The organism is Paraburkholderia pallida, assembly GCF_004524855.1.
Lineage (GTDB): Bacteria > Pseudomonadota > Gammaproteobacteria > Burkholderiales > Burkholderiaceae > Paraburkholderia > Paraburkholderia oxyphila.
Map to the genome: position 1 here is coordinate 1 of NZ_CP038148.1, position 115343 is coordinate 115343.

Below are 115343 nucleotides of genomic sequence, written 5' to 3' on the forward strand. Positions count from 1 at the left end.
ATGGACGACACTGCCCTTTCCCTCGATATCTGGCTCGTGCGCGTGCTGCGCACGCTGCTGATCGAGCGCAGCGTCACGCAGGCCGCGCTGCGGCTGAACCAGACGCAGCCGGCGATCAGCACGGCGCTGCGGCGGCTGCGCGAGATTCTCGGCGACCCCATCCTCGTGCGCGGCAAGGCCGGCATGGTGCCGACCGAGTACGGCGAGTCACTGCTGCAGCACGCGCAGCGCGTGCTGCGCGACGTCGACTTCGTCGCCACGCCGCACGGCGACTTCGAACCGGCGCGCTCCAAGCGCACCTTCCGCGTGGCCGCGCCCGACTATCTCAACGACTTCTTCATGCCGACGCTGATCGCCTGCTTTCGCGAGGCGGCGCCCTCGGCGCGTCTGGAGATTCTCTCGCTATCGCCCACGCTCGATCATCACGCCGCGCTGGAATCGGGCGAAATCGACATCGTGATCGGCAACTGGCCGAAGCCCGACCCTCACTTCGCGCGTAGCGACCTGTTCACCGACAAAATCGTCTGCATGATGCGCGCCGACCACCCGCTCGCTCGCGCACCGCTCACGCGCGATGCGTATCTCGCGGCGGCGCATCTCGCGCCCACGCCCTATACCGGCGCGAACGCGAGCCCCGTCGACCTGGGCTTCGCGAAAGCGCGCGCCGAAAGGCGCATCGTCGCGACGCTGCCCTACTTCGGGCTCGCGCCCCAGGTGCTGCTGCAGTCGGACCTGATCTTCACGACCACACGCCGCTTCGCGACGCATTACGCGCGGCTCATGCCGATCGCCGTGGCCGAGCCGCCGTTCTCGTTTCCGCGCATTCGCTGCTATCAGTTGTGGCACCCGCAGCCCGACCGGCCAAGCGACATCGACTGGCTGCGCGAGCTGATCGACAAGGTGTCGGCCACGCTCACCGAACCCGCGCGCAAGGCGAAAACGCAAAGCGCCAAGACCGCGCGAAGCGGAAAAAGCGCGAAGGCCGCGGACGGCAAAGATGCAGAGCAAGCCGGTGCGCCATAAGAGAAGACGGCGCAAGCCATCTCTGTTTGAAAAAGCCGGCACTCGCGCCAGCAGTTGACGCGGAAACCAAGATTGCGCCGACCGTTATCGAGGCTCGCCAGAAGGTGCGGGCGGTTCCGGTTCTTCTGGTGTATCGAACGCTTCGCGAACCGCCCGCACGATGGCTCCACCCAGGTTTGCCTCCTCGATGATCGGGAATTCCCTACTCAACTTGCCCGACACGCTCCAGTGATTATCGCGTACCGACCGGATGATCCGGTCGATGTCGGCGTTCGGTCCATCGAGCACCTCCTTCACGAGAAATCTGGCTCGATCCCAGTTGCGGATCAGTTCGGCCTCCTGACGCATCTCCGTACGAATCGTGCGATCGATCAACCCGGCTAGATACTCCACGTGAGCCGTGAGATCCAGATAGCGCCACGTGAATGCGGCGTCGTCGTAGGCGCCGAATGTGAAGTTCGACTTCGCGCCGTCTTCGAACTCGCGATACGCCCCGAAACCCGCGCAGCGCTCGTAACGTTGCATCAGAGGCCTGGACAGGACCTCGAGCACTTGATCGTATGCCGCAAGATGTTGCGCCTTGCTCGTAATGGCAGCCGAAATCGGCAAAACGAAAGGCCGCGGGACCGCGTTGTCGCGCCGCAGAATATCGTTGATCAGGAAACGATGCACTCGACCGTTTCCGTCGGCCAGCGGATGAATGTAGACGAAACCAAACGACACTGCGGCCGCGCGCGCGATCGGGGAAGCGCCCGCCGTGCGCGTCAGGAACGCAGCCAGTCCGTCGAGCATCCCACTAACGTCCTTCCAGTGCGGAGCAATATAATGGATGACATCGCGAAAATGGTCCGTCGCGCCGACGAACACAGGCGATTGTCGCAGACCGAAGTGCTTGAGAGTCGTCAGGTCGCCAATAATTTCCCGCTGTAATCCGGTAAGCGTGCCGAACTCCAGAGGATTGGCCCAAGCACCGATGCGCGTCTCCATGACAGCCGCAAAGCGCTTGATACGGTCCGTCTTGTCCTGCTCGTGCTCGATCTGAAAACTCGCGCGGCTTTCCTTGAGCGTCAGCCAAACCGCACTACGCCGTAGTACATCGGCACCATACTCCACCTGGAGCGCATCGAGTTGAGCCCCACAGTCGTAGTTTTCGGCCTTCCGCGCGATGTCGGTACGCCGCACGGTGACACAGAATTCACGGCTGCCGGGCAGGTTGTCGCGCACGCGCCAACGCGTGTTGTTACCGGGGGCTGTGGCTACGACGTAGTCGGCTGAATCAATCGCGTCGACATAGCCACCGTTGGTCACCGCGGGAACACCGTCGAGCAGGCGGCCCGTGAGCCATTCGTACAGGAAACCAGCACGCCGGGCATACTGGCCAGTACGTTCGGCGAGCACCCAGGCGCGGATTTCCCCTTCGGGAATGACGTTGAACAGCCGGGCAAGCTGCTCCAGAAAAACACCTTCGTGCTTGAGCGCGAACGTCAGGTGGGCAGACAGGGTGTCCGCCGGCCTCATCGCTGCGGTGTATGTTTCCCTGACGGTCCCGTTGTGCCGCGTGGTGCGCCGCGTTGCGCCGATATCGCTCTCAACCGGTTGCGGCTGCACTGGGCGCGCGTTATATCGCTCTGAAAGCCAGCGGTAACCAACCCAGTCCTCCGCCATCGATGCGCCCCTTTAATTTCGATAATCGGCGAATAATTTCGTTAAGAATAGCGCACCTTTCGATAAAAACGCTAAAACCACAGTTCCGACCCGTGGAGTCCAGTCAAAAAAAAAGCACCCCAAGCGCAGGACCGAAGTCCAACGGTTGGGGTGTAGCTCACGGCAGACACTGGATTTTCGGCGCCCACCGTCACATCGACGTCAGGCGGGCGCTCGACATCAAACTCTCGCAAGCATCGGCGTGCTCGCCCGATGTTGTGCATCGCCGAGCGGCGGGCGCATCTGCATGAGTTGCGCGGCCACCGCCACCGCAATCGACGAAGGCGCCTTGTCGACGATGCCCGGCACGCCGATCGGGCAGGTCATCTCGCTCATGTGCTCGCGCGCCACGCCGCGCTCGATCAGACGGCGCTCGAACTTCACGCGCTTGGTCTTCGAGCCGATCAGCCCGAACCACGCGAAATCGCGCCGCCGCATGATGCGCAGCGACAGCTCGAAATCGAGCGCGTGATTGTGCGTCATCACGATGAAGTACGCGCCGGGCGGCGCCTCGTCGACGATCGAGGCGGGTGTGTCGGTCGCCTCGATCTGCACGTTGGGCGGCACTTCATCGGGGAACAGCTCGTCGCGCTCGTCCACCCACTGCACGACACACGGCAGCATGCCGAGCAGCGTCACGAGCGCGTGGCCCACATGGCCCGCGCCGAACAGCACGACGTGCATCGGCCCGTAGTGCGGCACCGGCGTGCCGCGCCGCCCGATCACGACGCGCCCCGTGGCGTCGATCCGTTCGCAATGATTCGTACCGCTCATCATCTTGTGAGACTCCTTCAAAACTGCGCGCTCAAACATGCTCAAGCGCGTTCATTCACGCTCAGGCGCGTGCCATCGCCCGCACCGCGCGCACGCCCTTGAGGATCTCCTCGGCGGTCGCGGGCGCATTCATCGGCGGATTGAAGCGATAGTCGGCCACGCTTGCCACAGCGTCGCGCAGTGCGAAGAACACCGAGAACGGCAGCAGCAGCGGCGGCTCGCCCACGGCCTTCGAGCGATGGATGCTGTCTTCCGCGTTGCGGTTGTTGAAGAGCTTCACGTTGAACTCGATGGGCGTGTCGTTCACGGTCGGGATCTTGTAGGTGGACGGCGCGTGCGTCATGAGCTTGCCGTCCGGCTTCCACCAGAGCTCTTCGGTCGTGAGCCAACCCATGCCCTGAATGAAGCCGCCTTCCACCTGCCCGACGTCGAGCGCGGGGTTCAGCGACGAACCCGCGTCGTACAGCGCATCGGCGCGCAGCACGCGCATCTCGCCCGTGAGCGTGTCGATCACGATCTCGGAAACCGCCGCGCCATAGGCGTAATAGTAGAACGGCCGGCCGCGCAGCGTCTTCTGGTCCCAGTACAGCTTGGGCGTCGCGTAGAAGCCGTCCGACCACAGTTGCACACGCGCGAGATAGGCCTTCGCGATGAGCGCCTCGAACGGCACGATCTCGCTGCCGACGATCACGCAGTCGTTGGCGAAGCGCACATCGGCGACGTTGACGCGGCCCTCGCCCCACGTGTTGACCGCGAGCGCGGCCAGACGCTCGCGCAGCTGGCGCGCCGCATCCTGCGCGGCCTTGCCGTTGAGGTCGGTGCCCGTCGAGGCGGCGGTGGCCGAAGTGTTGGCCACCTTGCTGGTGTCGGTGGCGGTCACGCGCACGCGGCCGAAGTCGATGCCGAGCTCGTGCGCCACGACCTGCGCGACCTTGGTGTTCAGGCCCTGACCCATCTCCGTGCCGCCGTGGTTCACGAGCACGGAACCGTCGGTATAGATATGGACGAGCGCGCCCGCCTGGTTGAAGTGCGTGACGTTGAACGCGATGCCGAACTTCACCGGCGTGAGCGCGATGCCCTTCTTGAGCACGTCGTTGTTCGCATTGAATTCGCGGATCGCGGCACGGCGCGCGCGATAGCCGCTCGTCTGCGCCAGCTCGTCGATGATCTCGTGAATGACGTTGTCTTCAAGCGCCTGGCCGTACGGCGTCTCGTTGTTCTCGGTCTTGCCGTAGAGGTTGCGGCGGCGCACATCGAGCGAATCGAGGCCGAGCGAGCGCGCGACGTCGTCCATGATGTACTCGATCGCGAACGCGCCCTGCGGACCGCCGAAGCCACGGAACGCGGTGTTCGACTGCGTGTTGGTCTTGCCGCAGTAGCCGGCGATGGAGACGTCGGGCAGCCAGTAGGCGTTGTCGAAGTGGCAGACGGCGCGCGTCATCACCGGGCCGGAGAGGTCGGCGGAGAAGCCGCAGCGCGAGGTCATGTCGACCGAAATGCCTTCGATCGTGCCCTGGTCGTCGTAGCCCACTTCATACGTATAGTGGAAATCGTGACGCTTGCCCGTGATCATCATGTCGTCGTCGCGGTCCGGACGCAGCTTCACGGGACACAGGAGCTTCCACGCGGCGAGCGCCGCGCAGCACGCGAACAGGCCCGACTGCGATTCCTTGCCGCCGAAGCCGCCGCCCATGCGCCGGCACTCCACGAGCACGTTGTGCGAGTGCACGCCCAGCACGTGCGCGACCAGATGCTGCATTTCGCTCGGGTGCTGCGTCGAGCACCAGACGTGCATGCCGTCGTCGTCCTTCGGCACCGCGTAGGCGATCTGCCCTTCCAGATAGAACTGCTCCTGGCCGCCCAGCAGCATTTCGCCTTCGTGGCGGTGCGCGGCGCGTGCGGCGCGCGTGGACGCGTCGCCGCGCGCGAGCTTCATCGGCGGCAGCACGTATTGCTCGGCAGCGCGCGCCTGCTGCGCGGTGAGCACCGCGGGCAGCTCTTCGTATTGCACTTCGGCGCGGCGCGCGGCGAGGCGTGCCGTGTCGTGCGTGGTGGCCACCACGATGAACATCGGCTGGCCGACGTACTGCACGACGCCATCGGCGAGAATCGGGTCGTCGTGGATGATGGGGCCGCAGTCGTTCACGCCGGGGATGTCGCCGGCGGTCAGCACGGCCACCACGCCCGGCGTCGCGCGGACCTTGGACAGATCCATCGAGACGATGCGTGCGTGCGACTTCTGCGAAAGGCCGAGCGCTGCGTGCAGCGTGCCCGCCACGTTCGGAATGTCGTCGGTGTAGGTGGCGCGTCCGCTCACGTGCAGATGCGCCGATTCGTGCGCACGCGAGACGTGCACCTGCGCGAAAGGCTCGCGCGCCTTGGCTTCTTCCAGGAACGGTTCGGCTTGCTGGTTCATTGTTTCGATCTCCGTATGTTGTCCGTTTCCTGGTGTATCAAGCCGTTTCTGCCGCGACGGCGCGCACGTTGAGTGCTTGCGGCGCGAGCGGATTGTTCGGCCGCGTTTCCAGCCAGAAGCGATAAAGCGTGTTCTTCGCGGCTTCGAGGCGATAGTCGCTCGTCGCGCGCATGTCGGAGAGCGGCGCGTAGTCGTTCGCCATCGCGATCATGGCCGCCTGCGCGGTGGCTTCGTGCCATTGCGCGTCGGCGAGCACGCCTTCGGTGTGGGTCGCGCGCTTGGGCGTGGCCGCCATGCCGCCGAACGCGATGCGCGGCTCGCGGATCGTGTCGCCATCGGCGATGAACGAGAACGCTGCGCAAACCGCCGAAATATCGGAGTCGAAGCGCTTCGAAATCTTGTAGGTGCGGAATTTCAGGTTCGCGCGCGCGCCGGTGCGGGTCGGCACCTTCAGCGCGAGCACGAACTCGTGCTCGGCCATGTCCTTCTTCTGGTACGCCAGGTAGAGGTCTTCGAGCGCCATCTCGCGCACCGTGTCGCCGCCGCGCAGCACCACGCGCGCGCCCAGTGCGATCAGGCCCGGCATCGAGTCGCCGATCGGCGAGCCGTTCGCGACGTTGCCGCCGATCGTGCCCGCATTGCGGATCGGCAGCGAAGCGAAGCGCTGCCACATCTCTTCCAGCTCGGGGTAATGCTTTGCGAGCTCCGCGTAGCCACGCTCGACCGTCACGCCCGCGCCGATCTCGATCCACTCGTCGCTTACGTCGATCTGGCGCATCGACTCGACCTGGCCCACGTAGACGATGTCGCCCAGTTGGCGCATCTGCTTCGTGACCCATAGGCCGATGTCGGTGCTGCCCGCGAGAATGCGCGTGTTGGGGCGCGCGGCCTTGATCTCGGCGAACGCGTCGACGGTGCGCGGCGCGTCGTACTGCTGGCCCTTGTGCTCGTAGTGGAACGTCTCGCCGCGCTCGATCGTGGCGAGCGTCTGTGCGAGCGCCTTCACGTCGACGGGCTGCTTCGGCGCGTCGGCCTTGAACATCTGCTCGGCGGCGTCGAGGATCGGGCGATAGCCGGTGCAGCGGCACAGGTTGCCGGTCAGCGCGTTGGCGATCTCGTCGCGCGAGGGCACGCTGCAGGCCGCCTTGCCCGGGCAACCCTGGCCGGAGTGGCCTGCATGCCCGGCCGCGCCGGCGTGCTCATGGCCGTGCTTTTCGTAGAGCGCCCACATCGACATGACGAAACCGGGGGTGCAGAAGCCGCATTGCGAGCCGTGGCAGTCCACCATCGCCTGCTGCACGGGGTGCAGCGAGCCGTCGGGCTGGCGCAGGTCTTCGACGGTGAAGAGCGCCTTGCCGTCGAGCGTGGGCAGGAACTGGATGCAGGCGTTGACGGCCTTGAAGCTCACGCCGCCTTCGGCCGTGCGCTCGCCGACAACGACCGTGCACGCGCCGCAGTCGCCTTCAGCACAGCCCTCCTTGGTGCCGGTACAGCGCGCGTCTTCGCGCAGGTACTGGAGAACGGTGCGGGTGACATCGGCGTCGCTGACTTCGCGAACGGCGTTGCGGTGATAAAAGCGGATCGGCTGCTGACTCATGATTTCTGTCTCGTCGTGTTCTGCGGCTCGCTGGACTGCCCGAGGGGGTCTGCGTGTACCGCGCTTCTGTGGACGGTTCGAAAATTATCACCACCAATATTGAGAACCCATAGGCAGAGGTACATGGGGGATATATCGTTGATGCGATAAATCGTCGGCTTGCGGTTTCGCCGCACTTATGTGTAGTTGGCCGAATCGCACTGCTGAACACCCATTTCGTGCGAATCGGCCAATTCCGGGCCTGAGCCCGTGCACCAAGGAGAGGCAAGCAAGCCGCAGCACGTCCGCCCTGGTGCCGCAAGCGGCTGAAATGCGGCCATCGTCGCTCAATTCCGCTCATTTCCCGCTGAGCACAACACGCCGCGCGCGGTGCGAAAACACACAGAAAATCGCCTGTTCAACCCGTTGGAACACCTTTTCAACATCTGCGGAAGAACCGGTTCCATGGGAGAATCACGGCTTTCCCGCCGTTATCCATCCTCGTTTTCCCCATGTCCGCCGATTCAGCGCCCGAGCGCAACGCCGCGTCGACGACCTTGCAGATCATCCCGGTCGTCTTTTTCACCTTCCTCTGCTACCTGACCATCGGCATTCCGCTCGCCGTCTTGCCGGGCTACGTGCACAACGACCTCGGCTTCAGCACGATCGTGGCCGGCGGGGCGATCAGCGTGCAATACATCGCGACGCTCTGCTCGCGGGCGCTGGCCGGGCGCTCGGCCGATACGCTCGGCCCCAAGAAGACCGTGACGATCGGGATGATCGGCTGTGGCGCGAGCGGCGTGCTGCTGCTGCTCGCGACGCTCGTCGCGCACTGGCCCGCGCTCTCGCTCGCGCTGCTCGTGACGAGCCGCCTGATGCTCGGCTGCGGCGAGAGCCTGTGCGGCACGGGCGCGATTCTCTGGGGCATCGGCCGCGTGGGCACGGCGCACAACGCGCGCGTGATCTCGTGGAACGGCATCGCCACCTATGGCGCGCTCGCCATCGGCGCCCCGCTCGGCGTGGAAATGACGCATTACCTCGGCTTCTGGACGCTCGGCGTTTCGGTGATCGCGCTGGCCGCGCTCGGCTTCTGGCTCGCGCGCCCGATCGCACCGGTGCCGATCGTGCACGGCGAGCGCATGTCGTATCGCAGCGTGCTCACGCGCGTGCTGCCGCACGGCCTCGGCCTCGCGCTCGGGTCGGCGGGCTTCGGCTCGATCGCCACCTTCATCACGCTGTTCTATGCGGCGCGCCACTGGCCCAACGCGGCCTTCTCGCTCACGCTGTTCGGGCTGATGTTTATCGGCGCGCGTCTGCTCTTCGCGAACACGATCAAGACGTTCGGCGGTTTTCGTGTGGCGATTGCCTCGTTTTCGTGCGAATGCGTCGGTCTCTTGCTGCTGTGGCTCGCGCCCACGCCGCATGTCGCGCTGGTGGGCGCGGCGCTCACGGGCTTCGGCTTCGCGCTGGTCTTCCCGGCGCTGGGCGTGGAGGCAGTCGGTCTCGTGCCGGCGGCGAGCCGCGGCGCGGCGCTCTCGGCCTATTCCGTGTTTCTCGACCTCTCGCTCGGCATCACCGGGCCGCTCGCGGGCTATGTCGCGAATCTGTTCGGCTATGGGTCGGTGTATCTGTTCGCGGCGATCGCGGCTGCGGCGGCTGTGGCGCTGTCGGTCTCGCTGCATCGCAAGAGCGTGCGTAACGCCGCGCAAGGCGGCACCGTCGCCTCAAAGGCGGAATAAGCGCGCGGAAATAAACAAAACCGCACCCGACTCTTTGCGGCGGGTGCGGTTTTTTTGTGCCTCGCGGCGGCCCGAAGGTCAACTACAACTCAATGGCCAAACGAGTACCGCCTGGTCATCCTCACTTCTTCACGGCGTTCGGATCGAGGTTCTTGCCCGTGGCCTCGTTATAGCGCTGCACGTATTCCTCGCTGAGCTTGCGCATCGCGCGCCCGATCTTGCGGTAATCCGCTTCGTTCAGGTTCGCGAGCGACACGCGGCCCGAGGGATGAGGCGTACCGAAGCCCTTGCCCGGCAGGAGCACGACGCGCGCCTCGCTCGCGAGACGGAACAGCAGTTCGTTGGGCTGAACCTGCTTGAGCAGCCAGTCGACGAATTCACGGCCGAAGCGCTTCTCGCCCAGATACTCCATGTCGATAATCGTGTAGTAGTCGACCTGATTGGGGTCGCCCTCGTCGACGGCAATGCCCATCTCCTCGTAGAGCGCGCGCTTGCGGCTGCGGATCAGGCGCTTGAGCGCATTCTTGTAGGCATCGGGCGTATCCATCAGCGAGAACAGCGAGAACAGCACCATCTGCACCTGCTGCGGCGTCGAGAGACCCGCCGTGTGGTTGAGCGCGACGGTGCGGCTGTCCGCCACCAGACGGTCGATGAACTTGAGCTTGTCCGGCTCCGTCGTGATCGACTCGTAGCGATGATGCAGCTCCTTCTTCTGCTCCTTCGGGAGCTTCGCGAGTGCGGCGTCGAGCACGTTCTCGCGATGCGTCGCGATCGCGCCCAGACGCCAGCCCGTCGCACCGAAGTACTTCGAATAGGAGTACACGAGAATCGTGTTCTTCGGCGCCAGTGCGAAGAGCGAAACGAAGTTATCGGCGAAGGTGCCGTAGACGTCATCGGTGAGCAGGATGAGGTCCGGGCGCTCCTTCACGATCTCGGCGATGTATTCGAGGCTGGCGTCGTCGATCTTGACCGAAGGCGGGTTGCTCGGATTGACGAGGAAGAATGCCTTGATCTTCGGGTCGCGCAGCTTGTCGAGCTCCTTCTTCGAGTACTGCCAGTTGTTCTCGACGGTCGCGTTCAGATGCACGACGTTGAGCTCGTAATCGTTGAGCTCGGGAATCTCGATGTAGGGGGTGAAGATCGGCATGCCGAGCGCGATCGTGTCGCCCTTCTTGATCAGGAAGTTCTCGCGCATCGTGTTGAAGATGTACGTCATGGCCGCGGTGCCGCCCTCCACCGCGAACACGTCCATCTCGCCCACGAACGGATGCTTGCCGATCATCTCGCGGCGCAGGTACTGGCCGACAATGATCTCGGAGAGCTTGAGCATGCGGTCCGGCACCGGGTAGTTGCAGGCCAGGATGCCTTCGCACATTTCGTAGAGGAAATCGCCCGCCGAAAGGCCCATCTGGTCGCGCACATACGACACGGCGCCCGCCAGGAATTCGATGCCGGGCTGGCCCTTGTTCTCACGCACGAACAGGTCGAAGCGCTCGACGATGCCCGCGCGCTGCGGGAAGCCGCCCACGCCCTCGGGCATATACGCAAAGGAGCGCTCGGACTCGCGCATGGCGAAGAGACCCAGTTGCCAGAAACCGTGACGCGGAATCGTGGCGAGAAAGTTGGGATTGCCGCGGCCGGCATTGAGCATCGAGAAGTTGGCCGGACGCTCGGTTGCGCCGCCGCCAGCCGCCTTGATCAGCTCGTCCTTGAGCTCGAACGGGCTCAGTGCGTCGAGGCCTGCCTTGCCCTTCGAGTCGTTGCCTTTACCTTTTGCCATGATGCTCTCCATTGGAAGACGTTGGGCGTGCCGCCCATGCTTGCGTTTGACGCCTTGCGCGCAAGCGGCACGCGGTTTCGACAGATCGATGCGCTCGGGCCTGCGCCACTCCATCCCACCTGCGCGGCCCGTTTGACTTCATGTCATGCGAGACCGACCACGAGCGGCCCGAGCAGCGTGAGCAGCACGTTGGCGATCGCATAGGTGATGGCGAACGGCACCGTGGGCACGGCGCTCTCGGCCTTGTCGAGAATGCCGCCGAAGGCCGGGTTCGCACTGCGTGCGCCGGACAGCGCGCCCGCGAGAATCGCCGCGTTGTTGTACTTGAGCACGTAGCGGCCAAACAGCATCGTGAGGAACAGCGGCACGAGGGTCACGACCACGCCGAGCAGGAAGATCGTGATGCCGCTCTGCTTGATCGTCACCACGGCCTGGAGCCCGGAATTCAGCCCCACCACTGCGACGAACGCCGCGAGACCGAAATCCTTGAGCAGTTGCGAAGCCGCCGTCGGCATCACGCCGTACATCGGATGCTTGCCGCGCATCCAGCCGAACACCAGACCCGCGAGCAGGCAGCCGCCGCCCGAGCCGAGCGTGAGCGGAATGCCTGCCACGTTGATGACGATGAGACCGATCAGCAGACCGAGCACGAGGCCCACGCCCATGTAGATGAAGTCGGTCTTGTTGCTGTACGGGAGCTCGTAGCCGGCCGCCGCGACGGCCCGCTTGGTGTCGGTCGAGGTGCCGTAGACGGTCACCACGTCGCCGTGCTCCAGCTTCGTGCCCGGCAGGACCGGCACGGGCTGCCCCGCGCGCTCGATCTTCTCGATGTACACGCCGTGGCGCTGATCGCGGTCGACGTTCTTGCGCACTTCGGCGATCGTCGTGTGATTCATGCCCTTCGCCGTGAACACCACCTGGCGCGTCTGCATCACGAGGCTCATGCCGCCCGAGTCCGGCATTTCCGGCCCGATCAGCGCGCCCACTTCGACCATCTGCTCGCGGCGGCCGACCACGAGCACGAGGTCATCGCGGCTCAGCACGAAATCGGGCGTGGGATCGACGAGCTTGCCCGCGCGGCGGACCTTCTCGATGGCGACGAGATCCTTCTCGGCCACTTCAATCTGCTTGACGGTCTTGCCTGCTGCCGCTTCAACCTGGAACACGCGGCCGAACAGGTCCGGCAGCGCCGAAATCTGCCCCGGACCCGCCGCGGCGTCGCCGCCGGACATCTCGCGCTCGGCGTCCTTGGAGGCGTCCTTGAGGCTGCGGCCCATGAACTTCGGCAGGATGTTCACGCAGACGATGATCGCGCCAAGCGAGCCGAACACATAGGTCACCGCGTAGCCAACCGCGACATTGGCCTGCATGGCCTTCACCTGGTCGGCCGGCAAGCCCAGGCGCGCAATGGCGTCGCCCGCCGTGCCGATGATCGCCGATTGCGTCATGCCGCCCGCGGCGAGGCCGGCGGCCAGGCCCTTGTCGAGGTGAAAGAGCTTGGCGCAGACGAGCACGGTGACGAGACCCGAGACGGCCATGAACACGGCCATGGCGATCTCGCGCAGCGTCTTGCGGTTGAGCGAGTTGAAAAAGCCCGGCCCGGAGTCGTAGCCCACGGCATAAATGAAGACCGCGAACATCACCGCCTTCACGCCATTGTCGACCGTCACGCCGACCTGACTGATCACGACGGCGGCGATCAGCGACCCGCCTACGCCGCCTAGCTGGAACTTGCCGAAGTTGATCTGGCCGATCCAGTAGCCGACCGCCAGGGAGAGAAATAAGGCGATTTCCGGAGATTTGTGAAAGATGTCATGTAGCCATTCCATCGTGCCCTCGCATGGTAGAAGTAACTGCTTGCTGCCGTTGAAGTTGGACGGCCAGTTGGACGGCCAGTCGGACGGCCTGATGAAAGCGCGCCAATGTGTTGTGATATCGCGGCCGTCATCGACCGCGGACGGGTTCGGCGCGCGCGATGTCGGCTAACACGGCGTGCGCCACTGCTCAAATAACAATCAGCCGAATTTCGTCGCGAGGCCGACCACCACGGGCCCCATGAGCGGCAACAGAATGTTTGAAAGCGCGTAGGTGATCGTGTAACCGATCACCGGCGTCGAATTGCCGGTCACGCCCACGAGCGCACTGATCGCCGGCGTGCTGCACTGCTGGCCTGCAATCGCGCCAAGCAGCATCGGCGCTTCGAGCTTGAGGAACATGCGCCCGATCCACAGCGAGAGCAGGCCCGGAATCAGCACCATCAGGATGCCGGCGAGTGGCAGCGCGAGACCGTATTCGCGCACGAGCTTGATGGCGTCCGGTCCCGCCGAGAGGCCCACGGCGGCGATGAAGGTCGCGAGGCCGAAGTCCTTGAGCACCTGCGCCGCAGCCGAGGGCAGCGAGCCGACCACGGGAAAATGCGAGCGCAGCCAGCCGAAGAAGAGGCCCGAGAGCAGACAGCCGCCACCCGTGCCGAGCTCGAGCGCCACGCCGCCTACCCTCACGCCGAAACGGCCGATCATCATGCCCACGAGCACGCCCAGGCCGAGGTAGACGAAGTCGGTCTTCTGGGTCTGCTGGATCACGTAGCCGAGGCGCTGCGCGCCGCGCGCGACGTCCGCGGGCGAGCCGATCAGCGTGAGCACGTCGCCGCGATGCACCACGGTGCCGGGCAGCGCGGGCACGGTGGTGTCGAGCCGCGTGATCGCGCCCACGTAGATGCCGCGCCCCGCTTCCGGGTCGGCACGCTCGCGCATCTGCGCAAGCGTGAGGCCGTTGGCTTCGCGGCGCGTGAGCATCACGTCCGTGCGCTGCGCGAAGAGCTTCACGAAGCCCTCGCCCGAGACTTCGGCGCCCAGACTGCCCGCCGCCTCCACCACGGCCTCGCGCCGCCCGCCGATGAACACGATGTCGCCCGTCTGCAGCACGAACTGCGCGTCCGTATGGATCTGGCGCTGCTCGCGCAGGACCTGTTCGACCGTGATGTTGTTGCCAAAGCGCGCCTCGAACGCCGAGACCTGGGTGCCCGCGGCCGGTCCGACCTCGAACGCGCGGCCCTCGAGCGGCGGCAGCGCGAGCCGCTGGCCGTCGTCGAGCACGCCGTCGCCGCCGAGCTTGCGAAAGAGGCGCGCGGCCTCCTCGCGCACGTTCACGCGCATGAGGATGGGCCCAATCTGGCTCGTGAACAGCACGATGGTGATCAGGCCAAACAGGTAGCTCACGCTATAGGCGGTCACCACGTGCGCCTGCAGCGTGCTCACCTGGGCGTCGCTCAAGCCGAGCTTCGCGATGGCCTCCGAGGCCGTGCCGATCACGGCCGACTCGGTGGCGGCGCCCGCCAGCAACCCGGCAGCCGTGCCCGCGTCGAGCTTCATCGTGACCACTGCGATCATGATGAGCGTCATGACCGAGACGATTTCGACGATCGACAGGAGTCCGTAGCGCCAGCCGCGCCCGACGTTCGCGAAGAACTGCGGGCCGCCCGTGAAGCCGAGCGCGAAGATGAACAGCGCAAAGGCGACGTTCTTGAGATCGGGCGAGATGCGCGCGCCCGTCTGGCCCAGCACGAGCGCGACGATCAGCGTGCCGCACACGCCGCCGAGCGAAATCGGCCCAAAGCGGATTGAACCGATCAAATAACCGAGCGCGAGGCTGACAAACAGGGCAATCTCGGGCTGCGACTTCAGCAATTCGACGATCATGTCTGGTCTGCCGATTTACGTTTTAGTTTTCAGAGAAAAGCATAAAAAAACATGCTCACTGCACGCACATCTTTATCCCGATGCTTCGTGACATTTTGGCGCAATGCGAAAAAAACCAGCAAATCCAAATCAAAGTCGCGCGGAAAATGTTAAGCGATGCTGCAACAAAGCTTTCAATTCGTTGAAAACAAACGTTCTGGAACAACCAAAGGCAAAGCCCCGCCAGACGGGCATTCCTCACGAAGCACACCATACAGGAAAAGCGCGCCGCGCATCGCTTGCGCGCCGTTGAATCACACAATTGACTTCAATTGCACGCCGCATTGCCCAATACCCTTACGCATTGCCCAATACCCTTAGTCATTGCCCAATACCCTTACCACCTGGAAATTCAACCTTTACAACACTGAAACAACGACATCGATTGAGATAGATATTGCAATTCCTGACGACTGTCAATATTATTTTCTGGCTAATATCGCGGTCACGACGTCGCAGCAAGCGTGCTCCATCGGCAATCGATACAGCCGCAATGTCGAACAGAACGCCCCTTAACCCGGTAAATGCAGCGAGCATACGAGGCGAAATTCGATGAATCAAATACACGCCATGCGCGTCTTCGTCAGGGTTGCGGAATCGCAAAGCTTTCGCCGGGCCGCGCAACAACTCGACGTCTCGAACGCACTTGTCACCCGTGCGGTCGCCATGCTCGAAGCGCACCTCAGTACGCGGCTCATCAACCGCACCACGCGTAATCTTTCGCTCACCGAAGCGGGCCTTCGCTATCTCGAGGGCTGCCGCAGCGTGCTCGAGGAACTCGACCACCTCGAAAACGCGCTCGCGCACACCGAGCGCGAGCCGGGCGGCACGTTGCGCGTGGCGGCGGCCAGCACGCTGTCGCTCGTCACGCTCACGCCGCTCATCGACGGCTATCGGCGACGCTATCCGCACGTGAACGTGCACCTCACGCTCGCCGAGCGGCAAATCGATCTCGTCGAGGACCGGTTCGACGTGGGTATCGTCGCGGCCCAGCCCGCGCGCAATGGCCGCAACGACGACATGGAGATCATCGAGCAAGCGCTCGGCGTGGCAACGTTCGTGCCATGCGCCTCGCCCGCCTGGATCGCCGAGCACGGCGAACCCGCCACGCCCGCGCAGCTCGCGCGCCACGCCGCGGTGACCTTGCCCCCCGAAGAGCGCAGTGTCAGCTGGCAGTTCGCGAAGCCTGGCGAGCAAGCGCAGCAGATCACGCTGCGCCCCGCCTACGCGGTGAACAACATGCTGATGGTGCGGCACGCCGCGCTCGCGGGCATGGGTGTGGCGGTCGTGCCGGCGTCGCTCGTCGCCGACGACTTCGCCGCCGGCACGCTGATCCGCCTGTTGCCCGACTACGAGATCGACGACCCCGAGGCCCACATGTCGATCGTCTATCCGAACCGCCAGTATCTGCCCGCAAAAACGCTGCGTTTCGTCGATTACGCCGTCGAGCATTTCCAGTGTGCAAGCGATGGCGGCGGCAGAACGACGGTCCCGCCTGGTGCAGCTCTTGCGGCCAGCCCAGCGGTGCTGCTGCCGATCGGCGGCGCGCTCGGCAGCAGCCCGGCGCTGCATGCGATGAACGGCAGCTGAAAGCCGGCTGAGCACCAATCAGGCATCAACCCGGAATCATCACCCAGGCACAAGCCGGCACACGCTGGCCCCGTACGCAGCACGCTCAAGGCGGCGCCTGGGCGGTCGTCGGGCTCCGCTATTCCAGGCCCGGTGCCCCGCCTTCCCCGTCTTCGTCGAGGTATGCTGCGCCGCACAGCTCGCGCAGCAGCGGCGCTTCGCGCTCATGCACCTCCACCGGCAGCCACGTCGCGCCCGCCCATGCGAGGTAGCGTGCTCGATGCTGGCCGTTGCGAAAGGCCACCACGCCCACGTGCGCGAGGCCGAACCAACCCGCGAGCCCACCCGCACGCCGCTTCGCGATTGTCACGTAGGGCATCTGCGGCACCCGCTCGTTGTGCGGGTCGAGAAACTCGCGGATGCCGCGCACCTTGCCCGCATGCCAGTCGTCGACGGGCTTGAGCACGTAGTCGGTGTCGTCGCGCTCGGCGCAGACCAGCAGCTTGTGCAAGTCGACGATCACCACTTCGTGACGTGTGCCGTCGGTCGTGAAGACGCGCTTGAAGCGCACGTGGTCGTAGGGATGATGGGCCGGCACCGGCACGACCCAGAAGGGTCCGGATGCGGACGGGTGCGGTGACGGGGTCGAAGGCATCTCGGTAGGCGTGGGCAGGGACGTCGGCGGCATGCGAAGGGCGCGTCTCTCGTAGAAGTAGTCAAAAGCGGCCTAAGCTACGAGGGAATCGTGAATTTTTCGTGACCTATGCACCATGAATGCGCATGCTGTCTGTGCGTCAGGGAACAAGCCCATGGACCATGCGAGTCTCACCCCCGGTGCTCGCACCGAGACCTTTGGCAACCACGTGCGCATCGAAGCGCGCGCTCAGGTCGCCACCATCGTGCTCGATCGGCCCGAACGGCGCAATGCCATCGACCGCCCGGTAGCCGAGGCGCTGGCCGCCGCTTTCGCGCGCTTCGAAGCGAATCCGCAATGGCGCGCGGCTGTCCTGTTCGGCGCGGGCGGCACATTTTGCGCAGGCGCCGACCTGGGCGCGCTCAACGACGACGCAAGGCGCAACGAAGTCCACGCCGACGGCAGCGGCCCCGGCCCCCTCGGCCCCACGCGCATGATGCTCACCAAGCCGGCCATCGCCGCCATTGCGGGATACGCCGTCGCCGGGGGCCTCGAGCTCGCGCTCCTGTGCGATCTGCGCATTGTCGAGGAGGACGCCGTCCTCGGCGTATTCTGCCGGCGTGTGGGCGTGCCGCTCATCGACGGCGGTAGCGTACGCTTGCCGCGTCTCATTGGCCTGTCACGTGCACTCGATCTGATTCTCACCGGGCGCGCCGTGGACGCGGAGGAAGCGCTCGCCTTCGGCCTTGCGAACCGCGTCGTGAAGCCCGGGACGGCGCGCGAACAAGCCGAGGCGCTCGCGACGCAACTCGCGGCATTCCCGCAGGCTGCCTTGCTGGCCGACCGCCGCTCGGCCTGGGACAACAGCACGCTGGCCGATCTCGGCGAAGCGTTGCGCCGCGAAGGCGCAGGCGGCTATCGCGCGGTCATGGACGAAGGGCTCGCGCTTGCCGCGCGCTTCGCCGCGGGCGCGGGCCGCCATGGCGATCCGCTCGATGGCTGATTCTTGAAGGTCTCGCGCAAGCGGCTAATGGTGTGGCGCGCCTGCGGAGGCACCATGGACGCAACTAGAAGAAATCGCCAGGGCCGCCCGCGCCCGGCGACTGTTGCGTAAGAAGAACGCAAGAAAAGCGTGCCGCATGCGGCGCGGCGCATTTCAGTACAATCCCGGCTTGACTTCGGTTGCTCCGCGTTTAACCCAAAACGCGCGCGCCATCGGGCCCGCGCAGTCCCGCTACGCACGACACCGCGTGCTCGGCCCGCTGCGACTCGGCCTCGAGCGGCGCGAACCGGACACGTGCACCTCATCACGCCACACGCCCATGCCATTGCCCCTGCTTGCCCTCGCCGTCGCCGCGTTTGGTATCGGTACCACCGAGTTCGTGATCATGGGCCTCTTGCCTGACGTCGCGCGCGACTTGAGCGTGTCGATTCCGGCGGCGGGCATGCTCGTCTCGGCCTATGCGCTCGGCGTGACGATCGGCGCGCCCATCGTTGCCATCGCCGTCGCGAACGTCCCGCGCAAGGCGGCGCTCATGCGCTTGATCGGTATCTTCATCGTCGGCAACCTGCTGTGCGCCCTCGCCCCCAATTACTCGATCCTGATGGCCGCGCGCATCGTCACCGCGTTCTGCCACGGCGCGTTCTTCGGCATCGGCTCGGTGGTCGCCGCGGGGCTCGTGGCGCCCAACCGCCGCGCCCAGGCCATCGCGCTCATGTTCACCGGCCTCACGCTTGCAAACGTGCTGGGTGTGCCGCTCGGCACGGCGCTCGGCCAGCTCGCGGGCTGGCGCACGACCTTCTGGGCCGTGACCGGCATCGGCGTGCTCGCGGCGGCGGCGCTGCAGGTCTGCCTGCCGAAGCACATCGAAATGCACAAGGCGAGCCTCGTGCACGAATTCAGCGTGCTCAGGAACCCGCAGGTGCTGATGGTGCTCGGCATGAGCGTGCTGGCCTCGGCGAGCCTGTTCTCGGTGTTCACCTACATCACGCCGATCCTCGAAGATGTCACGGGCTTCTCGCCGCACGACGTCACCTTCGTGCTGCTGGTGTTCGGCCTCGGCCTCACGGTGGGCAGCACGCTCGGCGGCAAGCTCGCAGACTGGAAGCTCATGCGCTCGCTGCTCTCGCTGATTGCCGCCATTGGCGCGGTGCTCGCCGTGTTCGCGTTCACGATGCACGATCAGTTCGCCGCGGTCGCGACCATCTTCATGTGGGGCGTGCTCGCCTTCGCCATCGTGCCGCCGCTGCAGATGCTCATCGTCAACCGGGCGAGCGATGCGCCAAACCTCGCCTCCACGCTCAATCAGGGCGCCTTCAATCTCGGTAACGCGAGCGGCGCCTGGCTCGGCGGCGCGGCCATCAGCGCGGGAGCGCCGCTCACCGCGCTGCCGTGGGTGGGCATCCTCATGGCGTTCGCGGCGCTGGGGCTCACCTTCGTCTCGGCGCAGCTCGACCGGCGCGCGCGCCGACGCACGGCGGTGGCAGGACCCACTTCCTGCGCCTGAACGGCTGGCGCGCTTCGGCGTTCGCTTCGGCGTTCGTTTCGGCGTTCGTTTCGAGGCGCGCCGCAACGCACACTACACAGCACGCCGTGCGGCGCATCACGCTTCAACTCAACTCACCTGCGAATACACACGCGACGCCAGTACACGACGCGCGTGCTGCCGGCGGGCAACGCGCCGACGCGCATCCGCTCGCCCGTAGTAGCATCCGTCCCGATGAAAACCGTCCTCACTCGTGATTTCCTCGCGCTGATCCTGAGCGTTGCCGTGGTCGGCCTCGGCTCCGGCGCGACCCTGCCGCTCACCGCCCTCGCCCTCACCGACGCCGGCTACGGCACCGCCATCGTCGGCCTGCTCACCGCCGCGCAAGCGTTCGGCGGGCTCCTCGTCGTGCCGGCCACCGCGTGGATCACCACGCGCTTCGGCTCGCGCCAGGTGATCGTGGGCGCCGTGCTCACCGTCGCTGTCGCCACCGCGCTCATGCAGTTCAGCGCGAACCTGTGGCTCTGGGCAGTCTTGCGCATGGCCTGCGGCGCGGCGCTGATGCTGCTCTTCACCATCGGCGAGGCCTGGGTCAACGAGCTCGCCGACGACACCAACCGCGGCCGCGTGGTCGGCATCTACGCGACCACCTTCACGCTGTTCCAGATGACCGGCCCCGTCCTCGTGAGCCAGATCGCGGGCTTCACGGCGTGGCGCTTCGCGATCTGCGGTGCGCTCTTCCTGATCGCGCTGCCGATGCTCGCTGCGATCCGCACGCGCGCGCAGGATACGAACTCGCACGAAAAGCACGGCAGCTGGCGCCATGTCCTGCCGAAGATGCCGGCGATCATCGTCGCCACGGGGTTCTTCGCGATCTTCGACACGCTCGCACTCTCGCTCTTGCCGCTATTTGCGATGGGACATGGAATCGACAGCGAAACGGCCGTGCTGTTCGCATCCGTGGTTCTGCTCGGCGACACGACCATGCAGTTCCCCATCGGCTGGCTCGCCGACCGGCTCGGCCGCGAACGCGTGCACGCGCTCATGGGCGTGCTCGTGGCGGCACTCTTGCCGCTGCTGCCGTTGGCCGTCGCGACGCCCTGGCTGCGCTGGCCACTGTTGTTCGTGCTAGGTGCGGCGGCCGGCTCGATCTACACGCTCTCGATCGTGGCGTGCGGCGAGCGTTTCGAGGGCGTGGCGCTCGTTTCGGCAAGCGCGCTCGTGAGCGCCGCGTGGAGCGCGGCGAGCTTCGGTGGGCCGATCGTCACCGGCGCACTGATGGAGCACGCGGGCCGCGACGCCATGCTCTGGGTGCTGTTTGCGTGTGCGCTGCTGTTTCTCGGCACGTTGCGCTGGGAGCGCGCACGCGGGATTGAGCGCGTGCGGGCCTGACGAAGAATCTGGCGGAAAAAGCCATATCGCTGCCAATGAGCGAGCCGATGGCGGCCCTGCCCGGCGCCGGGATGCCCGGCGCCCTGAAACGACAACGGCCGATGCACCTTTCGAGCACATCGGCCGTTTTTCCATCGACGCCAGCTCGACGTCGGCTTCCTTATTTCAACGCCGGCAAAATCGTGCCAACACACGTGCCGAAGCCGACACGATAGCCCTCGCCCTGGCACCAGCCCGCGAGCGTGAGCTCATCGCCGTCTTCGATGAACCCGCGCGTGCCGCCGCTCTTGAGCTCGAGCGGATTCTTCGCGTTCCACGTGAGCTCGAGCAGGCTGCCGAACGAATCGGGCGTCGGGCCCGAGATCGTGCCCGAGCCCATCAGGTCGCCCACGCGCGTGTTGCAGCCGGCCACCGTGTGATGCGCGAGCTGCTGCGCCATCGTCCAGTACATGTGGCGGAAATTCGTGCGTGCGATCGTGGTGGCCTCGCTCGCGCCTTCGGGACGCAGCAGCACTTCGAGCGCGATATCGAACGCGTGATTTCCCGCGTGACGCAGATACTCGAGCGGCTGCGGCTCCTGCGCCGGCTGCGCGACACGGAACGGCTCCAGTGCATCGAGCGTCACGACCCACGGCGAGATCGTCGTGCCGAAGGTCTTCGCATTGAACGGCCCGAGCGGCACGTATTCCCACTGCTGGATGTCGCGCGCGCTCCAGTCGTTGAGCAGCACCATGCCGAAGATGTGCTCCTCGGCCTGCTCGCACGCGATGGGCTCGCCGAGCGCATTGCCGCGCCCGACGATAAAGCCCGTCTCCAGCTCGATGTCGAGCTTGCGGCACGCGCCGAACACGGGGCGCTCCTGATCGGGCAGCTTTAGCTGGCCATTGGGACGGCGCACCGGCGTGCCGCTCACCACCACCGACGAAGCGCGGCCGTTATAGCCGATCGGCATCTCAGACCAGTTCGGCAGCAGCGCATTCTTCGGATCGCGAAACATCGAGCCCACGTTCGTCGCGTGCTCCTTCGACGAATAGAAGTCCGTATAGCCGGGAATCTCCACGGGCAGATGCAGCTTCGCATCGGCGAGCTTCACGAACGCGCGCTGGCGCAGCCCGGCGTCCTCGCGCAACGTTGCCGTTTCGCGGGCGAGCAGCGACGAAAGCTGCACGCGCACGCTGCGCCACGCATCACGGCCCAGCGCGATGAAGTCGTTCAGCGCGGGGCGCGCAAAGACGTCCTGCGCAGCGGCTGATCCAGCAGGCAGGCGCAGCATTCCGGCCTCGTGCAGCACCGCCAGATCGACGACCGAATCGCCGATCGCCACGCCCACGCGCGCGTTCGCGTTGCCTGCCGTGCTGAACACGCCGAACGGCAGGTTCTGGATCGGGAAACCGCAGGCTGCATCGTTCGCGCTGTCGATCCAGCTCTTGCGCTGCGGATCGAGCGTCGCCTGCAGATCGGCGGGGATGGGGTTGCTCATGGCTTCTCCGGATTGAAGTGTTTCTTGAGGCCTTGCCAGCACTCGTAGTAATGCGCCTGCAGCTGCGCCGTTTCGAGCGCGAAGCGCGTCGGGCGGATCAGCGTGCGGGTCTCGAACATGAACGCCATCGTGTCGGCCACCTTGTGCGGTTTCGACGTATCGGCGCTCGAAGCCTTCTCGAAGGTATCGGCATCGGGGCCGTGGCCCGACATGCAGTTGTGCAGGCTCGCGCCGCCCGGCACAAAGCCTTCGGCCTTGGCGTCGTAGACGCCGTGCACGAGGCCCATGAACTCGCTCGCGACGTTGCGGTGGTACCAGGGCGGACGGAACGTGTTTTCGGCCGCGAGCCAGCGCGGCGGGAAGATCACGAAGTCGATCGAATCGACGCCCGGGGTGTCGGTAGGTGCGTGCAGCACGAGGAAGATCGACGGATCCGGGTGGTCATAGCTGATCGAGCCGATCGCGTTGTAGCGGCGCAGGTCGTACTTGTATGGCGCATAGTTGCCGTGCCACGCGACCACGTCGAGCGGCGAATGGCCGATGTCGGCGCGCCAGAGCTCGCCGTTCAACTTCGCGACGAGTTCGAACTGCCCTTCGCGGTCCTCGTAGGCCGCGCGCGGCGTGAGGAAGTCGCGCGGATTCGCAAGGCCGTTCGAGCCGATCACGCCCAGGTCGGGCAGCCGCAGTAGCGCGCCGAAGTTCTCGCAGATGTATCCGCGCGCCTCGCCGTCGGGCAGCGCAACCTGGAAACGCACGCCGCGCGGGATCACGGCGATCTCGAACGGCTCGAGCTCGAGCTTGCCCATCTCGGTCGCGATCGCAAGGCGTCCTTGCTGCGGGACGATCAGGAGCTCGCCGTCGGTGTTGTAGAAGAAGCGGTCGACCATCGGGCGGTTCGCCGCGTACAGATGGATCGCGCAGCCGCTCATCGAGGCCGCCGAGCCGTTGCCCGCCATCGTCACCCAGCCGTCGATGAAGTCGGTCGGCTCCGTCGGCATCGGCAGCGGGTCCCAACGCAGCTGATTGGGCGGCGTGGGCGGCACGTCGCCGAAATCGGCGACAAGGCGCGGCGCGCTGCCTTTGGCGCCGTCGACGCTCGCGCGCGCGGTGAGCGGCGTGAACGGCTGGTGCACCGCGCCCGGACGGATGCGATAGAACCACGTGCGGCGGTTGTGCGAGCGCGGCGCCGTGAAGGCGGTGCCCGAGAGCTGCTCGGCATAGAGGCCGTAGGCGCAGCGCTGCGGCGAGTTCCGGCCGTCGGGCAGGGCGCCGGGCAGCGCCTCGGTGGCAAATTCGTTCCCGAAACCACACATGTAGCCGTCGGCCACCGCGCTCGTGGCGCTTTTTCCTGCCGCTTGGCTTGCGTCCCATAAGGATGCGTTCATCAGATTTTTCTCCGAGAAACCCCGTCCTTCAGGGCGGGAAATGAGAGGAGCGCAGCCGGTGGCTGCATGGCTGCGCTTGATTCACATGAAGATTTGATATCGTGTGAGTTGTGGACATCAAACGCGCCTACCGATTCCGGTTCTACCCGACGTCCGAGCAAGCCGTAGTGCTCGCCCGGACGTTTGGATGCGCGCGCTACGCCTACAACCACATGCTTCGATTGCGTACCGATGCCTGGTATCAGCGTCAGGAGCGTGTCGGCTACCACGCGACCTCCGCTGCGCTAACGGCGTTGAAAAAGACACCAGAACATGCGTGGTTGAATGAGGTGAGTTCGGTCCCCATACAGCAGGCGCTTCGGCACTTGCAGACGGCGTTCGCCAACTTCTTCGCGAAGCGAGCGAAGTATCCGAATTTCCGTCGCAAGGATGGCGTCCAGTCAGCCGAGTACACGACGAGCGCCTTCAGGTGGGACGGCGCGGCGCTCAAGCTGGCGAAAATGGACGAGCCCCTGGCGATCCGCTGGTCACGCACGTTGCCCAAGGGCGCAAAGCCGTCGACTGTGACCGTGTCCAGAGATACCGCTGGTCGATACCATGTCTCGATCCTTTGCGACGACGTTGCGTTGGAAAAGACGAAGGCGAAAGGCCGAGTCGGAATCGATCTCGGGCTAATGCATTTCGCCACCCTCTCGACTGGAGAGAAGATCGGCGCGCCGAACACGTTCCGCAAGTACGAAAACAAGCTCGCGAAGCTGCAACGCAGGCTCGCGAAGAAGCAGAAGGGATCGGCTCGCCGCATGAAGGCGAAGCTGAAGGTTGCAAAACTGCATGCCAGGGTGGCAGACGCCCGCAGGGACTTCCTGCACAAACTTTCGACCCGGTTGATAAACGAAAACCAAGTGATCGCCATCGAAAGTCTTGCCGTCAGCAACATGCAGAAGAACCAACACCTCTCCAAATCGATCAGTGATGCAAGCTGGTCGGAGTTCGTGCGGCAACTGACGTACAAAGCCGCGTGGTCCGGGCGCACGTTGATCAGCATCGACCGCTGGTATCCGTCCAGCAAGCGCTGCAGCGATTGCGGCCATACGGCGCAGAGAATGCCCCTTGCCGTGCGCTCGTGGACGTGCCCGGAATGCGGGTCAATCCACGACCGCGACGTGAATGCCGCTCGCAATGTTTTGGCCGCGGGGCTCGCGGTGTCAGCCCATGGAGAAAGCGTAAATCCCATGTCTCGTTGAGATGATTTCGGGTTGCATTCCGTGAAGTGGGAATCCACTCCCTTCTGAGAGGGAGATGTCAACACTGTCTCTCCACGTTCTGCCGCACCGTAGGCGCCTCAACGGGCGACCTCGGGTCGGCATGAGTGATCCGGTTTTACGGGCAAAACGCGTCGGCCTCCTCCGACAGAGCCCGCTACGCGATTTACGAATAGTAAAACGGATTATGATTAGTGAAATTTCACGTAAACCCTAATCCCTGACCGTGCAGGCCAGAAATCTGCTCCCGCATGGATATCGTTATCACTAATCCGTGCATGCTGGAGTGCCCCGGGCTGCTACCATCAAGCCATGCGGCCCCGTAGCCGCAACCACTGAAGCGCCGCGGGCCGCTTGCCCGCGCTGATCTCACTACGCCTGTCGCCACCTCACTTTCGCGTCATGATTGCTCCGACCATTCCCGAGCTCGTTGCCCGCGCCGCCGACCACCCGTTTCTCGGCGAGCATCTGACGCTGGGCACCGGCGCGCACCGCGCCGAAGCCATCGCGCGCCGCAACGGCGTGGAGCTCCTGAGCGCCTACGAGCCGATCTACGACATCAGCGTGCACGGCGGCGCGCAGTCGCTTACCGCGGATCTCGCGTTGGCCTCACGCTTCGGCGACGAACTCGGCTACCAGGCGGTGACGCTGCGCGAGCAGGACGGCAAGGCCGAGCCCTTCGACCCGTTCGCCGATACGCTCGACGACCCCGAGCTCGTCGCGCTCGACCGCTGCGTGCGCGCGCTTCACACGATCAACTTTCTCGGCTCGCAGCAGCATGGGCTGCTCTTTTTGCGCGTGCACGAACGCCTGCTCAAGAGCGTGAAATACGACCACGGGCGGCACTTCTCGAACGTGCTGGTGTCGTTCGGCCTGAACCCGGGGCGTGTGGTGATCGAATTGCCGGCGGCGGCGGTCGCGCATCGGACCTTCGTCGGCTATCTGACGAAGAGCTACCAGCGCTATGGGTTCAAGGTGGCGGGCAATCTGCCCAACGCGGGGCAGATTCTTTCGGTGTCCGACATGGCGCGGCTCGACTTCGTGAAGATGGATGCGAGCGCGGCCCTGCGCGATTCGATGGTGAAGCCGCTCGTGAGCTATGCGGCGCGGCTGCGCATGCCGTTGATCTTCAATCGCGTCGTGGACGCCGCGCAGTTCGAGCAGCTGCAGCAATACGACGTGCGCTTCGTGCAAGGGCCCGTGTTCGCCACGCAGCACAGCGCGGCCTAGCGCGGTCGCGGGTTAAGCATGCCGCTGCGCTGCCGGAAAAAAGCCGCGCTTCGAAGGGCGCGGCGTCATGAAGCCCCGGGCGCCCAGAAGTACGAAAGCCGCGCGTGCGCCGGAATCGGCTACGTGCGCGGCTGCAAGTGCGGTTGCGAGGCGGCGGCGGGCGGGATTACAGGCTGATGGGTTCCTGCTCGAGTTCCACGCCGAAACGCGCGAGCACGTCGTGGCGGATCGCCTGGGCCAGTTCGAGGATATCGTTGCCGGTGGCGCCCCCGCGGTTCACGAGCACAAGCGCCTGACGCTCGTGCACGGCCGCCGCGCGCAGCGCGCGCCCTTTCCAGCCGCACTGATCGATCATCCAGCCCGCGGCGAGCTTCACGCGGCCGTCGGCCTGGCGGTGCGAAATGATGAGCGGCTCGCGCGCGACGAGCGCGTCGAACTGCGGCGCGTCGATCACCGGATTCTTGAAAAAGCTGCCCGCATTGCCGAGCACGAGCGGATCGGGCAGCTTCGCGCGACGCACCGCCACCACGGCGTCGAACACGTCGCGCGCGCATTGCGCCTCGGGCAGCCCGCGTTGCGCAAGTTCGCGCGCGAGATCGGCATAACCGGCGTTGGGTTGCCATACCTTCGGCAGCCGGAAGGTCACCGAGGTAATCACGAAACGGTCACGCCCTTCGCGCTTGAAAAAGCTGTCGCGATAGCCAAAACGGCATTCGGCCGCATCGAACTCGTATGCTGCGCCGGACTGAAGCTCGATCGCGCGCACGCTCGCGCAGCGCTCGGCCATTTCCAGCCCATAGGCGCCGATGTTCTGAATGGGCGCCGCGCCCACCGTGCCCGGGATCAGCGCGAGGTTCTCGAGGCCCGGCATGCCTGCTTCGAGCGTCCACGCCACGAAATCGTGCCAGTTCTCACCGGCGCCGGCTTCGACGTACCAGGCGTCGTCGTCCTCGCGCGTCACACGCTTGCCCGACAGCGCGACGAGCAGCACGAGGCCGTCGAAGTTGCGCGTGAGCACGACGTTGCTGCCACCGCCCAGCACGAGCGTGCGCAGGCCCTGAGCACGCGGATCCCGCACGGCGGCAATCAGATCCGCCTCGCTCTCGATACGGCACGCGAGGTGTGCGCGCACATCGAAGCCGAAGGTGTTGTGAGCGCGCAGCGGATAGCCGGCGGCGAACCACACCGGGGACGGATCGACGGACGTGGCGGAAACGGGCATCGAGGGTGGATGTGACACGAAAAAGCCGAAGACGGAAAACGGTCGCAGAGACGAAAAACGCACCCGGAAAAACGCGCTGCCGTGGCAAGCACGCGCCATCGAGTACAAGAAGCTACGCGAACCGATGAGAAGACCTGTGACCGGGCGCAGGCACACTGGCTGCGGGCCCGCCAGCGCGCAGCCTTGGGCAAACACGACGGCGCCGGTAAAATAGCGTCGGTCCGTGATTATAGCGAGTACTGGGCATATCGCCGTAAAGGCAGCCGGAACACACGGCTGCGGCACGCCAGCGCATGATTCGTGCAGCTCGCGCGCCACTCGCACTTTTGGGAGAAAGCAATGCCATCGTTTGACGTCGTCAGCGAAGCCAACATGATCGAAGTGAAGAACGCCGTCGAGCAATCCAACAAGGAGATCTCCACGCGCTTCGACTTCAAGGGCTCGGATTCGCGCGTCGAGCAAAAGGAACGCGAGCTGACCGCGTTCGCCGACGACGATTTCAAGCTCGGCCAGGTGAAGGACGTGCTGGTCTCGAAAATGGCCAAGCGCAATGTGGACGTGCGCTTCCTCGACTACGGCAAGATCGAGAAGATCGGCGGCGACAAGGTCAAGCAGGTCATCACGGTGAAGAAGGGTGTCTCGGGAGACCTCGCCAAGAAGATCGTCAAGCTCGTGAAGGAAAGCAAGATCAAGGTCCAGGCGAGCATTCAAGGCGACGCCGTGCGCGTCACGGGCGCCAAGCGCGATGATCTGCAGAGCGTGATCGCCTTGCTGCGCAAGGACGTGACCGATACCCCGCTCGACTTCAATAACTTCCGCGACTGATTCGCCGGCCTCGGTCCCGGCTTATCCCGGGATCGCTCACCAAGAAGCGGCGCCCGCCGCCTCTTCGATGCCGCCGCGCCCTGCGGCGCTAGTCGTCCGTCGCGACGAGCGGCATCAGCGCCTCGCCCGTCTCCAGCAGCGTTTTGAGATTCGACAGGATGCGCGGCCAGCCGCCCGATACCGCCTCGATGAATTTCGATCCCGGGCGCCCCATGTGGTGGGTGACCGTGAGCTTCACGGCGTACTCCACCGGCTCGATATGGAGCGTGCACAGGGAATCGCCCTCTGCGTTCAGCTCCGGGCGGAACATGTTGCGCCAGCGGATCACGACGCGATGCGGCGCATCCGACTCGACGATCTCGCCCGAATCGGCCACCCTGCCGTCGGGAAAGCGCAGCGACCACGCCGCGCCCGTCTGCCAGTCGCACTCGTGGTGCATGCCGAACCAGTAGCGCTCCGTGAACGCACGGCTCGTGAGCGCCTCCCATAGCGCTTGCGGCGTAGCGCGGATGAACGTGACGTAGACGAACGTCGATTCGCTGGCCGCGCCGGTCATGCCGCTTGCGCCACCTGCACCGGCCGTGTGGCCTTCACTGCTGCTCATGGCGATCCCCCTCTCCTTCGCGTAAGCGTTTGAGCTCGGCGAGCGCGTCCACGCGCGCGTGCCCGAATTCGCCGATCCCGCAACCGACGGCGGCTCGCATCCGCAAACGCGCCCACACGATCTCGTCGCTGATGGATTAATTATGCAACCTCATGGTTGCATGTCAAGGCGAAGAAATGGGGTAATCCGGTGGGGTAGCGTGGTGCATGGGCTGGCGCATCAATCACGCTTGAGTTGCGCACAAGGCAGGCGGCTTCTTACGCGGCCGGCCGCCTTTGCGCCCATTCGCACGGGCGGCAGCGGCCTTCGCGGGCGACTTGACGGCGCCCATGCCGCGCGCGAGTTCGCGCATCCACGCTTTCAATCCGTAGACGCCTTGCACCAGCCCCGGCGCCGATGCCCGGGTCTGCCGCCGACAGGCAACAACAGCAGCAAGCATATGCGGCATGGCCCCGCGAGTAGTCTCAGCCATCCGGCATAGCCAGCGATCGGAGCGCCGGGGCAGCGCACCACCACCCATGCGGGAAACCGCAAGAAGCAGGCAAAAAAAAGCGGCGCCGCAGCGCCGCCCTGTTCCTGCCGTCGTCTCGCGGACTGCCGCGCAGACTCAATCGAGCTTGAACTGGCCCACCGCCTGCGCGAGGTTTGCGGCCTGGCCGCGCAGTGCCGCGGCCGCCGCGGTCGACTCCTCGACGAGCGCCGCGTTCTGCTGGACCATCTCGTCGAGCTGGCTCACCGCGCGATTCACCTCCTGGATGCCGCGCGTCTGCTCGCCCGCCGCATTCGTCACCTCGGAAATGATGGTGGTCACGTTCGACACGTTCGCCACGATCTCGTCCATCGTTTCGCCGGCGCGCCGCACGAGCTGCGAGCCCGAGCTCACGCTCGCCACCGTCGACTCGATCAGCGCCTTGATCTCGCGCGCCGCCTGGGCACTGCGCTGCGCGAGGCTGCGCACCTCGCCCGCCACCACCGCGAAGCCTCGGCCCTGCTCGCCCGCGCGCGCCGCTTCCACGGCCGCGTTCAGGGCGAGAATGTTGGTCTGAAACGCGATGCCGTCGATCACGCCGATGATGTCGGCGATCTTCACGGAAGCATTCTCTATCGCGCCCATCGTGTCGACCACATCGGAAATCACCGCACCGCCGCGCGAGGCCACCGCCGAAGCCGACGACGCCGTCACGTCCGCCTGCTGCGCCGCGTTCGCGGACTGCGCGACCGTCGCCGTGATCTGCTCCATCGAGGCCGCCGTTTCTTCGAGGCTCGCCGCTGCCGACTCGGTGCGGCCCGAGAGGTCGATGTTGCCCGCGGCGATCTCGTCGCTCGCGGTGCGCACCGATTCGCTCGCGTCGCGGATATGGCGCATCACGTCACGCAGCTTGTCCATGAACGCGTTGAACGCGCGCGCGATCTGCGCGACTTCGTCGTTGCCCACCGCGGGCAGGCGCTGCGTGAGATCGCCCTCGCCCTTGCCGATGGCGTCCATCGCGTCGCGCACGCGCGAGAGGCGCTGGAACGACACCGTCGCGACCGCCCCCACCACCAGGGCTGCGATGACCGCGATCACCACCAGCGCACCAAGCGAGGCCGTGAGCAGCGAGCGCATGCCCGCCGTGGCGTCAGCGCGATCGAGCGCGACCACCACGCGCCAGTCGGTGCCCGCAATCGGCTGCGCGCGCATCAGCTTGGTGTCGCCGCCCACGTCGACCTTGAGCGGCACGCTCGACGAAAACAGCGCCGCCAGCTTGTCGCCGGCCAATTCGGGCGCGATGTCCGTCACGGGCTTGAGCGTGAGCTTCGGATCGTTGTGCGCAACGATCTGGCCCGCACCATCGATCAGCATCCCGAAGCTCGCGGGCGTCGGATGGATCGCGCGCACATTGGCAATCACGCTGTCCATCACGACGTCGCCGGATACGACGGCCTTCAGCGCGCCCTCACGAATCACGGGCTCGGCGAACGACACCACGAGCTTGCCGGTGGCCACATCCAGATAAGGCGGCGTCACCACGGCCTTGCCCGCCGAGACGGCCTGCTGGTACCAGGGGCGGCCGGTCGGGTCGTAGTCGGCGGGAATGCCGGCGGAGTCGCCGAACTTCGCGGTCTTGTCGGGATAGCCCACGTAGACGTCGGTGAAGCCGCCCGCCGCGGCAATCTGCTTGAGCATGGGCACCGGATCGGGCTGGAGCACCGCGTCCTGCAGCGAATCGATCATCCGCGCGTGGCTCGCGACCCATTCGTCGATACCCTGGGCGTGACCGTCCTCGACGGCCGTGAGCGTGGCGTCGACCGAATCCTGGTTGTGCGAGTTGGCAACGAAATAGTCGAGCGCGGTGTTGGCCGCCAGCGCCACGACGACGATTACGACGCATAGCGCGACGATGCGCGCGCGAATTGTGGTGAACATAGATGGGGAAGCGCCGTAGGGAAATGAGTGAATCGAATGCGGTACGTCTAGGGATAAGGGATAACCCACGCGTTTACGGCGTTCGCCGCGAAGGACTTGAATCGGATTTATCGGGGCGCGAACGGATCGGTCCGCCTTCGTATGGCACGGCGGGGGCCGAACGATGCGTAGCGAGTCAGAGAAGGCGAAGACAGCGGCGGCTCAGGCGACCGACCGCAGGAGGCGGAATCGAAGGTGGCGGAAAGTAGTCGCCAAGAAATGCAAAAGCGGCTCGCGCAGAGGGCGAGCCGCAATTTGCCGAAGCGGGCCGAAGCCGAAAAACGCGGGACGAAGAAAGACGACGTGCGAACGAAGCGGCCCTTACTTGCTTGCCGCAGCCGCCTTCTTCTTGTCGCCGATACGGCTCTCGGTGCCGTTCATGAGCTTCGAGATATTGGCGCGATGGCGCCAGAACAACAGCACGCTCATCGCAAGAATCGCGAGCGCCATCACGTGCGTGCCGAACAGGAAGACGTCGAAGAGCGGAGCGAACACGGCGGCCGCGAGCGCCGCCAGCGAGGAATAGCGCATGAAGAACGCGACGATCAGCCAGGTGAGCAGCGTCGCGCCCCCGAGCACCGGATTCACGGCGAGCAGCACGCCCGCGGCGGTCGCCACGCCCTTGCCGCCCTGGAAGCGGAAGAACACCGGGTAGAGGTGGCCGAGGAACACCGCGATGGCGGACAAGGCGACGGCCGTCTCGCCAAGGCCGAAGCGCGGCCCGAAGTGCGCCGTGAGCCAGACCGCGAGCCAGCCCTTGAAGGCGTCGCCGATCAGCGTGAGGATGGCGGCCTTCTTGTTGCCGCTGCGCAGGACGTTGGTCGCGCCCGGGTTGCCGGAGCCGTAGGAGCGCGGGTCGTCGAGGCCCATGACGGCGCTCACGACCACGGCGAACGAAATCGAGCCGATCAGATAGGCAGCAACGGCGACAAACAGGTTGTACATGCACGAAACCCGAAGGAAGAGAAACGAAGCGCGGCAGCCCCAAGGTGATGCAGGCTGCGGGGATGCGCGCGCGAAGGCGCTCATTCTACCGAAGCGCGGGCGGCCCTTGCCGCCATCCCAGGGTAATCCGGGAAATCGGGGAGCGTACCGGCCGCATCGGGGCGCTAACACGGCCGCTAAACTGGACACCGCCCCGGGCACTACTCCACGCCGGGTATCACTCCACGCCGGGCGTCGCTACGCCGGGCGTCATTCGACGCTCGCGCACTGCACCGGCTTTGCGCCCAGCAGCGTCGTGAGCACCGCGGGCGCGAGGCTCACGAGATAGCCACGTCTGCCGCCGTTGAGCCAGATCTGGTCGAGTTCGAGGATGGTCGATTCGACGTAGACGGGCATCGCCTTCTTCGTGCCGAACGGCGACGTGCCGCCCACCAGATAACCCGAATGACGGTTCGCGACTTCGGGCTTGCAGGGCTCGACGCGCTTGGCGCCGATCTGCCGTGCGAGGTTCTTGGTCGAGACCTTGCAATCGCCGTGCATGAGGACGATCAGCGGCTTGGCGTGCTCGTCCTCCATCACGAGCGTCTTCACGACGCGGTGCTCGTCCACGCCGAGCTGGCGCGCGGATTCGCCCGTGCCGCCGTGCTCGACGTACTCGTAGGGATGCTCGCCGAACGCGACGCCCGCGCGGCGCAGCATTTGCGTGGCGGGCGTTTCGGAGACGTGTTTCGATTTGCTCATGGCGGGCATTCTACCCGCGCGGATGATGCATCTCGTGCAGGAGCCGCAGGCGCTCGCGCGCGACGTGCGTGTAGATCTGCGTCGTGGAGATGTCGCTATGGCCGAGCAGCAGTTGCACGACGCGCAGGTCCGCGCCGTGATTGAGCAGATGCGTGGCGAACGCATGGCGCAGCGTGTGCGGCGAGAGTGGCGCGTGCACGCCCGCATTGAGCGCGTGGCGCTTGATGATGTGCCAGAACTGCTGTCGCGTCATGCCTTCGGCGCGCGCGGTGACGAACAGGGCATCGGTAGTGCGTGCGCCTAGCAGCGCGGGCCGCGCCTCGCGCAGATAGCGGGTGATCCAGGCCGCCGCCTCTTCGCCGAACGGAATCAGCCGCTCCTTCGAGCCCTTGCCGAGCACGCGCACGACACCTTCGTTCAGGCCCACCTCGACCGTCTTGAGCGTGACGAGCTCAGTCACGCGCAAGCCGCTCGCGTACATCAGCTCGAGCATCGTGCGGTCGCGCAGACCGAGCGGCGTGGCCACGTCGGGCGCGTTCAGCAGCGCCTCGACCTGCGCTTCGGTGAGCGTCGAAGGAAAGCGCGGCCCCTGCTTCGCCGAGCGCACGCGCACCGTCGGGTCCGCGCTCACGCGCTGCTCGCGCAGCGCCCAGCCGTAGTAGCGCCGGAAGACCGAAAGACGCCGGTTCGCGGAGGTCGACTTGTCGTCCTTTCGGCGCGCACTGTAGGCGAGCAGGTCGTCCTCGTGGACCGCGTCGAGGCCGCGCGAGCGCGCGTGCGCAAGCCACTCGGCGAACAGGCGCAGATCGCGCCGGTAGGCGTCGAGCGTATTGCGCGAGAGACCGTGCTCGAGCCATATGGCGTCGCAGAACGTGTCGATGGCGAGCAGGCTCGTGGCGAGCGCCTGCGCGGCGGCCGGTGCAAGCGCGGTTGCCTCGCCGCTGTCCGGCGCGCCCGGCATCACATCCGGCGCGTGATCTTGTTCGTCTTCGTCGATGCCGTATTCGAGATCGTTATCGGCGTCGTCATCGGCATCCTTCTCGACTTGCTTGCCGGCGCCGTTATCGTTTTGATCGTCCACGTGTTCCTTTTTGCTGCTCTGTTGCGCCGATTCCTGCGTGCCTCGCGCGCGCGTGGCGCTCATCGGAGGGTGACGCCTTCATGGGTGAGGAGCCAGCGCTTCACGTCGCGAAAGAAACCATCGCCGCCGTGATGCGCGAAGCCGCCGATGCCGCTCGCCGACACCACGCGATGGCATGGAATCACGATCGGAAAGGGATTCGAACCGCACGCCTGCCCCACCGCACGCGCGCTGATGCTGCCGATGCGCTTCGCGAGCGCACCATAGGTGAGCACCTCACCCGCCTCGATTGCGCAGATGCCGTCCCATACGCTGCGCTGAAACGCCGTGCCACGCGGCGCGAGCGGCAAGTCGAAGTCCGCTTGCGCGCTCGCGAAGTAACGCTCGATCTGCGCGATTGCGCGCTCGGCGAGCGCGCAATCGGGGTCGACCGAATGCGTGGATTCGGGCAGATAGACGATCTCGCGCACAGCGCCATCGGCGGTGCGGATGCCGACTTTGCCGAACGGTGCGTCGATTACCGCGTTGAACATCGTATCCTCTCCTTGGCGCATGCAAGTCTCCATGCCCACGCCAGTCTAAGCGGCTTCCAGCGCCCATTGCACATGCTCGCGCACGAGCGCCGACGCGTCGTGCTCGCGCGCACGCAATGCCGCGACGATAGCTGCGCGCCCATCCCGCGCATCATGCGGCTGACCGCAGGCATCAGCGTTCTCGCGCGTCGCGCGCAGCGCATTGCCCATCGCCACGGCGATATTGCGCGACCAGCATTCGTAGCCGATGCGCCGGATCGCGCTGCCCTGCATGCGTTCGTCGAACTGCGCGGCGCTCCAGCCGAACAGCTCGACGAGACTCGCGCGGTCGAGCCCGTGGCGCACGTCGAAATCGGCGACCGGCGCGGCCTGCGCGAACTTGTTCCATGGGCACACGAGCTGGCAGTCGTCGCAACCATAGACACGATTGCCGATCAGCTCGCGCAATTCCAGGGGAATGCTGCCCTTCAATTCGATCGTCAGGTAGGAAATGCAGCGCCGCGCGTCGACGCGGTACGGCCCGGTGATCGCCCCGGTCGGGCACGCGCCGATGCAGCGCGTGCAACTCCCGCAATGGGCGCCGGGCTGCTCGGGCGCATGCGCGGCAGGATCTTGCGCGTCTTCTGCATTTTCCGCATCGGTGGGAAGCGGCACGTCCACGTAGATTTCGCCGAGAAAGAACAGCGAGCCCGCGTCGCGCTGCAACAGCAAGGTGTGCTTGCCGCGCCAGCCGATGCCCGCCTTCTGCGCGAGCTCGACTTCGAGCACCGGCGCGGAATCGGTGAAGACGCGAAAGCCGAAGGCGCCGATCTCGGCCTCGATGCGCTCGGCAAGCTGTTGCAGCCGCGCGCGCATCACCTTGTGATAGTCGCGGCCGCGCGCGTAAATCGACACCACACCCGCAAACGGGTCGGCCAGGCGCGCGTGCTCGCGCCTGCGCCAGTCCTCGTGCCCGCCCGTGCCACGCGCTTCGGCCTGAGCCTCGACGTGCGCCGCGCCAGCAAGCGTCGCGGCGGGCAAATACGCCATGCGCGCGGAGATGACACGTCGCGTACCGGCCACAAGCTCTGCGGGCCGCGCGCGTTTCATCCCATGTTTGGCCATATAATCCATCTCGCCATGGCAGCCCGCCTCGAGCCACGCGGCAAGGCCCGCCTCGGCATGAGAAAGGTCGGTGTCGCTGATACCGATCGCACCGAACCCCAGCTCGCGTCCCCATGCGCGGATGCGTGTCGCGAGCGCGGCCAGCGCCGCTTCGTCCAGCGGCGCGGCCTCATTGCGCGACGCCATCGTGCCGACGCCCGGCGTAGCAACGCCCGACGCAGTCGAATGCGCGGGCACTTTCGCGGACGTCCTGACCGGCACGCGCGCATCGACCCGATCGTGCACTTCGTGCGGATCGTGTACTTCGTGCGTTTCGTCGTGCACCGGGTTCGAAGGGGAATGCGAGGGATTCATTACGCTATTTTACGAGAATGCCCGGAACACCCGACATGCCCGGACACGACCCCGCTAGCCTGCCCGCCGCGCCCGTACTGCTCGAGCGCCGCTTCGAGCTCGCGGATGAAGCCGCCACCAATACGTTCGGCGCGCGCTTTGCGCACGCGCTCGAGAGCCTGCGCGCGCAAGAATCCGGCCAGAGCGCCGGCAGCACGCAAAAAAATCCAGTCAGCGAATCCGCCGCCTCCAGCGTTGTGCCATTCAACGGCCTGCACGTGCAGCTGTTCGGCGACCTGGGCGCGGGCAAGACTTCGCTCGTGCGCGCCTCGCTGCGCGCGCTCGGCCACCCCGGCCGCGTACGCAGCCCGACGTATACGCTCGTCGAGCCCTACACGGTAAGCACGGCGAGTGGGGAACTCCAGCTCTATCACTTCGATCTCTATCGTTTCAGCGACCCAGCCGAATGGGCCGACGCCGGCTTTCGCGAATATTTCGCACAAGGAGCCGTGTGTCTCGTCGAATGGCCGCAACGCGCGGGCGGCCTGCTCGGCGTGCCTGATCTCGTGTTCCAGCTCGAACCGGGACGGGACGGTGAAGGCCGCGTGCTCACCGCGTACGCATACAGCGCATCAGGAAAGGCATGTCTAGAAAGATGTTAATCAAACCGTTCCGCTCGATCGAATCCGCGGCCACCGCCACGCACAACTGGCGGCGCCGGCAGATTCTGAAGGCGGGCGCGTCCACGCTGGTGCTCGGCCTCTCGGTCACGGCACCGCGCCTCGCATGGGCGACTTCGGTGATCGGCGTGCGTGTGTGGCCCGCGCGCGACTACACGCGCGTCACGATCGAATCGGATCAGCCGCTCTCGAACACGCAGCAATTGCTGCAGGGCCCTGACCGGCTCGTCGTCGACCTCAGCGGCCTCGACCTCGACGACGCGCTCAAGAATCTCGTCTCCAAGATCACGCCGAACGATCCGCAGATCCAGGCCGTGCGCGTGGGCCAGTACCAGCCGAACGTGGTGCGCATGGTGTTCGACCTCAAGGGCGCGGTAAAGCCCCAGGTCTTCACGCTGCAGCCGGTGGGCTCGTACAAGTATCGGCTCGTGTTCGACCTCTATCCCGCGGTCGCGCCCGATCCGCTCATGGACCTGCTCGCGCAGACCGAGCGCAAGCAACAACAGCTCGACGCGCGCGAGGCGATGCGCGATAGCACACAGCCTGCGCCGCCCTCCACGCTCGCGGGCCCCAACAACCCGCCGGCGCACGACAACAGCGACGCCTTCTTCGAGCGCTACGCGCAGAACGACGCGGGCGCGGCCACGCCCACTGCGCCTGGCGCGTCGACCGCACCCTCCGCGCCGCGCCCAGCGCCGCTGGTGCCGCCCGCAACGATCCTGCCGCGTCCGAAGCCGGCGCCGAAGCCGCCTGTCATCGCCCAAAGCAACAGCGGCGGCGACAGCGACAGCAGCGACCAGGCCGACGACAACTACGGCTTCACCACGCCCAAGACCAGCAAGGGCGGCACCACGCGCCTGCTGACGGTGGCGATCGATCCGGGCCACGGCGGCGAGGACCCCGGCGCGATCGGCAGCGCGGGCACGTACGAGAAGCACATCGCGCTCGACATCGCGAAGAAGCTGCGCGCGAAGATCGACGCGCAGCCCAACATGCGCTCGATGATGACGCGCGACGCCGACTTCTTCGTCCCGCTGAACGTGCGCGTGCAGAAGGCGCGCCGCGTGGGCGCCGACCTGTTCGTGTCGATCCACGCCGATGCGTTCACCACGCCGGCCGCGCGCGGCTCGTCGGTGTTCGCGCTTTCCGAGCACGGCGCGTCGAGCGCGGCCGCGCGCTGGATGGCGACCAAGGAGAACTCGTCGGACCAGATCGGCGGCATCAACGTGAAGACGTCGGACGCTTCGGTGAACCGGGCGCTCTTCGACATGTCGACCACGGCGCAGATCCGCGACTCGCTGCGCTACGGCGGCTTCGTGCTCAACGAGGTCGGCGAGATCAACAAGCTGCACAAGGGCTCGGTCGAGCAGGCGGGCTTCGCGGTGCTCAAGGCACCCGACATTCCGTCGATCCTCGTGGAGACCGCCTTCATCAGCAACCCCGAGGAAGAGCAGAAGCTCAACGACGACGCCTATCGCGACAAGATGGCGAACGCCATCCTCAAGGGCATCAAGCGCTACTTCGCGGCGAATCCGCCGCTCGCGAAGAGCCGCATGACGTAAGGACGCCAGGACGCAAGAACGTTGGCGGCGCGCGGTGTCGGTGCGCGTCGCTTCCGACCTGGTCCCCTTCCCCAGTCACGTCGCCAAACGCCGACGCCTTCTGGCGAACCGGCAAATCCTCGCATCGCCCCTGCTTTCAAACAGCTTTCCGCGTCAGTGCACTGCCGATCGCACCCCGTGATGCGACGTTACCCAGCGCACATAGTGGCCGGTGGTCTGCTGCTAGATTGGCCGTGCCGAACGGGAGCCACAGATAGCGCGCGCCGCAACCTCGGGTTCGACGCCTCCATTGACATCGCCCGTCAAGACTTCGACGCATCACCTCGGGTCGCGCGCGGAATCAGGCTGAATTTTGCAGGTTTGGTCGATGAGGGGATTCACGATGAAGCTCAATCAATACAGATATCTGCTGCTGCTTCTGGCGCTCATCACCTTCGTTGGTATGGCGCGCTATGTGATGCCGTTTCCAGCGGACTTTGAAGACAGCTACATCATGGACCGCTACGCCCAGAATGGCGTCGACGGTTTTCTGTATGAGTGGAACCAGCATTCGGCGCCCGTGCAGGGCACCACGGGTCTGGCATGGGTCACCCTCGTTACCGCGGTTGCGCGCCTGACGAGAGGCAACGTTGTCTCCGTCAACTCTTATTCCGGCCTGATTTTTGCCATTCTGACACTGGTGGCGGTCTATGCAGCCGCTGTCCGCAGTTTGAAGCCCGGTAGTCGGTGGGTTGCAGTTTGTGCCCTGATTCCCATCATTAGCTGCCCCTTCTTTCTGAGAGCGTCAGGCAACGGGCTTGAGACATCGATTACGGTTTTCTTCGTCGCGCTTTCCGTCTATTTTTTGCATTATTGCCGAGGCTCCCTGAAAGAATCGCTGCTGCTGGGATTGTTTTCAGGATTTACTTTTCTGGTTAGGCCGGATCTACCGCTATTCCCTGTTTCGCTCTACCTCTCGCAACTCGTGTTGCTGGACGCCAGCAAAACGGCGCGTGCGAAAAGCGGTCTTGCACTGCTTGGCGGCGTCGTGGCCGCCAGTCTCATCTCACTCTTGCTCGCCAAGGTCTCGACCGGCACCGCCCTGCCACTCTCGGCCAGTCTGAAACTCGCGCTGAGCGATCTGCTGCTGGGGCGCCTGCCCGCGCAGGCCTACATCCATCTCTTCGGTGATCAGCTCAAATTTTTCGGCGATCTGCTCCCGCTGGTCTTCCTCGCCATCTTCTCGGTTATGCTGACGGGCTTGCGCGGCTCCAGAAAATATCTGCCGATCTACTTCGCGACCGCGGTCTATTTTGCCTATCTGTTCACCGTCCTGCCGATCATGGACATCGGCTTTCGATTCAAATTGCCGTTGCAGATCGGCATGGCGTTCGCTGTGATTCACTTCTTCGATGCCACCGAACAAGCCGGCCTTCTCGAAGGTCGACGCCACCTCCTGATCATCATGGTCACCATCCTGGTGGCACTCGGCAATAGCGCCAATCTCTTTTCGGAAAAGAAGGACGTCGTGTTCCTGCGAGCCGACCACACCGATTTCCAGCAGATGGGCGAAGCGCTCGGAAAGATCGACGGCATCATCATTGCCTCGCCGGAGGCGGGCAAACTCGCCGCCGCTTCGGGGAAGAAGTTTCTGGATATGGTCGGACTGAACGACGTCTTTATTGCTCAACACAAGAAGAGCCCCGACTATCCCGCGCTGCTTTTGAACTATCTGAAAACGGATTTCGGCATGCCCGATGTCTATATCCGCAAGACGCATACGCCCGACCCGCGCTATACGTATCTCGAGATCCTTCCGGACTTCAACAAAATATACCTGTGCAACAACTCGGATAACGCCGAGCGTACCGGCAAGGTCGTTTGCCTGTATAAATCCGGAAGTCATCTGAAAGAAATAGCGTCAAGCCTCGCGCCGTTCGACATCCAGATCGGACTGCCATGAGCTTCTGAAAACGCCCTTCTTCGATACGCCGCGCGCCTCCCAAAAGGTGCGCGGCGTTTTCACATCCGCAGAGGGCAATCGTGTTCCGCCCCGCTCAGGAGCGCGCCGAGCCCATCGACGCGAACCGCGCCCTCGCCCAGCCGCCGAACACGTTCACGGCGAGCCCCGCCATCACGAGCGCGGCGCCGCCGATCTGCGCGGCGGAGAGGTGTTCGCCGAGCAGTAGCGCGGCCGCGGCGAGCCCGACGATCGGCACGAGCAGCGAGAACGGCGCGACCTGGCTGGCCGGATACTTCGAGAGCAGCCGGCTCCAGAGGCTGTAGCCGAGCAAGGTAGCCACGAACGCGAGATAGACGATCGCGCCGATCGAATCGACGCCGATGCCCGCCAGCGCCGCCTCGATGCGCTGCGGTCCCTCCATGAAGTACGAGAGCACGAGGAAGGGCAGCGGCGGAATCAGGCTCGCCCACACCACGAGCCCGACGAGATCCACCTGGCCCACCTTCTTCGTGACGATGTTGCCGAGCGCCCACATGCAGGCCGCGCACAAGGTGAGCACGAAGCCGGCGGCCGTCATCGTCTGGGCCCCCGCACCGGCGGCCGCGGACGACTGCAGCCCGATCACCGCGAGCCCGCCCGCCGCGACCAGCAGGCCGATCACGTTCTGCGCGCGAAAGCGCTCGCCAAGGAAGACCGCCGCGAACACGAGCGTGAAGAAGGCCTGCGCCTGCAGCACGACCGAGGCGAGCCCGGCGGGCATGCCCACGTACATGGCGGTGAAGAGGAATACGAACTGCCCGAACGAGATCGTCGCGCCGTAAGCGAGCAGCCAGCGCAGCGGCAATTTCGGGCGCTTCACGAACAGCACCGCCGGAAACGCCGCCAGCAGAAAACGCAGCGCGCCGAGCAGAAGCGGCGGCACGCCGTGCAGCCCCACCTTGATCACCACGAAATTCACGCCCCACGCCAGCACGACCACGAGCGCAAGCAGCAAGTCCTTCGGCGACATCTCCAGCTCCGTTGATTGTTCTGTCGAATACGCCAGTTTACCGGCGCGCGCGCGGCCGCGCTTGCGACGCCGCCACCGCGCCGCGCGCCCGCCCTCAAGCGCCTCCTTCAAGCGCCTGCTTCACTAGCGGCGCGCGGGCGAGGCCGGCGTTAGAATGAGCGCCTGCTCGCGCGCACGCGCAAAGCGCCGTCATGCGTGCCGGCGCGCGCATGGCGTGTACCGTCCGACTCATCAAGGAAGTCTCCATGTCCTCATCGATCAAAGCGGTCCTCAAGCCCCATCAACGCGACATCGGCAATCTCTATGTGCGCCGCGTGCTGCCCGCGATGGCCGCGCGCCTCGTCGGCCCGTTCATCTTCTTCGACCACATGGGGCCGGCCACGCTCGAGCCGGGCTCCGGCGTCGACGTACGGCCGCATCCGCATATTGGACTCGCCACCGTCACGTATCTCTTCGACGGCGCGCTCATGCATCGCGACAGCATCGGCTCGACCCAGGAGATCGTCCCCGGCGACGTCAACTGGATGACGGCCGGACGCGGCATCGTCCACTCCGAGCGCACGCCCGACGCAGCACGCAAGACGGGCCTCACCATGCATGGCATCCAGACCTGGGTCGCGCTGCCGTTCGAGCACGAAGACACCGAGCCGTCGTTCTTCCATCATGCGGCCGCTACGCTGCCGGCGATCGAGCGCAACGGCGTCTCGATGCGCGTGATCGCGGGCACGGCGTTCGGCGCGACCTCGCCTGTCGCGACTTTCTCGGGCACGCTCTACGTGGCCGCCGAGTTCGCGCCCGGCAGCGCCATCGCGCTCGACGCGGAGCATGAGGAGCGCGGCGTCTATCTCGTCGAGGGCGACCTCAGCATCGACGGCACGCCGCTCGAGCAATACACGATGGCCGTGCTGACGCCCAACGAAACCGTCACGCTCGCGAGCACGAACGGCGCGCGCGTCATGCTGCTCGGAGGCGAGAAGCTCGAGGGCGAACGCTTCATCGAATGGAACTTCGTCGCCAGCTCGCGCGAGAAGATCGAAGCCGCCAAGGCCGCCTGGACGCGCCAGGAAATGGGGCAGGTCCCCGGCGAAACCGAATGGATTCCGCTGCCCGAAAAGCGGCCGCAGCATTGAAGCGCGCCGATTCGCCCTCATCTTCACGCGTAACGGATTTCCCCAACGAGGACGTAATGGATACCACCCTGGCCACTTTTGAAAAGGACGTGATCGCGGCGTCGGCGCTCGCGCCAGTGCTGGTCGACTTCTGGGCGCCGTGGTGCGGCCCGTGCAAGTCGCTCGGGCCGATGCTCGAAAAGCTCGAAGCCGAGTACGCGGGCAAATGGAAGCTCGTGAAGGTCAATGTCGACGAGAACCAGGAGCTCGCCGCGCACTTCCAGGTGCGCAGCATTCCGCACGTGGTGGCGTTTGTCGACCAACGGCCGGTGGACCAGTTCATCGGCGTGCTGTCCGAAGGTCAGCTGCGCGAATTTCTCGACCGCCTGATTCCCGACTCCGCACAAGCCGCGCGCCAGGCCGCCCAGGAAGCGCTCGCCGAAGGCCGCCGCCACGACGCCTATGAGGCGCTGCAAGCCGCGCTCGCCTTCGACCCCGGCTTCGACGAGGCGCGCATGGACCTGATCGAGCTGCTGCTCGCCGACAACCTCGCCGACGAGGCGCACAAGGAAGTCGAGCTGCTCTCGCCGAAGACCACGCAGGGCATCGACCCGCGCTTTAACGCGCTCAAGACCCGCCTCGACGCGCTCGACGCTGCCGCCGACCTGCCGCCCACCGACGCGCTCGAAGCCCAGGTGGGTGCGCACCCTGAAGACCTCGAAGCGCGCTTCGATCTCGCGAGCGCGCTGATCGCGCGGCGCAAGTACGCGGCGGCGCTCGAGCACCTGCTCGAGATCGTCAAGCGCGACCGCACGTTCCGCGACGACATCGGCCGCAAGACCATGCTCTCGGTGTTCGATCTCGCGTCGCATCAGCCGCAGCTCGTGGGCGAATGGCGACGCAAGCTGAGCGCCACGCTGAACTGAGTACGGCGCGCCTGGTGCTCAAGCCGGCGCTCAAACGCAAACGCACCGCGAGCCTCAAATGAGGCTCGCTTTTTTTTGGCTCACTGGCCGGCGGTTGATTTGAAGAAACGTTACGACTGCGGAGACTCCAAGATCGGTGATCTGAGATTCTGTCGTTCCTCTCGAAATTCCTTCAGTCTTGATGGGAAAATGCGCCCCATTCTCGAAAAAAGACCTTTGCTGAGTTGCACAGCGGTCAGCTCCGACTCCTGGAGCTGTGTGAGGCCCCGTTGATATCTGGCTGTACTGAAGCTGCTGCAAATGCCTCGCGGACCACGTCTTCAATACGGGCAATGACCTCATCCGGCAGATGTTTGAACGTTTTGCGTTTGTTTGACGACAACTTTCCGTTGTTCGACTGCACCATGCGGATGAGGGCCGACAGGTCCGGTCGTGGAATGTTGAGTTCGTCGTTGAGTTGTTCAAACGCGCTATCGAACCCACTCAGCCAGTGCAACTCGCGTGGCAACTCGGTGCGTACGGCCTCGACAAGCATGGCGTGCAGAAAGCGGACCTCTGGCGTTGCGTCGAAGAACCGATAGGGCCGCCCACCCGGTGATGCAGTTACATGCGGAGCATCCTCGCCAGGCGCGTATTTCCACAGTCGCGTGGTTGGGCGGGAGAAGCCATTCAGCACGTTCAGGTATTCATCTGCCCGGCGCAGGAAGACGGCGGAAACCGGCACGATGGCGCCGCCCTTCAGGCGTCGTGCACCGTTGATGACGTGATGGATAAGGAAGCGGTGAATGCGTCCGTTGCCATCCAGAAATGGATGCAGGAAGACAAATCCAAAGGCAGCACAGGCGGCTCGCACGAGCACGTTGGGGCATCGATATCCGCCGGTGTCGGGATGCTCGTTGATGAACCCCTCCCACCCTTGCATGGCGCGCTGAAGGTCTTCGGGCGGCGGGGGGAAAAACGTGATGCGCCCCGTTCCATCCTCGAGCCAATTCTGCTTCGTCCGGTAAGACGCTTCCTGAGCATAAGCGTCTCTGACGATGACGTTCTGCAAATCGACGAGCCATTCCTCGGTAATGCGCTCTTCCTCCCCGGCCCGGGCAAGGATCTGGACGAAACGCTCGCCCTTGCTTCCGTTGGGCTTTTCCTTTTCGATGCCGTAGGTACTTTGTGTCTCCGAAAGGTACAGATAGTGCACCGCGCGCTCGTAGAGCGACGCGTCCGTGACCTGTTCCAGCGTCCGGTCGGCCTCGTCAAGCAATTCATCCAAAGAAGGCCCGTCGGTTAATGCATACCGGCGTACGAGCGGGCAGAAATCGGGCGTTCCAGGCAGGTTGTCTCGCACCCTGAACTTGGGATGCCTGATTGTGTGGGCGGAGTCCGACGTGAAATAGTCAGCCTCCGGAAGGGCATCGACGTAGGCTCCCGACGGGCTCTTGTCGAAAGCCAGATTGCCACCGGTGAGCCACTCCCAGAAGAAGCAAGTCCTTCGTACGAACGCGCTGTTCGGCGACTCGGACAGCCTGCGCAAGAGCTCAGCTTCCGGCAGGTGCTCGAACACCGCCTCAAGCACCTCTAGATTCACGCCCTCATTGCGGAGCGCAAATTCGACGTGCCCGATGAGTGTCTGCTCCACAGCCGTCTTGCGCGGATACCAGAATCCATTTTGGCCACGTACTTTCTGATTTACGGAACCATTGAGAAAAGCTGGCGCCTCGAGAGGCCGAACCTTTGCTCCCAGGTTCAGGTACTCGATGAGATGTTGGTAGCCAACCGGTTCCAGCTCGCCCATGGGACTCGAAGAACGTTCAGATCTCTCGAAATTTTATCGCAAACCACAACCTTTGGCGGTTTCCACTCGAGAAATCTTCGCTCCGAATCAACCTCCGTCAAGGGCGCCCGCCTGTAACGATGGGAATTTCCCGCCACAACTACCGCATTTGCAGGCAACTCCTGGACCACTCAGCAGTGTCCGGGCGGGACAGGCGACATCACTGCGGTGCCCGACCGGCGTGCCTTCAACCCGCCGCACTCCGATGCGCAAGCGCGCGCAGCACATACGCCGCCGCGGCAAAGCCAAAGCTCGCCGTCACGCACACGCTCGAGCCGAAACCCGCGCAATTCAAGCCCACCGGCCCATGGTGACCGGGCGAGGTGCTCACGTGCTCGGCCTCGCTGTCGATGTCGCAGACGGCCACTTCCGGGTAAATGAGCGGCTCGTCGGAATACACGGCGCTCACCTTGAAACGCGCCTTGGGGCCGCGCGGGAAGCCGTGGTGCTTGCGCAATTGCCCGCGCACCTTCGAAAGCAGCGGGTCCTGTATGGTGAGCGCGAGATCGTCGATGCGAATGCGCGTGGGGTCGAGCTGGCCGCCCGCGCCGCCCACGGTGATGAGCGGCACGCGATGCTCGACGCACCAGGCGATCAGCGCGGTCTTGGTACGCACGCTGTCGATGGCGTCCACCACGTAGTCGAAGCCGCCGCCGAGCAACGCATCGAAATTCGACGGCTCGACGAAATCCTCGACGAGCCGCACGTCGCAGGCCGGATCGATGAGCTTGATGCGCTCGGCCATCGCCTCGACCTTCGGCTTGCCGTAGTTGCCGTCGAGCGCATGGATCTGGCGGTTGGTATTGCTCTCCGCGACGTTGTCGAGGTCGATGAGCGTGAGCGTGCCGATCGCGCTGCGCGCGAGCGCCTCCGCGACCCACGAGCCCACCCCGCCGATGCCGATCACGGCGACGTGCGCGCGCTCGAAACCTTCCAGCGCGGGTGCGCCATAAAGCCGCGCCACGCCGCCAAAGCGGCGTGCCCGGTCGGCAACATCGGCCGCGGCGGGCGCGGTAAGATCGGCGAGGCCGGTGGAACCGGCAGCAGCGGAAAGCGGTGTACTGGACATGGCAATAGCGGATCGAAAGCGGACCGATCGCGCGCTGTCACGGTCCTGGAGAACGCATATTTTGCCTGATCGCAGCCAAACGGGCTGCCCCCCGGCCGATCAAGGCGTGGGCGCTGCGCCCCTGTCGCGTTGCCGCTGCCTTCGCCGCTGTGTTCGCGCTGCCTTCGATATACTTGTCCGCATTGAAGCGTCTGCATAAAAAATGACCTCGCTCGCCGACCTCCGCAAGAACTACTCGCTCGGTTCGCTCGACGCATCCGACGTCGACCCTGACCCGATCCGCCAATTCCAGACCTGGTTCAGCCAGGCGCTCGACGCCAAGCTGCCCGAACCGAACGCGATGACCGTCGCGACCGTCGACGCAGAGGGCCGCCCCGCCGCGCGCATCCTGCTGATCAAGGGCGTGGACGAACGCGGCTTCGTGTTCTTCACCAACTACGACAGCCGCAAGGGCCGCGAGCTCACCGCCAATCCGCACGCGGCGCTACTCTTTCACTGGATCGAGCTCGAGCGCCAGGTGCGCATCGAAGGCCGGGTCGAAAAGACCAGCGACGCGGAAAGCGACGCGTATTTCCAGTCGCGCCCGCTCGGCTCGCGCATCGGCGCGTGGGCCTCGGAGCAGAGCGCGGTGATCGGGAGCCGCGCCGAGCTCGAAGCGCGCGAGCGCGAGATCAGCGCGCAGTACGGCGAACAGCCGCCGCGGCCGCCTCACTGGGGCGGCTACCGGCTCGTGCCGGACGCCGTCGAGTTCTGGCAAGGGCGTCCGTCGCGGCTGCACGACCGCATCCGCTATACGCGGGAAGGTGCCGCATGGCGTATCGAACGCCTCGCCCCCTGATCCAGGGTCATTTTCCGAAGGTTTTGCAGGGCGCTTTCGCATCACCTCGCAGTACCCAGCTTCATCCCGCATCACGCGCGCGCCGCAGCTCACCGCGGCGCTGTGCCGGTCAGTTTTGCCTCGTAGCACGCATTGCAATTCGCTTTTGTCTTTGGGCTTGAACCGTTTATCGGAACACAACCATCCCGCAGGGGACCGGAGTCAGCAGGCCAGCACTCGCTCCGGATCGACACGGAGAGAAACGCATGTTCTGGGAGAAGAAACTCGCTCAGTGGGTCGACGAAGTGCGCAACAAGGCCAACCTGCCCGCGCGGCTCGTGCTCTGGAGCGGCCAGCAGTACGACTTCGGCCACTTCGCCGCCCCGCAGGTCACGCTGAAGGTCAACAGCGCTTCGGCGCTGCCGCTCTTGCTCGATCCGAGCCTCGACAATCTCGGCGAGGCCTACGTGAAGGGCAAGATCGACATTGAAGGCCGGCTCGCCGACATCATCGACATCAGCTACTCGCTCGCGCGCAACACCATCACGAACGCGGGCAAGCTCGCGCGGGTGCGCCGCTATTTCACGCACTCGAAGAACACCGACAAGCAGGCCATCCAGTACCACTACGACGTCTCGAACGAGTTCTACAAGCTGTGGCTCGACGAGAACATGGTCTATTCGTGCGCGTACTTCGAGAACGGCGACGAAGACATCGGCACCGCGCAGCTCAAGAAGATCGACCACATCCTCACCAAGATCCAGCTGCAGCCGGGGCAGACGCTGCTCGACATCGGTTGCGGCTGGGGCGCGCTCGTGCTGCGCGCGGCGCAGAAGTTCGGCGCGCGCTGCGTGGGCGTGACGCTCTCGCAGAACCAGTTCGACCTCGCCACCGAGCGCGTAAAGGCCGCGGGCCTCGCCGATCGCATCGAGATCCGCCTGCAGGACTATCGCGACATTCAGGGCCAGTTCGACCGCATCACGAGCGTGGGCATGTTCGAGCACGTCGGGCGCAAGAACCTGCCCGGCTATTTCACGAAGGTGTGCGAGTTGCTCGCCGACGACGGCGTCGCCATGAACCACGGCATCACGTCGAGCGACGCCGAGAGCGGCGAGACGGCGCTGGGCGGCGGCGAGTTCATCGACCGCTACGTCTTCCCCGACGGCGAGCTGCCGCACATCGGCCTCGCGCTCGAAGCGGCGCAGCGCGGCGGGCTCGAGGCGGTTGACGTGGAGAGCCTGCGCCGTCACTATGCGCACACGCTCGGAATCTGGGCGGAGAACTTCGAGGCACGCGCCGAGGAAGCGAAAAAGCTCGTCGACGACGAGAAGTTCCGCATCTGGCGCGTCTATCTGGCGGGCTGCGCGTACGCGTTCGAGCACGACGACGTGTCGATCTACCAGATCGTCTGCCGCAAGGCCGGCCGCAGTGCGAAAACGCTGCCGTGGTCGCGCCGCTATATGTACGAGAAGCCGCTCTGATGCCGCTTTGATCGATCGGCGAGATGTGCAGCGGCGCAGGCATCGGCCCGCGCCGCTGCGTTTTTTTGCGGGAAGGCGCGCTTGTCAGTCGTGCCCGAGCCTGGCCCGTTGCGGCGGGCGCCTTTGACCACCCGATCGCCATCACGACTCAAACGCATGAACGAACGCGACGACGGCCTTTTCGGGGCACTAGAGAACGACGGCTCCGGCGCGGCGCCGCAAGAGGGTGACGGCGAAGGGCGCAGCGCGACACGCCCTTCGAGGCAACCGGGCCGCACGGTCGAGCGGCGCAATACGCGGACTGCACCCGCCGAAGCCCAGCCCGATACCCAGACCGACCTGTTCGGCTTCGTGCCGCCCGAGCCGCGTGAGCCACAGTCAGGGCGCGCCACGCGCCGCAAGGCCGTCGATGCTTCCGCCACGGAATCGGCGCAGAACGGCGACGACGGCGCCGTCATGCGCGAACGCCCGACGCCGACGAAGGCCGCAAAGCAGCCCCAATCGTCGCCAGATTCGCCCGCCCCACGCCGCCGTGCGAAAGGCGTGCTGCCCGCCGTTCCCGAGCAAGATGTGCTCGATCTCGCCGCCGAGCTGCCGCCGGGCGTGCGCCTCGGCACCTCGTCGTGGTCGTTCCCGGGCTGGCGCGGCATCGTCTACGGCGACGACTACAGCAACTCCAGGCTCGCGCGCGACGGGCTCGCCGCCTATGGCGCGCATCCGCTCTTGCGCTCGGTGAGCATCGACCGCTCGTTCTACGCACCGCTCACCGTCACCGACTACTTGCGCTACGCCCAGCAGGTGCCGGACCACTTCCGCTTCATCGTGAAAGCGCCCGCGCTCATCACCGATGCGAGCGTGCGTGGCGATCGCGGCGAGCCGGTCTCGGCCAATCCCTGCTTCCTGAACGCCGACCTTGCCGCGCGCGAATTCGTCGAGCCGTGCCTCGCGGGACTCGGCGCGAAAGCGGGCGCGCTCGTGTTCCAGTTCCCGCCGCTGCCCGACCAGTTGCTCGCCGATCCGGCCGCCTTCGTCGAGCGTCTGGCGGCCTTTCTCGCCGCGCTGCCGCCGCTGCCCGTCGACGGCCCGTGCTATGCCGTCGAGATCCGCGACGGCATCCTGCTCACGCCGCGCTTCGTGCGAACGTTGCGCGCGGCAGGGGTGCGCTACTGCGTCGGGTTGCACGCGCGCATGCCCGACCCGCTGCGCCAGGCCGCGGCGCTCGCGCTGATGGACGGGGAAGCGCCCGCGGGCCCGCTGATCGTGCGCTGGAGCCTGCACAGCGGCTTCAAGTACGAACAGGCGAAAGCGCGCTACGAGCCCTTCGACAAGCTCGTCGACGAAGACCCGCACACCCGCGACGCCCTGGCCGAGCTGGCCGCACGTTACGCGATCGCGGGCCAGCCGGTGCTAATCACGACCAACAACAAGGCGGAAGGCTCGGCGCCGCTGACCTGCGCGAAACTCGCACGCGCCATCGCCGACGAAATGCTGCGCATGCGCAGCGAAAGCGCCTCGACTGCCGAATAGGGCCGCGCCAAAACGGCGGACGCCGTTCAGAAGTCTGAACCGCGCCCGCCGTCCCTATGAACGCTTTTACGCGCCGCTCACTCGGCCTTGAGCCGATGCGCGAACTTCTGGCGAAACTTCGCCACCTTGGGCGCCACGACGAACGCGCAATAGCCCTGGTTCGGATGCTGCGCGAAGTAGTTCTGGTGATACGCCTCGGCGGGGAAGTAATTGCCGTCGAGCGGCACCACCTGGGTGACGATTTCGCCGTCGTAGACGCCCTCGGCCTTCAGCTCGCGGATCGCCTGCAGTGCCGTCTCGCGCTGCGCCTCCGAATCCGTGAAGACGACCGAGCGATACTGCGTGCCGACATCGTTGCCCTGTCGGTTCAACTGGGTCGGATCGTGAATCGCGAAGAAGATGTCCAGAATCTCGCGATAGCTGATCTTCGCCGGATCGAAATCCACCTTCACGACTTCCGCGTGGCCCGTGTCGCCATCGCAAACCTGCTCGTAGGACGGGTTCGCGGCATGGCCGCCCGCGTAGCCGGACTCCACCGCCACCACGCCGTCCACGCGCAGATACACCGCCTCCAGGCACCAGAAACATCCGCCGCCGAGCGTGGCGGTTTCGATCGTCTGACTCATGCTGCACTCTCCTTTAATGCCGCGCCGGCCCTACTGTCCTGAGTTCCGAAGGCCCGCGCAGCCATTTGCCGATTTCCCGCTCCATCCGAAGCAGCCAGGCCAATGAGCCGTCACCCGCCGCTTTTCGTTAAAATTGGGGCAATTCGCCGAAATTACACATGACGTTCAGACCGACTCCCGCCTGCGCCGCCCGCCGTATCCCGCTCACGCCGGGCACGCGCCCCAACGCCCGGGGCCTGCGCCCATGACCCGCCGCGCCAGCCCACCCAACTTCGACGACGCCGCGTTCCGCCGCGCGCTCGGCCAGTTTGCGACCGGCGTGACCGTCATCACGACGCGCGCGCCCAACGGCCAACTGATCGGGATCACCGCGAGCTCGTTCAACTCGGTCTCGCTGAGCCCGCCGCTCGTGCTGTGGAGCCTCGCCACGCGCTCGGCGTCGATGCCGGTGTTCCGCAGCAACAGCCATTATGTGGTGAATGTGCTCGCCGCGTCGCAGCTCGACCTGTGCAAGCGCTTCGCCACCGTGAAAGGCGACCGCTTCGAAGGCGTTTCGCACGCGGCCGGCGACAGCGGCATGCCCGTGCTCGACGGCGCGATTGCGTGGTTCGAGTGCCATAACCGCAGCCGCTACGACGAAGGCGATCACGTGATCTTCGTGGGCGAGGTGGAGCGCTGCGGCGTTCGTGAACCGGGCGACGACAGTAGCGACAGCGCCTCGCCGCTCGTGTTCCACGGCGGCGCATTCCATCAGATCCTGCCGCTCTAGGCCGCGGCTGCCGCGAGCGCTTCGAAAAGCGCAGCCGGCGCATCCACCACCCTTACCGCCGCGAGCGTGTCGGCTCGCAGGCGGCCCACGCCTGGCCCAGGGGGACAGAACGGCACCCCGCCGGGCCGAACGCATCGATCAAACCTTCGGCTCCCCGCGATGCGCGATCAAATCGACCGGGATGCCCGCCTCGACCTTGAGCGTGGTGAGCACGATGTTCGAGCGGATATCCATCACGCCCGGTGCCTTGTAGAGCTTGTTGAGCACGAACTCCGAATAGTGCTTCAGGTTATGCGCGAGCACGCGCAGCAGATAGTGCGTCTCGCCAGTCACCACGTAGGCCCCCACCACCTCGGGCCAGTCACGCAGCGCCGTGACGAAGCGCTCGTGCCAGCTCTCCTGGTCGTTGCGCATCGAGACCTGCACGAAGGCCTCCATTTCAAAGCCGAGAATCTCCCGGTTCAGGCAAGCGCGATAGCGCTCCACCACACCCTGCTCTTCCAGCAGGCGCAGCCGCCGCAGACACGCGGACGGCGAAAGCGAAATACGCTCGGCCAGATCGAGGTTGCTGATACGTCCCTCGTTCTGGAGCACGGCAAGTATCCGGCAGTCCGTGGCATCAAGCGAGATGGCGTTCATATTTGGTCTCCTTTCCCCTGTTGACTCAAATTATGTGCCAAGAACTGTAGCGTACGGCGTTTTTTTCGCAAGCACATTTCGCGACGAGTTGCCTATCATTCGAAACACATGGAGACAACCTCGTCAACACGATGAACGACCTCTGGGACATTTCCCCGCCCATTCAGCCTGAAACGCCCGTCTGGCCCGGCGACACGCCCGTTGGCGTCGAGCGCGTCTGGCGCATGGAAGCCGGCTCGCCGGTCAACGTGGCCCGTGTGACGCTGTCGCCGCACACCGGCGCGCACACCGACGCCCCGCTGCACTATGACGAGGCGGGCGCGCCGATTGGCGCCGTGCCGCTCGACGCCTATATCGGCGCGTGCCGCGTGATTCACTGCGTGGGCGCGGCGCCGCTCGTACTGCCCGAGCACGTGCAAGCGGCGCTCGATGGCATCCCGCCGCGCGTGCTGCTGCGCACCTACGCGAACGCGCCGCAGGATCGCTGGGACAGCGCGTTTTGCGCGGTCGCACCCGAGACGATCGACCTGCTGGCGGCGCATGGCGTGCGCCTGATCGGCATCGACACGCCTTCGCTCGACCCGCAGGAATCGAAGACGATGGACGCGCACCACCGCATTCGCGCGCATCGCATGGCGATTCTCGAAGGCATCGTGCTCGACGCCATCGCGCCCGGCGACTACGAGCTGATCGCGCTGCCGCTGAAGTTCGCGACGCTCGACGCCAGTCCCGTGCGTGCCGTGCTGCGCGCGCTGCCCTCCCGGGCGTGAACGGCGCGCAAGCGCTGAAACGCCGCTGGAGCTTGATCGACGAAGTTTTATCGACACAGTTGTATTGAATTTCTTGCCGCCATCGCCCTGACCCGACACTCTCACCGCACCGAAGAATCGACATGAACGACCGTAACGACGCATTGGCGCTCGACCGCGCCGACCCGCTCGCAGCACTGCGCGAACAATTCGCGCTCGGGCCCGAAACCATCTATCTCGACGGCAATTCGCTGGGCGTGCCGCCCACGGCGAGCGCCGCGCGCGCGCAAGCCGTGATTGGCGGCGAATGGGGCGACGGGCTCATCCGCAGCTGGAACACGGCGGGCTGGTTCGCCATGCCGCGGCGCCTCGGCAACAAGCTCGCTGCGCTGATCGGTGCGGCCGAAGACGAAGTGGTCGTGACCGACACCATCTCCATCAATCTGTTCAAGGCGCTCTCCGCCGCGCTGCGCGTCGCGAACGCGCGCGATCCGAAGCGCCGCGTGATCGTCTCCGAGCGCTCGAATTTCCCGAGCGACCTGTACATCGCGCAAGGCCTCATCGAGCAGCTCGACCGCGGCTATGAGCTGCGCCTCGTCGACGACCCGAGCGAGCTGCCCGCCGCCATCCGCGAAGACGTGGCCGTCGCGATGATCACGCACGTGAACTATCGCACGGGCGAAATGCACGACATGCGCGCGCTCACCGAGCACATCCACGCGAAGGGCGCGCTCGCGCTGTGGGACCTCGCGCACTCGGCCGGCGCGGTGCCCGTTGACCTGAACGGCGCGAATGCCGACTACGCGGTCGGCTGCACCTACAAGTACCTGAACGGCGGCCCGGGCTCGCCCGGCTTCGTCTGGGTGCCCAAGCGCAACCAGGAAGCGTTCTCGCAGCCGCTCTCGGGCTGGTGGGGACACAAGTCGCCGTTCGAGATGGACCCCGTGTATCGGCCGGACAACGGCATCGGCCGCTACCTGTGCGGCACGCAGCCGATCGTTTCGATGGCACTCGTGGAATGCGGCCTCGACGTGTTCCTGCAGACCGACATGCAGGCGATCCGCCGCAAGTCGCTCGCGCTGACCGACCTCTTCATCGAACTCGTCGAAACGCGCTGCAAGGCGTACCCGCTCACGCTCGTCACGCCGCGCGAGCATGCGCAACGCGGCTCGCACGTGAGCTTCGAGCATCCGCACGGCTATGAGGTCATGCAGGCGCTGATCGCGCGCGGCGTGATCGGCGATTATCGCGAGCCGCATGTGCTGCGCTTCGGCTTCACGCCGCTGTATCTGCGTTACGTCGATGTGTGGGACGCCGTGGAAACGCTGCGCGACGTGCTCGCGACCGAAAGCTGGCGCAAGCCCGAATTCGCCGCGCGCGGCGCAGTGACCTGAGGAGCCGGGAATGACCGACCACATGCAGATTCCGGGCGTGCCCGACACCGACGCCGCCCCGGCTCACGCCACGGACGCCAACGAAGGCGCGCGAGGCGGCTGTCCGTTCGGGCATGGTGCTGCTGCGGCGGCGCCGCAAGCGGGTGCGAGCGCCCCGACCGCCCCGACCGCGTCGACCGCTTCGGCGGCGGCGCAAAACGGCGAAGGCTGGCATGAGGCCCAGCTCGACTTCTCGAAGTCGATGAGCTATGGCGATTACCTCTCGCTCGACGCCGTGCTCAACGCACAGCATCCGCTCTCGCCCGATCACAACGAGATGCTGTTCATCGTCCAGCATCAGACGAGCGAGCTGTGGATGAAGCTCGCACTCTACGAGTTGCGCGCCGCGCTCGCGTGCGTGCATCGCGACGAGCTGCCGCCCGCTTTCAAGCAGCTCGCGCGCGTCTCGCGCATTCTCGAGCAGCTCGTGCAGGCGTGGAACGTGCTCTCGACGCTCACGCCGTCCGAGTACACGGCGATGCGGCCGTATCTGGGCGCTTCGTCGGGGTTCCAGTCGTATCAGTATCGGCAGATCGAATTTCTGCTGGGGAACAAGAATGTGCAGATGCTCAAGCCGCATGAGCATCGGCCCGAGATTCTTGCGCAGGTGAAAGCCACGCTCGAGGCGCCTTCGTTTTATGACGAGGTGATCCGGCTACTGGCGCGGCGTGGCTTTGCGATTGCGCCCGAGCGCCTCAACCGCGACTGGACGCAGCCGACGCTGCACGATGCGTCAGTCGAGGCGGCCTGGCTCGAGGTCTATCGCAATCCTTCGCAGTACTGGGATTTGTATGAGATGGCGGAAGAACTCGTCGATCTCGAAGACGCGTTCCGGCAGTGGCGGTTCCGCCATGTCACGACGGTCGAGCGCATTATCGGGTTCAAGCAGGGCACCGGCGGGACTAACGGCGCGCCTTATCTGCGCAAGATGCTCGATGTCGTGCTGTTTCCGGAGCTTTGGCATGTGAGGACAGTGTTGTAACGACGCCCTCGCTCCACAGTCAAACATGCGCCAGAAATGACTTCGCGCCGGCCGGCGGGACTTCGAGAGTCCGCCGGACCGGCGCGAATGCGTTGCTGGCTCAACCCCGGCGCGTGCCGGGGCAAGACACAACCGCGCGTCAGACCACCACCGTCTGCGCTTCGCCTTCCTTGCTCTCGCGCACGACACCAATCTTCCAGACCTGCTCACCCTCGGCAGCCAGCAGCGCAGCCGCCGCATCGGCCTGATCCGCGGCCACGATCACCGCCATGCCGATGCCGCAGTTGAACACGCGGTGCATTTCCGCATCCGCCACACCGCCGTGCTTTTGCAGCCACGAGAACAGCGGCGGCAGCGGCCACGCCGCATGATCCAGCTCGGCCGTGAGCCCATCGCGCAGCACGCGCGGAATGTTCTCCACCAGACCGCCGCCGGTAATGTGCGCCATGCCCTTCACGCCGATGGTTTCCATCAGCTTGAGCAGCGGCTTCACATAGATGCGCGTGGGCGCCATGAGTGCGTCTGCGAGCGAGCGGCCGTCGAAGTCGGCGTTCAGATCCGGATTCGCGCGCTCGATGATCTTGCGCACGAGCGAAAAACCGTTCGAATGAATACCGCTCGAAGCGAGACCCAATACCACGTCGCCGGGGACGATCGTGCTGCCGTCGATGATCTTGCTCTTCTCCACCGCGCCAACCGCGAAGCCGGCCAGGTCGTATTCGCCGTCGGGGTACATGCCCGGCATTTCCGCCGTTTCGCCGCCGATCAGCGCGCAGCCCGAAAGCTCGCAGCCCTGTGCGATGCCCTTCACGACCGTGGCCGCCGTATCGACGTCCAGCTTGCCGCACGCGAAGTAGTCGAGGAAGAACAGCGGCTCGGCGCCCTGCACGAGGATGTCGTTCACGCTCATCGCGACGAGATCCTGGCCAACCGTGTCGTGTTTGTTCAGATGAAACGCGAGGCGCAGCTTGGTGCCCACGCCGTCGGTGCCGGAGACGAGCACGGGCTCCTTGTACTTCTTCGGCACTTCGAAGAGCGCACCGAATCCGCCGATGCCGCCCATCACGCCGTCGCGCAGGGTCTTCTTCGCAAAGGGCTTGATGCGGTCGACGAGCGCGTCGCCCGCGTCGATGTCCACGCCCGCGTCGCGGTAGGAGAGCCCTTGCTCCTGATTAGCGGGGCCGGATTTCGGTTGATTCATGGGGAAGAGGCAGAAGGTCGGTAAAATGCGATTTTAACCGATTGAAGGCGCCCCGCCGCCGCGGCCCACGTGAGTATTTTGGTCGTAGCGGAGCGGAGCCCTCAAGCGGAAACCACGTTTTGTCGCCGAACATACTAATTTTCAAGCGATACCAGCGTCAGGCCGTTGTCCGGGCCGCGCGCGACAGGAACTGACAGACCGCCTTCGGCCAGACACACCGTGCAGCGACAGCTAACGCTCGATCTCGGCACCCCGCCGCCATCGACCTTCGACAACTTCCACACCGGCGCCAATGCGGAGCTGGTCGCGCGGCTGCGCGGGCTCGACGCGGCACTGGCCGCGGGCCCCGCCGTCGACCCGAAGGCCGACCGCACGTTCTACGTCTGGGGGGAGCCCGGCAACGGCCGCTCGCATCTGCTGCACGCGCTCGCATGCGAGACGCCGCCGGGACACGTGCGCTACATCGGGCCGCAGAGTGGCCTGGCCGCCTTCACGTTCGATGCGCGCGTGCCGATCTACGCCGTCGACGACTGCGACTCGCTCTCGGGCGCCCAGCAGATCGCCCTGTTCAATCTGTTCAACGAGGTGCGCTCGCACCCGAACACGGCGCTGGTCGCCACCGGCAATGCGCCGCCGATGGGCCTCGCGGTGCGCGAGGACCTGCGCACGCGCCTTGGCTGGGGTCTCGTGTTCCACCTCGCGCCGCTCTCCGACGCGGGCAAGGCCGCCGTGCTCAAGCAGGCGGCGCGCGAGCGCGGCATCAATCTCGCCGACGACGTGCCGGCCTACCTGCTCACGCACTTCCGGCGCGACATGCCGAGCCTGATGCGCCTGCTCGACGCGCTCGACCGCTTCTCGCTCGAGCAAAAGCGCGCGGTGACACTGCCGCTGCTGCGCACGATGCTCGCGAAGGGCGGGGATGAGGCGGGCGTCGATGCGGCGGACGTGGATACGGCGGACCTCGATGCGTCGAGTGTCGATACGTCGGGCATCAGCACGCCGGACGTCGCCAGCCTCGCGGCCGACGTGGACGATGACGCGACCGGTTCGCTCGACGGCAACGCCACGCCCACCACGCAGCCGGACGCAGCAAGCGCGAGCGCCCAGCCCCAGGAACGCGATACACCCGAGCCGGCGGATACGGCCGGCGCACCCGCCGGCAGCGGTGAGCAAAGCGGCGCCCAAGGCGTCGAACTGGAACTGTTCCCGCTGCAGGAGACGCCGCACGCCGAGTCGGCGGCCGCGCCCGCCGACTCGGGCAACCCCGCATCCGGCGCCGCTTACGAAGCACCGAAGGCGCCTGCCCTGCAACCGCGCGCACCGCTTGGGGCACCGCCGTTCCAGCCGCCGACCGACAATGTCGAAGGCGAACTGGGGGCCAGATTCCGCGACGTGGTCCACCGCGAGCTAGGCGCCGAACTCCAGGGCGAGGTCGAGGCCGACGTCAGCAACGAAATGACCGGCGAGCTCAACGGCGACCTCGATCCGCCTGCCGGCACCGCGGGTTCCGCTGATCCAGCCGATCCCGCCACGCCCGCCGACGCTGCAAACCCCGCCGGCTCGGCCACGCCCGCGGATCCCGCAAATCCCGCCGGCTCGACCACGCCCGCCGATCCGGCACTCTCGGGCTGCACGCACGACGGCAACTCGCCCGCGGCAGGTCCGGGGGCGAGTGCCTCATCTCCGGCGCCATCGTCCAAACCGTCTTCCGAGTCGCCGGGCACCCCGCCGTCCGATACCGGACCGCAACACCCGGAACACCCCGTCTCGCCGGCCGCCGCCGGCACCGGCAACGGCTTCACCCGCTTCAAGTAAAATGAGCGCCCATGGCTAATCTTGCACTTTTCGATCTCGATCACACGCTGATCCCCACCGACAGCGACCACGAATGGGGCCGCTTCATGGTGAAGCTCGGCATCGTCGACGCCGAGCGCTTCGCGGAGCAAAACGACCGCTTCTACGCCGACTACAAGGCCGGCAACCTCGACATTCACGCGTACCTCGTCGCCATGCTCACGCCGCTCGCGAAGTATTCGCGCGCGCAGCTGAAGGCGTGGCATGACCAGTACATGCACGAGGTGATCAATCCGACCATCGTGCCGGCCGCCATCGAGCTCGTGCAGCAGCACAAGGAAGCGGGCGACCTCTGCTGCGTGGTCACGGCCACCAACGAATTCATCACGGCGCCCATCGCCGAGGTATTCGGCGTGGACAAGCTGATCGGCTGCGAAGTCGAGACTGTGGACGGCCATCCGGCCTCGGCCTTCACCGGCCGCCCGACCGGCACGCCGAGCTATCGCGAGGGCAAGATCGTGCGCGTCGAGGCGTGGCTCGCCTCGCTCGGCAAGCGCTGGTCGGACTTCGAGCACAGCTACTTCTATAGCGACTCGCACAACGACATTCCGCTGCTCGAAAAAGTCACCGACCCGATCGCGACCAACCCCGACGACATCCTGCGCGCCCACGCGCAAAAAGCAGGCTGGCGCATCCTCGATTTGTTCCAGGCATCGTGATCAAGAAATTCATCCGCAAGCTGTTCGGCCAGGACAGCGCCCTGGCAACGGAAGGCGCGCCCGACAGCGACACCGCATTGGCCGCGGCAGCGCACCAAGGCGAGCCCGCCGGTGAAGCCACGGGCCGGCCGCGCCGCAAGACGGTCACCGTCAAGAAGGAAACCCGGCCGCGCGCGGGCAAAGGCGCCGCCGACCCGGCCGCGCCTGTCGTCCTCTCCGCCGACATCCACGGCATCGATTCCTCGCTCATCTCCCGCAACGCCGTGCGCGTGACCGAAGGCCTGCAGCAAGCGGGCTTTCGCGCGTTCATCGTGGGCGGCGCGGTGCGCGATCTGCTGCTTGGCGTCGCGCCCAAGGACTTCGACGTGGCCACCGACGCCACGCCCGACCAGGTGCAGAAGCTGTTCCGCCGTGCCCGCATCATCGGCCGGCGCTTCCAGATCGTGCACGTGCAGTTCGGCCAGGAGATCATCGAGGTCTCGACTTTCCGCGCGCTCGTCGATACCCCGGCTGCCCCGCCGGCCGAAGCCGCAAGTGCCGGCCCCGGCCACAAGCGCCTGCGCCGCGACGAGCTCGACCGCAAGACCCACCACGTGGACGCGAGCGGCCGGGTGCTGCGCGACAACGTCTGGGGCGAACAGCACGAAGACGCCACGCGCCGCGACTTCACGATCAACGCGATGTACTACGACCCGTCCACGCAGACGGTGCTCGACTATCACAACGGCATGGCCGACATGCGCGCGCGCCTGTTGCGGATGATCGGCGACCCGGCCACGCGCTATCGCGAGGACCCGGTGCGCATGATGCGCGTGGTGCGTTTCGCGGCGAAGCTCGGCTTCGAGATCGAAGCGCACACGCGTGCGCCGATCCAGGAACTCGCGGACCTCATCAACAACGTGCCGGCGGCGCGTCTCTTCGACGAGATGCTCAAGCTGCTGCTCTCGGGCCACGCGCTCGAATGCCTCAAGTGGCTGCGCAAGGAAGGCCTGCATCACGGCCTGCTGCCGCTGCTCGACGTGGTCCTCGAGCAGCCGCAGGGCGAGCGCTTCATCACGCTCGCGCTCTCGAACACCGACGCGCGCGTGCGCGCGGGCAAGCCGGTCTCGCCGGGCTTCCTGTTCGCCACGCTGCTCTGGCACGACGTGCAGCAGCGCATGCAGCAATACACGGCCGAGGACGAACTCCCCGTGCCGGCGCTGCATCGCGCGATGGACGACGTGATCGACGCACAGACGGAAAAGCTCGCGATCCATCGCCGCTACTCGTCGGACATGCGCGAGATCTGGGGCCTGCAGCTGCGCCTCGAAAAGCGCGGCCGCAGCGCGATCAAGCTGCTGGAACACCCGAGATTCAGAGCGGGGTATGATTTCCTCCTGTTGCGCTGCGAATCGGGCGAGCTCGACGCTGAAATCGGCCAATGGTGGACCGACTTCATCAGCGGCGACCCGGCCGCGCGCGAGGCGCTGCTCGCCCAGGGCGGCAGCAAGGAACGCGCACCGCGCAAGCGCCGCCGCCGCGGTGGCGCGAAGAACCGCAAGACGGGCGAAGCCGCAGCGGGCGCCGAAGGCGCCGCCGAGGCCTCCACCTACGGCGGGGACAACGACGAGCCGCACGAGGACTGAAGCCATGCAGGACTGCGCCCAGTGGGGCATGTCGAATGCGTTCCCGCAACACAGGAAGTGAAGCCATGACGGTTGCCTGGCTGGGAATCGGCGCGAATCTGGGGGATGCGCGCCAGACCCTCAAAGACGCGGTGGTGTGTCTTGCGCAACAGCACACCATCACCGTGCTCGCCAAATCGAGCCTGTACCGCACCGCGCCCGTCGACGCGGGCGGCGACGACTATTTCAACTGCGTCGTGAAGCTCGACACGCGGCTTTCAGTGCGCGATCTGCTCGCCCTGTGCCATCGCATCGAGCACCACTTCGGCCGGGAGCGTCCCTTTCGGAACGCGCCGCGCACGCTCGACATCGACATCCTGATATACGGCGAAGCCATCATCGACGAGCCCGACCTGATCGTGCCGCACCCGCGCATGACGGGTCGCGCGTTCGTGCTCGCGCCGCTCGCCGAAATCGATCCCGCGCTCGCCATTCCGGGCCGCGGCGTGGTCAGCGCGTTTCTGCCCGACGTCGTGGATCAGCGCATCGAGAAGTTGAAGCCGCTGTGCCAGTGTCTCGGCCCCACGAACAGCGAACCCGCCGCCGATGACGGCCCGGACGTCACGCCGCCGCGCACTCCGGGCAATTGCCGATGAGCACGCCGCTGCCCATCGTCACGGCCTTGGCCACACGGCCCGCGCTCCAGTACCTCGCGATCGAAGGACCAATAGGCGCGGGCAAGACCGCGCTCGCGACGCGTCTCGCCGAGCGCTGGTCGATGCAGACACTGCTCGGCTCGCGCGCGGACAACCCGTTTCTCGAACGCTTCTACCGCGATACATCGCGCCATGCGCTGGCGGCGCAACTTTCGGTGGCGCTGCAGCGCGAGTACCTCTCGCAGCAAGTGGCCGCGCAGCGCGCTGCCGGCACCCCGCTCGTGACGAACTTCCTCGCCGAGCGCAACGACCTGTTCGCGCGCCTCACGCTCTCAGCAGAAGAGCTGCCGCTCTTTGAGGCGCTGGCCGCACGCCTGCGCGTGGAGGCACCGCCGCCCGACCTCGTGGTGTATCTGCAGGCAAGCCCCGAAGCGCTCTACGCGCGCATCCAGAAGCGCGCGGTGGCGGCGGAGCAGCACATCTCCGACACTTTCCTGCGGGCGCTCTGCGACAGCTACAACGAATTTTTCTATCATTACGACCGTGCGCCGGTGCTGACCGTCGGCGTCGAGAATCTGAACCCGCTCGACTCCGATGCGGACCTTGCGCTGATCGCCGAGCGCATCGAAACGATGCGCGGCCGCAAGGAATCCTTCGTCAAGGGCATGTCGCTCTAAGCGGCGTGCCGTCCGGTTTTTTTCCTCCCTAACGGACTCCCCATGACTTACCTGCAGGAAACGAGCCGCAGCGCGGTCACCGTGCCCAAGCTCCAGGCGATGCGCGATGCCGGCGAAAAGATCGCGATGCTCACGTGCTACGACGCGAGCTTCTCGGCGCTGTGCGATCGCGCGGGCGTGGACACCGTGCTGATCGGCGACTCGCTCGGCAACGTGCTCCAGGGCCATACGACGACGCTGCCCGTCACCCTCGAAGACATCGCCTACCACACGGCCTGCGTCGCGCGCGCGCAACCGAAGGCGCTGATCATCGCCGACCTGCCGTTCGGCACCTTCGGCACGCCCGAGGACGCTTTTGCGAGTTCGGTGAAGCTCATGCGCGCGGGCGCGCAAATGGTGAAGATCGAGGGCGGCGAATGGCTCGCGCCCACGGTGAAGATGCTGGTCGAGCGCGCGGTGCCGGTGTGCGCGCATATCGGCCTCACGCCGCAATCGGTGCACGCGTTCGGCGGCTTCAAGGTGCAGGGCAAGACCGACGCGGGCGCCACGCAGCTCGTGCGCGACGCACTGGCGCTCGAGGCCGCGGGTGCGCAACTCGTGGTGATCGAGGCGGTGCCGGCGGCGCTCGGTGCACAAGTCACGCAGCAGCTGCGCATTCCGACGATCGGCATTGGCGCGGGCCTCGATTGCTCGGGCCAGGTGCTCGTGCTGCACGACATGCTCGGCATCTTCCCCGGCAAGCGTCCGCGCTTCGTGAAGGACTTCATGGCGGGACAGCCCGATATCGAGTCGGCCGTGCGCGCCTATGTGAAGGCCGTGAAGGACAGCACCTTCCCCGGGCCTGAGCACGCGTTCTGACGCGGGATTTCCGTCGCACGGCGGGCGTAGCCCAAGTGGCATGGTGCCGGCCACAAAATGCAAAAAGCGCGTTCCTTGCGGGACGCGCTTTTTTTATGCTCGCTCTCCTGTGCCTGTGCTTCGTGCCAAACGGTTCGAGCTCGCGACGAGCACGCCGATGCGCCTGGCCTGGCGCACGGTCATCGAAACAAGCGCGAATCAGGCGTGAATCAAGCGCGCGGACACGGCCCCGCGCAGCGCATTGGTGAGGATCAGCGCCTCGGCGTTCAGCACGTCCTCGCGTGTGAGCACGCGCTCGCGCGCCCCGAACGCCGCGTCGTCAAGCAGCACGCCGCGCATCACGCCGGGCAGCAGCCCCGACGCCAGCGGCGGCGTCCACCATTGCCCGTCGAGCTTCACGAAGACGTTCGAACGCCCGCCTTCGGTCAGTTCGCCGCGCTCGTTGAAGAACAGCATGTCGAAGCCACCCAGCGCTTCGGCTTCGCGCCATGCGCGGTCGAATTCGGCACGGCGCGTCGACTTGCGCAGCAGCAGCGCGTCGGCCGACGCGACCGGCGCGAAGCCGTGATCCGGCGCGAGCAGCACGCCGACCGTGTCGTGCGCGAGCGGCGCGAGCGGCGCGCTGGTCAGCGTTGCCGCCCCGCTCTTGCCGAGCGCGAGCCGCAGGCGATGCGGCGCGTTGTCGTCGGCGCCTGCGAACGCCGCGCACGCTTCGTCAAGACGCGCGCGCAGTGCATCGACATCGCACGGAAAGCCGAGCCATGCCGCGCCCGCCACAAGCCGCGCGAGATGGCGCTCGATGTGACGCACGCCTTGGGCGCGCGTCGCATACAGGGTCTCGAAGAGCTCGATGCCGGGATCGGCCTGAGTGAGAAAACGCGCTTTCAATCGGCACTCCTCGTATTCGTCGGCGGCCACGCTGTCCAGCACGATGCCCGCGCCCACCCCCATCTCGCCGCGGCGCATTGCACCGGATGTGCCGGATTGCGCAGCCTCGAGCGTGAGCGTGCGGATCACGACCGAAAGACAGAAGTCGCCGCAGGCCTCGCCCTCGCGCGGCGCATCCAGCCAGCCGATGGTGCCGGTGTAAAGCCCGCGCGGCCCGTGCTCGAGCGCCTCGATCAACTCCATCGTGTGATGCTTGGGCGCGCCCGTGATCGAGCCACACGGAAACAATGCGCGCATCGTGTCGGCGAAGGTCGTGCCCGAACGCATTTTCGCCTCGACCGTCGAAGTCATCTGCCAGACGGAGGCATACGGCTCCACGCTGAAGAGCGCGGGTACGCGCACCGATCCCGTCTGCGCGACGCGCGACACGTCGTTGCGCAGCAAGTCGACGATCATCACGTTTTCCGCGCGATTCTTGGGGTCGTTCGCAAGGAATCGCGCAGCCGCGGCATCCTCGGCTGCATCCGCACAACGCGCGGCGGTGCCCTTCATCGGCTTCGCGCGCAACGTTTCGCCCTGCTTTTCGACGAAGAGTTCGGGCGAGCACGAGAGCACCCAGCGGTCGCCGGGCAATGCGATCAGCGCGCCGTAGCGCACACGCTGCCGCTCGCGCAAACGCCGGTATAGCGCCACCGGCGCACCGAACGCCTCGAAGCTCAGCCGGTACGTGTAGTTGATCTGATACGAGTCGCCGATACGCAGTGCGTCCTGCACCGCGCCGATGTCGTGCTCGAAGCGCTCACGGTCGACGCCCATCGTCACGCCGGCGATACCTGCCGGCCCCGGCGCCTCGCTGCCCTCGCGCGCGGCAAGCCATGCATCGGCTTCTTCGCGCGAGAGCCGCTCGCAGCGTTCGAACAATAAAAAACGCAGCGCGGCCGAGCCGTGCTGCGTTTCGCTGGATGAGGCACTGTCGTGTTGCTTCGCGAACTCGAGCGCACGCCCGAATTCGTAGTCGCCGAGCACGAGCGCATGAAGTGCCCGCCCCGCGCTCAGCGCGGCATTGCGCAGTGCGTCGTTCACTTCGCGACACACCGCGTCGAGATCCGCCGCACGCTCGCACGCGATCTCGCGCACGAACCCCGTGTAAAGACGGCTCGACCGGCTGGCCGCCGTCGAGTCGCCGTCGTCGAGCAGCGCGAAAATGGCGTCAGCCGCCGCGCCGCCCTGGTTCACTGCCACTGGCATTGACGTTACCGCCTGCTACCTGAAGAACACCGCACGAGGCGGTGCACACACCCGAGCATCAATCGAAGAAGCTCTTCACACGGTCGAACCAGCTCTTGCTCTGCGGGCTATGCCGCGAACCGCCCTCCACGAGCGACTTCTCGAACTGCTGGAGCAGATCGCGCTGCTGATCGGTGAGCTTGACCGGCGTTTCGACCTGGACGTGCACGTACAGATCGCCGGCAATGCTCGAGCGCAGGCCCTTGATGCCCTTGCCACGCAAACGGAAAGTCTTGCCCGACTGCGTGCCTTCCGGCACCGTGAAGCTCGCACGACCCGCCAGCGTCGGCACTTCGATCTCGCCACCGAGCGCCGCCGTCGTGAACGGAATCGGCATCTGGCAGTGGAGGTCGTCGCCGTCGCGCTCGAACACCGAGTGCTGCTTGATGTGAATCTCGACATAGAGATCGCCCGCCGGCCCGCCGTTGATACCCGGCTCGCCGTTGCCAGCCGAGCGGATGCGCATGCCGTCGTCGATGCCCGCCGGAATCTTCACTTCGAGCGTCTTGGTTTCCTTCACCTTGCCCGCGCCGTGGCAATTCGTGCACGGCTCGGGGATGTAGGAACCCGTGCCGTGGCACTTCGGGCAGGTCTGCTGAATGCTGAAAAAGCCCTGCGACATGCGCACCGAGCCCGAGCCGTGACAGGTCGGGCAGGTCTCGGGCTTGGTGCCGGGCTTCGCGCCCGAACCATGACAGACCTCGCAACCGCTCCATCCCGGCACGCGGATCTGCGTCTCGTAGCCGTGCGCCGCCTGCTCCAGCGTGATTTCCATGCTGTAGCGCAGGTCCGCGCCGCGGTACACCTGCGGGCCGCCGCGCGCGCCGCGGCCGCCAGCAGCCTGGCCGAAGATATCGCCGAAGATGTCGCCGAAGGCATCCGCGAAACCGCCGAAGCCCTGCGCACCCGCGCCGCCCATGTTGGGATCGACGCCCGCATGGCCGTACTGGTCGTAAGCCGCGCGCTTTTGCGAGTCCGACAGCATCTCGTAGGCTTCCTTCACCTCTTTGAAATGCTCTTCCGCATCCTTGTTGTCCGGATTGCGGTCGGGGTGATACTTCATCGCCAGCTTGCGATACGCCTTCTTGATTTCGTCGTCGCTCGCGTTCTTTGCGACGCCCAGAACCTCGTAGTAATCCCGTTTCGCCATATCGGTTCAACGCCGGCCGCGCGCCTCTCGGCACACGCCGGCTCCTCTTGAATGCTGGATCTCGTGACCCGTTTGCCGTTCCTTCGAACCCCCGCGCGGGCGTTTTTGCGCCCCCGGCGGCCCCTGCAAGAGAACGGCCTCTATAAAACAAATGTGCCCGGAGAGCCAAAAGGCTCGCCAGGCGCTCCAATGCCGACCCGCATCGTAACCGATGCGGCCGTGCTTCGGTCTGTTCAGCCCTTAACGTCCGGGCCCGATTCTCGAGGCATCCGGCGCGAATCACGCCGGATGCCCTGGCCCTGAACGAGCAGACTTAGTCCTTCTTGACTTCCTTGAACTCGGCGTCGACCACGTCGTCGGCGGCGTTCTGCGCTGCTGCCTGCTCAGCACCGGCGCCTGCTGCCGCACCCGCCGCGCCTTGCTGTGCCTGCATGTCGGCGTACATCTTTTCGCCGAGCTTCTGCGAAGCGGTGGACAGCGCCTCGACCTTCGCATCGATCGCCGCCTTGTCGGCCGACGTGCTCTTCAGCGTTTCTTCGAGGTCCTTCAGTGCGGCTTCGATCTTGTCCTTTTCGGAGGTGTCGATCTTGTCGCCGTACTCGGCCACGGCCTTCTTCGTGCTGTGCACCAGCGCGTCGCCCTGGTTGCGGGCGTCGGCCAGCTCACGCAGACGGTGATCTTCTTCCGCGTTCGCTTCGGCGTCCTTCACCATCTTCTCGATTTCGGCTTCCGACAGACCCGAGTTCGCCTTGATCGTGATGCGGTTTTCCTTGCCGGTCGCCTTGTCCTTCGCGCCCACGTGCAGAATGCCGTTCGCGTCGATGTCGAAGCTCACTTCGATCTGCGGCACGCCGCGCGGTGCGGGCGGAATGCCTTCGAGGTTGAACTCGCCCAGCAGCTTGTTGCCGGCTGCCATTTCGCGTTCGCCCTGGAACACCTTGATCGTCACCGCACCCTGGTTGTCGTCCGCCGTGGAGTAAACCTGAGCGTGCTTCGTCGGGATCGTGGTGTTCTTGTTGATCATCTTCGTCATCACGCCGCCGAGCGTCTCGATACCGAGCGAAAGCGGGGTGACGTCGAGAAGCAGCACGTCCTTGCGGTCGCCCGACAGAACCTGGCCCTGGATCGCGGCACCGACTGCCACGGCTTCGTCCGGGTTCACGTCACGGCGCGGATCCTTGCCGAAGAACTCCTTGACCTTCTCCTGCACCTTCGGCATACGCGTCTGGCCGCCGACGAGAATCACGTCGTCGATGTCGCTGACCTTCACGCCTGCGTCCTTGATCGCCACGCGGCACGGCTCGATGGTGCGTTCGATCAGGTCTTCGACCAGCGCTTCCAGCTTGGCGCGCGTGATCTTCAGGTTCAAGTGCTTCGGACCCGAGGCGTCCGCCGTGATGTACGGCAGGTTGATTTCGGTCTGCTGGCCCGACGACAGTTCGATCTTGGCCTTTTCAGCGGCTTCCTTCAGGCGTTGCAGCGCGAGCACGTCCTTCGAGAGGTCGACGCCCTGCTCCTTCTTGAACTCGCCGATGATGTAATCGATGATGCGCTGGTCGAAGTCTTCGCCGCCGAGGAACGTGTCGCCGTTGGTCGAGAGCACTTCGAACTGCATTTCGCCGTCAACGTCTGCGATTTCGATGATCGAAATGTCGAACGTGCCGCCGCCAAGGTCGAACACGGCGATCTTGCGGTCGCCCTTTTCAGCCTTGTCCAGGCCGAACGCCAGTGCGGCTGCGGTCGGCTCGTTGATGATGCGCTTGACTTCCAGACCGGCGATGCGGCCGGCGTCCTTGGTGGCCTGACGCTGGCTGTCGTTGAAGTACGCAGGAACCGTGATCACGGCTTCGGTGACCGGCTCGCCGAGGTAGTCTTCAGCGGTCTTCTTCATCTTGCGCAGGACTTCAGCCGAAACCTGCGACGGCGCGAGGTTCTGGCCGTGCGCCGCGACCCATGCGTCGCCGTTGTCGTGCTTGACGATCTGGTAAGGCATCAGGTTGATGTCCTTCTGCACTTCCTTTTCGTCGAAGCGGCGGCCGATCAGGCGCTTGACCGCGTACAGCGTGTTGCGCGGGTTCGTGACCGACTGGCGCTTGGCCGGTGCACCGACCAGCACTTCGTTGTCGTCCATGTAGGCGATGATCGACGGCGTCGTACGGGCGCCTTCCGAGTTCTCGATCACCTTGACCTGATTGCCTTCCATCAGCGCCACGCACGAGTTCGTGGTGCCGAGGTCGATGCCGATGATTTTGCCCATTTTTCTCAAATCTCCAGATTTAGATCGCTGTGCGTTCGCCGCTTCTCGCGTGGTGCGGGGGCGTTCGCCTCAGTCAAATTCGGTATTTCAATTCACTGCTGCCCAAATGTGTCCCGCAAAGGCGTTTTCAAGAGCTTTGGGCTATGCAGTCGTTAATTTTTTTCAATTGGCGGCGCGTCTTCAGGAAGCGCGCCGCCCAGCCTTTCCAATGCCTTACGAAAAGGCCGTCCGGGCGCGTTACTTCGGCTGCGAAACCGTGACCAGCGCCGGGCGCAGCACGCGGTCGGCGATCACGTAGCCCTTTTGCAGCACCGCGACGACCGTGTTCGCATCCTGCTCCGAGGGCACCATCGAAATCGCCTGATGACGATGCGGGTCGAACTTCTCGCCGACCGGGTTGAGCTGGAGCACCTTGCCCTTCTCCAGCGCGCCCGCGAGCTGCTTGAGCGTGAGCTCGACACCTTCGTTGACCTTGGCGAGGTCGTCCGAACCGTGGGCGAGCGCGGCCTCGAGGCTGTCCATGACCGGCAGCAGATGCTCGGCAAAGCTCTCGATGGCGAACTTGTGCGCCTTGGCGACATCTTCCTGCCCGCGGCGGCGGACGTTTTCCGTCTCGGCCTTGGCGCGCACGAAGGCGTCCTGCAGTTCGGCAACCTTCGCCTGGGCTTCGGCGAGCGCCGCCTGGACGTCGCCTTCCGGCGCTTGCGCGGTACCTTCGGCCGGCTGTTGTTGCGGCTCGCCGGCGGCAGCGGCCTGCGACGCCTCGTCCGCGGGCGTGGGGTTCTGGCTCGTCGGGTTCTCTTGCGTGTTTTCCATGTCGCTGAACGTCGTTGAATAGTAAAAAGGGAACAAAGCGCGGACCGTTTTTTGCCCGCCTCGTCCGTCACGCCGATGAACGTTGCACCGGCGCGACAGCGGCTTTGTACATTGCGACAGCACGTGGGTGCCAGATCGCTTATTTCAAGGGCTTTCGGCGGCTTTTTTATACATGGGTCAAACCACCGAAATCGCGCGTTACAACCATTACCGCAGCGCCGCAAGAATGAAATTGAGTACGGGCCAACCCTGACCTACACTCAGGAACAGGTGCTGCTCACAACGTGTTTACCCTGAGTCCGGCACCGCACCGAATGGGCCCCGTCTTTCGCCGTTGGGCCTCGTACTGGGCGTTTTGCAGCTTTTCCCTTGGGGAGTACCGTGAAACTGACCTTTGCCATCTCGGTGGTCGCTCTGGTACTCATTGCCGGAACCACGACCATCTGCCTGTCCGGCGTCGTGAACGAGAACACGACGGAATATGGGGGCGTCCACGCAACGATGGAGGCGCTCTTCAATCCTCACGCGCAAGTTTGTCGATAGTGCGCCGGTCACGCTTGGTCGGCCTGCCATGCAGCACGGCGGCCGGCTCGCGAAAGAGCCTGCGGCGCTCCTGCTCCGCCGAGCGTCGCGCGCGGCCGGTCTCGGTCTCCGCATAGAGCGTCTGCGCAACGCTCGCGGGGCCACGCACCTCGCAGATACCCAGCACCTCGACCTCCCAGACCACGTGCTCGATCTCGATCTCCACGAGGTCGCCCACGCGCACGTCTCTCGAAGCCTTCACGACGTCGCCGCCGATGCGCACACGGCCTTTGCCGATGGCGTCAGTTGCCTGCGAGCGTGTCTTGAAGAAGCGCGCGGCCCAAAGCCATTTGTCGATGCGCAGGCGCGCGCCGGGTTCGGTCGAGATCTTGTATTGCATACGATGCTTCCTGAATAAACGCCGCCGGAGTGTCAGCCAGCGCGGGCGCTTTAGTGGCTTACTCGGGCCTCATGCAGCGCACCTGCGCTCAGGCCAATGCGCCTGCCGGGGCCGCGGCCCGCACCGGCCAGCCCTGCAGGTTCTGCGCGACGATTTCGCCCAGCGCTGCGATCCACGCGGGCGACGCGTTCAGGCACGGAATGCGGTGAAACTCCTTGCCGCCGCCATGCAGAAACTCGTCGCGCACCTCCATGCCGATTTCCTCGATGGTTTCGAGGCAGTCCGCCGTAAAGCCGGGGCAGAACACATCGGCGCGGCGCACGCCGCCCTGCCCCAGCTCCTTGAGCGTCGGCGCGGTATAGGGCTGCAACCACTGTGCCCGCCCGAAGCGGGACTGAAACGTGACGCGGCATTCCACGGGCGTGAGCTCCAGCGCATGCATGAGGAGCGTCGCCGTCTGCTGGCATTGATCGTGGTACGGGTCGCCCAGGTCGAGCGTGCGGCTCGGCACGCCGTGAAAGCTCAGCACGAGGCGGTCGCCCGCCGCGAAGTCCGGGCGGCCGTGCGCCTGCCAGTACTGCTGCACCTGGGTCGCGAGCGCGCCGATATAGGCCGGATGGTCGTGATACGCCCGCACCGTGCGGATTTCCGGCTGATTGCGCATGAGTCGCAGCGCAACAAACGCGGCGTCGAAGGCGGTGGCCGTGGTCGACGCCGAGTATTGCGGGTACATCGGCATGAGCAGGATGCGCTCGGCGCCCGCGAGCTTGAGCTGGTTGAGCATCGCCGGGATGTCGGGCGTGCCGTAGCGCATCGCATAGTCCACGAGCACCGCGTAGTCGTTCAGATGCAGCAGATGGCGCAGGCCGTCGGCCTGCTTTTGCGTGTGCACGCGCAGCGGGGAGCCTTCGGGCGTCCAGACCGCCGCGTATTTCTTCGCCGACGAGCGGCCGCGAAACGGCAGGATCAGCCCGCGCAGAATGACCTGCCAGATGGGCGCGGGGATCTCGACCACGCGCGGGTCGGAGAGGAACTGCGCCAGATAGCGGCGCACGGCACGCGGCGTGGGCGCGTCGGGCGTGCCCAGATTGATGAGCAGCACCGCGACACGATGCGCGACGGCGGACTGCAGGGGTCGCTCCAGGTCGAAACGCATAGGCGATCAGGGGCGCCGCACTTGAACGCGCGGCAAGGGTTGCACAAGTGCGCATTATAGCGGGCGCACTTCGAAGGCCGAGGCGCCCGCGAAGCGACCTCCGGGGGGCATCCCTGCGGCGCTCGCCTAGGTGGCTTTGCACACTGCGCGTCGCGTGTCGCGCCGGCAGCGCTGGCCGTTCGGCCAATGGCGCGCCGCGCTGCTTCAGGCGATGATCGGATACCCAGGAAGGAAAACGCGAGGCAAGCGCGCTCAGTTCTGGCTGAGCGTGAGGGAGAGCAGGCGCGCAGTGATGTCGACGATCGGAATCACGCGGTTATAGGCCATGCGGGTTGGGCCAATCACGCCCAGCGTGCCGACGATCTTGCCGTTCACTTCGTAGGGCGCGGTCACCACACTCATCTCCTCGATCGGCACGAGGTTGGACTCGCCGCCAATGAAGATCTGCACGCCCTGGGCGTGGCTCGACACGTCGAGCAGCTGCAGCAGACTCGTTTTCTGGTCGAACACGTCGAAGAGCTTGCGCAGGCGCGCCATGTCCGACGACAGATCGGCCACTTCGAGCAGGTTGCGCTCGCCGGAAATGAGCACCGTCTCGCCCGTGTCGGTCTCGTCGGTGCTCGCGGTCACGGCGGCGTGCATGAGCGTCGTCATGTCGCCGCGCAGCGCGTCGATTTCTTCGCGCAGGCGGCGACGCACCTCATCGAACGAGAGGCCGGCGAAGTGCGCGTTGATGTAATTGGAGGCTTCGATGAGCTCGGAAGGCGCGAAGTCGCGCTGCGTCGCCATGATGCGGTTCTGCACGTCGCCTTCGGGCGTCACGATGATGAGCAGGATGCGCTTGTCCGAAAGGCGCATGAACTCGACCTGCTTGAACACGTGGCTGCGCCGTGGGGTGAGCACCACGCCCGCGAACTGCGAGAGATTCGAGAGCACGCTGGCCGCCGCCGCCACCACCTTCTGCGGCTCGCCGGGGCGCAGCGTGGTCTGGACCACGCGCGTGACCGCGTCCTCGTCGGCAGCGGATTCGACCGTGAGCATGGTGTCGACGAACAGGCGGTAGCCGCGCGGCGTGGGCACACGCCCCGCCGAGGTGTGCGGGCTGGACACGAGCCCCAGCTCCTCGAGGTCGGACATCACGTTGCGGATCGTCGCCGGGCTCAGTTCCAGGCCGGAAAAGCGCGACAGCGTGCGCGAGCCGACCGGCTGACCTTCGGCGATGTAGCGCTCGATCAGCGTTTTGAGGAGGGTTTGTGCGCGGGGATCTAGCATGACTGAAAATTTTAGCCTAATGCCGTGTCGGCGGCGAGTCCGCCCGCGAGCGCCGTGGCGACCGGCGAGCCCGCGCAGGCAGCGCTTGACGGGGCGGCCCGGGCGCCCCGGAAAAGCGGCCGGATTCGCGCCGCTGTCATAGGTGCGTCATCATCGTGTCATGGCCGCCTGCAAAAAAGGGGCGCAGCGCTGGCCCGCGCCCCGTGGGCAAGGGGCGCCAGGTTCTTTTCGAGACCCGACTATGGTGTAATGCCGGCATGCAGATCCAGAAGATCCAGAGCCAGTTCAAGACTGTTGCGCTCGTCGGGCGCAGCAACACGCCAGGCATCGGCGAGCCGCTGATGGCGCTCGCGCAGAATATTTCGCAGCGCGGCTTCGACGTCGTGTTCGAAGCGCAGACCGCCCAGGAGATCGGCGCCGCCGGCTATCCGGCGCTGCAGATCGCCGAAATCGGCGCGCGCGCGGACGTGGCCGTGGTGCTGGGCGGCGACGGCACGATGCTCGGCATCGGGCGTCAGCTCGCGCCCTACCGCACGCCGCTCATCGGCATCAACCACGGGCGTCTGGGCTTCATCACCGACATCCCGTTCGCCGACATGCAGGAAGTCGTGCCGCAACTGCTCGCGGGCAGCTTCGAGCGCGAGGAGCGCTCGCTGCTCGAGTCGCGCATCACGCGCGACGGCGACCCGATCTACCACGCGCTCGCGTTCAACGACGTCGTGGTGAACCGCAGCGGCTTCTCGGGCATGGCGGAGCTGCGCGTGCACGTGGACGGCCGCTTCATGTACAACCAGCGCTCGGACGGCCTGATCGTCGCCACGCCCACGGGCTCGACCGCCTACTCGCTTTCGTCGCAGGGGCCGCTGCTGCATCCGCAGCTGCAGGGCATCGTGCTCGTGCCGATCGCGCCGCACGCGCTCTCGAATCGCCCGATCGTGCTGCCCGACGACTGCAAGGTCAGCATTCAGGTCGTCGCGGGCCGCGATGTGAACGTGAATTTCGACATGCAGTCGTTCACGGCGCTAGAGCTGAATGACGTGATCGAGGTACGCCGCTCACGCCATACCGTGCCTTTCCTGCACCCGGTCGGCTACAGCTATTTCCGGACCCTGCGCCAGAAGCTGCACTGGAACGAACATCCCTCGCTACAAGACGACCCGGAAGACTGAGGCCGCCATGCTCCGCCATCTTTCGATCCGCGACTTCGTGATCGTCGCCGCGCTCGACCTTGAATTCGACCACGGCTTTTCCGTCTTCTCCGGCGAGACCGGCGCGGGCAAGTCGATCCTGATCGATGCGCTCGCCCTCACGCTCGGCGCGCGCGCCGACGCCGGCGTGGTGCGCACGGGCGAGACCCGCGCCGACATCACCGCCGAATTCGACGCCCCGCCGCACGTCGCCCTTTGGCTCGAGGCGCAGGCGCTCACCACGGCCGACGGCGAAGACACCGTGATGCTGCGCCGCGTGGTCGATAGCGGCGGGCGCTCGCGCGCGTTCATCAACGGCACGCCGGCCACGCTCGCGCAGTTGCGCGAAGTGGGCGAGCGCCTCGTCGACATTCACGGCCAGCACGCCCATCAGCTGCTCATGCGCCCCGACGCGCAGCGCGAGCTGTTCGACACGCATGCGGGCCTGACCGAGATGGCCGCTGCCGTCACGCGCGCGTGGCGCACCGCGCGCGACGCGCGCCTCGCCGTGCAAACCGCGATGTCACGCGATCGCGAGCTGCAGCTCGAGCGCGAGCGCCTCGCCTGGCAGCTCGCCGAGCTCGACAAGCTCGCGCCGCAACCGGGCGAGTGGGAGGAAGTGAATGCCGAGCACGTGCGGCTCTCGAATTCGGCGAATCTGATCGAAGGCGTGCAAGGTGCGCTCGCGGCGCTCTCGGAATCCGACGAGGCGATGATCTCGCATCTGAACTCGATTCTCTCGAAGCTGCGCGATCTCGCCGAAGTCGATCCCGCGCTCGGCGATGCGCTCGCTGCGCTCGAGCCCGCCGCGATCCAGTTGCAGGAAGCGGCGTACTCGCTCTCGCACTATGCGCAGCGGCTCGACCTCGATCCTCAACGGCTCGCGCAGGTCGAACACCGGCTCGACGCGCTGCACTCGGCGGCGCGCAAGTTCCGCCTGCACGCAGAATCGCTGCCCGAAGAACACGCGGCGCGCCGCGCCCAGCTCGCCGCGCTCGACGCCGCCTCCGATCTCGACGTGCTGCGCGCCGCCGCCGACAAGGCGCACGAAGCGTATCTCGCCGAGGCCCGCCAGCTTTCGAAGGCGCGCGGCAAAGCCGCCAAGGCGCTGGGCGCAGCGGTCACGCAAGGGATGCAGGAACTGTCGATGGCGGGCGGCAGCTTCGAGGTCGCGCTGGTGCCGCTCGGCAGCAGTGCGAACGGCGAGCCGATCGGCGGCGCGCATGGTCTCGAGCAAATCGAATTTCGCGTGGCGGGCCACGCGGGCGTGCCGCTGCGTCCGCTCGCGAAGATCGCGTCGGGCGGCGAGCTCGCGCGCATCAGCCTCGCGCTCGCTGTGATCGCAAGCGCCGCGAGCCCCACGCCCACGCTGATTTTCGACGAAGTGGACACCGGCATCGGCGGTGGCGTAGCCGAAGTGGTTGGGCGCCTGCTGCATCAGCTCGGCCGCGCGCGCCAGGTGCTGTGCGTCACGCACCTGCCCCAGGTTGCCGCGCGCGGCGATCATCACTTCCAGGTCTCGAAGTCCGGCGACGGCAATGGCGGCACCGTTTCGGTCGTCACGCCGCTCGACAGGCCGGGCCGCGTGGAAGAAGTCGCGCGCATGCTCGGCGGGCTGGAGATTACCGCCACCACGCGCCGGCACGCGAAGGAGATGCTGGCGGCTTGAGGTAATTCATTCGCCGCCAGACTCCTCGCACGCGCACTACACCTTCCCCCGCTCCCCAAACACCCGCCTCCACAGCGCGAGCACGACCTCGCGCTCGCGCTCGACCCGCGCGGGAGCGACGCGCGCCGTCTCCATGCCGTCGAGGCGCAACTGGTGCTGGAGCTTGCGATAGAGCCGGTACGCCGAGCCGATCGTATCGGCCTCCTCCTCGCTCATCAGCCCGAAGCGCGACACCTCTCGCAACAGGGCGATATTGCCCGTGTTGCGGATCAGCTCGGGGTCCTGCGCCGCGTGCAGCAGCACCCAGTACTGCACGAGGAACTCGATGTCGACCATGCCGCCGCGGTCGTGCTTCAGATCGAAGAGCTCGGTGCGGTTCGGGTGGCCGTCTTCCACGCGCTGGCGCATCTCGACGATCTCCTGGGCCAGCGGCGCCGCATCACGCGGCGTCGTGAGCACCTGCACGCGAATCGCTTCGAACGCGTTGCCGATGGCGGCGTCCCCCGCCGAAAAGCGCGCGCGCGTGAGCGCCTGGTGCTCCCAGACCCATGCCGTGTTCGCGGCATCGCCCTCGCGCAGCTGGTAGCGCCTGAACGAGCCGAGATCGGTGACGAGCAGCCCCGATTCGCCGTTGGGCCGCAGCCGCAAGTCCACGTCGAAGAGCGTGCCCGCGCCCGTGGACGTCGTGAGCCACGTGATGAGGCGGCGCGCGAACGTCGCGTAGATCTCGGCAGCCCGCTCGTCCTCGTCGTCGTAGAGGAAGATCAGGTCGAGGTCCGACGCATAGCCGAGTTCCTTGCCGCCGAGCTTGCCGTAGGCGATTGCCGCGAAGCGCGGCACCTCGCGGTGGCGCTTGGCGAACTGCTTCCACACCGTTTCGATGGTCACGTCGAGCACCGCATCCGCGAGCTCGGAGAGCCGGTCGCTCACGTGCTCGACCGAAAGCCGGCCCGCGAGATCGTTGAGCAAGATGCGGAATACCTCGGCCTGGTGGGCGTGGCGCAGCAGGTCCATTTGCTGCTCGACGTCGGCGGCCGCCGCCAGCCGCACGCGCAACAGGCGCGAGAACTCCGGCCAGTCGAACGGCGTGGCGACGGCCTCATCGTCGAGCAGCTCGTCGAGCAGTTGCGGATGGCGGATCAGATAGCCCGCCGCCCAGCGCGACCCGCCCAGCACCTTGAGCACGCGGTTGAGCGCATCCGGATATTCGGTGAGCAGCGCGAGATAGGCGCCGCGCCGGATCACCGCTTCGAGCAGGTCGAACATGCGCGCGAGCGTGTCGCCGCGCCGCTCGCGCGGCTCGAGCGTGCGCGCCGCTTCGAGCGCGCGTTGCGCGACGCTGTCGAAGCGCTCGCGGCTCTTCTCCGGCAGGCCCGTATAGCGCGAGGATTGCCATAGCCCGCGCAGGCGCGCGAGCAGCGGCGCCGGGTCGTCGATGCCGAGATCCGCAAGGCTTTCGAGCAAGGCGCCATCGGCGCCCTCCTCGGTCAGCGCGTCGCTCCAGACCCAGGCGGCTGCGCCGTCCTCGGGCGCGGCGCAGCCGCCATCGCCGCTCACCTTGTCGGAGAAGATCTGGTCGAACTGGCGCTCGACGTTCTCGCGGTGCGTCTCGAGCACCGCCATCAGCGCCGCATAGTCGTCAAAGCCCATCGACTTCGCGAGCGCCAGGCGCTCTTCGGGGTCGACGGGCATCGCGTGAGTCTGCGCGTCGTCGCGGTATTGCAACCGATGCTCGAGCTCGCGCAGAAAGTTGTATGCGCACGTGAGCTCACCGCAGACCTCGGACGCGATCATCCCGCGCGCTGCGGCGTAGCCGAGCACGGCGAGCGTCGGCCGCACGCGAAAACCCGCGTCCTGGCCACCACGGATCAGCTGGAACACCTGCGCGCTGAATTCGATCTCGCGGATGCCGCCGCGCCCGAGCTTGATGTCGTCGGCCTTGTCGGGACGCATGCTGGCGCGGCGCTGCGCCTCGTGGCGGATCTGCACGTGCAGCGAGCGGATCGCGCTGATCACGCCGAAGTCCAGATAGCGCCGGTAGACGAACGGCTTCACGAGCCCTTCGAGCTGCGAGGCGAGGCGCAGCGCGCTCTCGCTCGTCTCCTCCGAGACGAGCCGCCCCTTGATCCACGCGTAGCGCTCCCATTCGCGGCCCTGCACGTAGAAGTATTCCTCTAGCATGCCGAGGCTGCAGACGAGCGGCCCCGAGTCGCCATTGGGGCGCAGCCGCATGTCGACGCGAAACACGAAGCCGTCCGCCGTCACATCGGAGAGCGCGCCGATCAAGCGCTTGCCCACGCGCGCGAAGAAGTCCTGGGTGGCGATGGGCGAGCGTTGGCCGCCCGTGGTCTCGCCGTCGTCCTCGTAGACGAAGATCAGGTCGATGTCCGATGAAACGTTGAGCTCGCGCCCGCCGAGCTTCCCCATGCCCACCACGCCGAGCGTCAGGCGCTCGCCGTTCGGCCCGCGCGGCTCGCCGAAAACCGTTTCGAGGTCCGCGCTCACGACCGCGAGCGCGCGCTGGATGGTCACTTCGGCGAGATCGGTCATGGCGCCTGTGACTTCGCCGACATCGGCCACGCGGGCGAGGTCGCGCTCCATCACCGTGCAGATCACCTCGGCGCGCAGCTGGCGCAGCGCCCTCTTCAACTGCTCGTCGGTGAGCGGCGCGGCGGGCTGGCCGGGATTGGCGGAGGCCGCGCCACGCGCCTCGTCGCACAAGGTATCGAGCCGCGCGGCGATGCGCTCGCGCGTGAGCGGCTCGGCGGCAAGCGCCTCGACCTGGGCGGCGAGGCCCGGGCGAGCGCCGTAGACACGCGCTGCATAGCGCGAATAGCTGGAACTCAGAAGGGGAACGTTAGTCATGTAGGATCTTGCCCGGCTCGTTGAGCGGGGGTGGGTGGGTAGGCGTGGGCGTTGCCTGAAGCGGCTTCAACTGCTTCAATCGCCCCCGCCGCCGTGCGAAGAACCCCGTGCATCAGCGCGCCGCAAGCCATCCCGGCTTCCCCGGATGGCCGGCCCCACGGCCCCCTGTGATACATTTCGACGTCAGAACGCAACGCTACCATACCCCACCCGCCGCAGCATGTCCGAGCGTAACGAACCCGCCGGCCCGCATCAAACCGGACATGCCAGCCGGGAAAGCGCCGACGCGGACTCACATCACCATCATCCGGTCCTGCGCCACACGTTTCGCGTGCTGGCCGCGATTGCGCTCGTCCTCTATTTCATCGTCTCGGTGCTGCTGCTCGGGCTGCGCTATGTCGTGCTGCCCCACGTCGACGATTTTCGTCCGCGCATCGAGAAGCTCGTCTCCGACAAGATCCACGCCGAGTTCCGCATCGAGAAGCTCTCGCCGCACTGGTCGGGCTTTCAGCCCGGCATCGGCGTCACCGGGCTGACGATCCGCGACCGCCACGGCAACATCGCGCTGAACGTGCCGCACGCCACGGCAGCCGTGTCGTGGCGCTCGCTCGTCACCTTCGAGCTGCTGCTCTCCAGCGTCGTGGTCGAGCGCCCCGACGTGCTGATCGCGCGCGAAGACGACGGCACGCTCACCGTCGCAGGCGTGCCCGTGCCCACGGCGCACACGGGCAACGCGACCTTCACGACCTGGCTCATGCGCCAGCAGGCCATCGTGCTGCGCGGCGGCACGCTGCGCTGGAACGACGCCACGCGCAGCGTGCCCGAGCTCAAGCTCTCGGACATCCGCCTCGCCATCCTCAACGACGGCTACGACCACCGCATCGCGCTCCAGGCGCCCGCCGAGGGCACGGTGCTGCACGGGCCGCTCGACTTCCGCGCGCACTTCAAGCACGCGCGCGCCACGCAGGCCGGCAAGCCGATTGGCTGGAGCGGCGACGCCTACATCTCGACCGGCCCCGTCGACCTGCCCACGCTCGCGCGCTACATCGACTTGCCGCTCACCACTTATGCAGGACGCATCGACAACGCGATCTGGGCGCGCTTCGATGCGGGCCGCATCAAATCCGCCGACGGCGTGCTGAGCGGCAACGACATCGCCCTGCGCGTGAAGGCGACCCAGCCGCGCCTCGATCTGCCCGTCGCGCAGTTCAGTTGGCGCATGGGGATCGAGCCCGGCGACTACACGCTGCAGCTGAACGACTTCCACGCCGAGCTCGGCCAACCGCCGCTCGACGACGGCACGCCGGTCACGCGCACGCTCGCGTTCACGACGCTCGATGGACGCTTTCGCAAGCAGTCGCTGCAGCACGGCCAGCTCTTTTCAGTTCACGGCGACCGGGTCGACCTGGGCATCCTCGCCGAATTCATGCGCGCCCTGCCGCTGCCCGCGCGCGCGGAATCCGCGCTCGTGCGCTTCAATCCGCAAGGGCTCATCGCGAATTACGAGCTCGCCATGGAGCGCGCCACGCCCGAGGCGGGCGAAGCGGCCGCCGAGCAGCGCACCGCGGGCGCCGAGCCCATCACACACTATCGCTTCAAGGGCGACCTGCAGGGCATCAGCGTGGCGGCCCAGGAGCCGGGCCCCGGCCTCACGCCGCGCGGCCACCCGCGCGCGGGCCTGCCCGGCATCGAAAACCTCTGGGGGCACATCGATGCCGACGAATCGCACGGCTCGCTGCACCTCGACACGGTCGCGACCGCCCTCACGATGCCCGGCGTGTTCGACGATCCGCGCCTGAAGTTCGACCGTCTGTGGGGCGCCATGACCTGGACGGTCGCCGCGCAGCGCGAACCCGGCAACAAGCTCAAGGCGTTCGCCGTCGACGTGAGCAAGCTGGGCGTGCAGAACGCCGACGCGCGCGCCATCATGACCGCGCACTACACGAACCCCGGCCATGGACGCGGCGCGCTCGACCTCGTCGCGAAGTTCGATACGGCGCAGGTCAAGGCCATCCCGCGCTACCTGCCCACCAGCATCAGCGAAAAGACCCGCACCTATCTGGGCCACGGATTGCAGGCGGGCCTCTCGAAGGGCGCGACGCTCGAGATTCACGGCGATCTCGCGCTATTCCCCTACTCGCGCGACCCGCAGGCGGGCCAGTTCCGCATCGTCGCGCCGTTCCAGAACGGGCGCTTCGACCCGTCGCCGTATCCGCCGCGCAAACTGCGCAACGGGGCGCCAAATGTCTGGCCCGCGTTCGACGGCATCGACGGCGTGTTCCGGCTCCACGAGAACAAGCTGCGCTTCGATGTGGCGCACGGCCACTACCGCAACTTCGTGCTGCGCGACGTGAGCGGCCGCATCGACGAGCTGGGCATCAAGGGCTCCGATCTCGTGATCGAGGGCGCCGGCAGCGGGCCGCTCGCGGACCTGCTCGACTACGCGGACAACAGCTCGATCGGCGCGATGTCGAAGCACGCGACCGCGAAGGTGCAGGCGCAAGGGCCGGCCACGTTCGCGCTCAAGCTCACGATCCCGCGCAAGCCAATGCCGAAGGTGAAAGTCGCAGGCGCCGTCGGGTTCGAGAACGACACGCTCAGCGCGCAGAACGTGCCGCCGCTTTCCAGCCTCACCGGCAAGGTGCGCTTCACGAACCGCAGCGCGCAGGTCGACCGTCTTACGGGGCATTTCCTCGGCGGCGACGTGCGCGCGAACGGTGGCTTGAGCGAGGACGGCCGTTTTAACGTGAACGTCGCGGGCAATGTGGCCGTGAGCGCCGACACCGCGCGCAGTCTGAACCTGCGCGGCACGCCGGCGGCGGTGCTCGGCCGCTTCTCGGGCTCGGCGCCCTGGTCGCTCTCCGTAGCGGGCATGCGCGGCCATCTGCCTGATGTGAAGGCGAACTCGGATCTCACCGATCTCGCCATCGACCTGCCCGCGCCGTTCGGCAAGACCGCCGGTACTGCGATGCCGTTGCGCTTCGAGCTGCAACCCGGCACCGGTGACAGCAATGACGCCGGCACGGTGGCCGCCCCCATGGATACGTCGAAGTACGAGCACGCCGAACTCGCGCTCGGGCCTTTTGCGGCGCGCTACGTGCTGCGGCGCAATCCGGGCCACGTGCCGGACGTCATGCGCGGCGTGATCGCCATGAACCGGCCCGCCGATCTGCCCACCGAGGGCGTGGTCGCCGTGGTCGACGTGCCCACCTTCGACGCCGACGCATGGCGGCGCGTCGCGCAGGAGCTGCGCGGCACGGCGGCGGCGAGCGCTGGCACGCCGGCAAGCGCGACGGCGAATGCAGCGGCGAACGCGACGCCAAACCCGACGGCAAGCGCGGCGGCCAATGCCGCGACAAACACGGCGGCAAACCGCGCCGCCAGCGCGGTGGCCGCCAGTGCCGCGAGCGCGACGCCCGAAGTGGCTGACGGCATGCAAGCGTCAGCGGCCGCTGCGCTACCCGCATCGCAATCGCTGGCAACGGCCACTCCGGCGCAAGCCGCATCGCAAACCTCGGCGGCCGCCAGCGCGCCACAAGCCGCATCGCAAGCGACGGCAACGGCGGACGCAAGCAACCTGGCGGTGCCCGGCGGCGCGTTCGCGCCTTTCGTACCCTCACGCTTCGCGGTCCACGTCGGCACGCTCACGCTGCTCAAGCGTCACTGGGAAAACGTGATCGTGGGCGCCACGCGCACCGGCAAGGAGTGGCAGGCCAACGTCGCGTCGAACCAGGTCTCGGGCCACGTCTCGTGGAAGCCGGGCCCGGTGGCCGGCTCGCCCGGCACGCTCGAGGCTCGGCTCGCGCGCCTCGTCGTGCCCGCCGCGACCGAGAACGACCTGCTCGGCCAGGCCATGTCGCAGCGCGCCCAGAACATGCCGTCGATCGACCTCGTCGTGAACCAGCTCATCGTGCGCGGCCACGACCTCGGCCGCCTGCAGATGAACGCCCACAACTACGTCGACAACGGCGTGCCGGTCTGGCAGCTCGACACGCTCGACATCGTCAACCCGGCCGCGCACCTCACCGCGACCGAGAACTGGCGCGCCGTCGGCGACGAGGCGGCGCCCGCCGAAACGCCGCGCCGCACTGCGCTCGACTTCCATCTCGACATCAAGGACGCAGGCGCGCTGCTGGAGCGCGCCGGCGCAACGCACGTGCTCAAGGGTGGCGAGGGCACGCTCAGCGGCAACCTCGCATGGCGCGGCGGCCCGACGCAGCTCGACTTCCCGACGCTCGACGGCAAGCTCGCACTCGACCTGCACCACGGACAGATCCTCAAAGTCAGTCCAGGCGTGGCGACCCTGCTCGGCGTGCTGAGCCTGCAGAGCCTCGCGCACTTCGTGTCCATGGATTTTCGCGACGTCATCGGCGAAGGCCTGCCGTTCACGAGCGTTACCGCCACCGGGCAGATCCAGAACGGCATTGGCCGCACCAGCGATTTCAAGATCGTGACCGCGCCGGCGCTCGCGCAGATGACGGGTGCCGTCGACCTCGCCCACCGGACCCAGGATCTGCAAGTGCACGTCGTGCCCACGGTGAGCGCAGGCGCGGGCGTCATCGCGGCGGCGGTGATCAACCCGCTCTTCGGCGTCGCTGCGCTGGCCGCCGACTTCCTGCTCCTGCACACCGTCGAAGCGACGCTCGCACGGACCTACGCCATCACGGGCCCTTGGTCCAAACCGCACGTCGAGCGGGAGCAAGGCGATCAGGGTAAGATGAATCCGCAGGCTCCTGCGGTGGCGCATTGAGAAACGCCTCGCCACGCTTTGCGGCCTCGCGCCCGCGTCAGGCAAGCGTCACCCGCCGATGCGGGCGACGCGGCCGATACCACCGGGAGCCGGGCACGGCGCGTGCGTGCCTGTGCCACTAATCGCGCCGCACAACACACTGATCCCGGGACCACCCTCTTCTGATCATTCAAGAACTGTCGATGAGCGATACTCCCTCTCCCGCAACGTCCGCCTCCAGCGGATTCAGTGGATCGGCCGAGACGCCGTTTCGCGTCGCGGCGTTGCAGATGGTCAGCACACCCGATCGCGAACGCAACCTGGCCGAAGCCGATCGCCTGATCGCTGAAGCCGTCAGTCAAGGCGCGCGCCTCGTGCTGCTGCCGGAATACTTTTGCTTCATGGGCCACAAGGACAGCGACAAGCTCGCCGTGCGCGAGGCCTACGGCGACGGTCCGGTCCAGCACTTCCTCGCCGATGCTGCGAAGCGTCACGGTGTCTGGATCATCGGCGGCACGCTGCCTTTGAAGGCACCCGAGGAAACGCGCGTGCTGAACACCACGCTCGTGTTTGATCCGAGCGGCGCGGAGCGCGCGCGCTACGACAAGATCCACCTGTTCAGCTTCGAAAAAGGCGCCGAATCGTTCGACGAGGCGCGCACGATCCGCCCCGGCGCCGAGGTGCGTACCTTCGACGCGCCGTTCGGCCGCGTCGGCCTGTCGGTCTGCTACGATCTGCGCTTTCCCGAGCTCTATCGACGTATGGGGGACTGCGCGCTGATGGTCGTACCGTCCGCATTCACATACACCACGGGCCGCGCGCACTGGGAGACCCTGCTGCGCGCCCGCGCGGTCGAGAACCAGTGCTACGTGCTCGCCGCGGCGCAAGGCGGCCAGCACGAGAACGGCCGCCGCACCTGGGGCCACAGCATGCTGATCGACCCGTGGGGCGAGATCGTCGACGTGCGCGACGAGAACCCCGGCGTGGTGATCGGCGACATCGACCTCGAACGCATTGCCGCCGTGCGCGCGAGCCTGCCCGCGTGGCGGCATCGCGTACTCGACTGCCCCTGACACGACCTGAAACCTTGACCGAAGCGCTTGATTTCAAGACGTTTCGCCCGAATCTATTCCGGCAGACACTGCTTACCGAGATTGCTTACCAAGCTTACTGAGCGCATGAACATCATCGAACCCGGCATCCGCAATCTGGCGACCGCGAAGGACTTGCTCCTCACGCCCTACGGCCTCGACGAGGCAGTGCTCACGCGCACGCTCGGCGAGATCTTCACGCACCGCGTCGACTACGCCGACCTCTACTTCCAGACCACGCGCAGCGAGGCCTGGAGCCTCGAGGAAGGTATCGTCAAGTCGGGCAGCTTCAGCATCGACCAGGGCGTCGGCGTGCGCGCCGTGTCCGGCGAGCGCACCGCCTTTGCCTACTCCGACGACCTCTCGCCCGAGGCGATCCGGCAGGCGGCCATCGCCACGCGCTCGATCGCGCAGGCCGGCGGCGGCAAGCAGAAGATCAAGGTGGCCACCTCGCTCAAGGGCATCGCGGGCCGCGACCTCTATCTGCCTTCCGACCCGCTTTCCTCGCTCGACGCCACCGAGAAGGTCAAGCTGCTCGAGCGCATCGAGCAGATGGCGCGCAGCCGCGACCCGCGCATCACCCAGGTGATGGCCGCGCTCGCGGGCGAATACGACGTGGTGCTGGTCGCGCGCAGTGACGGCGCGCTCGCCGCCGACATCCGCCCGCTCGTGCGCGTTTCGGTCACCGTGATCGCCGAGCAGAACGGCCGCCGCGAGATCGGCAACGGCGGCGGCGGCGGACGCTTCGACTACGCCTACTTCACCGACGACGTGCTCTCGAAGTACGTCGACGACGCCGTGCACGCGGCGCTCGTCAACCTCGAAGCGCGTCCGGCCCCGGCCGGCGCGATGTCCGTCGTGCTCGGCCCGGGCTGGCCCGGCGTGCTGCTGCACGAGGCCATCGGCCATGGGCTCGAGGGCGACTTCAACCGCAAGGGTTCGTCGGCGTTCGCGGGCCAGATCGGCCAGCGCGTGGCCGCCAAGGGCGTCACGGTCGTCGACGATGGCACGCTGCCCAACCGCCGCGGCTCGCTCAACATCGACGACGAAGGCAACCCCACGCAGTGCACGACGCTGATCGAGGACGGCATCCTCAAGGGCTACATCCAGGACTCTCTGAACGCGCGTCTCATGAAGATGCCCGTGACCGGCAATGCGCGCCGCGAGTCGTACGCCGCGCTGCCGATGCCGCGCATGACCAACACCTACATGCTCAACGGCGACAAGGATCCGCAGGAGATCATCGCTTCGGTGAAGAACGGGCTGTATGCCGTGAACTTCGGCGGCGGCCAGGTCGACATCACCAACGGCAAGTTCGTGTTTTCGGCCTCCGAGGCCTACATGATCGAGGACGGCAAGATCACCTACCCCGTGAAGGGCGCGACGCTGATCGGCAGCGGCCCGGAATCGCTCAAGTACGTGAGCATGATCGGCAACGACATGCGCCTCGACTCGGGCGTGGGCGTGTGCGGCAAGGAGGGCCAGAGCGTGCCGGTGGGCGTGGGCCAGCCGACGCTGCGCATCGACCGCATGACGGTGGGCGGCACGGTTTGAGGACCGTCTGATTGCAGATTTCGTGCGCGGTGATGCGGAAAACCCGCACCGCCGCGCGAAGATTCCGCATCGAATACTCATTACTCGCGGATAACCCGCGTTTTTGCCAAACCCCGCTTGCCAGCCACGAGAAGCTCGGGTTATAAAGGCAGTCACCCTTTTCGACGTACGAACGTTTCGACACGCAACCCGCCATGTTCGCCACGAAGTTTTACTTTTACTTCTTTTGGTATCTCAGACCGCTGGCGGATCGAGAGGGTTGACAGTACGCGCAGGAACCCGAATATACGAGAAACCGCCAGCAAAGTCTGGCGGTTTTTTTTCGTCCTTACCCCATACGAGCCTCACTTTCATCTAACCGATTTTTGAAGCACCGTCTGAGAGACGCACGCTACACACAGGATCAGGAGAAACGACCATGCCCCCGCACAACACCGACGATGTCCGCATTCGCGAACTCAAGGAACTCACGCCGCCCGCACACCTGATCCGCGAGTTCCCGTGCTCGGAAGCCGCCTCGACGCTGATCTTCGAGTCGCGCCGCGCGCTGCACCGCATCCTGCACGGCATGGACGACCGCTTGATCGTCATCGTCGGCCCATGCTCGATTCACGACACCAAGGCCGCGCTCGAATACGCGAACAGGCTCGTGGCGCAGCGCGAACGCTTCAAGAACGAGCTCGAGATCGTGATGCGCGTGTACTTCGAAAAGCCGCGCACGACGGTGGGCTGGAAGGGCCTCATCAACGACCCGTACATGGACAACAGCTTCAAGATCAACGACGGCCTGCGCACCGCGCGCGAGCTGCTCGTCTCGATCAACGAGCTCGGCCTGCCGGCGGGCACCGAGTACCTCGACATGATCAGCCCGCAGTACATCGCCGACCTCGTTTCGTGGGGCGCGATCGGCGCGCGCACGACCGAGTCGCAGGTGCACCGCGAGCTGGCCTCGGGCCTCTCGTGCCCGGTCGGCTTCAAGAACGGCACGGACGGCAACGTGAAGATCGCCGTGGACGCGATCAAGGCCGCCTCGCAGCCGCACCATTTCCTCTCGGTGACGAAGGGCGGCCATTCGGCCATCGTCTCGACGGCCGGCAACGAGGACTGCCACGTGATCCTGCGCGGCGGCAAGACGCCGAACTACGACGCGCAAAGCGTGGACGCCGCGTGCAGCGACATCGGCAAGGCGGGTCTCGCGGCGCGCCTGATGATCGACGCGAGCCACGCGAACAGCTCGAAGAAGCACGAAAACCAGATTCCCGTGTGCGCCGACATCGGCCGCCAGGTTGCGGCGGGCGACGAGCGCATCATCGGCGTGATGGTGGAGTCGCACCTCGTGGCGGGCCGCCAGGACCTCAAGGAAGGCTGCGAGCTGACCTACGGCCAGAGCATCACCGATGCGTGCATCGGCTGGGATGAGAGCGTGGGCGTGCTCGAAGGGCTCGCCGAGGCGGTCAAGCAGCGCCGCGTCGCGCGCGGCAGCGGCAACTGAGCGGTTTTTCGCTTTTTTCGTTCGGCGACGAAAAACGCCCCGGTGAGAATCGGGGCGTTGCTTCGATCCACTGAACCCGACGAATCGTATTCTCCAGCTCGCCCGGCATAGCTTGCCGGGCTTTTTTCGTCGGCGCCGGACGCAACCTCCGACGCAAACGCAACGCGGCTTCAGTCGAGCATGCCCGAACCGAAGATCTCCGTGTGGATGCGCGCGGAATCGACACCGCGAGCCACCAGCGCATCGCGCTGCGCGCGCATGAACGCGACCGGGCCGCAGACGTAGTAGTCGGCATCCGGCAGGATCGCGTCGGCGGCGATGCGCTCGAGCTCGACGCGGCCTTCGAAGTCGTAGTCGACGCCCACGCGGTCTGCTGCGCCCACCTCTTCGTAGAACACCGCGAGTTTCACGTTCGGATGCCCGGAAGCGCTGCGGCGCATCCACTCGCCGAACGCATGCACGCTACGGTTGCGGCAAGCGTGCACGAAAGTCACCTTGCGCTCGCTGCGCTCGGCCAGCAGCGTGGCGAGCATCGACGCCATCGGCGTGATGCCCACACCACCACTCAGCAGCACTACCGGCGTGGTCTTCTTGCGATCGAGCTTGAATTCGCCCATCGGCGCGCTCACGTGCACGATCGCGCCTTCTTCCACGCCGTCATGCATCAGGTTCGAGACGTGGCCCGGCTCCACTTCGCCGCGGCCGTCTTCGCGCTTGACCGAGATGCGCAGCCAGCGGCCGTGCGGTGCGTCGGAGAGGCTGTACTGGCGCGGCTGGTCGACGCCGAGTTTCTCGACGTAGCGCGTCACGCTCACGTACTGGCCCGGCTCGAAGCCGCCGGCCGGCGCGCCGTCGGCGGGCGCGAGGTAGAACGATGTGATCTCATCGCTTTCGACGTGCTTGCGCACCACCTTGAACGGCCGGAAGCCGCTCCACGGCGCCGCTTCATAGAGCTTCGCCTCGGTGCCGATCATGATGTTCGCGAGCTGCTCGTAAGCCACCGCCCAGGCGTCGAGCGTGGGCTGATCGACGGCGTCGCCGAGCACGTCCACCACCGCGCCCAGCAAATGACGGCCGACGATCGGATAGTGCTCCGGACGGATGTTCAGGCTCGCGTGCTTGTTCGCGATGTGCGAGACCGCGCCGCCGAGTGCGCCGAGATTGTCGATGTTCGCCGCGTAAGCGTAGACGGCGCGTGCGAGCGTTTCGGGCTGGCTGCCACTTTGCTGGTGCGTCTGGTTGAAGAGGTTCTTCAGTTCCGGATGCGCGTTGAACATGCGCTTGTAGAAGTGCTTCGTGATGGTGGCGCCGTGTTCGGCGAAAACGGGCGCGGTGGCTTTGACGCGGGCAATCTGGTCGGCGGTGAGCGCAGTCATTGCGGCTTCTCCTTGTTAAACATGCATACACAATACATGTTTAAAGAGACGAGCCGACCCAGGCATTTTGTCGCACCCCAGCATTGTGCGGATTGCGCGGTGGGAGCGGCACCGGCGGTCCGGTTTTACAGGGCAGCCGCTCCTCTCCCGCTTCGCTTCGGTCCCTTTATTCGCTGGAGCCGGCTTCGGGCTGGCCATTTGCAGCACCGCGGTCGTGGCGCCAAAGCACGTCGGCGCCACCTTCCGCCCGATTGAGCACGCGGGCGAGCACGAACATCAGGTCGGAGAGCCGGTTCACATAGCGGCGCGGCGTTTGCGCGAGCGGTGCCGATGACGCATTCGCGCCCTGCTCTGCACCGAGCGCGACGATCACGCGCTCCGCGCGCCGGCACACGGTGCGGCAGACATGCGCGAGCGCCGCCGCGCGCGAGCCGCCGGGCAGGATAAACTCCTTGAGCGGCGGCAGCGTGGCGTTGTACTCGGCGAGCCAGCCGTCCAGACGCGCGAGATGAGCGTCCGTGACGATGGTGTGGCCCGGCATGCACAGCTCGCCGCCCAGGTCGAACAAGTCATGCTGAATCGCCGTGAGCGCGGCGCGCACGTCGTCGGGCAGCGGCTCGCACAGCAGCACGCCGATGTGCGAATTCAGTTCGTCGACTTCACCGATCGCGGCAATGCGCGTGTCGTCCTTGCGCACGCGGCTGCCGTCGCCGAGGCCCGTCGTGCCGTCGTCGCCCGTGCGCGTGGCGATCTTGCTCAGGCGGTTGCCCATGGTATGTCTCTCCGTACGTATAGCAAACAGGTTGGATCGTCATTGTCTCGTGCGGGAACGCCGGCGGGGATTATAGATTTCGCCCTGAATGTCCCGTACGGCGGTTTCATGCAGCTCGGCCTGCTACGCACAAGCCGAACCCGGCCGGCCCTTGCCCGCTCCCGCTCCGCCGCAGCCGGCGAAACGCGCCCACGAACGTTGAGCGTAAAATGAAACGCGCTGAATATCACGTTCAAACGAAGGAGACACCCGCGTGAATCATCCCGCGCCGCCGGCCGCTACGTCCGCTCCCCGCCGTCCGTTCCCCGCCGATCTCCTCGACCAGCTGCGCAGCGCGTTCGGCGAACGCGTGTCCACCACCGAAGCCGTGCGCGCGCATCATGGCCGCGACGAATCGCGCTTCGATCCGCAGTTGCCCGACGCCGTCGTCTTCGCGCAAAACACCGAAGAGGTCCAGTCCATCGTGAGACTGTGCGCGCAATATGGCGTGCCGATCATCCCCTATGGCAACGGCTCGTCGCTCGAAGGCCATCTGCTCGCGGTACAGGGCGGCGTCTCGATCGACCTCTCGCAGATGAACCGCGTGCTCGCGATCAACGCCGAAGATCTCACCGTCACCGTCGAGCCCGGCATCTCGCGCAAGGCGCTCAATGAAGCGCTGCGCGACACCGGTCTCTTCTTCCCCATCGACCCGGGCGCGGATGCGAGCATCGGCGGCATGTCGGCGACGCGCGCCTCCGGCACCAACGCCGTGCGCTACGGCACGATGCGCGAGAACGTGCTCGGCCTCACCGCCGTGCTCGCGGACGGCCGCGTCATCAAGACCGGCACGCGCGCGCGCAAATCATCGGCGGGATACGACCTGACGCGCCTGTTCGTGGGCTCCGAGGGTACGCTCGGCGTGATCACCGAAATCACGGTGCGGCTCTACCCGCAGCCTGAAGCGGTGTCCGCCGCAGTCTGCGCGTTTCCTTCGATGGCCGAGGCCGTGCGCACGGTCATCGAGACGATCCAGATGGGCGTGCCGATCGCGCGCGTGGAATTCATCGATTCGCTCGCGGTGCGCGCGATCAATCGCCATTCGAACCTGACGCTGCGCGAGAAGCACACGCTGTTCTTCGAGTTCCATGGCACCGAAGCGGGCGTGGCGGAACAGGCGCAGCTGGTGCAGGAGCTTGCCGCGCAAAACGGCGGCGAAGGCTTCGAATGGGCGACGCGCCCCGAAGACCGCAACCGCCTGTGGAACGCGCGGCACAGCGCCTACTTCGCCATGTTGCAGCTCAGGCCCGGCTGCCGCGCCGTGACGACGGACGTCTGCGTGCCGATCTCGCGCCTTGCCGAATGCGTGCTGGAGACCGAGGCCGATCTCAAGGCCTCGCCGCTGCCGTGCCCGATCGTGGGCCACGTGGGCGACGGCAACTTCCATGTCGCGATCCTGATCGATCCGGACAAGCCCGAGGAGATCGAGGAGGCCGAACGCCTGAACCACCGCATCGTGCAGCGCGCGATCCGCATGGACGGCACCTGCACGGGCGAGCATGGCGTGGGGTTGCACAAGATGGACTTCCTCGTGGAAGAGCACGGCGCCGACACGGTCGACACCATGCGCGCCATCAAGCACGCACTCGATCCGCACAATCTGATGAACCCCGGCAAGATCTTCAGTTGGGCGGCGTAGCCGGGGACGTGTGGGTTCGAGCGCCCCGCTCGAAGCGGGAGCGCCATAGAAGCAACAACGGCAACAACGGCCCGGACGGACAACGATCGGGCCACAATCATCATGCATGGGACCGGAGGAGAGATGAACGCACCGGAGGCGAATTTGCCGGAGCTGACGCCGGAAGTCCTCGCGCAACGGCAGCGCGAAGTCGTTCAGGCGTTGATGGCGGTGCTGCCCGCGCACTGCCTGCTGCATCGGGAAGAAGACACGGTCGCCTATGAATGCGACGGGCTCGCCGCATACCGGCGGCTGCCGCTTGCCGTCGCGCTGCCGGAGACGGAGTCGCAGGTGCAGCGCATCGTGCAGATCTGCCGGCGCCTCGACGTGCCCATCGTGCCGCGTGGCGCGGGCACGGGTCTGTCCGGCGGCGCGATGCCGATCCGCCATGGCATCGTGCTCTCGCTCGCGCGCTTCAAGCGCATCCTCGAAGTCGATCCGTACGCGCGCACGGCCACCGTGCAGCCCGGCGTGCGCAATCTCGCGGTGTCCGATGCAGCCGCGCCTTACGGCCTCTACTACGCGCCCGACCCGTCGTCGCAGATCGCTTGCACGATCGGCGGCAACGTCTCCGAGAATTCGGGCGGCGTGCATTGCCTCAAATACGGCCTCACCGTGCATAACGTGCTGCGCGTGCGCGCGGTGACAATGGACGCCGAGATCGTGGAGTTCGGCTCGCTCGGCCCCGACGCGCCGGGCCTCGATCTGCTCGCGGTGATGATCGGCAGCGAGGGCATGTTCGCTATCGTCACCGAGGTCACGGTCAAGCTGATTCCGCGCCCGCAGACGGCGCAGGTGATCATGGCGAGCTTCGACGACGTCGTGAAAGGCGGCGACGCGGTGGCGGGGATCGTCGCTGCGGGCATCATTCCCGCGGGCCTCGAAATGATGGACAAGCCCGCCACGCGTGCGGTGGAAGAGTTCGTCAACGCGGGCTACGACCTGGATGCTGCCGCGATCCTGTTGTGCGAATCCGATGGCACCCCCGAGGAAGTCGCCGAGGAAGTCGCGCGCATGACCGTCGTGCTGCGCGAGCATGGCGCCACGCGCATCCAGATCTCGCGCACCGAGGAAGAGCGCCTGCGGTTCTGGTCTGGCCGCAAGAACGCGTTTCCGGCCGCGGGCCGCATTTCTCCCGACTATTACTGCATGGACGGCACCGTGCCGCGCCGTGCGATCGGGCCGCTGCTCGCGCGCATCCACGAAATGGAAGCGCAATACGGGCTGCGCTGCATCAACGTGTTCCATGCCGGCGACGGCAACATGCACCCGCTCATCCTCTTCAACGGCAACGATCTCGACGAGTGGCACCGCGCCGAGGCGTTCGGCTCGGACATCCTCGAAACCTGCGTGGAGCTGGGCGGCACGGTCACGGGCGAGCACGGCGTGGGCATCGAGAAGATCAACTCGATGTGCGTGCAGTTCTCGCGCGAGGAGCGCGATGCTTTTCACGCGGTGAAGCATGCCTTCGACCCGGCCGGCCTGCTGAACCCCGACAAGGGCATCCCCACGCGTGCGCGCTGTGCCGAATACGGCAAGATGCACGTGCGCGGGAACCTGCTGCCGCATCCGGATCTGCCGCGCTTTTAAACCCCGCTCCTGGACCGCGCTGGCGCACCGCGCGAAGCGGTGCGCCAACTGGATCGCAAAACGCATAGACCGTGCTAATGCCAATGCAGGTGCCCTTCGTTGTGCACAGTGCATGCGTTTTGCGTAATCATCTGGCGTGTATCGCGCGAAATCTTGCGTTTTGCATGCCATTCCCGGCATCACACCCAGCTTCGCCCGGTTGCACAACCCCCTGCGCGCCCTCGCCGGTCGCCATCGGCGGCCCCCCCGTTTGCGCCCTGCCACCATGCGGGCCTGCCCCGGGTTGCCAGAGTGGGACGCGTCAGTACAATCGAACGAACCACAACGACAAACGCGCCATGGAAATCATGGAAGAGGAAGACATCGTCGCGGTCTGGTCCGAGCGCATCCGCGCGGCGACCGCAGACGGGCGCACGCTGCGGATACGCGGCGGCGGCACGAAAGACTGGTATGGCCAGACGCTCGAAGGCGAGGTGCTCGACACGCGCGCGCACCGGGGCATCGTTTCCTACGACCCTGCCGAGCTCGTCATCACGGCGCGAGCCGGCACGCCGCTGCTCGAGATCGAGCACGCGCTCGCGTCGCATGGCCAGATGCTGCCCTTCGAGCCGCCCCACTTCGGACCCCAGGCCACGTTCGGCGGCTGCATCGCCGCCGGCATTGCCGGGCCGCGCCGCGCGAGCGCGGGTGCCGCCCGCGACTTCGTACTGGGCGCGGTGCTCATGAACGGCCATGGCGAAGTGCTGCACTTTGGCGGCCAGGTCGTGAAGAACGTGGCCGGATACGATGTCTCGCGCCTGATGGCGGGTTCGCTCGGCACGCTCGGCCTCATTCTCGAGCTTTCGGTGAAGGTGCTGCCCGTGGCGCAGGCGGAGACCACGCTCAAGTTCGATATGAACGGCACGGACGCCGTGCGCAAGCTCAACGAATGGGGCGGCCGGCCATTGCCGATGACGGCCAGCGCCTGGCGCAACGGCACGCTCGCCGTGCGGCTCGCGGGCGCCGAGGCAGGCGTGAAGGCTGCGCGTGCCTCGCTTGGCGGCGAAGTCGTGGACGCCGTGGAGGCGGAACGCTTCTGGGCGGGACTGCGCGAGCAGACCGACCCATTCTTCGGCTCGATCACGCCCGGCGCCGCACTGTGGCGTCTCGCGCTGCCCTCGATTGCCGAGCCGTTGCAATTGCCGGGCGCGCAGCTGATGGAATGGGGCGGCGCGCAACGCTGGTGGATCACCGAAACCGACGCGCAAACCGTGCGCATCAGCGCGAAGCAAGCCGGCGGCCATGCCACGATGTTCCGCACGGGCCGCGACTACGACCGCAGTGCCGGGGTGTTCACGCCCCTGCCCGCGCCCCTCATGAAGATCCACCGCGGCCTGAAGGCCGCGTTCGATCCGGCCCGCGTCTTCAATCGCGGGCGCCTCTATTCCGACTTCTGACGAGACCTTCACGCGGCGATGCAGACGAACCTCGCGGACTTCATTCGCAACACTCCCGACGGCGACGAAGCCGACGCGATCCTGCGCAAGTGCGTGCACTGCGGCTTCTGTACCGCGACCTGCCCGACCTACCAGTTGCTCGGCGACGAGCTGGACGGCCCCCGCGGGCGCATCTATCTGATGAAACAGATGGTGGAAGGCGCGCCTGTCACGAAGAGCACGCTCACGCACCTGGACCGCTGCCTCACCTGCCGCAGTTGCGAAACCACCTGCCCTTCCGGCGTGCAATATGGCCGGCTCGTGGAAGTGGGCCGCAAGCACGCCGAGCAGATGGTGCCGCGCCCGTTGCGCCAGCGCCTCACGCGCCGCTTCCTCGCGGGCTTCCTGCCGCACCGCATGCTGTTTTCGCCGGTCATGCGCGTGGCCCAGCAAGTGCGCGCCCTGCTGCCGCGGCGCGTGCGCGACAAGGTGCCGGTGCGCCAGCGCCCGCTCGCATGGCCCACGGCAAGGCATTCGCGCAAGATGCTCATGCTCGCGGGTTGCGTGCAGCCTTCGATGATGCCGAACATCAACACAGCCACGGCGCGCGTGCTCGACGCGCTTGGCATCGAGACCGTGGTGGCGCCGCAGGCCGGCTGCTGCGGCGCGATCCGCCTGCACCTCGGCTACGTGGACGATGCCCTGCACGACGTGCGCGCGAACATCGACGCCTGGTGGCCCTACGTCGAGCAAGGCGTGGAAGCGATCGTCATGAACGCCTCCGGTTGCGGCGCGACGGTCAAGGAATACGCGCACCTGCTGCGCAACGATCCGGCCTACGCGGACAAGGCGCGACGCATTGCCGATCTCACGCGCGATCTTTCGGAGATCCTGCCCGCGTTCCAGGACCAGCTCGTAGCGGCCACGCGCCGGCGCGGCATTCACAGCGTGGCGTATCACCCGCCCTGCACGCTGCAGCACGGCCAGCAACTGCATGGCGGCGTGGAGAAGGTGCTCGCCGCGCTGGGGCTGGACGTGCGCCTGCCCGTCGACAGCCACCTGTGCTGCGGCTCCGCCGGGACTTATTCGATCACGCAGCCGCGCCTGTCCTACACGCTGCGCAACCAGAAGGTCGAGCGACTCAAGGCGCTGGAGCCACAACTGATCGTTTCGGCGAACATCGGCTGCATCGCGCACCTGCAGAGCGGCACGACGATTCCGGTCACGCACTGGATCGAACTCGTGGAACATATGCTGGCGGCCAACTGAGCCTGAGGGTTTCGATGACGAACCAGCGTAGCGAATCGCCGCTTTCGCCAACAGTCGGCCATTCGGCATAGGGCTTTCGGCGGACCGCAAACCGGCTTTTGGGCGCCTGGCGCGGTCCGCATAGTCCGTATAATGGCCCTCGTTCGCTTCAAGTTCGCCACTACGGCCGCGGCACGCGCGCGAGCGCAGCAACGCCCCGGCCGACCTCCATGCCGATGACCGATTTCGCTCACAATCTCGAAGCCGTCCGCCAGCGCATCGCCGCCGCCGCACGCAATGCGGGCCGCGCGCCGGAATCCGTCGCGCTGCTCGCGGTATCGAAGACCTTTCCGGCGCAAGACGTGCGCACCGCACACGCAGCGGGCCAGCGGGCCTTCGGCGAAAACTACGTGCAGGAAGCCGTGGACAAGATCGAGACGCTCGCTGATTTGCGCGCGAGCCTCGAATGGCATTTCATCGGACCGCTGCAATCGAACAAGACGCGCCCCGTGGCGGAACGCTTCGACTGGGTGCATTCCGTCGACCGTCTCAAGATCGCGCAGCGCCTCTCCGAGCAGCGCCCGGCCGGCATGGCGCCGCTGAACGTCTGCCTGCAGGTGAACGTGAGCGGCGAGGCGACCAAGAGCGGCGTGGCACCGCAGGAAGCCGCGCAGGTCGCGCACGCCGTCGCCGCGTTGCCCAACCTGCGTTTGCGCGGGCTGATGTCGATTCCCGAGCCCGAAGCGACGCTCGACGCGCAGCGCGCGCCGCACCGGCTGTTGCGCGAGCTCTTCGACGCCCTGCGCGCCGATGGCCTCGCGCTCGACACGCTCTCGATGGGCATGTCGGCGGACCTCGAAGCCGCCGTGCTCGAAGGCGCGACCATCGTGCGCGTCGGCACCGCCATCTTCGGTGCACGCGATTACTCTCACTGATTCCCTGACGCACTCCAACACCATGAAAATTGCCTTCATCGGCGGCGGCAACATGGCCGCTGCAATCATCGGCGGCTTGATCCGCAAGGGCGTGAGCGCCGGCGATCTCTACGCGATCGACCCCAACGAAGACGCACGCAAGCGCAGTGCGGATCAGTTCGGCATCCGCACCGGTGCGACCGCCGATAGCGCGCTCGCCGAATACGACGCGGTCCTGCTTGCCGTGAAGCCGCAGATCGCCAAGGCGGTGGCGGAATCGATCGCCCCGCATCTGGGCGCGCATCAGGTCGTGATCAGCATCATGGCGGGCATCCGCATCGAAGACCTCTCGCGCTGGCTCGACGGCCACGCGCGCATCGTGCGCACGATGCCCAACACACCCGCGTTGATCGGCATGGGCGCGACGGGCCTGTGCGCCGGCGGCGGCGTGGACGGGTCGGGCCGCGAACTGGCGTCGAACGTGCTCGGCGCGGTCAGCCAAACGGTCTGGTTCGACGACGAAAGCAAGATCGACGCCGTCACGGCCATCTCGGGCAGCGGCCCGGCCTACGTGTTCTATTTCATCGAGGCCCTCGAAGAGGCCGCCCGCCAGCTCGGCATGGACGAGCAGCAAGGCCGCGCGCTCGCCATCGCCACCTTCACGGGCGCGGCGCAGCTTGCGCTGCAATCCGACGAGCCGCCCGCGGTGCTGCGCGAACGCGTGACGTCCAAGGGCGGCACCACCGCCGCGGCGCTCGCTTCGTTCGACGCATCGGGCATCAAGGACGCGATCGTGCGCGGCGCGCTGGCCGCGGATGCGCGTGCGAAAGAGATGGGCGAGGAGTTCGGCAAGCAGTGATTTGATCCGGCGGGGTAGGCCCCGTCGGGCAGGGCCGGCCGGGCATGTCGGGCCACATTCGGCTCGGCCGGATCAGGGATGGCCAGATTCGTCCCGGTCAGGTCAGGCTTGGCCCGGTTCGGTACGGTCGTGCCGGGCCAGCCGCGATCAATGGTTGTGCGACCCGCGTTGCCGCGTCGCGCACGTAAAAAAAAGCGCCTGGAGGCGCTTTTTTTACGGCTGTTCCGCGCAAAGCCGGATCGCTTACATCCCCGCGATGGCGTAGTGCGCCGCAATCCCGACGAAGAGCGCACCGCCCAGCCAGTTGTTGTGGCGGAACGCCGCGAAGCACGGCATGCGCTCGCGGTCCTTGATGAGCGTGTAGTGGTAGATCGCGCAACCCACCGCCGCCGCCCAGCCCAGCCAGTACAGCACGCCAAAGTGCAGCGCCAGGCCGACCCAGACGTAGATGCCGAGCGTGAGCGCATAGCAGAGCATGATCGCCAGCACGTCGAAGCGGCCGAATGTGAGCGCCGACGTGCGGATGCCGATCTTGATGTCGTCGTCGCGGTCGACCATCGCGTATTCGGTGTCGTAGGCCACCGACCAGAACACGTTCGCCAACAGCATGATCCACGCGAGCATTGGCACATGGTCCTGAACGGCGGCGAACGCCATCGGAATGCCGAAGCCGAACGCGATGCCCAGATACGCCTGAGGAATCGCGAAAAAGCGCTTCGTGAACGGATACGAGCCCGCCACGAACAGCGCCACCACCGAAAGCTGCTTGGTGAGCGCATTGAGCGGCAGGATCAGCAGGAACGAGACGAACGCGAGCCCCACCGCAATCGCCACCGCCTCCCAGGCGCGGATGCGGCCCGAGGTGATGGGGCGCTCGGCCGTGCGCTTCACATGGCGGTCGAAGTCGCGGTCGGCGTAGTCGTTGATCGCGCAGCCCGCCGAGCGCATGAGCACCGTGCCCACCGTGAAGATCACGAGCAAGGACAGCGGCGGGCGGCCATTCGAGGCGATCCACAGCGCGTTGAGCGTCGGCCAGAGCAGCAGCAGGCTGCCGATCGGCTTGTCCATGCGGACGAGCCGCAGATAGAGCGGGAGTCGGGCGAACATGATGGGAGTTGGAAAAACGATGCCGCTATTGTAGGCGAGAGCCGAGATGCTTCGCCGCCTGACCATCATCGTCGTGGTCGGAAATTCGGGCACGATCGGCGGGCGTGATGGACGGGCGCGACCGGTTGGCACGATCAGTTGGCACAACGAGCCCGCCATGAAACGCGCCACGCCACCAGAAAAAAGCCCGCTGACTTGCCAGCGGGCTTTGCACTTCAGTCACTACGCCGATGCGAGAACCCGAGGGCGCGTAGCCACGTCCTGCGCAAGCGGGCCAGGGATCACGCCAGCATCGAGCGCAGCATCCACGCCGTCTTCTCGTGCGTCTGCATGCGCTGCGTGAGCAGGTCGGCGGTCGGCTCGTCATTGGCGGCCTCCGTCGACGGAAAGATCGCACGCGCGGTGCGCACGACGGCTTCCTGACCTTCCACGAGCTGGCGAATCATGTCCTCGGCGGCCGGCACGCCATCGGCTTCCGGAATCGACGAGAGCTTCGCGAAATCCTTGTAGGTGCCCGGCGCGTGCACGCCCAGCGCGCGGATCCGCTCGGCAATCGCGTCCACGGCCAGAGCCAGCTCGTTGTACTGCGTCTCGAACATCAGATGGAGCGTGTTGAACATCGGCCCCGTGACGTTCCAGTGGAAGTTGTGTGTCTTCAGATACAGCGTGTAGGTGTCCGCGAGCAGGCGCGAGAGCCCTTCCGCGATCTGCTTGCGCTCCGGGTCGCTGATGCCGATGTTCACGTGCTGCACAACCGATTTCCTGTCCATGCGAACTCCTTTTTTGGCAAAGAGACTAGCGGTCTTTCATTGCGGTCGCGTCGATGCGGCGCGCGCCGCCGTTCAGGCTCAGTGGCCCATCAGGTGTGCGAGCCCCTGCGTAGCGAGCGCTACGAAGCCGCTCGCCACGATCGCGAAGCCCACCATGCGGCGCACCACGTGCGTACCCTCGGCGCGCGTGCGCGCCATGGCGGCCGCGCGGCCCGCGCCTACGGTCTTGAGTGTCATCGTCATCGTCCTGGTCATGATCGTGCTCCTGTGTCGCCCTGCCCGCAGGCAGCGGCTGTGGCCCGAAGCCACACGCCGCCGCTCCTTTCCCGCTTATTTCGCCGCTTTCTGCGCCTCGGCGAGCGCCGCAATCGCCGCGCTCACGCCTTGCCCGTAGGCCGGATCGGCACGGCGGAAATGCTCGATCTGCCGTTGTACGATCTCGTCGGGCACGCCCGCGATGGCGCGCGCGATATTCGCGAAGAGTCGCTCGCGCTGACCCGCATCGAACAGGCGAAACAGCGCGCCCGGCTGGCTGTAGTAATCGTCGTCCTCGCGGTGATCGTAGTGATCGACCGCACCCGCTGCGAGCGCCGGCTCACCAGCCTGCGGACGCTGCGCAAAGTCGCCCGTGCGGCTCGGCTCGTAGTTCACGGTGCCGCCGAGGTTGCCGTCGGTACGCAGCGCGCCGTCACGGTGGAACGAGTGGAACGGACAGCGCGGCGCATTCACCGGAATCTGGTGATGGTTGACGCCGAGCCGATAGCGCTGCGTATCGCCGTACGAGAACAGACGCCCCTGCAGCAGCCGGTCCGGCGAGAAGCCGATGCCCGGCACCACGTTCGCAGGCGTGAAGGCGGCCTGCTCGACATCCGCGAAATAGTTCTCCGGATTGCGGTTCAGCTCGATCGTGCCCACGTCGATCAGCGGGTAGTCCTTGTGCGGCCACACCTTCGTGATGTCGAACGGGTTGTACGGCACCTTCGCGGCATCGGCCTCGGGCATCACCTGAATGCGGAAATGCCACTTGGGGAAGTTGCGCTTCTCGATCTCGCTGTAGAGATCGCGTTGCGCCGATTCGCGGTCCTGCGCGACCACCTGCGCCGCTTCGGCATCCGTGTAGTTCTCCACGCCCTGCGCCGATTTGAAGTGGAACTTCACGTAAAAGCGCTCGTTATTCGCGTTGATGAACGAAAACGTGTGCGAGCCGAAGCCGTGCTGCTGCCGATAGTTTTTCGGAATGCCGCGATCGCTCATCAGGATCGTGACCTGATGCAGCGACTCCGGATGGCGCGCCCAGAAGTCCCACGCCGCGACGTTGTTGCGCAGGTTCGTGCGCGGGTCGCGTTTTTGCGTGTGGATGAAGTCCGGGAATTTGAGCGGATCGCGGATGAAGAACACCGGCGTGTTGTTGCCGACGACGTCCCAGTTCCCCTCTTCCGTGTAGAACTTGATCGAGAAGCCACGCACGTCACGCTCGGCGTCGGCGGCGCCACGCTCGCCGGCAACCGTCGAGAAGCGCATAAAGAGCGGCGTTTCCTTGCCGACTTCGCTGAACACCTTGGCCTTCGTGTAGCGCGAGATGTCGTGCGTGACCTTGAGCGTGCCGAACGCACCCGAGCCCTTCGCGTGCACGCGGCGCTCAGGAATCACTTCGCGGTCGAAGTGCGCGAGCTTTTCGATGAGCCACACGTCCTGCAACATGACCGGGCCGCGCGGGCCAGCGGTCAGCGAGTTCTGGTTGTCGACGACGGGTGCGCCTGCTGCGGAGGTAAGGGTACGGTCGGTCATTCTGGACTCCTGATAAGAGCGGTGATCGGTGCGGCGAAGCGGCGTTCGGTGCAGGGACGCTGGCGAGCGCGCCAGCGGGTGGCTTCAGGCGGACAACGCCCGGTCGACGAGCAACGAAAACGCGACCGTGCGCAGGCCCGTAGCGACTCGCGCTGGAGCGGTGGTGCTGGTGGTGGTGGCGGTGGCGGTGTTCGGAACGTTGGTTTGCATCGCTTTCTCCAGTTGATCTTGGGGTGCATCGGTTGGAGAGACTGTATCAAGCACTATTGAGTCAAGTAATTTGATTATTTTAATCTATCAAATAGGCGAGACTTATTGGGGTCATACGCTTCTTTGTCCTGGCGCGTCCTTCATCGACCTTCTGATTGACACGTGGGCAGCACCACCCATACCTTCGAAAAGGTCAATCTGGGGTCGAAAGTTTTTTACAACTCCGATCGGCAAAGGGTTCGCCTGACAGGCGAAATGAACCTGAGAGTCAATAATATTTAATAAGGAGTATTGATGAAATACGCCGAACAACGCTCATTTTCCAGCGTACGTGTCATAGCGCTAGCGGCCGCACTTTGCGGATCGCTCGTCGTGACCGCTTGTGGTGGTGGATCAGATGCATTAGATGCCGTCGCGAAAGCAACGGCGAAGAGCGCCTACAGCCCATTTCCCACAACGATACAGCCCGGCCAATCCGCCTCGAATCTGTCACTCTCGGCAGGCGAGACCGCACCACGTTTTGCGCTGACGCTGCCCGTGGGCACGACCGCCGTCAAGATCGAAGCGGCGGGAGGAACCGGCAGCCCGGCCGTCACGCTCAGTTCCGATCCAAATTTCGGGTCCAGCAATAGCGACATGATTTGCGTGAACAGTCGCACTTGCCAGTGGGCGTTCGCACCGCTCACCGCGACGAAGACGATCTACATCATGGTCGGCACGCAATCGTCGTATAGCAATGTCACGCTGAACACCTTTGCTGGTCCGCAGCCCAACCAGGTCATTCCGCTCAATATAGGTGAGCCCATGTCCGGGCTGAGCGGACCAGCGAACAGGGTCTACTTTACTTTCAATGTCCCTGCGGGGGCGTCGCAGGTCGGCGTAGCGCTCACCGCCGGCGACGGTAACGCGCAACTGCTGGAGACTGAATCTCTGACAGATTTCAGCGCTGCCTACACATCCGGAACATCAATGATGCTGCCAATCGTTGCTGGAAAGACGTATTACTTTTTCCCGGACTCAGTGAAGGGCAATTCGAGTGGCCCCGTTCCATTCAACAACTACACGATGACCGGCTACGCCCAGTAAGCCCATGAGTGAGGCCGGACGCAAGCCCCGCCTCACTCGTGCAGCCCGAACAACGCACCCCTCAAGCCACCTCGGCAGGCACTTCGACCTTCTTCACACCCGGCAGCTCACAAGCGTGAATCGCATCGACGATGGCCTCGATCGCCGGCATGCGCGTGAAGCTCTTGCGCCACGCGAGCACAACGCGGCGGTCCGGCACCGGCTCGTCGAACGGCACATACGAGAGCAGGCCCGAGTCCACGCCGCCCGCATGCGGCTTCACTTCCGTCACGGACATGCGCGGCAGCACCGTAATGCCCACGCCGCTCGCCACCATGTGGCGGATCGTTTCCAGCGACGAGCCTTCGAACGTCTTCTGAATGCCGTCGGCGTTCTGCGAGAAGCGCATCAGCTCGGGGCACACGCCCAGCACGTGATCGCGGAAGCAATGGCCGCTGCCCAGCAGCAGCATGGTTTCCTGCTTGAGGTCGTCCGGGTCGATCTTCTCGCGCTGCTCCCACGCGTGGCCGGAAGGCAGCGCGACCACGAACGGCTCGTCGTATAGCGCGCGCAGCGTGAGCCCGGTTTCAGGAAACGGCAGCGCCATGATCGCCACGTCGATCTCGCCCTGCTTGAGCAGCTCGATCAGCTTGAGCGTGTAGTTCTCCTGCAGCATCAGCGGCATCTGCGGAACGCGCTTGATCATCTGCTTGACGAGCGTGGGCAGCAGATACGGCCCGATCGTGTAGATCACGCCCAGCCGCAGGGGCCCGACGAGCGGGTCCTTGCCCTGCTTGGCGATTTCCTTGATCGCGAGCGTCTGCTCGAGTACGCGCTGCGCCTGCGTCACGATCTGCTCGCCGATGGGGGTCACGCTGACTTCACTCGTGCCGCGCTCGAAAATCTGCACATTCAGCTCGTCTTCGAGCTTCTTGATCGCGACCGAGAGGGTCGGCTGGCTCACGAAGCACGCCTCGGCGGCCCGGCCGAAGTGGCGCTCGCGGGCAACCGCAACGATGTATTTCAATTCAGTGAGCGTCATTTCATTGGGGACCAATCAAAAAGGGTGAATCAATAGTTTGTACTTATACACCTATGGCGGCGATTCGCCAATAATCAACGCCCCTATGCGGGGCGGGATCATATACAGGGTCTGACGGTATAGCGGCGCGCAGGTTCCGCGCTTGCGGTGTTTGCGCTGACAGCGGGGAGGCATCGGCCACCGGATGCGGTAAGCAAACGCTAAGCCTTCAGATACTGCTCGCGCGCACCGAGCCAGCGATTCAGATGCTGCATGACGACGTGGGGCCACTCGCGCAGCAGGCACTCCGCCGCGTCGCGCGCCGGGTCGATCAGCCAGGCGTCGTTTTCGAGGCTCGCGAAGCGCAGCATGGCCGCGCCCGACTGACGCGCGCCGAGGAATTCGCCGGGGCCGCGAATCTCCAGATCGCGGCGCGCGATTTCGAAGCCGTCGGTCGTCTCGCGCATGGTCTGCAAACGCGCGCGCCCCGTGAGCGAGAGCGGCCCCGTATAGAGCAGCACGCACACCGACGCCGCTGTGCCGCGCCCCACGCGCCCGCGCAACTGGTGCAGCTGCGCGAGCCCGAAGCGCTCGGCGTGCTCGATCACCATCAGCGAGGCGTTCGGCACGTCCACGCCCACTTCGATCACGGTCGTTGCAACCAGCAGCTGCACTTCATTGCGCGAGAACGCGTCCATGACGGCAGCCTTGTCCGCGGACGCGAGGCGCCCGTGCACGAGCCCGACCGTAAGCTCCGGCAGCGCGGCCACGAGCGTCTCGTACGTCTCCACCGCGGTCTGGAGCTGCAGCGTCTCGCTCTCCTCGATCAGCGGGCACACCCAGTAGACCTGGCGCCCCGTGAGCGCCGCCGCGCGCACGCGGGCGATCACTTCTTCGCGGCGCGCGTCGGAGACGAGCTTCGTGAGAATGGGGGTGCGGCCGGGCGGCAACTCGTCGATGGTGGACACGTCGAGGTCCGCGTAATACGTCATGGCGAGCGTGCGCGGAATGGGCGTCGCCGACATCATCAGTTGATGCGGCTGGAACTCGCGCGCGGCGGCGCCGTGTTCCGGCGCTTTCGCGTTTTGCGCCTTGGCGCGCAGCGCGAGGCGCTGCTCCACGCCAAATCGATGCTGTTCGTCGACGATCACGAGACCGAGCCGCGCGAATTCCACGGCGTCCTGAATGATCGCGTGCGTGCCGATCACGAGCTGCGCGGTGCCAAGCGCCGCAGCTTCGATCGCGGCGCGCTTTTCCTTCGCCTTGAGGCTGCCCGAGAGCCAGGCCACCTGCACGCCGAGCGGCTCGAGCCAGCCGCGCAGCTTGCGCGCGTGCTGTTCTGCGAGGATTTCGGTGGGCGCCATGAGCGCCGCCTGATAGCCGGCGTCGATGGCCTGCGCGGCGGCAAGCGCCGCCACCACGGTCTTGCCGCTGCCCACGTCGCCTTGCAGGAGACGCTGCATCGGATGCGGCTGTTCGAGGTCGTGCGCGATCTCGCCGACCACGCGCTCCTGTGCCCCCGTCAGCTTGAACGGCAGCGCCTCGCGCAGACGCGCGAGCAGCGCCGTGCTGGAGTCACGTCCGGCCACGTGGCGCGCCATCGCGGGCGCCGCGCGTGTTCGGCGCTCTTCGTGCGCGCGCTTGAGCGAGAGCTGCTGCGCGAGCAGCTCATCGAACTTGATGCGTGTCCACGCGGGGTGCGTGCCGTCGATCAGCTCGTGCTCGTCGGCGTCGATGGGCGGATGGTGCAGCGTCTTCACCGCGTCCATCAGCGGCGGCAGATTGAGCGGCACCATGAATTCGTGCGCGACGGCGTCGGGCAGCAGCTCGGGCAGCGAGGCGCGCGAGAGCGCATTGTCGATCGCCTTGCGCAGATACGCCTGGCTCACGCCCGCCGTCGACGGATACACCGGCGTGAGCGCCTGCGGCAGCGGTACATCGCCCTCCACCACGCGCACCGCCGGATGCACCATCTCCATGCCGAAAAAGCCGCCGCGCACGTCGCCACGCACGCGCAGGCGCTTGCCCACCGCCATCTGCGTGACCTGCGAGCCGTAGAAGTTCAGAAAACGCAGATGCAGTTCGTCGCCGTTGTGGTCGCGCAGCTTCACGAGCAACTGGCGGCGCGGGCGATAAGCGATCTCGTTGTCGAACACCACGCCTTCGGTCTGCGCCACGCCGCCCGGCAACAATTCGCCGATGGGCGTGAGCGTGGTCTCGTCCTCGTAGCGCATCGGCAGATGCAGCACGAGGTCGATGTCGCGCGTGAGGCCGAGCTTGGCCAGGCGGTCGGCGGTTTTGGCGAGCTTGGGCTTGTCTTTTGCCGTGGCCTTGTCGGTGGCTTTATCCGTGGCTTTTTCGGCGGATGGCTTCCTGGCGGCGCGTTTGCGCGGTGCAGATGCCTTCGGCGCCTGAGCCTCGCCCGCCTCGTCGTGCTCGCGCACGTCCTCGTGCGCTTCGCTCGCGGCATCGGCTTCGGAGATCAATCGGCTAACGGACGAGGGCATGAGCAGCTTCGCAAGTACAATATCGGCTTTCCGGCAAGGCGCAGCGCGTGACGCGCGGCAACCCGCTCCAAACGGGCACGTCCCAAACGGGCATGTCCCGCAATCATAGCCGCTCGTAGTACGCGGGCGGGCATTGCGGCCGTTTTTGGGGGCACAACCGTGGGCCACACGCCAGGCGGTCCAGTTGCTCAAAAGCGGCGCGCGCCGGGTCTCAGCCGTATTTCCGTTTCATCAGGCCGTATGTTCAAGCTTTCCGATTTCGATTTCGATCTCCCTCCCGAACTGATCGCGCAAACCGCCCTGCCCGAGCGCAGCGCGAGCCGTCTGCTGGAGGTGGATAACACCACGCAACCCGCGAGCCTCACCGACCGCCGCTTCGCGGAGCTGCCTGCATGCCTCGCGCCCGGCGACCTGCTCGTCTTCAACGATACCAAGGTGCTCAAGGCGCGCTTCTTCGGCCAGAAGGCCAGCGGCGGCAAGATCGAGGTGCTCGTCGAGCGCCTGACCGGCGCGCGCACGGCGCTCGTGCAGATCCGCGCGAGCAAGAGCCCGGGCCCCGGCACGGTGCTGCGCCTCGCCGACGCGTTCGACGTCACGGTGGGCGAGCGCGTGGAGCCGTTCTTCACGCTGCATTTCCCCGACGACTGCCTGACGCTGATCGAGCAATTTGGCCGTCTGCCGCTGCCGCCCTACATCACGCACGACGCCGACGCGGGCGACGAGAAGCGCTATCAGACGGTGTTCGCGCAGAATCCCGGCGCGGTGGCCGCGCCCACGGCGGGCCTGCATTTCGACGACGCGCTCCTCGCGCAGCTCGACGCGCGCGGCGTGGAGCGCGCCACGCTCACGCTGCACGTGGGCGCGGGCACGTTCCAGCCGGTGCGCGTGGAGAACATCGACGAGCACAAGATGCACAGCGAGTGGTATCAGCTGCCGCAGTCGCTCGTCGACAAGATCGCGGCCGCGCGCGCGCGCGGCGGCCGCGTGATCGCGGTGGGCACGACCTCGATGCGCGCGCTCGAAGCCGCCGCGCGCGACGCCGAGCGCGAAGGCCGCGAACTCGCCGCCACGGCCGCCGAGACCGACATCTTCATCACGCCGGGCTACACATTCCGCGTGGTGGACCGGCTCGTCACGAACTTTCACCTGCCGAAGTCGACGCTCCTGATGCTGGTTTCAGCGTTCGCGGGCATCGAGACGATTCGCGCCGCTTATCGTCACGCGATTGAAGAGCGCTACCGTTTCTTCAGCTATGGTGACGCGATGCTGTTGACGAGAACCGAAGACGCCCTCAATCGCTGAGGCGCTCACGCCCCCTTTTCCCGCCGCCGCGCCGCGTGCGCGACGGCGTTTCACCCATTGCGCCGGACTGTTTTCCGGTAGCACAGGAGTCCATGCATGACCGACGGTCATCAAAACAATGCACGCGCCGAACATGGCGCATACCTGGGCGAACGCCCGCAAAACGGCCTGAAATTCGAGCTGCTCGGCACCGACGGCCTCGCGCGGCGCGGCCGCGTCACGCTGAACCACGGCGTGGTCGAAACGCCAATCTTCATGCCGGTGGGCACCTACGGCACGGTCAAGGCGACCCAGCCGCGCGAGCTCGAGGAAATGCGCGCGCAGATCATCCTCGGCAACACCTTCCACCTGTGGCTGCGCCCGGGTCTGGAGACGATCGAGGCGCACGGCGGCCTGCACCGCTTCATGGGCTGGAACCGGCCGATCCTCACCGATTCGGGTGGCTTCCAGGTGTTCTCGCTCGGCGACCTGCGCAAGATCTCGGAAGATGGCGTGCGCTTTGCCTCGCCCGTGAACGGCGACAAGCTGTTCCTCTCGCCCGAAGTGTCGATGCAGATCCAGAAGGTGCTGAACTCGGACATCGTCATGCAGTTCGACGAGTGCACGCCCTACGCGACCAACGGCGTGCCCACCACGCACAAGGAAGCGGCCGACTCCATGCGCATGTCGATGCGCTGGGCGCAGCGCTCGATCGACGAGTTCAACCGCCTCGGCAACCCGAATGCGCTGTTCGGCATCGTGCAGGGCGGCATGTTCGAGGACCTGCGCGACGAATCGCTCGCCGGCCTCTCGCAGATGCCGTTCCACGGCTTTGCGATCGGCGGCCTTTCGGTGGGCGAGCCGAAGGAAGACATGATGCGCGTGCTCGAGCACATCGCGCCGAAGCTGCCGGCCGACAAGCCACACTACCTGATGGGCGTGGGCACGCCCGAGGATCTGGTGGCGGGCGTGGCCTCGGGCGTCGACATGTTCGACTGCGTGATGCCCACGCGCAACGCGCGCAACGGCTGGATCTTCACGCGCTTTGGCGACGTCAAGATCCGCAACGCCGTGCACCGCAACTCGCTGCGCCCGCTCGACGAGCAGTGTGGCTGCTACACCTGCCGCCACTTCACGCGCGGCTATCTGCACCACCTGCACCGCGTGGGCGAGATCCTCGGCGCGCAGCTCAACACGATCCACAACCTGCACTACTACCTCGAGCTGATGAGCGAGATGCGCGCGGCGATCGAGACAAAGACGTTCGAGGCGTTCAGGAAGCGCTTTGCCGAGCAACGCGCGCGCGGCGTGGATTGAGCGCCGGCCCGGCGGCCCCGCGGCCCGGCGACATCGCGAAGGCCGTCGGGCGTCGGGGCGCAGCAGCGGCGCTTGCCGACGGCGCTTTCGAAGGTTTCCGATATCGGGACGCGGCAAGTGCCGCCAGACTTTACAATTGCCTTTCGCTACGTCGACGCTTCATGGGCGCGTCATTCATGCTTCATGGGCGCTCCCGCCCCCGAGCGAGCCACGTCGAACCCCGCCCAGGCGGGCAAATACGTGATAACAGCTTGATCGGAAAGCCCATTTTGCGTCGTCGTCGCGTATCTTGCCGGTGGTAGAATAACCGGCTCGCTTTTTGATCGTATCTTTGATCGTAGTGATCGTATAAACGGAGAGACCAACGTGTCGTTCATTTCCAATGCCTTCGCCCAAGGCTCCGCAGTCGGTGGCGCAGAATCGAGCCTCATGAGCTTCCTGCCGCTCATTCTGATGTTCGCCGTGCTGTACTTCATCATGATTCGTCCGCAGATGAAGCGCCAGAAGGAACACCGCAACATGCTCGCCGCCATGGCCAAGGGCGACGAAGTCATCACGAGCGGCGGCATCGTCGGCAAGGTGACCAAGGTCAGCGAAGCCTATGTGGGCGTCGAAATCTCGGACGGCACGGAAATCACCGTGCAGAAGTCGGCGGTCTCGACCATCCTGCCGAAGGGCACGATCAAGTCGCTGTAAGCCTCCAGCGATCACTCCAGGCCGCCGCACCAATGCGCGGCCTTGCGCGTCCGGCCCCGCCACTGCATCGCCCGCGAAGGGCATCATGAAGGCTCGGTCGGACGCACGCACATCGTGCAGGCCATTCCCCTCCCCCGTTGGGCCAACCAATGAACCGTTACCCCCTCTGGAAATATGTCGTGATGCTGGTGGCGCTCGCCATCGGCCTCGTGTACACATTGCCCAATTTCTTCGGCGAAGCGCCGGCGGTCCAGGTATCGAGCGGTAAAGCCACCGTCAAGCTGGACTCGGCCACGCTCGCACAGATCGAAGCCGCGCTGCCCGCGAACAACATCAAGGCCGACGACGTCACGTTCGACAACTCGACGATGAACGCGAACATCCGCGTGCGCGTTGCCGACACCGACACGCAGCTGCGTCTGAAGGACGTGCTTACGAAGGCGCTGAACCCCGATCCGAGCGATCCGAACTACATCGTCGCGCTGAATCTGCAAAGCGCCTCGCCCCGCTGGCTGACGGCGCTGCACGCGCTGCCGATGTACCTCGGTCTGGATCTGCGCGGCGGCGTGCACTTCCTTCTGCAGGTCGACATGAACGGCGCGCTCAACAAGAAGCTCGACTCCGACTCTTCGGACGCCCGCACGATCCTGCGCGACAAGAACATCCGCGACGGCGGCGTGAACCGCGTCGGCCAGAGCGTCGTGATCAACTTCGCCGATCCGGCCGTGGCCGAGCAGGCGCGCACGGTGCTCTCGGGCTCCGGCGGCGTGAGCGAACTCGTGTGGGCCACGCAGAGCGCGCCCGACGGCGGCTCGCAGCTCGTCGGCACCTTTACGCCGGCCGTGAAGAAGACGGTCCAGGACGCCGCGCTCAAGCAGAACATCCAGACGCTGCATAACCGCGTGAACGAGCTCGGCGTGGCCGAGCCCGTGATCCAGCAGCAAGGCGACGACCGCATCGTGGTCGAGCTGCCGGGCGTGCAGGACACTGCGAAGGCGAAGGACATCATCGGCCGCACGGCCACGCTCGAAGCACGTCTCGCCGACCCGCTGGGCCTGCATCCGGACCCGAGCGCACCGGTGCCGCCGGGCGACGAGCTCTTCACGCAAGGCAACGTCGGGCCCGTGCTGCTGCGCAAGCAGGTGATCTTTACGGGCGACCGCATCATCGACGCCTCGGCCGGCTTCGACGAGCACAACCGTCCGTCGGTCAACATCCGTCTCGATTCGGCGGGCGGGCGCGCGGTGCGCGCCGTCTCGCGCGACAACATCGGCAAGCCGATGGCGATGGTGCTGTTCGAGAAGGGCAAGGGCGAAGTGCTCACCGTCGCAACGATCCAGTCGGAGCTCGGCGACCGCTTCCAGATCACCGGCCAGCCCACGCCGCAGGCCGCCGCCGACCTCGCGCTGCTGTTGCGCGCAGGCTCGCTCGCGGCGCCGATGGACATCATCGAAGAACGCACGGTTGGCCCGAGCCTCGGCGCGGACAACATCCGCAAGGGCTTCGACTCGGTGGTCTACGGCTTTGCCGCGATCGCCGTGTTCATGATCGCCTACTACGTGCTGTTCGGCCTGATCTCGATGATCGGCCTCTCGGTGAACCTGCTGCTGCTCGTGGCCGTGCTCTCGATGCTGCAGGCCACGCTCACGCTGCCGGGCATTGCCGCTATCGCGCTCGCGCTCGGTATGGCGATCGACGCGAACGTGCTCATCAACGAGCGCGTGCGCGAAGAGCTGCGCCACGGCGCGCCGCCGCAGCTCGCCATCCAGAACGGCTACGCGCACGCCTGGGCGACGATTCTCGACTCGAACGTGACCACGCTCATTGCCGGTCTCGCGCTGCTCGCGTTCGGCTCGGGCCCGGTGCGCGGCTTCGCGATCGTGCACTGCATCGGCATTCTGACCTCGATGTTCTCGGCCGTGTTCTTCTCGCGCGGTCTCGTGAATCTCTGGTACGGCGGCAAGAAGAAGCTCAAGTCGCTGGCCGTGGGCCAGGTGTGGCGTCCGGAGCCCGAAATGGCCGCGGACACGGCCGCTACGCCCGCACTGGGCGCGGCCGACGCCGGCACCGACACGGGCCGCGCCGTCGCGCAGTCCGCCAAGCCGCGCGAAACCGCGAAGGCCGGCGCCAAGGGTGCCGCGCGCGCCAAGCCCACGGTGCGCCGGCGCAACAGCCCCGACAACACGGGCTCGTCCCGCTGATACGGAGTCAAGAACATGGAATTTTTCCGCATCCGCAAAGACATCCCGTTCATGAAGCACGCGTTGATCTTCAACGCGATTTCCTTCATTACGTTCCTCGCGGCGGTGTTCTTCCTGTTTCACCGCGGCCTGCACCTGTCGATCGAATTCACGGGCGGCACGGTGATCGAAGTGCAGTACCCGCAGGCGGTCCCGCTCGAACCGGTGCGCGATTCGCTCGCGAAGATCGGCTATGGCGACGCCCAGGTGCAGAACTTCGGCACCTCGCGTGACGTGCTGATCCGCCTGCCGATCAAGCAGGGCCTCTCCTCGGCGCAGCAGAGCGATCAGGTGATGTCCACGCTCAAGGCCGACAATGCGCAGGTGCAGTTGCAGCGCGTGGAGTTCGTCGGGCCGCAGGTCGGCAAGGAGCTCGCCACCGACGGCCTGCTCGCGCTCGCCTGCGTGGTGGCGGGCATCATCATCTACCTGTCGTTCCGCTTCGAGTGGAAGTACGCCGTGGCCGGCGTGATCGCCAACCTGCACGACGTGGTGATCATTCTGGGCTTCTTCGCGTTCTTCCAGTGGGAGTTCTCGCTCTCCGTGCTCGCGGCGGTGCTCGCGGTGCTCGGCTACTCGGTGAACGAATCGGTCGTTATCTTCGACCGGATTCGCGAGACCTTCCGGCGCGAGCGCAAGATGAGCGTCACGGAAGTCATCAACCACGCGATCACGAGCACGATGTCGCGAACCATCATCACCCACGGCTGTACGGAAATGATGGTGCTCTCGATGTTCTTCTTCGGCGGCCCGACGCTGCACTACTTCGCGCTCGCGCTGACGGTGGGTATCCTGTTCGGTATCTATTCGTCGGTGTTCGTCGCGGCGTCGATCTCGATGTGGCTCGGCGTCAAGCGCGAGGACCTCATCAAGGACAAGAAGGACAAGTACGATCCGAACGATCCGAACGCAGGCGCCCAGGTTTAATCAGCGCTGCGTTCCATTGGACGCTATCGAATGAAAAAGCCGGTTCGCGAGAACCGGCTTTTTTGTTTTCCTGCCCCCACAGAGCACGCCGATCTTTATGAGATTGACGGCTCATGGCCGCGTGTAGCATCGCCATGGCCAATTCTTTGGGAGGGCTGCCATGTTGTATCTCACCGACAAAGAAATCCCGTACTACAAAACGGGCTTCTGGAAACAACGATGGAACCCGTGTGAAGGCTGCAAACCAGTAAGCGTGGAAGGTCTCTCGCCTGACAAACCACCGCCACCGTTGCCGAAGCCACCCAGGGAGAAGTCCGCACCGCAGCAGAAGGCAATCAAGATCCCACCGTTCGACATACAGGAAATACCGGACGCAATGCGGCTCGAAGGGATGCCCATGGCTGCGAAGCTCATGAAGCGATGGTTCGCAGGTGTCCTGAACTATGCACCGACTGACGATGATCTTGCCGCCGAGATTAATCAGGATGGCAAACCCTACCCGCCGGACATGTATGACACCACCACGATCAAGATGGATTGGGTTCTGAAATTCAAGCGTGCAGCGGATCAATACAACTATCTAGTGAACAATGCAATTTACCGGCAGGCCACGTTCCAACCACTCCGCGACAAACTGATGCCGTTTAGAGACGCAGCCACATCATTCGATTCATGGGACCTGTGCAAAGGCAGTATGTCGGTTCTTCACCGTCATTTTCACTTTCAGTATGTAGGCGTGGGAAGTTCGCTTTCGCAAAAAATTGACGACTTCATCGAATCACAGTTTCAAAGAAGCGGCGTCCCCGATGATCTTACCGGCGCACTGGGCTCTTTCAACTTCTACGCGGCGCCAGCAGAGGTGAAATTCGAACACATCAAGAGAGAGGCCGTAATATCCAGTGTTTATGTATATATCAAGGATAGCTATGACTTCACAGACAAACCCGGTGACGTGTCACAGTACCTCGGTCATTGGAGCAGCAAGGGGGTAATCGTCGTGCCGTACAACGGCCTGGTGGGACAACTCAATGTCCCATCCTTGTATCTGCCTTATCCAGTTGCACGTGGCGATATGAGGGTAAAGGGAAATATCTACTATCCGGTTCATAACAGTGACTTCCGGCAGTGGGCCATCAAACATCAGAGGGGCGGCGACTTCATCATTTTCTCAGACCGTAAACGTTGTCGACTTCGCACGCCGATACGGATCAAGTTATGAAGAAGCTGCTCATCGCAGGCATATTGCTGGCGCTGATCTATATTTTCGTCACACATCGATCGAACTCGAACGCGAGTAGCTGCGTGCGCAGCACGTCGCCCGACGGGCTGTATATTGCCGAGGAATGCCGGCTGAATTGGAACCATCGCGATAACCCCGAGTTTGTTGGCCGCGTCTATGATGCCGCCTCCGGCAGGCTAATCGCCCGACGAACGTTTTCCACGCCGTCACCGAAGATAATGTGGGCCGACAACTACGTTCAGTTTCAGATTGGCGGCGAAGATGACGACCTCGTGTTCCTGCCCCCCTCGCTCTACGACCGCATCAATGCGCTTTATTGGCGAATGACTGCGTGGTAGATCAAACGAGGCCCGCGTTCGCCGGCCTCGTTGCCTGCGCAACGCGCGCGTTGGGGACCCGTGCTACTGCTTGATGCCTTCGGCCTGAATGTGCAAGGTAGTCTTCATCTTGAAGCCGTATTTCTTGCCCGAGTCCATGCCGTAGTCGTCGCGATTGAGTTCCGCTTCAGCCTCCACGCCGCACACCTCGCGCTTGAGCACCGGGTGCTGCATGCACTTGAACGATTCGATCTCGAGCTTGAGCGGGCGCGTCACGCCGTGCAGCGTGAAGGTGCCGATCACTTCCTTGGGCTTGTCGCCGTCGAAGACGATCCGTGTGCCCTTGTAGGTGGCGGTCGGATATTTCTCGACGTCGAAGAAGTCGTCGCCCTGGAGGTGCTTGTCGAGCTGCGGGTTGCCGGTCTGCACCGAGGCCGTGTCGACCGTCACGTCGACGGTGCCGGTCCTGGCCGCCCGGTCGAGCGTGACCGTGCCCGAGGATTTCGTGAACTTGCCGCGCCAGATCGACAAACCGCCGAAGTGATCGGCCTCGAAGCTCGGAAAGGTGTGGTTCGGGTCGAGCTGGTAGGTGTCCGCGGCATGCGCGAGCGACGCGGCGAGCGACACCGCTGCGGCCCCTGCGGCCATCAACACGAATCTGTTCAAGTACGCCTCCTTTGTGTTCAGTGCGCACGCTACGTGGCACATCGCCGGCAACGCCGTGATAGAGAACCGCGCCGCCGCACGCGTTGCCCACTACTTGTGCGCGACGACGATGTGAAACTTGATCAGCACTTCGTCCGCGACGGTCGAGGTGTCCCTCCACTCGCCCGTGCCGATGCCGAACGCGAGCCGATGAATGGGCAGCGTGCCGTCGAAGGTCTGCGTCGCGCCCTGCTGCGTGAGCACGACCGGCGCCACGACCTGCTCCGTATGCCCCTTGATCGTGAGGTTGCCGCTCACGCTGTACTGGCTCGGGCCGGTCGACGCGATCGACGTGGCAACGAACGTGGCCTGCGGATACGCCTTGGCGTCGAACCATTCGGGGCCGCGCACCGAGTCGTTATAGCTTGCGTCGCCAAGGTCGTAGCTGCCGGTATCGACGCTCAGGCGAGCCGTGCCCGCCGCCGGCTTCGCCGGGTCGAAGTTGATCTGCGCGTCGAACTTCGTGAAGCTGCCCTCCACGGGCACGCTCATTTGCCGCGAGATCGCCACGAGCGTACTCTTGCTCGCGTCCATTTGCGCCCAGGCTGCACTGCTTGCCGCCAAAAAGGCCAGCGCCGCGAACGCTGCCCGCACGAGCACCGCCCCCACCCTGGCGAGGCGCGCCCGGCTTCTCATCCAACGCGCCAGTCCTGCCAATGCTTCCATGCTTTTCCCCAACCCGGGCGTTGGGAACCTCCGCTAATCACAGCCGCCGCCCGCGCGGACCCTGTGGAGGGATGGCCGGTCACTCGGCCGCTCAAAAAGAAAGATAACCTGGTGGCGTGACTGCGAGCAGAATGCAAACATCCGCCGCCAGGGCAAAATCCGGCGCGCCCGCGGCGGCGCAGCACCGGCGCGCGGCAATGCCCGCCGTGCAAAGCCGGCCCGCCAGTCTGCGCTGGCGCACGATGGCTGCGCGGATGGCATACGCAGGTGCAGCAAACGTGGCACACTCCCACGCCGTTCGGGCGGCCAATGCGGCCGCCCCATCGAACGCGCGGCTCGCCGCGCCCCGTTGACGAAGGAAACGCGTGCTACCGGGCCGTTTGGTAACATGGTCGCCAACGCCGCTGCGTCGCCAGCACCTTTCGTTCCGTTCACGTCGTTTTGCGTCTTCTGCCCGCATGGCCCAGGACAATCTGATCGCGTGTCACGAATGCGACGCGCTCTACCAAAAGCCTCGCCTGCTCGGGCGACAGAGCGCGCGCTGCACGCGCTGCGGCGCAACGCTCTATAACAGCGCTTCGT

At 65.8% G+C, this 115343-nt stretch carries 89 protein-coding genes and 2 pseudogenes (1 of these 91 running past the window's edge); 48 read left to right on the forward strand and 43 right to left on the reverse strand.

What is annotated here, in order from left to right; all coding sequences use genetic code 11:
* On the forward strand, window positions 1-1023 hold the full coding sequence (locus E1956_RS00005) for a LysR family transcriptional regulator (RefSeq protein WP_134746309.1): 1023 nt from the start codon (window positions 1-3) through the stop codon (window positions 1021-1023).
* Window positions 1024-1107: 84 nt separating this feature from the next.
* Here the strand turns inward: E1956_RS00005 and E1956_RS00010 are convergent, their stop codons facing one another.
* The 4 genes from E1956_RS00010 to xdhA form a co-directional block, all read right to left on the reverse strand.
* The gene (locus E1956_RS00010) at window positions 1108-2688 is read right to left on the reverse strand and encodes a Fic family protein (protein ID WP_134746311.1); all 1581 of its coding nucleotides are present in this window, start codon (window positions 2686-2688) and stop codon (window positions 1108-1110) included.
* A gap of 219 nt (window positions 2689-2907) precedes the next feature.
* The gene (xdhC, locus tag E1956_RS00015; RefSeq protein WP_232071191.1) at window positions 2908-3504 is read right to left on the reverse strand and encodes a xanthine dehydrogenase accessory protein XdhC; all 597 of its coding nucleotides are present in this window, start codon (window positions 3502-3504) and stop codon (window positions 2908-2910) included.
* Between the two features lie 58 nt (window positions 3505-3562).
* On the reverse strand, window positions 3563-5917 hold the full coding sequence (gene xdhB, locus E1956_RS00020) for a xanthine dehydrogenase molybdopterin binding subunit (RefSeq protein WP_134746313.1): 2355 nt from the start codon (window positions 5915-5917) through the stop codon (window positions 3563-3565).
* A gap of 37 nt (window positions 5918-5954) precedes the next feature.
* On the reverse strand, window positions 5955-7514 hold the full coding sequence (gene xdhA / locus E1956_RS00025) for a xanthine dehydrogenase small subunit (protein WP_134746315.1): 1560 nt from the start codon (window positions 7512-7514) through the stop codon (window positions 5955-5957).
* A gap of 491 nt (window positions 7515-8005) precedes the next feature.
* On the opposite strand from xdhA, the gene E1956_RS00030 reads away from it, so the two are divergent.
* Window positions 8006-9232, forward strand: a complete 1227-nt coding sequence (locus tag E1956_RS00030) for an MFS transporter (RefSeq protein ID WP_134746317.1) — start codon at window positions 8006-8008, stop codon at window positions 9230-9232.
* 121 nt (window positions 9233-9353) lie between these two features.
* Here the strand turns inward: E1956_RS00030 and E1956_RS00035 are convergent, their stop codons facing one another.
* The 3 genes from E1956_RS00035 to aspT (E1956_RS00045) form a co-directional block, all read right to left on the reverse strand.
* Window positions 9354-11012: a bifunctional aspartate transaminase/aspartate 4-decarboxylase gene (locus E1956_RS00035; protein WP_134746319.1), complete on the reverse strand. Its 1659-nt coding sequence runs from the start codon at window positions 11010-11012 to the stop codon at window positions 9354-9356.
* A 143-nt stretch (window positions 11013-11155) separates the two neighbouring features.
* A complete protein-coding gene (gene aspT / locus E1956_RS00040; protein ID WP_134746321.1) occupies window positions 11156-12841 on the reverse strand; it encodes an aspartate-alanine antiporter in 1686 nt (561 codons plus the stop codon).
* A 186-nt stretch (window positions 12842-13027) separates the two neighbouring features.
* Window positions 13028-14710 carry an aspartate-alanine antiporter gene (gene aspT / locus E1956_RS00045; protein WP_134746323.1) on the reverse strand — a complete coding sequence of 561 codons (1683 nt, stop codon included), beginning with the start codon at window positions 14708-14710 and terminating at the stop codon, window positions 13028-13030.
* A 591-nt stretch (window positions 14711-15301) separates the two neighbouring features.
* Between aspT (E1956_RS00045) and E1956_RS00050 the strand changes: the two genes are divergently transcribed.
* On the forward strand, window positions 15302-16339 hold the full coding sequence (locus E1956_RS00050) for a LysR family transcriptional regulator (RefSeq protein ID WP_134746325.1): 1038 nt from the start codon (window positions 15302-15304) through the stop codon (window positions 16337-16339).
* A gap of 118 nt (window positions 16340-16457) precedes the next feature.
* Here E1956_RS00050 and E1956_RS00055 read toward each other — a convergent pair whose 3' ends face one another.
* A complete protein-coding gene (locus tag E1956_RS00055) occupies window positions 16458-17006 on the reverse strand; it encodes a plasmid fertility inhibition factor family protein (protein WP_418789228.1) in 549 nt (182 codons plus the stop codon).
* 121 nt (window positions 17007-17127) lie between these two features.
* Here E1956_RS00055 and E1956_RS00060 point away from each other — a divergent pair, with 121 nt between their 5' ends.
* From E1956_RS00060 to E1956_RS00070, 3 genes are all read left to right on the forward strand, one after another.
* On the forward strand, window positions 17128-17955 hold the full coding sequence (locus E1956_RS00060) for a crotonase/enoyl-CoA hydratase family protein (RefSeq protein ID WP_134746326.1): 828 nt from the start codon (window positions 17128-17130) through the stop codon (window positions 17953-17955).
* Between the two features lie 319 nt (window positions 17956-18274).
* On the forward strand, window positions 18275-19459 hold the full coding sequence (locus tag E1956_RS00065; RefSeq protein ID WP_134746328.1) for an MFS transporter: 1185 nt from the start codon (window positions 18275-18277) through the stop codon (window positions 19457-19459).
* A 213-nt stretch (window positions 19460-19672) separates the two neighbouring features.
* The gene (locus tag E1956_RS00070; protein ID WP_134746330.1) at window positions 19673-20830 is read left to right on the forward strand and encodes an MFS transporter; all 1158 of its coding nucleotides are present in this window, start codon (window positions 19673-19675) and stop codon (window positions 20828-20830) included.
* 160 nt (window positions 20831-20990) lie between these two features.
* On the opposite strand, the gene fahA is transcribed toward E1956_RS00070, so the two are convergent.
* Both fahA and hmgA read right to left on the reverse strand, forming a co-directional pair.
* Entirely contained in the window at window positions 20991-22310 is a 1320-nt protein-coding gene (gene fahA, locus E1956_RS00075) for a fumarylacetoacetase (RefSeq protein ID WP_167759950.1), read from the reverse strand.
* Window positions 22307-23623: a homogentisate 1,2-dioxygenase gene (hmgA, locus tag E1956_RS00080; protein WP_232071461.1), complete on the reverse strand. Its 1317-nt coding sequence runs from the start codon at window positions 23621-23623 to the stop codon at window positions 22307-22309. Before hmgA ends, fahA begins: the two co-directional genes overlap by 4 nt.
* Window positions 23624-23805: 182 nt before the next feature.
* Between hmgA and E1956_RS00085 the strand changes: the two genes are divergently transcribed.
* Complete coding sequence (locus E1956_RS00085; RefSeq protein WP_134746336.1) at window positions 23806-24939, forward strand: RNA-guided endonuclease InsQ/TnpB family protein; 1134 nt, start codon at window positions 23806-23808, stop codon at window positions 24937-24939.
* Window positions 24940-25359: 420 nt separating this feature from the next.
* Window positions 25360-26187, forward strand: a complete 828-nt coding sequence (locus tag E1956_RS00090) for an EAL domain-containing protein (RefSeq protein WP_134746338.1) — start codon at window positions 25360-25362, stop codon at window positions 26185-26187.
* Window positions 26188-26353: 166 nt separating this feature from the next.
* Here the strand turns inward: E1956_RS00090 and murB are convergent, their stop codons facing one another.
* A complete protein-coding gene (gene murB, locus E1956_RS00095) occupies window positions 26354-27409 on the reverse strand; it encodes a UDP-N-acetylmuramate dehydrogenase (RefSeq protein ID WP_134750212.1) in 1056 nt (351 codons plus the stop codon).
* 339 nt (window positions 27410-27748) lie between these two features.
* Between murB and E1956_RS00100 the strand changes: the two genes are divergently transcribed.
* Window positions 27749-28234: a YajQ family cyclic di-GMP-binding protein gene (locus E1956_RS00100; protein ID WP_028216059.1), complete on the forward strand. Its 486-nt coding sequence runs from the start codon at window positions 27749-27751 to the stop codon at window positions 28232-28234.
* 88 nt (window positions 28235-28322) lie between these two features.
* Here E1956_RS00100 and E1956_RS00105 read toward each other — a convergent pair whose 3' ends face one another.
* From E1956_RS00105 to queG, 7 genes are all read right to left on the reverse strand, one after another.
* On the reverse strand, window positions 28323-28790 hold the full coding sequence (locus E1956_RS00105; RefSeq protein ID WP_134750214.1) for an SRPBCC family protein: 468 nt from the start codon (window positions 28788-28790) through the stop codon (window positions 28323-28325).
* Between the two features lie 655 nt (window positions 28791-29445).
* On the reverse strand, window positions 29446-31245 hold the full coding sequence (locus tag E1956_RS00115; protein ID WP_134746340.1) for a methyl-accepting chemotaxis protein: 1800 nt from the start codon (window positions 31243-31245) through the stop codon (window positions 29446-29448).
* A 360-nt stretch (window positions 31246-31605) separates the two neighbouring features.
* Complete coding sequence (gene plsY, locus E1956_RS00120; protein ID WP_134746342.1) at window positions 31606-32229, reverse strand: glycerol-3-phosphate 1-O-acyltransferase PlsY; 624 nt, start codon at window positions 32227-32229, stop codon at window positions 31606-31608.
* 249 nt (window positions 32230-32478) lie between these two features.
* Window positions 32479-32970 carry a Cys-tRNA(Pro) deacylase gene (gene ybaK / locus E1956_RS00125; protein WP_134746344.1) on the reverse strand — a complete coding sequence of 164 codons (492 nt, stop codon included), beginning with the start codon at window positions 32968-32970 and terminating at the stop codon, window positions 32479-32481.
* 10 nt (window positions 32971-32980) lie between these two features.
* Window positions 32981-33931, reverse strand: a complete 951-nt coding sequence (xerD, locus tag E1956_RS00130) for a site-specific tyrosine recombinase XerD (RefSeq protein WP_134750216.1) — start codon at window positions 33929-33931, stop codon at window positions 32981-32983.
* Window positions 33932-34110: 179 nt separating this feature from the next.
* The gene (locus E1956_RS00135) at window positions 34111-34584 is read right to left on the reverse strand and encodes a methylated-DNA--[protein]-cysteine S-methyltransferase (protein WP_134746346.1); all 474 of its coding nucleotides are present in this window, start codon (window positions 34582-34584) and stop codon (window positions 34111-34113) included.
* Window positions 34585-34629: 45 nt separating this feature from the next.
* Window positions 34630-35874, reverse strand: a complete 1245-nt coding sequence (queG, locus tag E1956_RS00140; protein ID WP_134750218.1) for a tRNA epoxyqueuosine(34) reductase QueG — start codon at window positions 35872-35874, stop codon at window positions 34630-34632.
* Between the two features lie 203 nt (window positions 35875-36077).
* On the opposite strand from queG, the gene tsaE reads away from it, so the two are divergent.
* From tsaE to E1956_RS00155, 3 genes are all read left to right on the forward strand, one after another.
* Window positions 36078-36683 (forward strand): tRNA (adenosine(37)-N6)-threonylcarbamoyltransferase complex ATPase subunit type 1 TsaE, encoded by a 606-nt coding sequence (tsaE, locus tag E1956_RS00145; RefSeq protein WP_134746348.1) that lies wholly within the window; start codon window positions 36078-36080, stop codon window positions 36681-36683.
* Window positions 36665-38263, forward strand: coding sequence for an N-acetylmuramoyl-L-alanine amidase (locus E1956_RS00150; RefSeq protein WP_134746350.1), 1599 nt, complete (start codon window positions 36665-36667; stop codon window positions 38261-38263). Before tsaE ends, E1956_RS00150 begins: the two co-directional genes overlap by 19 nt.
* Window positions 38264-38645: 382 nt before the next feature.
* Window positions 38646-40205 (forward strand): ArnT family glycosyltransferase, encoded by a 1560-nt coding sequence (locus E1956_RS00155; protein WP_134746352.1) that lies wholly within the window; start codon window positions 38646-38648, stop codon window positions 40203-40205.
* Window positions 40206-40299: 94 nt separating this feature from the next.
* Here the strand turns inward: E1956_RS00155 and E1956_RS00160 are convergent, their stop codons facing one another.
* Window positions 40300-41214 carry an EamA family transporter gene (locus E1956_RS00160; protein ID WP_134746354.1) on the reverse strand — a complete coding sequence of 305 codons (915 nt, stop codon included), beginning with the start codon at window positions 41212-41214 and terminating at the stop codon, window positions 40300-40302.
* A gap of 245 nt (window positions 41215-41459) precedes the next feature.
* On the opposite strand from E1956_RS00160, the gene E1956_RS00165 reads away from it, so the two are divergent.
* Entirely contained in the window at window positions 41460-42344 is an 885-nt protein-coding gene (locus E1956_RS00165) for a pirin family protein (protein WP_134746356.1), read from the forward strand.
* A 56-nt stretch (window positions 42345-42400) separates the two neighbouring features.
* On the forward strand, window positions 42401-43249 hold the full coding sequence (gene trxA / locus E1956_RS00170) for a thioredoxin (RefSeq protein WP_134746358.1): 849 nt from the start codon (window positions 42401-42403) through the stop codon (window positions 43247-43249).
* Between the two features lie 235 nt (window positions 43250-43484).
* Here the strand turns inward: trxA and E1956_RS00175 are convergent, their stop codons facing one another.
* A complete protein-coding gene (locus tag E1956_RS00175) occupies window positions 43485-45038 on the reverse strand; it encodes a Fic family protein (RefSeq protein ID WP_134746360.1) in 1554 nt (517 codons plus the stop codon).
* 226 nt (window positions 45039-45264) lie between these two features.
* The gene (locus tag E1956_RS00180; protein WP_134746362.1) at window positions 45265-46146 is read right to left on the reverse strand and encodes a tRNA threonylcarbamoyladenosine dehydratase; all 882 of its coding nucleotides are present in this window, start codon (window positions 46144-46146) and stop codon (window positions 45265-45267) included.
* A gap of 202 nt (window positions 46147-46348) precedes the next feature.
* On the opposite strand from E1956_RS00180, the gene pdxH reads away from it, so the two are divergent.
* From pdxH to E1956_RS00195, 3 genes are all read left to right on the forward strand, one after another.
* Window positions 46349-46984 (forward strand): pyridoxamine 5'-phosphate oxidase, encoded by a 636-nt coding sequence (pdxH, locus tag E1956_RS00185; RefSeq protein WP_134746364.1) that lies wholly within the window; start codon window positions 46349-46351, stop codon window positions 46982-46984.
* 245 nt (window positions 46985-47229) lie between these two features.
* Window positions 47230-48444: an SAM-dependent methyltransferase gene (locus E1956_RS00190; protein ID WP_134746367.1), complete on the forward strand. Its 1215-nt coding sequence runs from the start codon at window positions 47230-47232 to the stop codon at window positions 48442-48444.
* Between the two features lie 156 nt (window positions 48445-48600).
* Window positions 48601-49971 (forward strand): DUF72 domain-containing protein, encoded by a 1371-nt coding sequence (locus tag E1956_RS00195; RefSeq protein ID WP_232071193.1) that lies wholly within the window; start codon window positions 48601-48603, stop codon window positions 49969-49971.
* 77 nt (window positions 49972-50048) lie between these two features.
* Here the strand turns inward: E1956_RS00195 and msrA are convergent, their stop codons facing one another.
* Window positions 50049-50597, reverse strand: a complete 549-nt coding sequence (gene msrA / locus E1956_RS00200) for a peptide-methionine (S)-S-oxide reductase MsrA (RefSeq protein WP_028216077.1) — start codon at window positions 50595-50597, stop codon at window positions 50049-50051.
* Between the two features lie 244 nt (window positions 50598-50841).
* Here msrA and E1956_RS00205 point away from each other — a divergent pair, with 244 nt between their 5' ends.
* Window positions 50842-51366 carry a flavin reductase family protein gene (locus tag E1956_RS00205; protein ID WP_134746369.1) on the forward strand — a complete coding sequence of 175 codons (525 nt, stop codon included), beginning with the start codon at window positions 50842-50844 and terminating at the stop codon, window positions 51364-51366.
* Between the two features lie 138 nt (window positions 51367-51504).
* Here E1956_RS00205 and E1956_RS00210 read toward each other — a convergent pair whose 3' ends face one another.
* The gene (locus E1956_RS00210) at window positions 51505-52005 is read right to left on the reverse strand and encodes an Lrp/AsnC family transcriptional regulator (RefSeq protein ID WP_134746371.1); all 501 of its coding nucleotides are present in this window, start codon (window positions 52003-52005) and stop codon (window positions 51505-51507) included.
* A 131-nt stretch (window positions 52006-52136) separates the two neighbouring features.
* Here E1956_RS00210 and kynB point away from each other — a divergent pair, with 131 nt between their 5' ends.
* The 3 genes from kynB (at window position 52137) to kynA (ending at window position 55169) form a co-directional block, all read left to right on the forward strand.
* Window positions 52137-52775, forward strand: coding sequence for an arylformamidase (gene kynB / locus E1956_RS00215; RefSeq protein WP_134746373.1), 639 nt, complete (start codon window positions 52137-52139; stop codon window positions 52773-52775).
* A gap of 122 nt (window positions 52776-52897) precedes the next feature.
* Window positions 52898-54148 (forward strand): kynureninase, encoded by a 1251-nt coding sequence (kynU, locus tag E1956_RS00220; RefSeq protein ID WP_134746375.1) that lies wholly within the window; start codon window positions 52898-52900, stop codon window positions 54146-54148.
* 10 nt (window positions 54149-54158) lie between these two features.
* Window positions 54159-55169, forward strand: a complete 1011-nt coding sequence (kynA, locus tag E1956_RS00225) for a tryptophan 2,3-dioxygenase (RefSeq protein ID WP_134746377.1) — start codon at window positions 54159-54161, stop codon at window positions 55167-55169.
* Window positions 55170-55308: 139 nt separating this feature from the next.
* Here kynA and purM read toward each other — a convergent pair whose 3' ends face one another.
* The gene (purM, locus tag E1956_RS00230; RefSeq protein WP_134746380.1) at window positions 55309-56370 is read right to left on the reverse strand and encodes a phosphoribosylformylglycinamidine cyclo-ligase; all 1062 of its coding nucleotides are present in this window, start codon (window positions 56368-56370) and stop codon (window positions 55309-55311) included.
* Window positions 56371-56589: 219 nt separating this feature from the next.
* Between purM and hda the strand changes: the two are divergent.
* The 6 genes and pseudogenes from hda to panB all read left to right on the forward strand — a co-directional run.
* Window positions 56590-57279: pseudogene (hda, locus tag E1956_RS00235) on the forward strand (DnaA regulatory inactivator Hda); the annotation flags it as partial.
* Window positions 57280-58196: 917 nt separating this feature from the next.
* Entirely contained in the window at window positions 58197-58883 is a 687-nt protein-coding gene (locus tag E1956_RS00240; RefSeq protein WP_134746382.1) for a histidinol-phosphatase, read from the forward strand.
* Window positions 58880-60508, forward strand: a complete 1629-nt coding sequence (gene pcnB / locus E1956_RS00245; RefSeq protein ID WP_134746384.1) for a polynucleotide adenylyltransferase PcnB — start codon at window positions 58880-58882, stop codon at window positions 60506-60508. Before E1956_RS00240 ends, pcnB begins: the two co-directional genes overlap by 4 nt.
* 65 nt (window positions 60509-60573) lie before the next feature.
* Complete coding sequence (gene folK / locus E1956_RS00250; RefSeq protein WP_134746386.1) at window positions 60574-61143, forward strand: 2-amino-4-hydroxy-6-hydroxymethyldihydropteridine diphosphokinase; 570 nt, start codon at window positions 60574-60576, stop codon at window positions 61141-61143.
* Window positions 61140-61820, forward strand: coding sequence for a deoxynucleoside kinase (locus tag E1956_RS00255; protein ID WP_134746388.1), 681 nt, complete (start codon window positions 61140-61142; stop codon window positions 61818-61820). The genes folK and E1956_RS00255 overlap by 4 nt, the downstream gene beginning before the upstream one ends.
* 42 nt (window positions 61821-61862) lie before the next feature.
* The gene (panB, locus tag E1956_RS00260; protein ID WP_134746390.1) at window positions 61863-62678 is read left to right on the forward strand and encodes a 3-methyl-2-oxobutanoate hydroxymethyltransferase; all 816 of its coding nucleotides are present in this window, start codon (window positions 61863-61865) and stop codon (window positions 62676-62678) included.
* 198 nt (window positions 62679-62876) lie between these two features.
* Here the strand turns inward: panB and pabB are convergent, their stop codons facing one another.
* From pabB to hrcA, 7 genes are all read right to left on the reverse strand, one after another.
* Complete coding sequence (gene pabB, locus E1956_RS00265) at window positions 62877-64814, reverse strand: aminodeoxychorismate synthase component I (RefSeq protein WP_134746392.1); 1938 nt, start codon at window positions 64812-64814, stop codon at window positions 62877-62879.
* A gap of 58 nt (window positions 64815-64872) precedes the next feature.
* Window positions 64873-66003, reverse strand: a complete 1131-nt coding sequence (gene dnaJ / locus E1956_RS00270) for a molecular chaperone DnaJ (protein ID WP_134746394.1) — start codon at window positions 66001-66003, stop codon at window positions 64873-64875.
* Between the two features lie 313 nt (window positions 66004-66316).
* A complete protein-coding gene (gene dnaK, locus E1956_RS00275; RefSeq protein WP_134746396.1) occupies window positions 66317-68260 on the reverse strand; it encodes a molecular chaperone DnaK in 1944 nt (647 codons plus the stop codon).
* 237 nt (window positions 68261-68497) lie between these two features.
* On the reverse strand, window positions 68498-69076 hold the full coding sequence (gene grpE, locus E1956_RS00280) for a nucleotide exchange factor GrpE (protein WP_134746398.1): 579 nt from the start codon (window positions 69074-69076) through the stop codon (window positions 68498-68500).
* Window positions 69077-69590: 514 nt separating this feature from the next.
* Window positions 69591-69998 carry an RNA-binding S4 domain-containing protein gene (locus tag E1956_RS00285; protein WP_134746400.1) on the reverse strand — a complete coding sequence of 136 codons (408 nt, stop codon included), beginning with the start codon at window positions 69996-69998 and terminating at the stop codon, window positions 69591-69593.
* An 88-nt stretch (window positions 69999-70086) separates the two neighbouring features.
* Window positions 70087-71154: a ferrochelatase gene (hemH, locus tag E1956_RS00290; RefSeq protein ID WP_134746402.1), complete on the reverse strand. Its 1068-nt coding sequence runs from the start codon at window positions 71152-71154 to the stop codon at window positions 70087-70089.
* 252 nt (window positions 71155-71406) lie between these two features.
* Window positions 71407-72426, reverse strand: coding sequence for a heat-inducible transcriptional repressor HrcA (gene hrcA, locus E1956_RS00295; protein ID WP_134746404.1), 1020 nt, complete (start codon window positions 72424-72426; stop codon window positions 71407-71409).
* A 257-nt stretch (window positions 72427-72683) separates the two neighbouring features.
* Here hrcA and E1956_RS00300 point away from each other — a divergent pair, with 257 nt between their 5' ends.
* On the forward strand, window positions 72684-73595 hold the full coding sequence (locus E1956_RS00300) for an NAD kinase (protein ID WP_028216095.1): 912 nt from the start codon (window positions 72684-72686) through the stop codon (window positions 73593-73595).
* Between the two features lie 7 nt (window positions 73596-73602).
* Window positions 73603-75282 carry a DNA repair protein RecN gene (gene recN, locus E1956_RS00305; RefSeq protein WP_134746406.1) on the forward strand — a complete coding sequence of 560 codons (1680 nt, stop codon included), beginning with the start codon at window positions 73603-73605 and terminating at the stop codon, window positions 75280-75282.
* Between the two features lie 36 nt (window positions 75283-75318).
* Here recN and glnE read toward each other — a convergent pair whose 3' ends face one another.
* Window positions 75319-78147 (reverse strand): bifunctional [glutamate--ammonia ligase]-adenylyl-L-tyrosine phosphorylase/[glutamate--ammonia-ligase] adenylyltransferase, encoded by a 2829-nt coding sequence (glnE, locus tag E1956_RS00310; protein ID WP_134746408.1) that lies wholly within the window; start codon window positions 78145-78147, stop codon window positions 75319-75321.
* Window positions 78148-78367: 220 nt separating this feature from the next.
* Between glnE and E1956_RS00315 the strand changes: the two genes are divergently transcribed.
* The 4 genes from E1956_RS00315 (at window position 78368) to aroG (ending at window position 87013) form a co-directional block, all read left to right on the forward strand.
* Complete coding sequence (locus tag E1956_RS00315; protein WP_232071195.1) at window positions 78368-82897, forward strand: YhdP family phospholipid transporter; 4530 nt, start codon at window positions 78368-78370, stop codon at window positions 82895-82897.
* A gap of 182 nt (window positions 82898-83079) precedes the next feature.
* Complete coding sequence (locus tag E1956_RS00325) at window positions 83080-83949, forward strand: carbon-nitrogen hydrolase family protein (RefSeq protein WP_134746410.1); 870 nt, start codon at window positions 83080-83082, stop codon at window positions 83947-83949.
* Between the two features lie 105 nt (window positions 83950-84054).
* Window positions 84055-85521 (forward strand): metalloprotease TldD, encoded by a 1467-nt coding sequence (gene tldD, locus E1956_RS00330; RefSeq protein WP_133196289.1) that lies wholly within the window; start codon window positions 84055-84057, stop codon window positions 85519-85521.
* Window positions 85522-85939: 418 nt separating this feature from the next.
* Complete coding sequence (gene aroG / locus E1956_RS00335) at window positions 85940-87013, forward strand: 3-deoxy-7-phosphoheptulonate synthase AroG (protein WP_134746411.1); 1074 nt, start codon at window positions 85940-85942, stop codon at window positions 87011-87013.
* A gap of 170 nt (window positions 87014-87183) precedes the next feature.
* On the opposite strand, the gene hmpA is transcribed toward aroG, so the two are convergent.
* Together hmpA and E1956_RS00345 are read right to left on the reverse strand one after the other, a co-directional pair.
* Window positions 87184-88389, reverse strand: coding sequence for an NO-inducible flavohemoprotein (gene hmpA / locus E1956_RS00340; RefSeq protein ID WP_134746413.1), 1206 nt, complete (start codon window positions 88387-88389; stop codon window positions 87184-87186).
* A gap of 166 nt (window positions 88390-88555) precedes the next feature.
* Window positions 88556-89161 (reverse strand): cob(I)yrinic acid a,c-diamide adenosyltransferase, encoded by a 606-nt coding sequence (locus tag E1956_RS00345; RefSeq protein WP_134746415.1) that lies wholly within the window; start codon window positions 89159-89161, stop codon window positions 88556-88558.
* Window positions 89162-89414: 253 nt separating this feature from the next.
* On the opposite strand from E1956_RS00345, the gene E1956_RS00350 reads away from it, so the two are divergent.
* The 6 genes from E1956_RS00350 (at window position 89415) to proC (ending at window position 96904) form a co-directional block, all read left to right on the forward strand.
* Window positions 89415-90839 (forward strand): FAD-binding oxidoreductase, encoded by a 1425-nt coding sequence (locus tag E1956_RS00350; RefSeq protein ID WP_134746417.1) that lies wholly within the window; start codon window positions 89415-89417, stop codon window positions 90837-90839.
* Window positions 90840-90962: 123 nt separating this feature from the next.
* Window positions 90963-92468, forward strand: coding sequence for an FAD-linked oxidase C-terminal domain-containing protein (locus tag E1956_RS00355; RefSeq protein ID WP_134746420.1), 1506 nt, complete (start codon window positions 90963-90965; stop codon window positions 92466-92468).
* Window positions 92469-92815: 347 nt separating this feature from the next.
* Window positions 92816-93904 carry a glycolate oxidase subunit GlcE gene (glcE, locus tag E1956_RS00360; RefSeq protein WP_134750224.1) on the forward strand — a complete coding sequence of 363 codons (1089 nt, stop codon included), beginning with the start codon at window positions 92816-92818 and terminating at the stop codon, window positions 93902-93904.
* A gap of 18 nt (window positions 93905-93922) precedes the next feature.
* Window positions 93923-95152: a glycolate oxidase subunit GlcF gene (gene glcF, locus E1956_RS00365; protein WP_134746422.1), complete on the forward strand. Its 1230-nt coding sequence runs from the start codon at window positions 93923-93925 to the stop codon at window positions 95150-95152.
* A 215-nt stretch (window positions 95153-95367) separates the two neighbouring features.
* Window positions 95368-96066: a YggS family pyridoxal phosphate-dependent enzyme gene (locus E1956_RS00370; RefSeq protein ID WP_134746424.1), complete on the forward strand. Its 699-nt coding sequence runs from the start codon at window positions 95368-95370 to the stop codon at window positions 96064-96066.
* A 22-nt stretch (window positions 96067-96088) separates the two neighbouring features.
* Window positions 96089-96904: a pyrroline-5-carboxylate reductase gene (gene proC, locus E1956_RS00375; protein WP_134746426.1), complete on the forward strand. Its 816-nt coding sequence runs from the start codon at window positions 96089-96091 to the stop codon at window positions 96902-96904.
* A gap of 243 nt (window positions 96905-97147) precedes the next feature.
* Here proC and ubiA read toward each other — a convergent pair whose 3' ends face one another.
* The 5 genes from ubiA to E1956_RS47355 all read right to left on the reverse strand — a co-directional run bounded on the left by ubiA (window position 97148) and on the right by E1956_RS47355 (window position 100779).
* Window positions 97148-98011: a 4-hydroxybenzoate octaprenyltransferase gene (gene ubiA, locus E1956_RS00380; protein WP_134746428.1), complete on the reverse strand. Its 864-nt coding sequence runs from the start codon at window positions 98009-98011 to the stop codon at window positions 97148-97150.
* Window positions 98012-98292: 281 nt separating this feature from the next.
* Complete coding sequence (locus tag E1956_RS00385; RefSeq protein WP_134746431.1) at window positions 98293-98781, reverse strand: Dps family protein; 489 nt, start codon at window positions 98779-98781, stop codon at window positions 98293-98295.
* A 78-nt stretch (window positions 98782-98859) separates the two neighbouring features.
* Window positions 98860-99036: a hypothetical protein gene (locus tag E1956_RS46000; protein WP_167759944.1), complete on the reverse strand. Its 177-nt coding sequence runs from the start codon at window positions 99034-99036 to the stop codon at window positions 98860-98862.
* A 75-nt stretch (window positions 99037-99111) separates the two neighbouring features.
* The gene (locus tag E1956_RS00390; protein WP_134746433.1) at window positions 99112-100569 is read right to left on the reverse strand and encodes a catalase; all 1458 of its coding nucleotides are present in this window, start codon (window positions 100567-100569) and stop codon (window positions 99112-99114) included.
* A gap of 84 nt (window positions 100570-100653) precedes the next feature.
* On the reverse strand, window positions 100654-100779 hold the full coding sequence (locus E1956_RS47355; protein WP_256377752.1) for a hypothetical protein: 126 nt from the start codon (window positions 100777-100779) through the stop codon (window positions 100654-100656).
* A 294-nt stretch (window positions 100780-101073) separates the two neighbouring features.
* Between E1956_RS47355 and E1956_RS00395 the strand changes: the two genes are divergently transcribed.
* A complete protein-coding gene (locus tag E1956_RS00395; RefSeq protein WP_134746435.1) occupies window positions 101074-101865 on the forward strand; it encodes a hypothetical protein in 792 nt (263 codons plus the stop codon).
* A gap of 61 nt (window positions 101866-101926) precedes the next feature.
* Here E1956_RS00395 and E1956_RS00400 read toward each other — a convergent pair whose 3' ends face one another.
* Window positions 101927-102886: a hydrogen peroxide-inducible genes activator gene (locus tag E1956_RS00400; protein WP_028216130.1), complete on the reverse strand. Its 960-nt coding sequence runs from the start codon at window positions 102884-102886 to the stop codon at window positions 101927-101929.
* 200 nt (window positions 102887-103086) lie between these two features.
* A complete protein-coding gene (gene recG / locus E1956_RS00405; RefSeq protein ID WP_134746437.1) occupies window positions 103087-105372 on the reverse strand; it encodes an ATP-dependent DNA helicase RecG in 2286 nt (761 codons plus the stop codon).
* Between the two features lie 240 nt (window positions 105373-105612).
* Between recG and queA the strand changes: the two genes are divergently transcribed.
* From queA to E1956_RS00440, 7 genes are all read left to right on the forward strand, one after another.
* On the forward strand, window positions 105613-106674 hold the full coding sequence (gene queA / locus E1956_RS00410) for a tRNA preQ1(34) S-adenosylmethionine ribosyltransferase-isomerase QueA (RefSeq protein WP_134746439.1): 1062 nt from the start codon (window positions 105613-105615) through the stop codon (window positions 106672-106674).
* 96 nt (window positions 106675-106770) lie between these two features.
* Complete coding sequence (tgt, locus tag E1956_RS00415) at window positions 106771-107970, forward strand: tRNA guanosine(34) transglycosylase Tgt (protein ID WP_134746441.1); 1200 nt, start codon at window positions 106771-106773, stop codon at window positions 107968-107970.
* 366 nt (window positions 107971-108336) lie between these two features.
* On the forward strand, window positions 108337-108666 hold the full coding sequence (gene yajC / locus E1956_RS00420) for a preprotein translocase subunit YajC (protein ID WP_028216134.1): 330 nt from the start codon (window positions 108337-108339) through the stop codon (window positions 108664-108666).
* Between the two features lie 149 nt (window positions 108667-108815).
* Window positions 108816-110867: a protein translocase subunit SecD gene (gene secD / locus E1956_RS00425; RefSeq protein ID WP_134746443.1), complete on the forward strand. Its 2052-nt coding sequence runs from the start codon at window positions 108816-108818 to the stop codon at window positions 110865-110867.
* A gap of 15 nt (window positions 110868-110882) precedes the next feature.
* Window positions 110883-111833, forward strand: coding sequence for a protein translocase subunit SecF (secF, locus tag E1956_RS00430; RefSeq protein WP_134746445.1), 951 nt, complete (start codon window positions 110883-110885; stop codon window positions 111831-111833).
* A gap of 160 nt (window positions 111834-111993) precedes the next feature.
* The gene (locus E1956_RS00435; RefSeq protein ID WP_134746447.1) at window positions 111994-113052 is read left to right on the forward strand and encodes a DUF6402 family protein; all 1059 of its coding nucleotides are present in this window, start codon (window positions 111994-111996) and stop codon (window positions 113050-113052) included.
* Window positions 113049-113411, forward strand: coding sequence for a hypothetical protein (locus E1956_RS00440; protein ID WP_134746449.1), 363 nt, complete (start codon window positions 113049-113051; stop codon window positions 113409-113411). Before E1956_RS00435 ends, E1956_RS00440 begins: the two co-directional genes overlap by 4 nt.
* A gap of 63 nt (window positions 113412-113474) precedes the next feature.
* On the opposite strand, the gene E1956_RS00445 is transcribed toward E1956_RS00440, so the two are convergent.
* Both E1956_RS00445 and E1956_RS00450 read right to left on the reverse strand, forming a co-directional pair.
* Window positions 113475-114044, reverse strand: a complete 570-nt coding sequence (locus E1956_RS00445; RefSeq protein ID WP_134750226.1) for a YceI family protein — start codon at window positions 114042-114044, stop codon at window positions 113475-113477.
* A gap of 102 nt (window positions 114045-114146) precedes the next feature.
* Window positions 114147-114731, reverse strand: a complete 585-nt coding sequence (locus E1956_RS00450; protein WP_134746451.1) for a YceI family protein — start codon at window positions 114729-114731, stop codon at window positions 114147-114149.
* 488 nt (window positions 114732-115219) lie between these two features.
* Between E1956_RS00450 and E1956_RS46760 the strand changes: the two are divergent.
* A pseudogene (locus tag E1956_RS46760) lies at window positions 115220-115343 on the forward strand (paraquat-inducible protein A) (its annotated part continues 548 nt past the right edge of the window); the annotation flags it as partial.

Bases quoted from the DNA above. Each gene is read 5' to 3' on its own strand.
- purM (WP_134746380.1), bottom strand. From the start codon at position 56,370: ATGAATCAACCGAAATCCGGCCCCGCTAATCAGGAGCAAGGGCTCTCC.
- ubiA (WP_134746428.1), bottom strand. From the start codon at position 98,011: ATGTTCGCCCGACTCCCGCTCTATCTGCGGCTCGTCCGCATGGACAAG.
- tsaE (WP_134746348.1), top strand. From the start codon at position 36,078: ATGCCCGGACACGACCCCGCTAGCCTGCCCGCCGCGCCCGTACTGCTC.
- E1956_RS00105 (WP_134750214.1), bottom strand. From the start codon at position 28,790: ATGACCGGCGCGGCCAGCGAATCGACGTTCGTCTACGTCACGTTCATC.
- fahA (WP_167759950.1), bottom strand. From the start codon at position 22,310: ATGAGCAACCCCATCCCCGCCGATCTGCAGGCGACGCTCGATCCGCAG.
- hrcA (WP_134746404.1), bottom strand. From the start codon at position 72,426: ATGCTAGATCCCCGCGCACAAACCCTCCTCAAAACGCTGATCGAGCGC.
- E1956_RS00450 (WP_134746451.1), bottom strand. From the start codon at position 114,731: ATGAGAAGCCGGGCGCGCCTCGCCAGGGTGGGGGCGGTGCTCGTGCGG.
- xdhB (WP_134746313.1), bottom strand. From the start codon at position 5,917: ATGAACCAGCAAGCCGAACCGTTCCTGGAAGAAGCCAAGGCGCGCGAG.
- kynA (WP_134746377.1), top strand. From the start codon at position 54,159: ATGACCGACCACATGCAGATTCCGGGCGTGCCCGACACCGACGCCGCC.
- E1956_RS00160 (WP_134746354.1), bottom strand. From the start codon at position 41,214: ATGTCGCCGAAGGACTTGCTGCTTGCGCTCGTGGTCGTGCTGGCGTGG.
- murB (WP_134750212.1), bottom strand. From the start codon at position 27,409: ATGCCCGTTTCCGCCACGTCCGTCGATCCGTCCCCGGTGTGGTTCGCC.
- E1956_RS00135 (WP_134746346.1), bottom strand. From the start codon at position 34,584: ATGTTCAACGCGGTAATCGACGCACCGTTCGGCAAAGTCGGCATCCGC.
- E1956_RS00440 (WP_134746449.1), top strand. From the start codon at position 113,049: ATGAAGAAGCTGCTCATCGCAGGCATATTGCTGGCGCTGATCTATATT.
- panB (WP_134746390.1), top strand. From the start codon at position 61,863: ATGACTTACCTGCAGGAAACGAGCCGCAGCGCGGTCACCGTGCCCAAG.
- xdhC (WP_232071191.1), bottom strand. From the start codon at position 3,504: ATGATGAGCGGTACGAATCATTGCGAACGGATCGACGCCACGGGGCGC.
- aspT (WP_134746321.1), bottom strand. From the start codon at position 12,841: ATGGAATGGCTACATGACATCTTTCACAAATCTCCGGAAATCGCCTTA.
- E1956_RS00115 (WP_134746340.1), bottom strand. From the start codon at position 31,245: ATGTTCACCACAATTCGCGCGCGCATCGTCGCGCTATGCGTCGTAATC.
- queG (WP_134750218.1), bottom strand. From the start codon at position 35,874: ATGGCGTCGCGCAATGAGGCCGCGCCGCTGGACGAAGCGGCGCTGGCC.
- E1956_RS00030 (WP_134746317.1), top strand. From the start codon at position 8,006: ATGTCCGCCGATTCAGCGCCCGAGCGCAACGCCGCGTCGACGACCTTG.
- aroG (WP_134746411.1), top strand. From the start codon at position 85,940: ATGCCCCCGCACAACACCGACGATGTCCGCATTCGCGAACTCAAGGAA.
- E1956_RS00005 (WP_134746309.1), top strand. From the start codon at position 1: ATGGACGACACTGCCCTTTCCCTCGATATCTGGCTCGTGCGCGTGCTG.
- E1956_RS00285 (WP_134746400.1), bottom strand. From the start codon at position 69,998: ATGCAATACAAGATCTCGACCGAACCCGGCGCGCGCCTGCGCATCGAC.
- aspT (WP_134746323.1), bottom strand. From the start codon at position 14,710: ATGATCGTCGAATTGCTGAAGTCGCAGCCCGAGATTGCCCTGTTTGTC.
- E1956_RS00325 (WP_134746410.1), top strand. From the start codon at position 83,080: ATGAGCGATACTCCCTCTCCCGCAACGTCCGCCTCCAGCGGATTCAGT.
- E1956_RS00035 (WP_134746319.1), bottom strand. From the start codon at position 11,012: ATGGCAAAAGGTAAAGGCAACGACTCGAAGGGCAAGGCAGGCCTCGAC.
- E1956_RS00090 (WP_134746338.1), top strand. From the start codon at position 25,360: ATGATTGCTCCGACCATTCCCGAGCTCGTTGCCCGCGCCGCCGACCAC.
- dnaJ (WP_134746394.1), bottom strand. From the start codon at position 66,003: ATGGCGAAACGGGATTACTACGAGGTTCTGGGCGTCGCAAAGAACGCG.
- E1956_RS00385 (WP_134746431.1), bottom strand. From the start codon at position 98,781: ATGGACAGGAAATCGGTTGTGCAGCACGTGAACATCGGCATCAGCGAC.
- secD (WP_134746443.1), top strand. From the start codon at position 108,816: ATGAACCGTTACCCCCTCTGGAAATATGTCGTGATGCTGGTGGCGCTC.
- hmpA (WP_134746413.1), bottom strand. From the start codon at position 88,389: ATGACTGCGCTCACCGCCGACCAGATTGCCCGCGTCAAAGCCACCGCG.
- E1956_RS00155 (WP_134746352.1), top strand. From the start codon at position 38,646: ATGAAGCTCAATCAATACAGATATCTGCTGCTGCTTCTGGCGCTCATC.
- E1956_RS00395 (WP_134746435.1), top strand. From the start codon at position 101,074: ATGAAATACGCCGAACAACGCTCATTTTCCAGCGTACGTGTCATAGCG.
- E1956_RS00010 (WP_134746311.1), bottom strand. From the start codon at position 2,688: ATGGCGGAGGACTGGGTTGGTTACCGCTGGCTTTCAGAGCGATATAAC.
- E1956_RS00300 (WP_028216095.1), top strand. From the start codon at position 72,684: ATGCAGATCCAGAAGATCCAGAGCCAGTTCAAGACTGTTGCGCTCGTC.
- E1956_RS00175 (WP_134746360.1), bottom strand. From the start codon at position 45,038: ATGGGCGAGCTGGAACCGGTTGGCTACCAACATCTCATCGAGTACCTG.
- E1956_RS00060 (WP_134746326.1), top strand. From the start codon at position 17,128: ATGGACCATGCGAGTCTCACCCCCGGTGCTCGCACCGAGACCTTTGGC.
- E1956_RS00205 (WP_134746369.1), top strand. From the start codon at position 50,842: ATGACCCGCCGCGCCAGCCCACCCAACTTCGACGACGCCGCGTTCCGC.
- E1956_RS00190 (WP_134746367.1), top strand. From the start codon at position 47,230: ATGTTCTGGGAGAAGAAACTCGCTCAGTGGGTCGACGAAGTGCGCAAC.
- hemH (WP_134746402.1), bottom strand. From the start codon at position 71,154: ATGCGTTTCGACCTGGAGCGACCCCTGCAGTCCGCCGTCGCGCATCGT.
- E1956_RS00055 (WP_418789228.1), bottom strand. From the start codon at position 17,006: ATGCCGCCGACGTCCCTGCCCACGCCTACCGAGATGCCTTCGACCCCG.
- E1956_RS00210 (WP_134746371.1), bottom strand. From the start codon at position 52,005: ATGAACGCCATCTCGCTTGATGCCACGGACTGCCGGATACTTGCCGTG.
- xerD (WP_134750216.1), bottom strand. From the start codon at position 33,931: ATGCCGGGCGCGCCGGACAGCGGCGAGGCAACCGCGCTTGCACCGGCC.
- E1956_RS00390 (WP_134746433.1), bottom strand. From the start codon at position 100,569: ATGACCGACCGTACCCTTACCTCCGCAGCAGGCGCACCCGTCGTCGAC.
- E1956_RS00355 (WP_134746420.1), top strand. From the start codon at position 90,963: ATGAACGCACCGGAGGCGAATTTGCCGGAGCTGACGCCGGAAGTCCTC.
- tgt (WP_134746441.1), top strand. From the start codon at position 106,771: ATGACCGACGGTCATCAAAACAATGCACGCGCCGAACATGGCGCATAC.
- secF (WP_134746445.1), top strand. From the start codon at position 110,883: ATGGAATTTTTCCGCATCCGCAAAGACATCCCGTTCATGAAGCACGCG.
- E1956_RS00240 (WP_134746382.1), top strand. From the start codon at position 58,197: ATGGCTAATCTTGCACTTTTCGATCTCGATCACACGCTGATCCCCACC.
- E1956_RS00100 (WP_028216059.1), top strand. From the start codon at position 27,749: ATGCCATCGTTTGACGTCGTCAGCGAAGCCAACATGATCGAAGTGAAG.
- E1956_RS00315 (WP_232071195.1), top strand. From the start codon at position 78,368: ATGTCCGAGCGTAACGAACCCGCCGGCCCGCATCAAACCGGACATGCC.
- dnaK (WP_134746396.1), bottom strand. From the start codon at position 68,260: ATGGGCAAAATCATCGGCATCGACCTCGGCACCACGAACTCGTGCGTG.
- queA (WP_134746439.1), top strand. From the start codon at position 105,613: ATGTTCAAGCTTTCCGATTTCGATTTCGATCTCCCTCCCGAACTGATC.
- E1956_RS00050 (WP_134746325.1), top strand. From the start codon at position 15,302: ATGAATCAAATACACGCCATGCGCGTCTTCGTCAGGGTTGCGGAATCG.
- kynU (WP_134746375.1), top strand. From the start codon at position 52,898: ATGAACGACCGTAACGACGCATTGGCGCTCGACCGCGCCGACCCGCTC.
- kynB (WP_134746373.1), top strand. From the start codon at position 52,137: ATGAACGACCTCTGGGACATTTCCCCGCCCATTCAGCCTGAAACGCCC.
- E1956_RS00150 (WP_134746350.1), top strand. From the start codon at position 36,665: ATGTCTAGAAAGATGTTAATCAAACCGTTCCGCTCGATCGAATCCGCG.
- E1956_RS00370 (WP_134746424.1), top strand. From the start codon at position 95,368: ATGACCGATTTCGCTCACAATCTCGAAGCCGTCCGCCAGCGCATCGCC.
- E1956_RS00070 (WP_134746330.1), top strand. From the start codon at position 19,673: ATGAAAACCGTCCTCACTCGTGATTTCCTCGCGCTGATCCTGAGCGTT.
- E1956_RS00180 (WP_134746362.1), bottom strand. From the start codon at position 46,146: ATGTCCAGTACACCGCTTTCCGCTGCTGCCGGTTCCACCGGCCTCGCC.
- pabB (WP_134746392.1), bottom strand. From the start codon at position 64,814: ATGCCAGTGGCAGTGAACCAGGGCGGCGCGGCGGCTGACGCCATTTTC.
- pdxH (WP_134746364.1), top strand. From the start codon at position 46,349: ATGACCTCGCTCGCCGACCTCCGCAAGAACTACTCGCTCGGTTCGCTC.
- msrA (WP_028216077.1), bottom strand. From the start codon at position 50,597: ATGAGTCAGACGATCGAAACCGCCACGCTCGGCGGCGGATGTTTCTGG.
- E1956_RS46000 (WP_167759944.1), bottom strand. From the start codon at position 99,036: ATGACCAGGACGATGACGATGACACTCAAGACCGTAGGCGCGGGCCGC.
- ybaK (WP_134746344.1), bottom strand. From the start codon at position 32,970: ATGAGCAAATCGAAACACGTCTCCGAAACGCCCGCCACGCAAATGCTG.
- plsY (WP_134746342.1), bottom strand. From the start codon at position 32,229: ATGTACAACCTGTTTGTCGCCGTTGCTGCCTATCTGATCGGCTCGATT.
- E1956_RS00435 (WP_134746447.1), top strand. From the start codon at position 111,994: ATGTTGTATCTCACCGACAAAGAAATCCCGTACTACAAAACGGGCTTC.
- E1956_RS00255 (WP_134746388.1), top strand. From the start codon at position 61,140: ATGAGCACGCCGCTGCCCATCGTCACGGCCTTGGCCACACGGCCCGCG.
- E1956_RS00345 (WP_134746415.1), bottom strand. From the start codon at position 89,161: ATGGGCAACCGCCTGAGCAAGATCGCCACGCGCACGGGCGACGACGGC.
- tldD (WP_133196289.1), top strand. From the start codon at position 84,055: ATGAACATCATCGAACCCGGCATCCGCAATCTGGCGACCGCGAAGGAC.
- E1956_RS00165 (WP_134746356.1), top strand. From the start codon at position 41,460: ATGTCCTCATCGATCAAAGCGGTCCTCAAGCCCCATCAACGCGACATC.
- E1956_RS47355 (WP_256377752.1), bottom strand. From the start codon at position 100,779: ATGCAAACCAACGTTCCGAACACCGCCACCGCCACCACCACCAGCACC.
- hmgA (WP_232071461.1), bottom strand. From the start codon at position 23,623: ATGTGTGGTTTCGGGAACGAATTTGCCACCGAGGCGCTGCCCGGCGCC.
- E1956_RS00195 (WP_232071193.1), top strand. From the start codon at position 48,601: ATGAACGAACGCGACGACGGCCTTTTCGGGGCACTAGAGAACGACGGC.
- xdhA (WP_134746315.1), bottom strand. From the start codon at position 7,514: ATGAGTCAGCAGCCGATCCGCTTTTATCACCGCAACGCCGTTCGCGAA.
- folK (WP_134746386.1), top strand. From the start codon at position 60,574: ATGACGGTTGCCTGGCTGGGAATCGGCGCGAATCTGGGGGATGCGCGC.
- E1956_RS00400 (WP_028216130.1), bottom strand. From the start codon at position 102,886: ATGACGCTCACTGAATTGAAATACATCGTTGCGGTTGCCCGCGAGCGC.
- proC (WP_134746426.1), top strand. From the start codon at position 96,089: ATGAAAATTGCCTTCATCGGCGGCGGCAACATGGCCGCTGCAATCATC.
- glnE (WP_134746408.1), bottom strand. From the start codon at position 78,147: ATGACTAACGTTCCCCTTCTGAGTTCCAGCTATTCGCGCTATGCAGCG.
- glcE (WP_134750224.1), top strand. From the start codon at position 92,816: ATGGAAGAGGAAGACATCGTCGCGGTCTGGTCCGAGCGCATCCGCGCG.
- E1956_RS00065 (WP_134746328.1), top strand. From the start codon at position 18,275: ATGCCATTGCCCCTGCTTGCCCTCGCCGTCGCCGCGTTTGGTATCGGT.
- trxA (WP_134746358.1), top strand. From the start codon at position 42,401: ATGGATACCACCCTGGCCACTTTTGAAAAGGACGTGATCGCGGCGTCG.
- glcF (WP_134746422.1), top strand. From the start codon at position 93,923: ATGCAGACGAACCTCGCGGACTTCATTCGCAACACTCCCGACGGCGAC.
- recG (WP_134746437.1), bottom strand. From the start codon at position 105,372: ATGCCCTCGTCCGTTAGCCGATTGATCTCCGAAGCCGATGCCGCGAGC.
- recN (WP_134746406.1), top strand. From the start codon at position 73,603: ATGCTCCGCCATCTTTCGATCCGCGACTTCGTGATCGTCGCCGCGCTC.
- grpE (WP_134746398.1), bottom strand. From the start codon at position 69,076: ATGGAAAACACGCAAGAGAACCCGACGAGCCAGAACCCCACGCCCGCG.